The sequence below is a fragment of the Rubrivivax sp. JA1055 genome, assembly GCF_020966565.1.
Lineage (GTDB): Bacteria > Pseudomonadota > Gammaproteobacteria > Burkholderiales > Burkholderiaceae_C > Rubrivivax > Rubrivivax benzoatilyticus.
This window is the reverse complement of the sequence record NZ_JAJKFP010000007.1, coordinates 1-106,459: the sequence shown is the minus strand read 5'-3', so window position 1 is coordinate 106,459 and position 106,459 is coordinate 1. Positions and strand designations below refer to the sequence as shown.

Below are 106,459 nucleotides of genomic sequence, written 5' to 3'. Positions count from 1 at the left end.
CCGGCGCGGTGGCGCTGCGGCTGGACGCCAACGGCGCGCTGGCCTCGGCCGACGCGCCGGCCCGGCTGGCGGCGCTGGCGCAGCACGGCGTCGAGCTGGTCGAGGAGCCCTGCCGGGGCATCCCGCCGCCGCTGCCGCTGCCCTGGGCCGCCGACGAGTCGCTGGCCGACCCGGCGCGCGTGGCCGCGCTGCTGGCGCTGCCGCCCGCGCGCCGGCCCGCCGCCTGGGTGCTCAAGCCGGCGCTGCTGGGCCTGGCACGCTGCCTGACGCTGGCCGACGCGGCGGCCGCGGCCGGCATCGGCCTGATCGTCACGCACGCCTTCGACGGCGACACCGGCTTCGCCGCGGCCTGCGCGCTGGCGCAGGCGCTGCCGGTGCCGCCGCTGCCCTGCGGCCTGGCGCCGCACGCCGGGCTCGGCCGGGCCTGGCCCGACCTGCCGGAGCTGCCCGTGCGCGACGGCACGGGCCTGCTCTAGGGCGGCCGGGGTGGCAAGCGCCGCCGGGACAGGAAAGACGCGAGACCTGACCCCAAGCGATGAAACGTATACGTTTCGTATACTGGCTGCATGGGAATCGTCAAAATCTCCGAGCCGATGCACGAGAGCCTGCGCATCGCCGCCGGCGCGCTGTCGCGCTCGATCAACGCGCAGGCCGAACACTGGATGCGCATCGGCATGCTCGCCGAGCTGCACCCCGATCTGCCGCACGGCGAGCTGTGCCGGATGCTGGTGCGCGCCGAGCTGGCCGGCGGGCTGGATCTGGCCCGGGTGGCTGCGGCACCCGAAGCGAGGGTGCAATGAGGGGCCCGATCCCGCGCCGCAACCCGACGGAGGTCGCGAAGGCACGCGCCGCCGGCCAGATGGCCGCGTCGGTGCTGGCGATGATCGCGCCGCACGTGCGTGCCGGCGTCAGCACCGAGGAACTCGACACGCTGTGCCACGACCACATCGTCGGCACGCTGAAGGCGGTGCCGGCCAACGTCGGCTACCACGGCTTCCCGAAGACGGTCTGCGCCTCGGTGAACGAGGTCGTCTGCCACGGCATCCCGTCGCCGGACACGGTGCTGAAGGATGGCGACATCGTCAACATCGACGTCGCCGTCATCCACGACGGCTGGTACGGCGACTGCAGCCGCATGTACTGCGTCGGCGAGGTCTCGCCGCTGGCGCGCCGGCTGGTGGACACGACCTACGAGGCGATGCGCGCCGGCATCCGCCGCGTGCGCCCGGGCGCGACGCTGGGTGACGTCGGCCACGCGATCCAGACCGTCGCGCGGCGCGAAGGTTTCGGCGTCGTGCGCGAGTACGGCGGCCACGGCATCGGCACCGTCTACCACGGCGAGCCGCACGTCGCGCACTACGGCCAGCGCGGCCAGGGGCTGCGGCTGGCCGAGGGCATGATCTTCACGATCGAGCCGATGCTCAACGCCGGCAGCGCCGCGATCCGCGACGCCGGCGACGGCTGGACCGTCGTCACGCGCGACGGCTCGCTGTCGGCGCAGTGGGAGCACATGGTGGCCGTCACGCGCGACGGCTGCGAGGTGCTGACACCCTGGCCCGACGGCCTGGGCGGCTACGCGCCGGTCTAGACACGAACGCGCCGCCCGAGCGGCGCGCCGCGCCCGACCTCACTGCTTGAGCACCCAGGCGATGACGGTCTTCAGGTCGGCGTCGGAAATCTGCTGCGGCGTGTGCGGAATCATCGGCACCGGCCCCCAGACGCCGCCGCCGCCCTTGCGCACCTTGTCGAAGAGCTGGGCCTCGACCTTCTTGCCCTTGTACTTGGCCGCGATCTCCTTGTAGGACGGGCCGACGACCTTCTTGTCGACCTGGTGGCACATCAGGCAGCCGGACTTCTTGACGATGTCCTCGGGCGCGGCCTGGGCGCCGGCGGACAGGAGGGCGAGGCCGAGTGCGGCCAGCAGGGGCTTGATCATCTGGAAGGTTCCTGTTCCGGCCCGCGGCGTCTGCTCGCCCGACGGGCTCGATGCAAATGGGAACGCTTATCGTATTCAGTCTAGACGGCTTGGCTTTGATCAAGAACAGGCCGGCCTGCGCAGCCGGCTCAGTGCGAAGTGCCCTCCGAGCGCGTGATCTTGTTCCAGACGTTGTACTTGCCGACCGGCTTGCTCATCGGCAGGCGCTTCACTTCCTTCAGCGTCTTCGCGTCGTAGACGACGAGCGCGCCGTCCAGCTCCCAGACGCTGGCCAGCGCGTAGCGGCCGTCCTTGGTGAACTCGATGTGCGCCAGCGTCTTGCCGGGCTCGCGGATCGTCGCCACCGGGGTCAGCGTCGCCTTGTCGATCAGCGTCAGCGTGTCCTTGGCCGTCGGGCTCATCATCGAATCGGCCCAGGCATAGGGCGTGGCCTCGTGGCTGCGCATGAAGAAGCCCGGGCCCGGCGTCGGAATGGTCTTCACCGGCTTCCAGGTCTTCATGTCGATGACGTCGATCGCGCCACCCTTGAGGTTGGGGCTGGCGAGCACCGTCGTGTCGTTCCACGCGAAGGTGATGCCCGAGCCCAAGTGCGGCATGCCGGCGATCGGCAGGTCGGCCACCTTGCGCCGGATGTCGAGGTTGACGACCTGCGCGCTGGCGCCCTGCCCGTCGGCCGTGGGCCGCGTCGCGCCGAGCAGGTGGCGGTAGCCCTGGTCGAAGAAGAAGTCGTCCAGCGGCTCGTCGAGCACGGTGCGGCGCGGGTTCTGGAAGCCCGGCGTGGCGATCGCCTCGCCCATCTTGTAGTCGTGCACCAGGCCGTCGTGGATGGGCTCGGCCTTCGGGTCGTAGCTGATCTCCCAGACCTCGGGGATGTCCTTCATCGCGACGACGAAGCTCTTGCGCGGCGCGGCGTCGTACACGGCCGAGACCCGTGACGCCTGCTTGCCGTCCAGCGTCTGCGCGGCGATCGTCTTCACGAGCTTCAGGTCGGCGTCGAACAGCGCGACGGTGCGCGGCAGGTAGTTGGCCGCCATCACCCAGCGGCCGTCGCCGCTGACGGCGATGTTGCGCATGTTGAGCCCGGCACGCACCTCGGCGACCACCGTCAGGTTCCAGAGGTCGTACTTCGTGATCCAGCCGTCGCGGCTGCCGAAATAGACGTAGCGCCCGTCGGGCGTGAACTTCGGCCCGCCGTGCAGCGCGTAGCGGCTGGCGAAGCGGTGGATCACCTCGAAGCGGTCGCCGTCGACCAGCGAGACGTGGTGGTCGCCACCTTCGACGACGACGAAGAGGTTCATCGGGTCGGCGCGCCACACCGGCTTGGCCGGCAGCTTCGCGGCACCCGGCGTCTCTTCGCGCGAGGCGCGGATGTCGGCCTCGCTCCAGGCCGGCGCCGGGTTCACCGGCTGGTAGACCCAGGCGGCCAGCGCGTCGATCTCGGCGGCGCTCAGCGTGGCGGCAAAACCCGCCATCTGCGTCGCCGGGCGGCCCTGGGCGATGACCTTGCGCGCTTCGGCCGGGCGCAGGCGCTCCAGGCTCTCGGGCAGCAGCGCCGGGCCCATGCCGCCGGTGCGCTGGGCGCCGTGACAGGCGGCGCAGTGCGTCGTGTACAGCGCGGGGGCGGCCGGTTCGGCCACCGGCTGTGCCAGCGCGACGTCCCAGCCGACCCAGACGACGGCCGCGGCCAGCACCAGCTTCAGCGTGCGCTTACGCATGTTCGTTCTCCCGACGGCCGAAGGGCGCCAGCGCGACGCGCGCCGCGTCGGCACCGGCGGCCAGGCCGATCTCCTCGTCGTCGAGATAGCAGCCCGGGTCTTCGGCCCAGGCGTCGCCGGTGAGCTGCTGGGCACGCACACGCGTGTTGCCGCCGCAGATCGCGAAGTGGCGGCAGCCGGCGCAGCGGCCGCCGACCGGGCGCGGGTGGGCCTTCAGGCCGGCCATCAGCGGGTCGCTGGTGTCGCTCCAGATCGCCGAGAACGGCCGCTCGCGCACGTTGCCCAGCGTGTGGTGCCACCACATCGTGTCGGGGTGCACGTTGCCGAGGTTGTCGATGTTGGCGACGTTGACGCCGCTGGAGTTGCCGCCCCAGGCGACCAGGCGCTCGCGCAGCGCGTCGGCCCACTCGGGCCAGCGCGCCGCCACCCACTGCAGCAGGAACGGGCCGTCGGCGTCGTTGTTGCCGGTGACGTAGTCCTCGTCGCGGCCTTCCTGAACGCTCTGCCAGGCGCGTTCGAACAGCAGCGCCATCGCCTGGCGCGTGGCGGCGAACTGCGAGTCCTTGCCGCGGTGGATGTTGCCGCGGCCGGCGTAGTTCAGGTGCGAGAAGTAGAACTTGTCGACCTGCTCCTCGCGCATCAGCGCCAGCAGCGCCGGCAGGTCCTGCTGGTTCAGCGCCGTCATCGTGAAACGCAGGCCGACCTTGACGCCGCGTGCACGCAGCAGGCGCACCGCGGCCAGGCTGCGGTCGAAGGCGCCGTCCAGGCGGCGGAACTTGTCGTGCGTGGCTTTGAGCCCGTCCAGGCTGATGCCGACGTAGTCGAAGCCGGTGGCGGCGATGCGGTCGGCGCAGTGGGCGTCGATCAGCGTGCCGTTGGTCGACAGGCCGGTGTAGAAGCGCATCGCCTTGGCGCGCTCGGCGATCTCGAACAGGTCCGGGCGCATCAGCGGCTCGCCGCCGGAGAGGATCAGCACCGGCACCTGATAAGCCTTCAGGTCGTCCATCACCGTGCCGACCTCGGCCTTGCTCAGCTCGCCGGCGTAGTCGTGGTCGGCCGACAGCGCGTAGCAGTGTTTGCAGGTAAGGTTGCAGCGCCGGATCAGGTTCCAGATGACGACCGGCCCCGAGGGGCGCGGCGTGCGCACCGCCGGCCAGGCGCCGGTGCGGACGGCGGCATCGAGTTCACGCAGGTACTGGCTGATGCGGAACATGGTGTTAGGGCCTTCTCGATTGCTCCCTCTCCCGCCTGCGGGAGAGGGTGGGGGTGAGGGCTCGCGGCGCACCAACACCCTCACCCCGGCCCTCTCCCGCACGCGGGAGAGGGGGCAAGGCAGAGCGGCGCGAGGCGTCGGAGCTCATATCCGCAACCCGGTCTTCTTGAGGATCGCGATGGAGTAAAGGATGTCGTGGCCGCGGCAGGCGCTGCCGAGCAGCGTTTCGACCTCGCGGGCCTGGGCCTCGACTTCGGCGCGGCTGCGGCCGTGCAGCATCGCGAACAGGTTGTAGGGCCAGGCCGGCAGGTGGCGCGGGCGGCGGTAGCAGTGGCTGACGCCGGCCAGCGCGCCGATGCGTTCGCCGAGCGCGTCGACCTGCTCGTCGGCGACGTCCCAGACGCTCATGCCGTTGGCGGTGAAGCCGAGCCGGTAGTGGTTGGGCACGGCGCCGATGCGGCGCACCAGACCTTGCTCGAGCATCTGCGCCAGGCGCTCGCGCACACGTTCGCCCGGCACGCCGAGCATCGCCCCGACGGCTTCGTAAGGCCGCGGCACCAGCGGCAGCCCGCCTTGCGTGGCGGCGATCAGCTCGCGGTCGAAGGCGTCAAGCGGCATCGTCGGCCTCCTCGGTTTCCAGCGCCGCGGCGGCATCGGCCAGCGGCAAGCGCAGCTCGACGAAGTACTCGCGCTCCTTCGGGAAGGCGAGCACCGGCAGGCCGGTCTCGGCCTCGATGCGTGCGATCGCGGCGTCGGCCGCGGCCGGCGTCTCGGCGGCGACGACGAACCACATGTTCAGCGCGTGCTCGCGGCGGTAGTTGTGCGCCACCTCGGGCCGTGCGTTGACGATCGCGGCGACGGCGTCGAAACGCTCCTCGGGCACGGCGATCGCGGCGAGCACGAAACGCCCGCCGGCACGTTCGATCTGGAACAGCGGGCCGAAACGGGTCAGCACGCCGGCCGTCAGCCAGCCGTGCACCCGTTCGATCAGCGTGTACTCGCTGCAGCCGAGTTCGGCGGCCAGGTCGGCGAACGGCCGGTCGCTGAGCGGCAGGCCGCCGTGCAGGCGGTCGATCAGCCGCAGGTCCTCAGGCGTGAGCATGGGCGGACTCCTGGACGGGGGCGCCGAAACGCGAGGCACCGGTCTGCTTGAAGCGCCGGCACGAGAACAGCACCGAACGCGGGACGTGCTGCAGCCCGGCGGCCACGGCAGCGCGCTCGAGCACGGCGTGCACCGCCTCGCGGTCGCGGCCGTGCACCATGCCGTACAGGTTGAAGGGCCAGCCTTCGACACGCGCGCGGCGGTAGGCCAGCGTGACGCCGGGCACCTGTGCCAGCGCTTCGCCGCGCGTGTCGACCTCGGCGTCGGGCACGTCGAAGACGGCCATCGCGTTGGCGGCGAAACCGAGTTCGTGGTGGCGCACGATGGCGCCGAAACGTTTCAAGGTGCCGTCGATCAGCCAGCCGCCCAGCGTCGCGAGCACGGCCTCGGGCTCGCAGCCGAGTTCACGCGCCCAGAGGTCGTAAGGCCGCGCCACCAGCGGCAGGCCTTGTTCGACCAGCGCGGCCAGCGGCCGGTCGGCGGCCGGCACCGCCGGCGCGCGGCGCTGCGGCGCCATCGCCTCGGGCGCGGTGCGCGCGCGCAGGTCGAAACCGAGGTCGATGCGGTAGGGCCGCAGCAGCGGCAGGCGCAGCGCCGGCAGGCCGCTGGCGTGTTCCAGCCGCGCGACGACGGCCTCGACCGCGCCGGCGTCGCCGGCGTTGACGACGAACCACAGGTTCAGCGTGTGCTCGCGCTCGTAGTTGTGGTTGACCTGCGGCTCGGCCGAGACGAGCGCCGCCACCGCGTCCAGCCGCGCCGGCGGCACGGCCATCGCGACCAGCAGCCCGGCACCGCCGGCACCGGGGCCGAAGACGCCGCCGATGCGCGACAGCGCGCCGCGGCGCAACGCGTCGCGGAACGCCGCCAGCACCTCGGGCGCCGGGCGGCCGGTGGTCGCGGCGATCGCCGCGAACGGCGTGCGCTCCAGCGGGAAGCGCTGCTGCCAGCGGTTGAGCAGGTCGGTGCCGTCCATGCCTAGAACCCGACCCGGTGGGCGCGCGAGGTGAAGAAGATGCCGCTGGGCGAGTCGACGGCCAGCGTCGCCAGCGTCGTGAAACGCGTGGTGTCGACGATGCTGACGCGGTGGTCGTCGCGGCTGCTGATCCAGACCGCGTCGCCACGCGGCGTGAACTCCAGGTGCAGCACCGCCTTGCCGGGCGAGAAGGTCTGCACGACCTGCTGCGTCAGCGTGTCGATGACCTGCACGCGGTCGTAGTCGGGCACGGCGAAGTTGACCCAGACCTGGCGGCCGTCGGGCCGCGCCATCACGAACACCGGCTGGCCGGCGACCGCGATGCGGCCGACTTCCTGCCAGCTCTCGGTGTCGACGACCAGCACCTCGTGGCGGCCGATGGCCGGCAGGTAGGCGCGCCGCCCGGCGACGGCCCAGCCGCGCAGATGCGGCATCTTGTAGACCGGCAGCGGCGCCTGGCCGCGGCCGTAGCCCGACAGCACCTTGCGCGCGCGCAGCGGCTCGGCCCAGAGGTCGACGAGCGCCAGGCCGTCCTCGCCGAACAGGCCGGCGACGTAGTGGCGGCCGTCGGGCGTGACCAGCGCGTCGTAGGGCTGGCGGCCGATGCCGGCGAGCTGGGTCGTCTTCGGCGCCGCGGCGTCGCTGCAGTCGGTGATCCAGATCGCGTCGGCGTCGAACAGGCTGTAGGCGAAACGCCGGCCCGGCAGGTCGACGAGGCCGACGACGCGCGAGCGCTGGCCGGGCGCGTATTCCGCCGGCACGTCGGCCACGAGCGCCAGCGTCGCGGCGTCGAAGACCTTGATGCCGCCGGGCGTGTAGTTCTGCGCCGCGACCAGCGTGCCGTCGGCGCTGATCGCGCCGCCGATCGAGTTGCCGGCCTGCATCACGCGGCCGGCGATGCGGCGCTCCAGCAGGTCGACCTTGCTGAGGCCGCCGTCGCGGCCGAAGACGTAGGCGTAGCGGCCGTCGCGCGAGAACACCGCCGAGGCGTGCGACAGGTCGCCCAGGCCGCCGACGCGGCCGAGCACGGCGCGCGCGCTGGTGTCGACGACGACGACGGAACCGGCGGCACGTTCGACGACGAGGCCGAGGTCACCGGTGCCGCGCAAGGCGGGGGTCTGGGCACAGCCGGGCAGCAGCGCGGCCAGCGGCGGCAGCGCGAGCGCGGCGAGCAGGTCGCGGCGTTTCATCATCGGGAGGCGGGCAGTTCGGGGAAGCCCGTGAGCAGCCGTTCGGCGATCCAGCGCGCCTCGCCCTCGTCGAGCATCGCGCGCCAGGGCGGCATCGGCGTGCCGGGGCGTCCGTGGAAGATCGTCGCGGCCAGGCCGTCGACGGGTTTGTCGGCCAGCGCCTGCGGCGTCAGCGCGGGGCCGAGACCGCCGCCGAGCCGCATGCCGTGGCACGAGCCGCAGTCCTGCCGCACCACCCGCACCAGCTGCTGCTGGCGCTCGGGTGCGGGGTCGGCGGCCATGGCGGTGGTGGCCGCCGTCGTCAGCACGACGGCCGCCCACCGGCGCAGCCTCAGCCTTGCTTGAGGATCCACGCGATGACCTCCTTGAGGTCGGCGTCGGAGATCTTCTCGGGCGGGTTGGGCGACATCGGGATCGGGCCGAAGCTGCCCGAGCCGCCCTTGCGCACCTTGTCGAAGAGCTTGGCACTGACGTCCTGGCCCTTGTACTTCGTCGCGATGTCCTTGAACGACGGGCCGACGAGCTTCTTGTCCTTGGTATGGCAGGCCATGCACGCGGCCTTGGTGAGCGCGTCCTCGGGTGCGGCCAGCGCACCGGCGGAGACGAAGGCGAGGCCGAGCGCGACCAGCAGGGTCTTCTTCATGGGAGTCCTTTCGGGGCGGGGAGGCCGGGAGCGGCGCCGGTGCCGCCCCCGGTGCGCGACATCAATAGATGTCGTGCTGGGTGTTGAAGATGTTGAAGTGGCCCGTGGGCGTGATCAGCCGCGGGTCCTTGATGACGGCCTTCAGCTTCAGCGTCTTGTCGTCGACGACGACCAGCGCGCTCTGCTTGTTCTTGGCCGACCAGACCGAGAACCAGACCTCGTCACCGGCCTTGTTGAACTCCGGCTGCACGACCCGCTTGGCGCCGTCGTCGCCCAGGCCCGCCCACTGCGCGATCGGCAGCACGGTGAAGCCCTTGTCGAGGTTCTTCACGTCGTAGACCGCGACCGACTGCGACAGCGCCGGGTCGGGGTTCAGCGGCGTGTCGACGTACAGGTGCTGCGACTTCGGATGGCTCTTCAGGAACAGCGAGCCGCCACCCTGGCCGGTGAGCTTGGCGACTTCCTTGAAGGCGTAGGGCTTGTGCTTGACCGGGTCGGTGCCGATCAGCGAGATCGTCTCGTCGCCCAGGTGGCCGGTGGCCCAGACGGGGCCGAAGGTCGGGTGCACGAAGTTGGCGCCGCGGCCCGGGTGCGGGATCTTGCCGACGTCGACGATGGCCGCCAGCTTGCCTTGCTTGGCGTCGATGACGGTGATCTTGTTGCTCTGGTTGGCCGCCACCATGAAGTAGCGTTTGCTGGCGTCCCAGCCGCCGTCGTGCAGGAAGGGCGCCGAGCCGATCTCGGTCATCTTCAGCGCGTCGAGGTTGGAGTAGTCGACCATCAAGGTCTTGCCCGTCTCCTTGACGTTGACGATGAACTCCGGCTTGTAGTGCGACGCGACGATCGACGCGACACGCGGCTCCGGGTGGTACTCCTGCGTGCCGACGACCATGCCACGCGTGGCGACGATCTTCTTCGGCTCCAGCGTGTCGCCGTCCATGATCGTGAACTGCGGCGGCCAGTAGGTGCCGGCCACGGCCAGCTTGTCCTCGTAGCCCTTGTACTTGGAGGTCTCGACCGAACGCGCCTCCAGGCCGACGCGGATCTCGGCCACCGTCTCCGGGTGCTCCATCCACATGTCGATCATGTTGATCTTGGCGTCGCGGCCGATGACGAACAGGTAGCGGCCCGAGGCCGAGGTGCGCGAGATGTGCACCGCGTAGCCGGTCTTGATGACGCTGATGATCTGCTTGCTGTCGCCGTCGATCAGCGCGATCTCGCCGGCGTCGCGCAGCGTCGTCGAGAAGATGTTGTCGATGTTGAACTTGTTCATCTTGCGCGTCGGCCGCTTCTCGGGCGGGACGAGCACCTTCCAGGTCTGCTTCATCTGCGCGAGGCCGAACTCCGGCGGCTGCGGCGGCTCCTGCTGGATGTAGCGGGCCATGATGTCGACGGTCTTCTCGTCGAGCTCGCCCGAGGTCAGCCAGTTCGGCATGCCGGCGGGGCTGCCGTAGGAGATGAACACCTTCAGGTAGTCGGTGCCCTTGGCCAGCGTGATGTCCGGCGTCAGCGGCTTGCCGGTGGCGCCCTTGCGCAGCACGCCGTGGCAGCCGGCGCAGCGCTCGAAGTACGTCTTGCGGCCGAGCTCGAACTCGGCCTCGGTCATCGCCGGGGCCTTGGGGTTCGTGCTCTGGTGCATCGGCTCGTGGGCCAGCGGCGACGGGGCGCCCTGGTAGCTCTGCTGCGCCGGCGGCATCGTGCCGTGGGTGTCGGCGGCGGCGGACGCCGCGCCCTGGGCCATCGCGCCGGCGGACGCCAGCAGGGCCGCCAGCGCGGCGGCGCCTGCGACCGAGGTCTTGCGGATCATGTTCTCTCCTTCTTTCTCAGCAGGTCGCGACCGGCAGGAAGACCGGCGGCGTGACGCGGGCGCGGCCGTGCCGCTTCCGTGGAACGCATGGTCCGCAGCGGCCGCCGGGGCGTCCTTAAACTGGTTCAAGGACGCTCCCGCCACCGCATTTCGACAATGGCCCCACATCGCGACACACCGGCAAGGAGCTCGGCATGACTGCATTCCCTGAGGCGCCGTACCTGCTGGCAGACCCGTCGCGCTACGGGCACGTGACGCTGCTGGGCGCCGGCCCGGGCGACCCGGAGCTGCTGACCCTCAAGGGCGCGAAGGCGCTGCAGCGCGCGTCGCTGCTGCTCTACGACGCGCTGGTCAGCGAGGAGATCCTGGCGCTGGCGCCGCCCACGGCCGAACGGCTGTACGTCGGCAAGCAGGCTTCGCGGCACGCGCTGCCGCAGGAGCAGATCATCGAGCTGATGCTGCGCCTGGCGCGCAGCGGGCGCTCGCTGGTGCGGCTGAAGGGCGGCGACGGCTACATCTTCGGCCGCGGAGGCGAGGAGGCGATCGCGCTGGCCGAAGCCGGCGTGCCGTTCAGCGTCATCCCGGGGCTGAGCGCCGCGCAAGGCGCCGGCGCCAGTGCCGGCATCCCGCTGACGCACCGCGACCACGCCGGGGCGCTGGTCTTCGCCACCGGCCATCTGCGCGCCGACCGCAACGCCGTCGACCTGGACTGGCAAGCGCTGGCGCGGCCGCGGCAGACGCTGGTGATCTACATGGGTGTCGGCACGCTGCCGATCATCTGCCGCGAACTCGTCGCGCACGGGCTGGCGGCCGACACGCCGGCGGCGATCGTCGAACGCGCGACGCTGCCCGACGAACGCTGCCTCACCGGCACCGTGACGACGCTGCCGGTGCTGGCGGCACGGCAGAAGGTGCGCACGCCGGCGCTGATCGTCATCGGCAGCGTCGTCGGCCTGCGCCCGCTGCTGGCGCAGCGCCGGCGCGAGATCACCGAACTGGAGGCCTGCGCATGAACGAGAGCCGTGCCGCGGCCTTCGCCCGCATCCCCTACGAGGGCCCGCCCGAGTGGCGCGAGCCGGTGCTCGAGGCGCTGGCGCGGGTCGTCGACCCGGAGATCGCACTGACCATCGTCGACGTCGGCCTGGTCTACGGCGTGCGGCTGCAAGACCGCATCGCCGCGATCCTGCTGACCACGACCTCGGCCGCCTGCCCGCTGGCCGACTCGATCGCCGACGACGTCGAGAGCGAGCTGATGCAGGTGCTGCCGGCCGGCTGGGCGGTGGACCTGGAGCTGACCTGGACGCCGGAGTGGACGCCGGAGCGCATGAGTCCGTCGGCGCGCCAGTTCATGGGTTGGTGAGGCCGCGATGAAGTACCTGCGCCCGCTGGTCGCCACCGCCGTCGTCACCGTGCTCGTCTCGGCGGTGATCGGCGGGCTGCTGCGTGTGGGTGTCGGCGAGACGCTGCTGGCCACGGATGCCGGTGCGGCGGTCTTCGGCCGCGCGGCGGTGTTCCACGCGGCGCTGATGCTGTCGGGTTTCTTCGGCACCGTGATCGCCATCGAACGCGCGGTCGCGGCGCGGGTGCGCTGGGCCTTCGCGGCACCGGCGCTGTCGGGCGCCGGGGCGCTGGCGCTGCTGGGCGGGGCCACTGCGCTGGCGGCGGCGCTGTCGCTGGCCGGCGCGGCGGTGTTCGTCGCGGTGCACGCGCTGCTGCTCAAGCGCCAGGCGATGACGCACACCCGGCTGCTGGCGCTGGCCGCGGGGGCCTGGCTGGCCGGCAACGCCTTGTTCGCCGCCGGCCGCGGCGCCGACGCACCGGTCTGGTGGTTCGTCTTCCTCGTGCTGACGGTGGGCGCCGAGCGGCTGGAGATGACGCGTTTCGCGCCGCGCAAACCGGCGGCCGAACCGGCGCTGCTGGGCATCGTCGCGGCACTGCTGGCCGGCGCGCTGCTGTCGGCCTGGCAGCCGGCGGCCGGCGGCGTGGTCTACGGGCTGGCGCTGATCGCGCTGGGCGCCTGGTTCGCGCTCTACGACGTCGCGCGGCGCACGGTGCGCGCGCCGGGGCTGCCGCGCTACATGGCGCTGTGCCTGCTGTCGGGCTACGCCTGGCTGGTGGTCGGCGGGCTGGCCTGGATGGGCACGGCGCTGGGCTGCCCCGGGCGCGACATGGCGCTGCACGCGCTGGGCCTGGGCTTCGTCTTCAGCATGGTGATGGGCCACGCGCCAGTGATCCTGCCGGCGGTCGCCAAGGTCAAGCTGCGTTTCGGCGCACGTTTCTACGTGCCGGTGGTGGCGCTGCAGGCGTCGCTGGCGCTGCGGCTGTTCGGCGGCGCCGAAGACGCCGGCCTGAAGGCGCTGGGCTCGGCGCTGAACGCGGCCTCGGTGGCGCTGTTCGCGGCGATCGTCGTCAGCGCCATCGTCGCCGCCCGGCGCGCGGCGCGCCAGGCGCCGCCGCCGAAGCCGGTGGACGCGGCCGACGCCGAGGCGCGCCTGGCCGCGGCGCTGGCCGCCGCCCGCGCACGCCGCGGCGACGCGCCGCACTGATCAGTCCGGCGGCGCGAGCCACTCGCGCAGCGCCGGCGACGGCGTGCGCGCCCGGTGGTGCACGAGGTACAGCGGCCGCACGATGGGCGGCAGCCCGCCGTCCAGCAGCCGGACGCGGCCCAGCGCCAGCGCGTCGGCCACGGCCAGCGCGCTGAGGCAGCTGATGCCCAGCCCGGCGGCCACGCCCTGCAGCAGCGCCTCGTTGGTGTCGAACTGCAGCGTGCGCGCGAAGTGGTCCAGCCGCGGCAGCAGCGCCTGCTCGACGGCCTCGCGTGTGCCCGAGCCCGGCTCGCGCAGCAGCCAGCGGGCCTGGCGCAGCTCGTCGCAGTCCAGCCGCCGGCCGGGGGCGGCCAGCGGGTCGTCGGCCGCGGCGACGAGCAGCAGCCGGTCTTCGGACCAGCGCTCGACGTTGAGCTCGGGTTCGCTGCAATGGCCTTCGACCAGCGCGACGTCGAGCTCCAGCCGAGCCGCGGCGGCGGCGATGGCGCGGGTGTTGTCGATCTGCAGCGTGACCTGCGCGTCGGGCCGCTGGCGCAGCAGCCGCGCCAGCAGCGGCGGCACGAGGTAGTTGCCGACGGTGCGGCTGGCGCCCAGGCGCAGCGCCAGCGGCGGCCCGGCTTCGCCGCCGCTGAACTGGTGCTCCAGCCGGCGCAGACGGTCCAGCGCCTCGCGCAGCTCGGGCAGCACGGCGCGGCCGCGTTCGTTGAGCAGCAGCCGGCGGCCGACACGGTCGAAGAGCCGCGTGCCCAGCAGCGACTCCAGTTCGCCGAGCGCGGCGCTGGTCGCCGACTGCGACAGCGCCACCCGTTCGCCGGCGGCCGCGGTGCTGCCGCATTCGGCCACCGCGAGCAGCACCTCCAGTTGGCGCAGCGTGAAACGCATCGTTCGATCGAGTTGCTGAGTCGCTCGAATATACGCAAACAACTCGTTTTTCTAATCACGCGACGGGACGCACGATGCGCGCCGTGTCGTTCGCCCTCCCCTCCTCTTCGATGCGCGCGCGGCTGCCCGGGCTGGCGCTGGCCGGCGCCATCGCCGCCGCGGCCACGGCGCTGGCCGCCGTGCCGGGCTTCGCGGCCCACGGCCTGGGTGCGCTGACGCTGGCCATCGTGCTCGGCATCGCCGTCGGTCACATGCCGGCGGCACGGCATGCGGCCACCGGGCCGGGCATCGAGTTCGCGAAGCAGCGCCTGCTGCGCTGGGGCATCGTGCTCTACGGGCTGCGGCTGGGGCTGGCCGACCTGGGCGCGCTGGGCGCCAGCGGGCTGGTGATCGACCTGCTGATGGTCGGCACGACCTTCGTGCTGGCCTACACGCTCGGGCGGCGCGTCTTCGGCCTGGACCACCGCACGACGGTGCTGATCGGCGCCGGCAGCTCGATCTGCGGCGCCGCCGCGGTGATGGCCTGCGCGCCGGTGCTGCGCGGCCGCGCCGACGAGGTGGCGGTGGCGGTGTCCACCGTGGTCGTCTTCGGCACGCTGGCGATGTTCGCCTACCCGCTGGCCTACCCGCTGCTGGGGCTGGACGCGGCGGGCTTCGGGCTCTACGTCGGCTCGACGCTGCACGAGGTGGCGCAGGTCGTCGCCGCGGCGCGGCCGGCGGGCGAGAGCGCGGCCGACGCCGCAGTGGTGGCCAAGCTGGCGCGTGTGATGCTGCTCGCGCCCTTCCTGCTGCTGCTGTCGGCCTGGGACGCACGCAGCGGCGATGGCGGCACGGGGCGCATCACCGTGCCCTGGTTCGCGCTCGGCTTCGTCGGCGTCGTGCTGCTGCACCCGCTGCTGGCGCTGCCGCCGGCGGCCGTCGACGCGCTGCTGGCCGTCGACACGGCGCTGCTGGCCATGGCGATGGCGGCACTGGGGCTGACGACGCACGTCTCGGCGCTGCGCCGCGCCGGCGCGCGGCCGCTGGCGCTGGCGGCGCTGCTGCTGGTCTGGCTGGCGGTCGGCGGGCTGGCGATCAACCTCGCCGTGCCGGCGCTGGCCGGCTGATCAGTCGAAGGCCGGCGCCTCGGGCCGCACGACCGGCTTGCCGGCCGCGACCCAGGCGTCGTAACCGCCGGCGATCGACACGACGTCGGTGTAGCCCATCTCCTGCAGCGCCACCGCGGCCAGCGCCGCGCGGCCGCTGCTCTTGCAGTACAGCACGACCTTCTGGCCGCGCTCGGCCAGCGCCGGCGTGGCGCTCAGCTTGAACTCCAGCATGCCGCGCGAGACGTGCAGCGCCCCGGGCAGATGGCCGGCGGCGTACTCGTCGGCCTCGCGCACGTCGAGCAGCACGTCGGCCTGCGCGACGGCGGCCTCGGCCTGGTCCGGCGGCAGTTCGCGGATGCGCGCCTTGGCGGCGACGACGAGGTCGTGGGCGGTCTTCATCGGGAGTCCTCGGGAGCGGTCGGATGATCGGGAACTATACCGGCCGTGGTATGCGGCATTGCCCCCCGGTCGAACCGCGCCGCTCGGCCAGGCCGGCGTCGAAGCGACACCGCCGGCCCGACCCGGCGGATCAGCGATGCGCAGGCACCCAAGGCACTACGCGGCCGGGAGCGTCAGGCCGCAGCGCAAGTTCTTTCGGAGAGGGGCGCTGGACTTTGGCGATATACGGTGGACGATGCGTCGCCACGAAGGTCTCGACACCCGACAGCGTCTGCACGAACCACTGCGCCAGCTGGGGATACGGCGCTCGCCCTTGCACGACCAACATCGCCACACGGTGATGCATCACGGCAGCCAGTTCGTTGGGCTTGTATCGGATGCGTGCGTCGTGGGTCAACACGATCCAGCCTCTGCGCCCGACTTCAGTCAGCCAGACCTCGTCGGCGGTATCCGGGGCGAAGTGGTCGGCGTGCCGCTCCACTTGGAGCCCCGCTTCGCGCAGCCGCGCCGGAAACTGCTTGCCCAGGTCGCGGTCGGTGAAAAAGACGCGACCCGACGACGGGGCGTTCAAGATCGGTCAGGCAGCGCGTTCGTAAAGCGCGGCCTGCTCGATGTCCGCCGGAGTCAGCTCGTAATCGGCAGCGAGTTCATCGATCGACTCTCCTGCATCCAGCCGCTCGGCAATGGCGTGCGTGGAAACACCGCCGGTCACCAGGACGGGACGTCCGAATGCGACATGCGCGTCGATGGCGATCGGCCGGCGCCCGCCGAGCGTCGACGTCGACGTCGGGTAGGGATACAGCCGGACCGGGAACTTCCATCGATCCCACTCGACGCGGGCGAGGTGGTCCTCGAGCGCCTTGCGGATGGCGATCTGGCCGGACGCCGACAGGTCGATCAGCTCACCGTAGCGGTCCAGCAAAACCCGCCCACCGTGGGTGCGCAGATCCTCGCTCAGCAGCAGACGCTCGATTTTCAGCCTGCACTCCGCGTAGGCGATGGCGTCGCGCAAGGCCCGCAAAGACACCCCGTGCTCGGTTCTCAGCGCACGCAGCACATGAGCTTCGATCAGGTTGAAGAACGACAACAGCGGCGGCTTGCTGCGCGCCGGCTCGATCAAGGCCCGGAATCTGCCCTGCCCCTCGGCAACGGGATAGTCGCGACCGACCGTCCAGGCACGCAGCGTCGCCGGAGGAAGCTTGAGGTAGCGCGCGGCTTCAGCCAGGGTGTAGGCGCCCTGCTGGCGGGGGTCGGTCTTTTCGAAGGCAGACATGCAAGGTCGGGTCGAAACCTGATTGTCTGCCCGGGCGAGGCTCGCGCCAAGAAGGGCGCCCCGCAGAACAGGCCGAGCGCCGGCTTGCGACGCCCGCCACGGCTGCATCGGCGAAATGCAGCACGACTGCCCGGCCGCGGTGCGCTGCGGCCGCGCGTGCCGCCGGCAACAGCGGACAAAATCGCGGCCAGGAAACCCGCCCCACGGCCCGCCCGATGCTCCAGTACCGCACCGTCCCCGTCACCCCTTTCCAGCAGAACTGCAGCATCCTCTGGTGCGACGAGACGCGCGAAGCCGCGGTGCTGGACCCGGGCGGGGACGTGCCGGCGATCCTGGCGGCGCTGCAGCGTCTGGACGTCGTGCCGCGGCTGATCCTGCTGACGCACGCCCACATCGACCACGCCGGCGGCGCCGGCCGTCTGGCGCGCGAGCTGTCGCTGCCGATCGTCGGCCCGCACGAGGGCGACCGCTTCTGGATCGACGGCCTCGCGCAGCAGGCGGCGATGTTCGGTTTCCCGGCCGCCGAGCCCTTCGTGCCGGCACGCTGGCTGAAGGACGGCGACACCGTCGCCGTCGGCCGCTCGGCGCTGGCCGTGCGCCACTGCCCCGGGCACACGCCGGGCCACGTCGTCTTCCACAGCGCCGAGGCGAAACGTGCCTTCGTCGGCGACGTGCTGTTCGCCGGCAGCATCGGCCGCACCGACTTCCCCGGCGGCGACCACGCGACGCTGATCGACAGCATCGTGCAGCGCCTGTGGCCGATGGGCGACGACACCGTCTTCGTGCCCGGCCACGGGCCGGAGAGCACGTTCGGCGACGAACGGCGCCACAACCCCTACGTGCGCGGCACCTGAGCCGCCGCACCGCCGGGGCCCGCCCGGCCGGTTGGAGAGCTCGCGCCGGGCGCCGATCCGGCAGCGATGGCACGGCCCGGCCGGGCACGCCCGGCCGCGGGGGGACAATCCGGCGCTCCCGGCCGTCGTGCGGACGGCCGTCACCCGGAGAACCCTGACGATGGCCGAACCCAACCCGCTGCGGGTCGAGCGCGACGGCGCGATCCTGCGCCTGACCGTCGACCGGCCGGAGCGCCACAACCCGCTGTCGATGGCGGTGCTGACCGCGCTGCGCGAGGCGCTGCTGCAGCACGCGCACGACCCCGCGCTGCGCTGCGTGATCGTCACCGGCGCCGGCGAGCGCTACTTCGCCGCCGGCGGCGACGTGCTGGAACTGGAGGCCGTGCGCAGCGAAGACGACGCGCGGCTGATGTCCGACCGCGGCCGCACCGTGCTGGACACCGTGCGCGACTGCCCGGTGCCGGTGGTCGCGGTGCTCAACGGCGACGCCATCGGCGGCGGCAGCGAGCTGGCCGTGGCCTGCGACTTCCGCCTGATGCGCGAAGGCACGCACATCGGCTTCATCCACGGCCGGCTGGCCATCACCTCGGCCTGGGGCGGCGGGCCGGACCTGGCCTCGCTGGTGGGCCCGGCACGCGCGCTGCGCATGATGTCGCGCTGCGAGCTGGTGCCGGCGCAGACCGCGCTGGCCTGGGGCCTGGCCGACCTCGTCGTGCCCGACGCCGCGGCGATGGCGGCGGCGGTGGACGAGTTCATCGCCCCGATCCTGCGCCAGACGCGCGCCGCGCTGACCGGCGCCGTCGAGCAGACACGCGCGCTGCGCCGGGGCGAGCCCTACCGCGAACGGCGCGAGATCGAGCAGCGCCACTTCGTGCAGGCCTGGGTGCACGAGGACCACTGGGCGGCGGTGGAACGCTTCAAGGCGCGCAAGCGCGGCGCCTGAGGGCTGATCAGGGCGGCGGCGGCGTGCGCGCGTAGATGCGCGTCGTGCGCAAGCGCCCCTGCAGGTCCAGCCGTTCGTTGACCAGCGTGCCTTCGTGGCGGAAGCCGGCGCGTTCGGCCAGCTTCCAGCTGCGCACGTTGCGTTCGTCGCAGGTGATGAAGACGCGGTTGGCGGCCAGTTCGCCCAGGGCGTGCTCGGCCAGCGCGCGCACGCCTTCGGTCATCAGGCCCCGGCCCTCGTGGCCGGCGCGGCACCAGTAGCCGATCTCGAAGCGGCGCAGCGTCCAGTCGGCGTCATGCAGGCCGCTGCCGCCGACGAGGCGGCCCGAGGACTTCAGGAAGAAGAAGACCACCAGGCTCTCGTTGAGCAGCCAGCGGGCGTGGAAGCGGCGGCAGCTGGCCTCGGACTGCGCCGGCGTCGGCGGCGGCGTCACCCAGCCCAGCCAGGGCGCGAGCTGCGGCAGCGACTCGTGCACCGCCACGTTGAACACCGGCCCGTCGCCGGGGCGCGGCACGCGGATCAGCAGGCGCTCGGTCTCGAGCTGTTCGGGCAACTGGTTGGATGGCATCGGGACACTCCGGCGGAGTCGGCCCGCAGCCTAGCCGCAGGACCGGCCGTGCGAAAGCGCGGGGCGCACGACCCGGGGATCAGCCGCCCAGCGGCTTGTCGTACAGCTCCAGCGTCTCGCCTCCGTGCTCGACGCACCGCAGCCGGCGCCAGCCGCAGCGCTGCAGCAGCGAGGCGGCCGACGCGGTGGCGCAGTACAGCCGCGTCTCGCCCAGTGCCGCGGCGCGACGCTGCAGCTCGAGCAACAGCGCGCGGCCGATGCCCAGACGGCGCAGGCCCGGGTGCACGACCGCCGCGCCGACCCACGGCCCGAGTTCCGGCAGCGAAGCCAGCCCTTCACGCTTGAGCGCCATGAAGCCGCAGGGATGGCCGTCGAGCCGGGCCACCAGGCCCAGCGGCAGCGCGTCGTGGCGGGCGTAGTGCTGCAGATCGTGCAGCGCGTCGCCCGGCCCGTCGTGGCCTTGCCGGGCGCGCAGCACCGCGACGTGCAGCAGATGCCCGCCCAGGCCGCTGCCGGCGGCCTCGGGGCGCACGAAGAGCAGCGTCACCTCGCCCGGCACGGCGGCGCAGAAGCCGAGCACGCGGCCGTCACGCTCGGCCAGCGTCATCCGGCCGGCCTCGATGCCCGGGTGGTGGATGGCGGCGCTGCGGCCCTCGAACCAGGCCGCCATCTGCGCCGGCGTGTAGGCCTCGGCACAGAGATGCAGCACCGAGTCGCGGTGGGCGTCGTAGACGGCCGGCGCGTCGGCGAGCACGGCGGGGCGCAGCGTGATCGCGCCGGAGGCCAGTTGTTCGAGCAGCGTCATCAACCCGGTCTTGCCCGCGATGGGGCGGGGAGAAATCGAGCGGTGCAGGGGCGGCGACAGGTGAGTCATTGAAGCTTGCCACAGCCGCTAAACTGGTCAGCACACTGGTTTGAAGGAGTCGACCATGAAGCACTGGCCTGTCCAGGACGCCAAGGCACGCTTCAGCGAGTTCCTCGAAACCTGCCTGGCCGAAGGCCCGCAGATGGTGACCAAACGCGGTGCCGAGGCCGCGGTGCTGGTGCCGGTGCAGGAATGGCGGCGGCTGCAGGCGGGCGCGCGCCCGTCCTTGAAGGAACTGCTGCTGTGCGACGAGGCTCGCGGCGATCTGCTGCTGCCCAGCCGCGGCGCGGCCCGCCGCCGCACGCCGAGCGCCGCGCGCTGACGGCGATGTACCTGCTCGACACCAACGTCGTCTCGGAGTTGCGCAAGCCCAGGCCGCACGGCGCCGTGCTGGCGTGGCTGCGCGGGCTGGACGAAGCCCAGGTGCATCTGTCGGCGGTGACGATCGGCGAGATCCAGGCCGGCATCGAGCTGACGCGCGAGCAGGACGCCGCCAAGGCCGCGGAGATCGAGGCCTGGCTGGAGATGATCGCGGCCTCGTTCCAGGTGCTGCCGATGGACGCCAGGACCTTCCGCGCCTGGGCGCGGCTGATGCACCGGCGCTCGAACACGCTGTACGAAGACGCGATGATCGCGTCGACCGCCCAGGTGCACGGCCTGACGGTGGCGACACGCAACGTCGCCGACTTCGACGCGCTGGGCGTGCCGGTGTTCAACCCGTTCGCACGCTAGCGGCACGATCTGAGGCGTGGCCGTCGCGCACGGCCAGCGCCATCTGAATCAGCGTCGTCATCTCAGCCCCGCTCTTGATAGGCCGCGGAGAAGTCGAGCGGCGGTGAAGTCACCGAGAGGTAGACGAAGGGCTCGGCGCCGGTGTTGTGCAGGCCGTGCAGCTCGCCATCGGCAAAACGTGCGACCTGACCCGCCACGAACGCCGCGGTGGCACCGTCGGCCAGCAGCAGCGTGCCTTCGCCGGCGACGGCCACCCAGACCTGCTCCGAGGCCGCGTGCAGATGGCGCGGCTGCTCGGCGCCGGGCGCGAGCACGACACGCGTGATCGTCAGCCGCGTCGACGCGGAGTTGTGCGGGGACAGTAGCTGCCACGACTCGACGCCGGGGTTGGCGAGGCGGACGAAGTGGTCGGAGGTCAGGAGTTCCATCGTGGCAACCCGGCTAGACAGAGGCGTCGAACTCGTAGATCCACGCCGGCGGCCGCGCATGTTCGCGTACTGTGAGCCCCGGCTTGCCGGTCAGCACCGCTCGCCAGAAGACGAGCGCCGCGCCGTTGTCCTGCCGCACGCCGACACGCCAGCGGCCCGGCCGCAGCGCGAACAGCCTGTCGGCCGCGCGGCGCCCGCAGCCCTGCTGACGGTACTGGGCGGCGACGTAGAACTCCACCAGCTCGGTGGTCCCGGCGTCCACCTGCTCCAGCAGCGCGAAGCCGGCCGCTGCGCCGTCCAACCAGAGCAGGAAGGCCTCACAGCGCGGATCGGACCCGTAGCGCTCCAGCCCCGGGTACGGCCCCTCGGCGCCGAAGCCGCGCAGGTACGGGACCATCATCGCATCGACGAGCGCGCGGTCTTCGGGCCGCGCGGAGCGGACCTCGAGCGCCGGCGTGGGCAGCGTCACGCGCGCTCTTTCCGCCTTCAGGACGCCAGGATCACCCAGCGCGCAAACGCCGGCAGGTCGGCGACCACCGGCACCTCGTCGCCATCACCGGCTGCGGCGCCGGCCGGGTTCAGCCACACCGCTTGCACGCCGAAGCGCCGCGGCGCCCGCACGTCGTGCTCCAGCGAGTCGCCGACCATCGCGATGCGCTCGCGCGGCACGCCCAGGCGGCGTTCGACGGCGTCCCAGAACTCGGGTTCGTTCTTGCGGTGGCCGAGTTCGGTGAAGCAGAAGACGTCGGCGAAGTGGCGCCCGAGGCCGACGCGGCGCAGGGCCAGCTCGATCATCGGCCGGCGCGACACGGTGGCGTTGGTGGCGATGGCCAGCGGCAGCCGCCCGGCCAGCAGCGCCAGCGCCTCGGCGGCGCCCGGCAGCGCCTGCACCTGCGGCCACAGCCCCATCGGCGTGTCCTCGGGGCCCTGCTCCGACATCAGCGTGCCGCCCCAGTCGAAACACACGGCCTGCACCTCGTGCAGCGGGTTGGGCACGTCTTCGCCGGCGACGGCCGCCACCGCCGGCAGCCCAGCCAGCGAGCGGCGGTAGAAGACCACGCGCTCGGTCTCCTCGAAACCCAGGCGCTCGTGCAGCGCCTGGCTGGCGAGGTTGTCGAGCGCCGTGTCCGACGCCAGCTCGGCACAGCCGCGGCTGCGCGCCCAGGCGGCGACAGCGCCGACCAGCGCACGCGAGACGCCCTGCCGGCGCGCCTCGGGCACGACGTACAGGCCCTCGAGGAAGCCGACCGGGCTCGTGTCGGTGCCGTTGACGTAGTCGCGCCGGATCGAGGCCTCGGCCAGGCCGAGCGCGGCGCCGTCGTCGTCACGGGCCAGGAACTGCGAGTAGCGCCCGGGCTCGGCGAGCTGCGACTGCATCTCGTGCAGGTGCCCGGCCGCGTCGGCGTCGGGCCACAAGGCCTGGCGCAGTTGCAGCCAGTCGGGGTGGGGCAGCGTGGCCAGGGCTTCGATCATCATCGTGCGGCGCGCCGTCTCAAGGCCGGTTCTTGCGCGGCTTGTCGTTTTTCTTCCAGTAGCCGAACTCGTCTTCGTGGACCTCGAAATCGAGTTCGGCGACGCGCGCCTGCAGCCGCTGCTGCACATCGGCGACGGCCTGGTTGTAGACCGAGGGTGCGATCTCGTCGAGAAAGAAGCCGAGCAGCCCGGCGGCGGTGACGTTGCCGACCGGCTCGTCGAGGTTCTCGTGGCACCAGCGCTCGATCGACGCGATCGCCTGCTGGCGGTCCTGCTTGTTCAGTTCGATGGCCATCGGGGCATTTTGGCGGCGCGCGACGAAAGCGCCAGCCGCCCTACAGCCCCTGGCGGCGCCGCCACTCCTCGCCGTCGAGCTGCGCCAGCGCGGCCTCGTAACGCGCCTGCGAAGCCTCGGCCAGCGTGCCGCCGCGGCTTTGCATCAGCTCGAAGAAATGCTCGGCCAGCGCGGAGCCGACGGCGTGCACGGCTTCGTGGCGGTCCAGCCCCTGGCCGAGCAGGCGCGAGAACGCGGAGACGACGGCGGGCACGCCCAGCGCCAGCTGGTTCTCGATGATCGCGTGGAACACGGCGTGCGCGCGCACGCTGGGCAGCGGAATGCCGGCCTTGCGGTGGTACTGCTCGGCCAGCTGGATGCGCAGCCCTTCGTCCAGCTCGAGCCACTGCGCGGGGTCGGGCGCGAAGTCGGGGTCGTAGCGTTGCATCGTGGGCCTCCTTCAGAGGACGCGTGAACGGCGGTTCATTGTCGCCGCGGGGACGACCGGACGCGACGGGATTCACGCCGTCCGGGCAGCGACGGCCCGCCACGTTTCACTCGACGCCGCCCGCCGCCTCCCGGTCCCGTTCGGCGAACACCTCCTTGGCCGCGAACAGGCCGTTCAGCGCGGCCGGGAAGCCGGCGTAGACCGCCATCTGCACGATGACCTCGACGACCTCCTCGCGCGTGCAGCCGACGTTGAGCGCGCCGTGCACGTGCACCTTGAGCTGCGGCGTCGCGTGGCCCATCGCGGTGAGCGCGGCGACGGTGGCGATCTCGCGCGACTTCAGGTCCAGCTGCGCTCGGGTGTAGACGTCGCCGAACGGGAACTCGATCAACAGGCGCGCGAAGTCGGGCGCGATGTCGGCCAGCGCCTGCACGACCCGCTCGCCGGCCTGGCCGTCGATCTCGCGCAGCTTGTCCCAGCCGCGGGCGTAGCGCGAGGCTTCGGGCGTTTGTGTGGTGCTCGTCGTCATGCGCGCTCCCCGGTGGCGGCCAGCAGGCCGCGGTAGTGGCCGATCTTGTCGTCCAGCGCGCGGGCGCTGGCCTGCAGCTCGTCGATCTGCGCGGCCAGGCGCTGGCGGTGGCGCTCCAGCATCGCCAGGCGATCGCCGGTCGTCGCCTCGCCTTGCGCGCGCAGCACGGCGTAGCGGCGGATCTCCGCCAGCGGCATGCCGGTGTGCTTGAGGCGCAGCACGAAAGCCAGCCAGGCCAGGTCTTCGTCGCGGTAGCGGCGGTGGCCGTTGCCGGCGCGGCCGGCGGGCTGGAGGATGCCTTCGGCTTCGTAGAAACGCAGCGTGTGCGCCGACACGCCGCTGCGGCGGGCGATCTCGCCGATGGAAAGCGCTTCGAGGTTCATGCCCGCATCGTGGGGCTTCGAGTGCACTCGAAGTCAAGCCCCGCGCGGCGGGGCCGTGCGGGCTACTCCAGCACCACCGCCGTGCCGCTGGCCGAGACCATCAGCATGCCGTTGCCCTGGCCGAGCACCTCGTAGTCGAGGTCGATGCCGACGACGGCGTTGGCGCCGGCGGCGCGGGCGCGCTCCTCCAGCTCGGCCAGCGCGATGTCGCGGGCGCGCTGCAGCTCGCGTTCGTAGGTGGCCGAGCGCCCGCCGACGATGTCGCGGATGCCGGCGAACAGGTCCTTGAAGACGTTGGCGCCGAGGATGGCTTCGCCGGTGACGATGCCGCAGTAGCGGCTGATCTTGCGGCCTTCGACGCTGGGGGTGGTGGTGACGATCATGCGGGCTCCTGGGGGGCCGGCCGGAGAAGCGGCCGGCCCCCGGAGGCTAAGACGGCGCCCCCAGGGCGTCCAAGCGCCCTGGCCGCACGGGTTCATCCGGGCGGCCGAGCATCGCGGGGCCTGGCGGCAGGCGCGTCGGCCTCAAGCCTCGGCCGGGCCGGGGCCGCCACCGCAGGAGCGGCGCGTGACGTAGGTCTCCAGGTCCCGGGCCTCCCGCTCGTCCAGCACGCCCAGCGTGCGCGCCACCGCGGCCGCGTATTGGCGGTAGGCCCAGGGCTGGGCGGTGATCAGCCGGCCGTCCTGCACGAGGTCGGCACGCACGAACTGCATGCCGTCCCAGAAGTGGCGCGTCGCGGCAACCTTCTCGGGCGGCGCGTGTTCGGCGGTGTAGTTGTGCGTGCCGCGGCGCCCGACCAGCAGCCCGGCTCCGGCCATCACCAGGTTGCCGGCGCAGATGCCGGCGACGAGCGCACCGGCGGCGGCCTGCGCACGCAAGGCCTCGCTGGCGCGCGGCACCGGCAGCATCAGCGAGCGCGGGTCGCCGCCCGGCACCAGCACGGCCTGCAGCGCGGCCGACTTCAAGGCCGACAGGCCGCCCGCCGGCACGAGCGTGGCGCCGTTCGACGCACGGTGCGGTTCGCCATCCGGCGTGTAGTAGCTCAGCGTGCAGCGCCCGGCCAGCGTCTCGGCGGCCAGGGCGATCTCGAAGAAGATGCAGCCGGGGTAGAGCAGGACGGCGACGTGCATCGTCAGGACTCCAGGGTTGAGGAGCCGGGGCTCACGGCGCGCCGGGCTCGGGCATCACCGGCGGGCCGATCGGCGGATGACCGGGCGATCACATCAGTTGGCGCACGCTGCAGACCTGCTCGGTCGCGGCGGCGGCGCGCACACGCGGCAACGGGATCAGGCGGTCGTCGATGCGGAGGCCGGGAAGCGAGAGCACGAGGGGATCGGCCACGGCGAACGGCTCGCCGACGATGACGAAGACGTACTGCCGCCAGTTCTCGGTCTTGACGAACAGGCGCAGGAAGTCAGGCCCGCTCCTGTCGGCCGCACCCACGAACGGTGACGTGGGCGCGAAGGAGTACTTGAAGACCTCAAAGTGCTCGCCGCCGATGTAGGCCATGCCGTACAGCCGGACCCGGGAAGCACCCGCCGTCGGCATGTCTTCGGACGAGCTGCAGCGGCGCTCGCCGTTGGCCTTGTCGAGGCAGAAGACCTGGTACGAGGCCTCCGACAACGCCAGCGTTCCAGCCTGACCGGGCGCTGCCTCGGAGACATAGGGCAGCTCGGCGCGCTGCAGCTGCAGCCGCCGCCCCTCGGGCGCCAGAACGGTCATGCAAAGGGTTCCGAAGGGCTCTCCAGGGCACCGGGAGAGATGGATCTCCGCTTCGGGCTCGAGCTGCAGGTTCAGGAAGTAGGGCTGCGGCTGCAGGGCCGTCACGGCAGGCGACACGGCGCCGACCGGTTCCACGCGCAGCACGCGCGCGTCGTGGCAGTTGGCGCAGCCTTGCAACAGCACAGCAAGCAGCAGCGCGCCGCAAGGCCACGGCCGCCATCGCGAGTGCGTGGCGCCGGCAGGGTGCGGCTGCGGGGAGCCCTCGCGGTTCATCCCGTGCACTCCACGAAGAAATGGCTGGTCAGCCGTGCGTACTCGTAGGCCCGGACGATGTCGGGGCCCGTGAAACCGTGCGGGCACCAACCGCGCTCCACCAGAAGATCCGCCGCATGGCGGCGCATGCCTTCGCGGATTCGCTCGCTGGCCGCAAGTGGCAGCGCCTGGATCTCGGGGTACTTCTTCAAGCCAGGGTCGCCATGCACCACGAACCGCGCCCGCTTCGGGTTGTCCGGGTCGACAGTCACCGTCTCGGGCACCGGCCGGCGAGACGGGTCGGTGCCACAGCCGGCAACGGCCAACACCGCCAGGAGCAGCAAGGCGACGGTGCGAGCCTGCTGGCGGAGGGAGCCACGGGCCGGGGTGCGCGCGGTCATGGTGCAGGTGTCGCTGGCGCCAGCCCAGGGGCCCCCGGGCACTGGCAACGGTTCGAACGACAGTGAACGATCAAGATTGCCGCGACCACCGAGAGCGCGGAAATGTCGTTGCAGGTCAGTTCCTGGTCCAGGCGCCGATATTCAGCACCTGCTTGTCCACCGGCAGCGCAGCCAGGCCAGGATTCTTCCGGCGAATGATTCCGAGGTCACGCTCGAACTGGTCCGAGCATTCCGGCAGCCCGCCACCGGGGATCGCCAAGCCAAAAATATTCTTCCCCATCAGCGTCTCGATATGCAGCGCACCGATGTACGTCGCCCTGTCCGCTTCGACGGTGAAGGTCAAGACTGGCAGTTTCTCTCGCGGCGAGATATAGCCATAGCCTCCCATCGTCGGAATATAGATCGTCCAGGTGAACATCTCGTACTCCCCCGGCTCGAGCATCAACGCCTGCGCGCGCCCGAGTCGATCCGGAAGCTCGGGAAAGTCATCGTCCCTGACGAAAAACGCGACATCGTTCGACTTCAAGCGCTGCGACGCTTCATCGCCCTTCTTGCGGAAATAGAACCACGTACTGATCGTGGGCTTGCCTTCGGAAGCCGTGAGGGAAAAGAACAGCCACCCCTTGCCGGGCGTGATGACCGCCTCCTTCTCGCCTTGCAGGGGCAGCGAGTCACACCCCGCCGCCAATGCGGAAACACCCAGCGAAGCACCCAGGAAGCAACGACGATTGATCATGAAACGGCCAGCCTTGCTCTGATGATGGGGAATGTCAGGCGACCGAGGAAGCAGTTGAAAAGTGCGCGGCGCCACGAAGCGCAGAAGACCGCCACTGTGCAGTGGCGTGCAACCTGACGCGCCGCCCTCGGCGTCAAATGTCCCAGCAGCCTATCGAGGCGGCACCGCAGCGGCAAGCGCGTCCGTCATGTTCGCGAACTCCGGCGGAATAACCGTTGCCGCCGCGCCGACGACCAGTAGATCGGCTATTCCGGTGCAGCGCCGCCGACCTGCTCCCGTCCGAGCATCACGGACAGCTCACCGAATTGCATGTCCGATTCCGGCGCGACGCCGCGTCGAGCCACGACCAGACTGCAAGCCACTTTTTGCAGGAGCAGACCGATGCATGACTTGAACGGCAAGGTGGCGATCGTCGTGGGCGCCAGTTCCGGGATCGGGCGCGCGACGGCGTTGTTGTTCGCATCCTGCGGGGCGGCCGTCGTCCTGGGGGCACGGCGCCGCCACGAATTGGACTGGGTGTCGAAGGAAATCAGCAGCCGCGGCGGACGCGCCGAGTATCTCGCCGGCGACGCGAGTGACGAAGGCTTCGCGGAAAGCCTGGTCGCCCTGGCGGAGGAGCGTTTCGGCGGTCTGGACATCGCCTTCAACAACGCCGGCACGCTGGGCGAGATGGGGCCGAGCGACACCGTCTCGGCAGAGGGCTGGCGCCAGACCCTCGACACCAACCTGACGGGCGCGTTCTTCGGCGCCAAGCACCAGATCCGCGCGATGAAGAAACGTGGCGCCGGCAGCATCGTCTTCACGTCGACCTTCGTCGGCCACACCGTCGGCTTCCCGGGCGTTGCCGCTTATGCCGCCAGCAAGGCGGGCATCGTCGGGCTGACCCAGGCGCTGGCCGCAGAACTCGGCCCGGTCGGCATCCGCGTCAACGCGCTGCTCCCGGGCGGCACCGACACCGCGATGGGGCGCCAGATGAGTTCGACACCCGAGCAACTGCGCCGGGTGGCCGACCTCCATGCGCTGAAACGACTGGCCAGCCCGGAGGAACTGGCGCAGAGCGCGCTTTTCCTGGCCTCCGAAGCGTCGTCGTTCATGACCGGGGCGGCGATGCTGGTGGACGGCGGGGTTTCGATCAACCGGACGTAGGTGCAGCCGGAGCTTCCTGCCGGTTCAACGCCCACGATCCGACGTGCGGGAGCTCACAGCGCGCCGGCCTCGGGCATCACCAGCCGGCCGATCGACATCAGGCCCTGCGCGTCGAGTTCGGTGACCTCCGTCCAGCGGCGGCTGCCCGGCGCCGTTTCCAGTTCCGGCAGCGGCAAGCCGTGGACGAAGCGGGTCGACACACCGGACAGGGCGAAGAAGCGGCGCGAGCCTGGCGCCAGCTCGACGGCCAGCGGCGGCGCCATCTCCCCGAACACCGGCAGGCCGGCGGCGGTGCGCAACAGGTGGCGGCCGGGCGGCAGGCTGATCACCGTGTAGGTACCCGAGTCCAGCGTCGCCAGATGGCGATCGCCCTCGACCACCCGGACGAGCTTCGAGTCGTGCGGCGCACGCAGGAGGTAGACGAGGGCCTGCCCCGGCGGCGCGTCCTGCAGCGGCAGGTCGACCGGCGGCACGTAGGGCTTGAACTCGGTGGCGCAGGACGCCAGTGCGGCGGAACAGAGCAGCAGCCAATGGCGGCGCGAGAGCGGGCGTTGCGGCATGTCTCAAAGACGCCCGGCGTCACGCGACAAGTCGTCGAGGGCCTCGAAGAGCACCTGGTGGATGTCGTCTCCGGCGATGTGGCCGGTGAGGCTTTGACGGGACAGCCCGACGACCGGCACGCCGTCGACCGTCGCTTCGATCCTGGCCGAGACGAGCGAGGACCGCGAGCGCCGCGCGATGTAGTCGATGACGACCGGCGCCAGCAGGCTGCCGACGACGGCCGACCTGCCGGAGCCGGCGGCGTCCACCGGCATCGGCAACGGCGCCGGGCCCGAGGCGAGACTGCTGTTGCCCGCCGCCGGCTGGAACACCTGGACCTTGAGCTCCTTCAGTTCGACCCTCTTGCCGGCCAACGCGGTGCCGGCACGGTCCTGCAGCCAGTTGCCGACCAGCACCGACGGCGGCCGCGTGAACGCGTCGTCACCGAAGAAGACCGTGGTGCCGAGCGAGTCCTGCTCTTGCGTCGTGACCAGCCGCAGTTGGCTGCGAGCATCGACGAAGGCGAACGACAGCGCCGTCGCCTCCGGTGGCGCGACCAGGCGGGGACGCGGAGGCGCGGTCTGGCAGCCGGCCACGAGAACGACGAGTGCGAGGAGCAGGCGGGTCATGGCGGGGCGCTGGTGGGATGAGGAACAGGCGGAATGGACTCTCACCGCACCCCCGCACCCGCCGCCTGGGGCCACGTCACCCGATAGACGGTCACGCCGTCACGCCAATAGGACGGGCCTTGGTGAACGCGGATGCCGAGGGCGGGCGAATCACCGATGGTCTCGCCGTCCTGGATGACGGGGCCCTTGGAGATCAAGTACTGCGCCATGCCCTGCAGGAGCACGAACACTTCCAGGCCGGGGCGGTTGACGTCCTTGGCCTCGATCTCGCGCAGGTCGAACTGCTCCATGCCCTGGGTCGACACCGAAAACCCGCGCTCGGCATCACGGCTGACCCGGAAGTTGATCCACAGCCATGCCGGCGGCTGGTCGCGGTTGGTGGCGGCGCTTTGGCGCAGGAAGGCGTCGCGCGACTGGAGGCTCGCGCCCCAGTAGCTCGCGATCGCGTTGCCGTCCATCAGCGAGGCGACCACGTCGGTGAGCAGCAGCGACGCGTCGAGCTTGTCGAGGCCCGTGCCGAGAACGCTGACGGCCACGTGAGCCCGGTGACCGGCCGTGGCTTGGCACGCCTGGCGCCAATACCAGGCGGCAGCACACAGATCGTCGATCTGGCCCTTGGGCAGCGGCGCGTCGATCAGGCCGACCATGACGGTGCCGCCGGCCACACGCAGCAGGATGACGTCGCGCCCATCGGCCTCCATGCCGGTGATCGCCAGACGCCCGGCCAGACGCTTCTCGACCTGGGCGCGGAACGCCTTCGCCTCGGGCAGCCTGGGCTCCGACAGCAGCACGAAGGACAGCACGTCGGCCTTGCTGGTCTCCGCCGCGCGGGCCGGGAGGAGCGTGAACAGCAGGCAGAGCAGCAGGGCGAGGGTGCGGATGGGCATGACGGTGTGGCTCAACGACTGATGCTATTTCGCAACGTTCGATTGTTCCCGCAGACAGTGCGCACTGGCCCCGGCTCCCCGGGACCTCGATGGACCATCATCGAGCTTGGCGCAAAAGCCGGAATCTATTTCGCACATCACTGCGGACCACGCCATTTTTGAAAGGCACGCGACGTCACTCGGGGTTGACCTTCACAGTGAATCCATACTCAATTAGCTTGGCAGCAACTTTTGGTTCATAGCCTTCTTTGGGCACCAACTCCGCCGCACGAAAGAAATCGCGTTTTGCTTGGACTCTGTCGCCGAGAGCCTCATACGACAGCGCACGCTGGTATAGGGCGTAGCCGTAGTCGGGCTGCTTTGGTATCCCGCTGGTCATGGCCTCAATCGCGTCGCTGTATCGCCCCATCTCATGCAGGGTCCTGGCGGTGTGATAGTGCACCGCCATCCCGGGCCCGGATCCTGGACCATCCTCGTCGAACTGCATCGCCGCTCGCAGCGCCTCGAGCGACTCGTCGAGCCTCCCGGCCTCCCTGAGGTATGCCCCAAGCATGATGTGCGGCCACGCATCCTTGGGTTTCTCTTCGAAGGTGGATTGGCGCTGATCCTCAGCGGCAAGGGCCCACTCTTTCATGTCCGCATACGCATTCGCTCGAGCCTGCAGCACGAAGGCTCTCGCCCGAGCGGGCAACTGTTGCTTTAGGCATTGCGAGAGCGGATCAATTGCCTCCGCTGGCCGGTTCGCTTGAAGGGCCTCCAACCCGTGCCGGCAGTCAGCGGGCTGCGCACTTGCGACACCGACAGAGAAGAGGACGAGCGCGAATAGTGAGCGACGCATGGCGGACCAAGGGTTGATATGTGAAAGCTGACGCAAGCAGATGTCCATCACGATCCTGGAGTCAGGTCTCCCATGGGAGCGGACTTGTACGGCCTCGGTCACTGCCCGTGCTGGACACAAAGAGCTCGATTCCGAGTGAAGCGGCCCACATCACTAACGCCACCGGCAATCGGGATGACCAGAAAGGCTGTCCCAGCAAAGGACGCGGAACTCACTGCACGTCCATTCCCATCCGAATCAATCCCCAGTTTATTCGTCTGAGTTCCGACGCCTATGAAAACATTACCAGACTCACTGGCAGCGGAGCCAAATGGACGAGTCAGCCTCACTTGACCGGACTCAAAGGTGAAGTCTCGGCCCGATGCGAAGACTTGCTCCTTGATGACTCCATTTGAGGTATGTGCCGAGACAGAAACCTTGTCATCCATGAGCGACCGCACCTCCACCGCCGTGATGTCACCGTGTGGAAGCTTGGAGTCGGGCCAAATGATGGAGCTCAAGAACATGAGGCCGACGCCCTTTCCGACATGCGCTCGGTTTTCGTAGCAACCGGCGAGCGACTCCAACGATGCGACGCGTTCGAAGCCGAGGTCATCAATCGGCTTCGTCGACATGCATCCACACAGCAGTGCTGCGGTGGCGGTGCAATAGGTTATTGGTCGCATGCAAATCCTAACACTGGAGATAAACGGCCACATCAATCGCTTCGCGATTGATGTGGCCCACTTGAGCGAAACGCTAGACGCCAAGGTTGCCACTAGCCCCGCCACTCCGCCAGCGCATCGGAAGAGTGGAAACCAAGCGCATTGAGCCGCCCCGGGTGCGGCCCGTAGGCCAGGAAGAACTCCTTGACACCGGGGAGATAGCCCAACCAGTTGTCGCCGGAGCGCGCGATGACAAGCGGAGGGTCTTGTGCGACGAGCTGCTTAAGGCCGGAATCATTTTGTGCGACGCCCAAAATTGTGGCGGCAGCGGGCTCAATGGCAGACGCAACCAAGTCAGCCGTGAGGCGCTCAATCTCAGCGTCTCTATCGAGCTCGAATAGTGGCGTGACGCTACCAAGCGCCACCGATGCTCGAATTGCCTGCATTGCCTCGTCGCGTGTCATTGGCGCCTAAATTTCGACGTGAGCCGCGATGGATTTATTAAGCCTCATAGGGCAGCAAGGAACATGCGCCAACCGTCGACGCCGAAGAACAGAGCCAGGGCGGATATGGTAAACGCCGCCAACACGGCGGTGTCCATAAGTAGCCGCTCCTGAAAAGAAGACTCGGACGAGACGCGTGACACACCAAATTGCGCCTCCCGTCCACCGAGCCGTTGCGTCAGGTACCGCAACGACCATGCGGAGCAGAACCAAGCAAAGGCCAATTGCCCCAGAGTCCTCTCCACGCTGACGTGGACGAGAATGGCTACTGTGACAAGACCGACTTGCATAAGCCAGCCCGCCATTGCGCTGAGCCCAACGCTTGGCACCAAGGACCAGGGGTTCTCATCCAAGAGCGGCTTCGGTTCCCAGCGCGAGCGCCTAGACATAGGTGCGGACAGGGGCGATGGGTAGCAAGCGCGGGTGTGTTGGCATGAGGCCTAACGAATGAAAGGGACACCCCCATAGCGTCCCACCCGCCCGAGGTTATCCCTCAGGCAAGGACGGCCGCCCGATACGACGATGGGGTTGCGAAATCTCATCCTCCACCCGGCTGACGCAAGGAGATGTCCATGACGATTCTGTTTCTCGGCATCGATCTGGCCAAGAACGTGTTTGCCCTGCACGGTGTCGACGAGCGCGGCAGGCCTGCGCTGGTGCGCCCGGCGGTGCGCCGCGACCAATTGCTCGAAGCGGTGGCCAAGTTGCCGCCATGCACCATCGGCATGGAAGCCTGTTCGGGTGCGCACCACTGGGCGCGCCGCTTCCAGGAGTTCGGCCACACGGTGCGACTGATGGCACCCAAGTTCGTCGTGCCCTACCGCATGAGCGGGCGCCGCGGCAAGAACGACGCGGCCGACGCGGCTGCAATCTGCGAAGCGCTGCAGCGCCCGGCGATGCGACTTGTCCACGTCCAAACCGGAGCAGGTTCCGACGGCCAGAACCGTGTCGATCAGGTCGACCGTGGGAACCGCGATCACACATTCCCTCGACTTCTCGAGCGCGGCATACGAGTGATTCCAGGGGCCGGAGGTGATGGCGAATCGGGGCGTGAAGTCCAGCACCATCGTCCACGTGATCGTCAAGACGTTGTGCCGACGGCCGTCGCTGATGCTGACCAGAACGACCGGCCCCGGCTCCAGCAGCGTGAAGGCCTTGGCGAGCGGAAAGTCGTTCATTCATCCCTTCCTTGCAGACGAGCGCCTGGATCTTAGCCCTGCGGCCCGATATCGGAGCCGACTTCGTTGGCCTTGGGCAAACGCGCAAGCCGCGCGGTTACATCCCTATATCGTGAGGCGTATCCACCGCGCATCTCATCGCTGCTCACCTCGGCCCCTGGGAAGATACGAGACCTCACCGAGGACCCGGAACTTGGATGCAATCGCCCCGAAACCCTCGCAAAGCTGCTTCACCACCCCCGAGAGCACACTCCTTCTTGCAGTTGCCCATGGATCGGATTTCAAGAATATAGAGTGGAGCAAAGATGACTCCGATGATGCCGCCTGCGATGCCGACTTTGATGGCAAGTCGACGAATCGCAGCTCCGGTCCACGGAAGCGTCTCATGCGGCTTTCCGGAAATCTGCCCGCCAAAGTAGAAGCGCCCGCATGAACTGCAATGAAGGAAGCTGTAATAGCGCCAGTACAGCCAATGGACGAATACGTAGATGACAAGCAAGGACAGTGCGGGGTGGATAAGCGCGAAGCCAAGCCCAAGAACAACGATTGCCCCGATCACCGGCAACAATGGCATCTGAAACTCTGGGCCTTTCGCCTCAAGGCTGAGCCAGGCGGGATGCACGACCGTTCTCTCCAGTGCCGAGCCGCAATGAGGACACTTGTAGCGACGCAACTGCATTTTTTTATTGAGACCCGACGAGCTGAGGCTCACCACAAAACAGCATCCGCCCGCACGAGATTTTGGCCGACAGCCCTATGCGCGCATATCGAGCCATATAGTCCTGCCTGTTCTGTCGCCGGTGCAGCCGCAGCAGACTGATGCATGACTTCGAGGTGCCGCATCTTGTCGGCCGGGACGTGCCCGCGATCAGTTCTTCAACGGTCGGTTAGACCGCACTCCACCTACGGCAGCCAAGTTGCATTGCCCAGGACCGCAAGATACCGGGCATGATAGTCATCAATATTGCCTTTGCCCTCGACGGTGATGAAGGCAAGCCGGCCGCTTGGGGATACAAGCATGTACTGCAGGAAGTAGCCGGACGAGAATAGACCTGAGGTTTCGGAGCCGATATAGGCAAGGATACTCCCGTCAGTCAGGGTCTCGTTCGCGGATGGCAAGACGAGCTTTCCGGCTCGCTCTGCCTGCTTGCGCAGAAAGCCACTGCCAAACGAGACCGTCTTGGCTTGCTCATCAGGATTGGGCTCCCCAGATGTATCTGCCTTTGATCGCATGACCGTGACGAGAACCTTCTCTCCCGTTGGCCCAGCGAGCTCGAATGGCTGCTTGGCGCTGCGTACGCTGAAGCCTTCAGGCAGATCCAGTTGGAGCGAACCAAGCTGAACTCCCTCTGCAGCGCATATCAGTGGAAATGCTGCCAGCGCCACGGCGGCAATTACTTTTCGGAGACGATTCATGGCTTACTTTTGCGACCCAACGTATGCGGCACACCAACGCCGCCCATCACACTGAACGCTCGCGTAACGGCCCAACCCGCGACTCAGACCTATGTTGCGCTTGAGTTTCTCCTCGCCGAGCCACCTGTTCCACAGGCGTAAAAATGACGCCAAAGGCGGCGTCGGTTGCAGATGATTCTGAGCCGCCCCACGTCCCCCGCCAAGCCCACCGCCCGCCTTCGGGGGGATGTCAGCGAACCCTGAGCAAACAGACCGCGCCACGCCCTGCCGCGGACGCCGGGTGGCCGGTGGAGTGAAGTATTAGGAGGAGGCCCGGCGCAGCCGGGCCGGGGGACATGAACGGAACCGGCCACCCGGTGGCCGTGGCACGCCACAGTCGTTCGCGGACGAGCCGCCAGGAACTCCGCGACTCACGCGAAGAACCGGACAGCCGAACAGGCAGCGCCAGAAGCCAGAACAGCGCCACCCTCACACGCAAGAAACCAGAAGCGCCCCTACACCCCCACCTTCAACGCCCCCCGCCGAATCTGATCCCGCTCCAGGCTCTCGAACAGCGCCTTGAAGTTGCCTTCGCCGAAACCCTCCTCGCGCCGGCGCTCGATGAACTCGAAGAACACCGGCCCGAGCAGCGTCTCGGAGAAGATCTGCAGCAGCAGCCGCTTGTCGCCGTCTTTCGTCGAGCCGTCGACCAGGATGCCGCGCGCCTGCAGTTGGGGCACCGGCAGGCCGTGGCCGGGCAGGCGTTCGTCGAGCATCTGGTAGTAGATGTCGTTGGGCGCCGTCATCAGCGGCACGCCGGCCATCTGCAGCGCGTCGACGGTGGCCACCAGGTCGTCGGTCAGCAGCGCGATGTGCTGGATGCCTTCGCCGCTGAACTTCATCAGGAACTCTTCGATCTGGCCGCTGCCGCCCTTGCCCGACTCCTCGTTCAGCGGAATGCGGATCAGCCCGTCGGGCGCGGTCATCGCGCGGCTCGTCAGGCCCGTGTACTCGCCCTGGATGTCGAAGTAGCGGATCTCGCGGAAGTTGAACAGCCGCTCGTAGAAGCCGCCCCAGAACGCCATGCGGCCGCGGTAGACGTTGTGCGTCAGGTGGTCGATGACGCGCAGGCCGTGGCCCTGCGGGTGGCGCGCCGCCGGGTCGGCATAACCGGGCAGGAACTCGAAGTCGATGTCGTAGATGCTCTTGCCGTCCTCGAAGCGGTCGATCAGGTACAGCGCCGCGCCGCCGATGCCGCGGATGGCCGGCAGGCGCAGCTCCATCGGCCCGGTGGGCACGTCGATGGGTTGCGCACCCAGTTCCAGCGCACGCGCGTAGGCGTGGTGCGAGTCGCGCACGCGGAAGGCCAGCGCGCAGGCGCAGGGCCCGTGCTCGGCGGCGAAGTAGCCGGCCAGGCTCCTGGGCTCGCGGTTGACGATGAAGTTGATGTCGCCCTGGCGGTACAGGACGACGTCCTTGCTGCGGTGGCGGGCGACGAGCGCGAAGCCCATCTTCTCGAACAGCGGCTCCAGGACGTTCGGCGTCGGCGAGGCGAACTCGACGAACTCGAAGCCCTGCAGCCCCATCGGATTGGGGAACAGGTCGGGCATGGATGTCTCCGTGGGGAACGGTTGAAAGCGTGCGGCGGGGCTCAGCAGCCCGGCGGCGCGCACGCGATCCCGCGCACGGAGACGGCCAGATGGCCGCCGAAGGTCATCGCCAGCGCGGCGGCCCGCTCGTGCACACGGCCAGCCCGGCGCGCCAGGGGCGCGCAGCGACGGAGACAGGTGGAGGAGCGGGTGGCGGGCATCGTGCGAAGGCAGGGGAACCGCGGCGCGCGCCACCGGCGCGCCGCCTTGCCTGCCGGATGCCAGCCTAAGCCCGGGCCGGGGGCGCCGGCCTCGGGATAAACGCCGGGGCGGCGCTCAGGCCTTCGGAACGCCGAGGACCACGTGCGAAGCCTTGATGACGGCCGTGGCCGCCACACCCGGCGCCAGGCCCAGGTCCTTCACGGCTTCCTTGGTGACGATGGCGGCGATCTGCGCGCCACCCGGCAGCGTGATGACGACCTCGGCGTTCACGGCGCCGGTCTCGACGGCGCTGACGGTGCCGGCCAGCTGGTTGCGCGCCGACAGCTTCAGCTCGCTGTCGCCGGTCATCACGATGACCCAGGGCGCCTTGACCAGCGCCACCACCGGCTGGCCCGGGGCCAGCTCCAGATCGGTGCAGCTGGCCAGCGTGACGATGGCCGTCAGCTGATCGCCCGCCCCCAGATCGACATGGACTTCGGCATTGACGGCACCGGCCTTGACCGCCGAGACGGTGCCGCGGAGAACGTTGCGTGCGCTGATCTTCATCGTGCTTCCCTTGTGTTGCAGGCTCTGACGGGTTTTTTGTAGTGTTGCCTACATAGAATGTCGGGCACCCGACAGCGTCGGCCCGATGCAAGCCACTCTAAGGGCCACGCCTATGTCGATGCCACCATAACGACGGCATCGCACCACGCCCGCATCCGGCGGGCGCAGGACGGCCGTGGTGGCACGGCTTTCGCTATCTACCGCGGTACATAGAAATGCCGAACACGATGGACTCCGACGCCGCCCCCCCGCTTCGCCGCCCGCATGACGCTGGACACCGACGGCGGCGCCTCGCTGGGCGAGACCCGTGTGCGCCTGCTCGAAGCCATCGACCGCCACGGCTCGATCAACCAGGCCGCCAAGGCCGTGCCGCTGTCGTACAAGGCCGCCTGGGACGCGATCGACACGCTGAACAACCTGGCGCCGCAGCCGCTGGTCGAGCGGGTCACCGGAGGCCGCCAGGGCGGCGGCACCCGGCTCACCGACTACGGCCGGCGCGTCGTCGCGATGTACCGCGCGCTGGAGAGCGAGTACCAGACGGTGCTCGACCGCGTCGCCGCGCACCTGCCCGACGCCGGCGCGTCCGACGTGCGCGCCTTCCGCCAGCTGATGCGCCGCGCCTCGATGCGCAGCAGCGCACGCAACCAGTTCCACGGCCGCATCGTCGGCCTGCGCGACGGCCGCGTCGACTACGAGGTGCGCCTGGCGCTGGACGACGCCACCGAGATCGTCGCCGTCATCACCCAGGCCAGTGCCGAGAACCTGGGCCTGGCCATCGGCCAGGAGGTGCTGGCGCTGGTGAAGTCGAGTTCGGTGCTGGTCACCACCGAGCGCGGCATGCGCGTCACGGCGCGCAACCAGCTCTGGGGCGAGGTCTCGGCGGTGCACGCCGGCATCGTCAACGACGAGGTCGTCATCGCGCTGCCCGGTGGCCGCAGCGTCGCGGCCGTCGTCACGCACGGCAGCGTCGAGGCGCTGGGCCTGGTGCCCGGCATGGCCGCCGGCGCGCTGTTCAAGTCCTCGGCGGTGATCCTGGCCACCTACGACTGACGCCTGTCCCGTTCCCCGTCCCCCGTCACACGGAGCTTTCCCGCATGAAGAACCCGATCGCCCTCGCCGCCCTGCTCTTCACCGCCAGCCTGGCCCATGCCGAGGAGGTGCAGGTGGCCGTGGCCGCCAACTTCACCGCGCCGGCGCAGAAGATCGCCGCCCAGTTCGAGAAGGACACCGGCCACGTCGCCAAGCTGAGCTTCGGCGCCACCGGCAAGTTCTACGCGCAGATCACCAACGGCGCGCCGTTCGAGGTGCTGCTGTCGGCCGACGACGAGACGCCGGCCAAGCTGGAGAAGGAAGGCCAGGCCGCGCCGGGCACCCGTTTCACCTACGCGATCGGCACGCTGGTGCTGTGGAGCGCGCAGCCGGGTGTCGTTGACGCCCAGGGCGCGGTGCTGAAGAGCGGCCACTTCGAGCGCGTGGCCATCGCCAACCCGAAGACCGCACCCTACGGCGCCGCCGCCGTCGAGACGATGAAGGCGCTGGGTGTCTTCGACGCCGTGACGCCCAAGCTGGTGCAGGGCGAGAACATCGCCCAGGCCTACCAGTTCGTCGCCACCGGCAACGCGCCGCTCGGTTTCGTCGCGCTGTCGCAGGTCTTCGAGGACGGCGCGCTGAAGAGCGGTTCGGCCTGGATCGTGCCGGCCAAGCTGCACCAGCCGATCCGCCAGGACGCGGTGGTGCTGGCCAAGGGCGCCGCCAACCCCGCGGCCAAGGCTTGGCTGGCCTACCTGAAGAGCGAGAAGGCGCTGACCGTCATCCGCGCCTACGGATATCAGGCCGCACCGTAAGCGCCCCGGAGCCCATAGATGCCGTTCAGCAGCGAAGACTGGGGCGCGATCCGGCTGACGCTGGAGCTGGCGACGGTGGTCACCGCGCTGCTGCTCGTCATCGGCACGCCGATCGCGTGGTGGCTGGCGCGCACGCGCTCGTGGTGGAAGGGCCCGGTCGGCGCCGTCGTCGCGCTGCCGCTGGTGCTGCCGCCGACGGTGCTGGGCTTCTACCTGCTGCTGGCGATGGGGCCGCACGGCCCCGTCGGCGCGTTCACCGAGTGGCTCGGCATCGGCCGCCTGCCCTTCACCTTCGCCGGGCTGGTCGTGGCCTCGGTGTTCTATTCGATGCCTTTCGTCGTGCAGCCGCTGCAGAACGCCTTCGAGGCGCTGGGCGACCGGCCGCTGGAAGCCGCGGCGACGCTGCGCGCCGGGCCGCTGGACACCTTCTTCAGCGTCGTCGTGCCGCTGGCGCGGCCGGGTTTCCTCACCGCCTCCATCCTCGGCTTCGCGCACACCGTCGGCGAGTTCGGCGTCGTGCTGATGATCGGCGGCAACATCCCCGAGCAGACGCGCGTCGTCTCGGTGCAGATCTACGACCACGTCGAGGCGATGGAGTACGCCCAGGCCCACACGCTGGCCGCGGTGATGCTCGTCTTCAGCTTCACGGTGCTGCTGCTGCTCTACACGCTGAACCCGTCGCGGAGGCGGGCATGAACGCCGGCCGCCCCGAAGCGCAGGCCGTCGAACGTGCGGCCGAGCCGCGTGCGCCGATCGAAGCGCGTTTCGACGTCGATTACCCCGGCTTCCGGCTGCAGGCCGATCTGCAGCTGCCGGGCCGCGGCGTCACCGCGCTGTTCGGGCCGTCGGGCTCGGGCAAGACGACGCTGCTGCGCGCCATCGCCGGGCTGGAACGCCACCGCGGCCGGCTCGTCGTCGGCGGCGAGTGCTGGCAGGACGACGCACGCGGCCTCTTCGTGCCGACGCACAAGCGCCCGGTCGGCGTCGTCTTCCAGGACGCCAGCCTGTTCGAACACCTGACGGTGCGCGCCAACCTCGACTTCGGCCGCAAGCGCATCGCGGCGGCCGATCGCCGTGTCGACTTCGACGCCGCCGTCGCGCTGATGGGCATCGCCCACCTGCTGGAGCGCAAGCCGGCGCATCTGTCCGGCGGCGAGCGCCAGCGTGTCGCCGTCGCGCGGGCGCTGCTGACCAGCCCGCGCCTGCTGCTGATGGACGAGCCGCTGGCCGCGCTGGACCAGGCGCGCAAGCGCGAGATCCTGCCCTTCCTCGAGAAGCTGCACGCCGAGCTCGACCTGCCCATCCTCTACGTCAGCCACGCGCCCGACGAGGTGGCGCGGCTGGCCGACCACCTGGTGCTGCTGGACAGCGGCCGCGTCGTCGCCCACGGCCCGCTGGCCGAGCTGATGGCGCGGCTGGACCTGCCCACCGCGCAGGGCGAGGACGCCGGCGTCGTCATCGATGGCCGCGTCGTCGAGCACGACCTGCACTACGGCCTGGTGACGATCGCCTTCCCCGGCGGGCGCGTGCAGGTCGCGCACGGGCCCGAGCCCGTCGGCCGGCGGCTGCGGCTGCAGGTGCGGGCGCGCGACGTCAGCGTCGCGCTGTCGGCCTCGGGCGACAGCTCGATCCTCAACCGCGTCGCCGCCACCGTCGTCGCCGAGGCGCCGGCCGACACGCCGGCGCACCTGCTGCTGCGCCTGGACGCCGGCGGCACGCCGCTGGTGGCGCGCATCACCCGGCTGTCGCGCGACCAGCTCGGGCTGGTGCCGGGGCGCCCGGTCTGGGCGCAGATCAAGGCCGTCGCGCTGCTCGCCTGAGGACCGCCGCGATGAACACCCTGCCCGACCCCGAACTGCTGGCGCTGCTGCACGACGACGTGCCCTGCGGCGACCTGACGACCGAGGCGCTGGGCCTGGCGGCGGCGGCACCGGCGCGGCTGGAGTTCCGCGCACGCGGCGCGATGACGGTCTGCGCCACCGAGGAGGCCGAGCGCCTGTTCCAGCTCGCCGGCGCCACGGCGCGGCGCCTGGTGCCCAGCGGCCGTGCGGTCGCGGCGGGTGAACGCCTGCTCGCCGCGCAAGGCCCGGTGCCGGCGCTGCACGCCGCCTGGAAGACGGCGCAGACGCTGGTCGAATGGGCCTCGGGCATCGCCACCGCCAGCGCCGCGCTGGTGGCCGCGGCGCGCGACAGCGGCCGCGCGGTGCCGGTGGCCTGCACACGCAAGAACGTGCCCGGCACCAAGTGGCTGTCCGCCAAGGCGGTGCGCGCTGGCGGCGCGACGATGCACCGGCTGGGGCTGTCGGAAACGCTGCTCGTCTTCCCCGAACACCGGCTCTACCTGCGCGAGGCGCCGGCGGCCACGGTGGCGCGGCTGCGCGCCGCCGAGCCCGAGAAGACGGTGGTCGTCGAGGTGCGCAGCGTCGACGAGGCGCTGGCCTGGGCCGAAGCCGGCGCCGACGTGCTGCAGCTGGAGAAGTTCAACCCGGCGCAGGTCGCCGAGAGTCACGCACGCCTGCAGTCGCTGCCACGGCGCCCGCGGCTGGCGGCAGCCGGCGGCGTCAACGCCGGCAACGCCGCGGCCTACGCCGCCGCCGGGGCCGACCTGCTGGTCAGCTCCGCCCCCTACAGCGCGCCGCCTTGCGACGTGCGTGTCGAGTTCCATCCCGGCGACGCCGACGTCGCCTGACTCCGAAGGAGCATGCCGATGGCCCGCCCGCTCGCCGCCCCGCCGCCGCCCTGCTGCGCCCCCCGGCCGCCGGAGGACTGGAACCTGCTGCTGCCCGACACGCTGCGCCCGCTGGTCGTGCCGCCGCAACGCTGCGAGCACCACGCCGACGACGAGCTGCCGGCCGAACGCACGCTGGGCTACGCCGCCGACGGTTCGCCCAGCTTCTGCGCCAGCCGCCACCGCCTGGCCGCACCGGCGTCCGACGACGACGAGGAGTTCGTCGAAACGACCTCGGTCACCGAATGCACCACCGCCTGGCGGCTGCGCGACGGGCGCTGGCTGGTGCACGAGTCGGTGCTGCACTACGGCCGCTGCCCGCCCGAGGAGAGCGCCCGCTTCTACCTGTCGGAGACGATGCCGCGCTGAGCCCGCGCGCCTTCAGCGCCGCCGCGGCGCGTGCGTCGCCGCGTGTTCGTGCACGCCGCCGGTGTGCGGCGCGGCCTCGGGCAGCGCCACCTGGCCCAGACCACTGAGGATGCCGCAGGCGGCGCCGTCACCCGGCGTGTCGCAGCGCGCACGCAGCGCCCGCAGCGAGGCTTCCAGCGCGCGCAGTTCCTCGATGCGGTGCACGACGTGGCCGATGTGTTCGTCCAGCAGCGTATTGACGCCGCTGCAGTCGGCCGGCGGCGCGTCGCGGAAGGCGAGCAGCGCGCGCACCTCGTCCAGCGACATGTCCAGCGCCCGGCACTGGCGGATGAAAGCCAGGCGCTCCAGCTCGGCGTCGCCGTAGACGCGGTAGTTGCCGCCCGAACGCGGCGGTGCCGGCAGCAGGCCTTCGCGTTCGTAATAGCGGATCGTTTCGACCGGCGTGCCGCAGGCCGCCGCGAGTTCGCCGATGCGCATGACCATCCTTTCGTGTCCGACGCTTGACTCTAAACCCGCTACAGGGTCTGCAATGGCGCCATGGACACGAAGAAGACCGATTCCGACGGCTGCGGCGAAGGCTGCGGCTGCACGCCGGTGGCCGTGGCTCTGCCGATGCCGACGCGGCGCCGGCAGACGCCGGAAGCCGCCCACGGACATTCGCACGATCACGGGCATGACCACGCGCACGAGCACGACCAGGCCCATGGGCACGCGCACGAACACGACTGCTGCGGCGGCGCCTGCGCGACACCCGCCGACGCGACGCCCGACCCCGGCGGCCCCGGCCTGAAGCTGCGCATCCCGGCGATGGACTGCGCCGTCGAGGAGGCGCAGATCCGCCGCGCGCTCGAAGGCATCGCCGGCATCCGCAGGCTGCATTTCGCGCTCGCCGAACGCACGCTGCGCCTGGACGCCGAACCGGCGGCACGCGACGCCGCGCTGGCCGCGATCCGCCGCGCCGGCTTCGCCGCCGAGCCGCTGGCCGACGACGCCGCGCCGCTGCCCTGGTGGCGTGCCGCCGGCCTGCCGCGCCTGGGCGCGGCGCTGGCGCTGGCCGCCGCGGCCGAACTGCTGCACGCCCTGCTGCCGGCCTCCCAGACCGCCGAATGGGCCGGCATGGCGCTCGCCGCCGCGGCCATCGCACTCGCCGGCCTGGGCGTGCTGAAGAAGGGTTTCGCCGCGCTGGCGCGCCGCCGGCTGGACATCAACGCGCTGATGTCGGTGGCCGTCGTCGGCGCTTTCGCGATCGGCCAGTGGCCCGAGGCGGCGATGGTGATGGCGCTGTACACCGTCGCCGAGCTGATCGAAGCGCGCGCGGTGGACCGCGCACGCGGCGCGATCGCCGCGCTGATGGCGATGGCGCCCGAGGTCGCGACGCTGCGCCGCGCCGGCGGCTGGGTCACGGTGCCGGTGGCCGAAGCCGCCGTCGGCGAGACGCTGCGGGTGCGCCCGGGCGAACGTTTCCCGGTCGACGCCGTGCTGACGGACGGCACGACCAGCGTCGACCAGGCCGCCGTCACCGGCGAGAGCCTGCCGGTGGACAAGCAGCCCGGCGACGCGCTGTTCGCCGGCACGCTGAACCTGTCGGGCGCGGTCGAGGCGCGCATCACGGCGCCAGCCTCGCGCTCGACGCTGGCGCGCATCGTCGAAGCCGTCGAACACGCGCAGGCCTCGCGCGCGCCGACGCAGCGTTTCGTCGACCGCTTCGCCGCGGTCTACACGCCGGCCGTGTTCGCCGTCGCGCTGGCGGTGGCGCTGGGCGGGCCGCTCGTCGCCGGCTGGGGCTGGACCGCGGCGCTGTACAAGGCGCTGGTGCTGCTGGTCATCGCCTGCCCCTGCGCGCTGGTGATCTCGACGCCGGTGGCGCTGTCCAGCGGCCTGGCGGCGGCGGCGCGGCGCGGCGTGCTGCTCAAGGGCGGCGCGCACCTCGAAGCCGCGCGCCGCATCCGCGCCGTCGCGTTCGACAAGACCGGCACGCTGACCGAAGGCCGGCCGCGTCTCGTGCACTGGCAGACGCTGGCCGGTGACGAGGCCGCGGCGCGTGCGCTGGGCGCCGCGCTGGCGGCGCAGACCGACCACCCGGTGTCACGCGCCATCGCCGCCGGCCTGGCGCCGGCCGCAGCAGCGGCCGTCAGCGCGGTGCAGGCGCTGCACGGGCGTGGTGTCGTCGCCGAAGCCGACGGCGCCGCCGTCTGGCTGGGCAGCCGCCGCCTGGCCGCCGAACGCGGCGCGCTGACGCCCGAGCTCGAAGCGGCGCTGGCCGAGCACGAACGCCAGGGCCGCGGCCTGACGCTGCTGGGCCGCGGCGCGCAGGCGCTGGCGCTGTTCGCCGTCGCCGACACGCTGAAACCCGGCGCACGCGACGCGGTCTCGGCGCTGAAGGCGCTGGGCGTCGTGCCGGTGATGCTGAGCGGCGACCACGGCGCCGCGGCGCAGGCGGTGGCCGCCGAAGCCGGCATCGCCGAAGTGCGTGCCGACCTGCTGCCCGAGGACAAGCTGGCGGCGATCGAGGCGCTGCAGCGCCGCCACGGCCCGACGGCGATGGCCGGCGACGGCCTGAACGACGCCCCGGCGCTGGCGCGCAGCGACCTGGGCATCGCGATGGGCGCCGCCGGCACCGACGTCGCGATCGAGGCCGCCGACGTCGTCGTGATGAACGACGACCCGCGCCGCGTCGCCGAGACCGTTCGCCTGTCGCGCGCGACGCACGCGGTGCTGGTGCAGAACATCGTGCTCGCGCTGGGCATCAAGGCGGTGTTCCTGGCGCTGGCGGTGTTCGACGACGCGACGATGTGGATGGCCGTCTTCGCCGACATGGGCGCCAGCCTGATCGTCGTCTTCAACGGCCTGCGGCTGCTGCGCCGCGCGAAAGGCTGATCAGCCGGGGCGGCGCGCCAGCAGGCCGATCAGCGCCGCCCGGCCGACGTGCTGCGTGCCTTCGGCGAGTTCGGCCTCGTACTCGGCGAGGTCCAGGATCTCCAGCCCGGCGAAGGCTTCGCGCAGCAGCTCGGGCGTGTAGAGGTGGTCCAGGCGCCCCGGCCCGCCGCTGCGGTAGGCCAGCTGCGCCGGCGTGTAGCCCTGCAGCACCAGGCAGCCGCCCGGGCGCAGTGCGCGCGCCATGCGCTCGAACAGGCGAGCGCGCGTCGGCGGGTCGGCGAACTGCACGAAGACCGCGGCGACCAGGTCGTAGGCCGCTTCGCGCCAGGCCCAGTCCTCGCAGCCGGCGACTTCGTAATGCACCGCGACGCCGGCCTCGGCCGCCAAGCGCCGCGCCTTGGCCACCGCGACGTCCGAGATGTCGAAGGCGTCGACCTCGAAACCGCGCCTCGCCAGCCAGACGCTGTTGCGGCCTTCGCCGTCGGCGACACACAGCGCGCGCCCGCCGGCCGGCAGCCGCGCCGCCAGGCTCTCCAGGTAGGCGTTGGGCGCCGTGCCGAACAGGTAACCCTCGGCGCGGTAACGCTGGTTCCAGCCGCCGGCGGGGTCGTCGAAGACGGGGGTGTTGTCTCGGCTCATGCGCCGATTTGGCCACGTCCCGGGAGGCCCCGCAGCCGGCCCCGGAACCCCCGGGGGTAGCATCGCGGCGTCAGCCTGCCTGGAGCCTGCCCATGCGCCGTGCCGTCGCCCTCGCCTGCCTCGTCTGCGCCCCCGCCGTCTTCGCGGCCGAAGACGGGCGCACGTTCGCCCCGCTGACGCCGGCCGCGCAGGCCACGCTGCGCGACGAGATGCTGGGCAACCTGCGTGCGCTCAACGAGCTGATCACGCTGGTGGCCGACGGCAAGCTGGCCGAGGCCGCGGCGGTGGCCGACACCGAACTCGGCTTCGGCGCGATGGGCCGCAACCGCGCGCTGCCGATGGACGCGCGCCCCGGGCCGCAGATGCCGCAGGCGATGCACCGCATGGGCATCGAAGGCCACCAGGCGGCGAACCGCTTCGCCGAGGCCGCCAGAGCCGGCGACCAGGCGCTGGCGCTGCGCCGGCTGGGCGAGCTGACGACGACCTGCGTCGTCTGCCATCACGCCTGGCGCACGCGCTGACGGCGCGGCTCAGAGCCGCGGGCGGTAGTCGAAAGCCGACGCCGCGCGCGGGTCGGTGAAGGGTTCGACCGGCTGCGCGCGCGTGACCGCCGCGTTGACCAGCGAAGCCGGGAACACCTCCAGCCCGGTGTTGTAGAGCTCGACGTTGCGGCTGAAGATCGTCAGCGCCGCCGTCACTTCCTTCTGCAGGTCCACGAGCTGCGCCATCAGCTCGCGCAGCGCACCGGCGGCCTGCAGCTCGGGATAGGCCTCGACGGCGATGCGCAGCCCCTTCAGCAGCTCGGCGCTGGCGCGTTCGGCCTGGGCCAGCGCGATGCCGTCGGGCTGGTTGCCCAGGCGGCCCAGGCTCTCGCGCAGCTGCGTCACGCTGGTCAGCAGGCCACGCTCGTACTCCTGGTAGGAGCCGACCAGCTCCTCCAGCTTCGGCAGCGTCTGCTGCTTCTGGCGCTCGTAGGCCAGCACGTCGGCCCAGGCGCGGCGCACCGCGTTGCGGCGCGAGACGATGCCGTTGTGGATGACGACGACGCCGCAAGCGACGGCGATGGCGGCCAGCACGACGATCAGGGTGGTGTTCACGGGAAGGCCTTTCGGGACGGGATCGGGGGCTCGGCGGCGGGCCGCGGCTGCAGCTCGGCGGCGGCGTCGGCCAGCACACGCAGCAGCACGGTCAGCGCCTCGAGCTTGGGCATCGTGGCGGTCGAGCGCACGCGCCAGCGCAGCTCGTCGACGCGGTCGGTGCGCCGCACGGCGTCGGCACGCGCCAGCAGGTCGTCGTCGGAAAACGAGATGCAGCCGGTGTCGCCGATGAAGTGGAAATCCATCGCCTTGAAGTGGCGCCCGGCCTCGACGAAGGCCTGCACGACCGACGGCGTCAGCAGCCGCGCGGCCTGCATCTCGCTGGCGGCGCCGGCGCGCCAGCGTTCACCGAACTCGATCGACGCGGTGCTCCACGGCACCGGCATGCGCGGCTTGCGCACCTCGGAGACGCCCAGCACCAGCGGCGGCGCCAGGTCGACGACGACACCGTGGCGGTGGTGCGTGGTGCGCCGCGTGTCGCGGTGGTGGCGGCCGTCGGCGTCGGTGCGCGATTGGTCCTCCACCTCGACCCAGCGGAAGCGGTAGCAGGCGATGGTGTGCAGCCGGCCGGCGTCGTCGGTCCATCCGCCCTGGACGAGGCGGTCGATGCTCTGATCCTCGTCGCCACGCTCGAAGTCGGGAAAACGCGCGCGCCAGTCGCGCCACAGCGCCTTGCCGTCGCAGGCGACGGTGACGAGTTCGCGGTCGAGCATCGCGGCCTGCGTCAGCACGGCGTCGATGAAGGCGCGGCGCGCCGACCACGTGGCCAGCAGCAGGCCGCCGCAGACCAGCGCCACCAGCCCGGCGAGCAACGCCTGGCCGTCCTCGCCGGCGTCGTGGCGCCAGGCGGCGGCGACGAGCGCGAGCACGGCCGCGACGATCAGCGGCAAGGGGTTGGCGCGCACGATGCGGCCGTCGCGGCCGGCGTGCCGGTCGACCTCGGCCAGCAGCAGCGCCTTGGACGGCAGCGAGGCGGCCAGACGCGCTGCCCGCTTCATGCGCAGCAGAAGCGGGATCACGGCGCACCTCGCAGGCACGCGGCACGACGTTGGTGGCGGCAGGATCTGGACATCGGCGCGAGCGCGAGCATGCCACGGAGGCGCGCGGGCGCAGCCATCGCACCGGCGATTCGTTTTCTCGGTGCGTGAACGTGACAGTCGACGACGGAAGGTGCACACACTGCCCCTAAGATGCCGGACCGAGACCAGAGCCCGCTGGACGACTTCCCGTCAACCCGGCGCCGGGCTGGACAGATCCCGGCATCCAATGGGCGCATCGACGACGACCATGACACCGAACCCCAGGACCTTCCTGAAACGCGTCATCCTGCGCAACTACAAGAGCATCGGCTATTGCGATGTCCGCTTGCGCGCGCTGACTTACCTCGTCGGGGTCAACGGCTCGGGCAAGAGCAACTTCCTCGACGCCTTGCATCTGGTGCGCGATGCGCTGAACGGTTCGCTGGACAACGCCATCAACGAACGCGGTGGTTTGAACGAAGTCAGGCGGCGCTCGAACGGCCACCCGACGCACTTCGGCATCCGGCTGGAGTTCGAGCTGCCCAGCGGCCAGTGCGGCTGGTACGCCTTCAACATCGGCGCACTGAAGGACCGCGGCTACGAGGTCTTCACCGAGGAATGCGTCATTGGCGGCATCGGCCGCGGACCGTTCTACCGGATCGACCGCGGCAGGCTGCGCGACTGCAGCGAGAGCACCTTCCCCACCGTCACCTCGGACCGCCTGGCGCTGGTGGCGGCGTCAGGCCTCGCAGTGTTCCGCCCGGTGTTCGACGCGCTGTCGTCGATGGGCTTCTACAACCTGAATCCGAAGCTGATGCGCGAGTTGCAGAAGCCGCAGGAGGGGCGACTGCTCAAGCCGGCGGGCGAGAACATCGCCAGCGTCATCGGTCACCTGGAACGCGTCGGTTCCGACCAGACAGCCATCATCCAGGAGTACCTGCAGACCGTGGTCCCCACGGTTCAAGGCATCGAACGCAAGCAGGTCGGCCACATGGAAACGCTGGAGTTCCGCCAGGAGATGGCCGGAGCTCACCATCCCTGGCGGTTCCTGGCACAGAACATGTCGGACGGCACCTTGCGTGCGCTCGGAGTTCTCGTCGCGCTGTTCCAGGCCAACCGCGACTACGCGCCCAGCCTCGTCGGCATCGAGGAGCCGGAGACCGCATTGCACCCGGCCGCCAGTTCTGCGCTGCGAGAGGCGCTGTCGCGGGCCTCGCAGAACACGCAGATCATCGTCACCAGCCACAGCCCCGACCTGCTCGACGACCGGGACATCCCTGCCGACTCGTTTCTCGCCGTGGCCTCCGAAGGTGGCGAGACCCGCATCGCGCCGCTGGACGAGGCCTCGCGGGACGTCCTTCGGCAGCAACTGTTCTCGCCGGGTGAACTGCTGAGGTTGAATCAGTTGGCGCCCGATCGGCAGGTGCTGGCGGAACAGCAGGCGCGTCAGGCAGATCTCTTCGGCGACCTGGCCCGATGAAGGTCGTGTCGATCGTCGAAGGCGACGGCGAGGTCACCGCGTTGCCGGTGCTGCTGCGGCGGATCGCGCAATGGCGTTCGCCCGGGGTTTATGCCGAGATCGCGCAGCCGATCCGGGTCCGGCGCGATCGCTTCCTGAACCGGGCGGAGGAGTTCGAGCGCCATCTGCTGCTCGCAGCCAGGAAGTCGGGCGAAGGCGACTGGATCCTCGTGCTCTTCGACGCCGACGACGACTGCCCGGCCGAGACGGCCGCCATGGTGCTCGAGCGTGCCAGACGCGTCGTGCCACACCGCCGGATCTCCGTGGTGCTCGCCAACCGCGAGTACGAGGCCTGGTTCATCGCCGCCGCGCAATCACTGGACGGACACCGCGGATTCCGCTTCGACCCACAGGAAACCACTGCCGCGGAAACGCCACGCGATGCAAAAGGCTGGATGCGCCTCAGGATGAGCGCCGGCAGCTACGGCGAGACCACCGATCAGCCTGCCTTCTCGGCCAAGATGGACCTTGCGCAGGCTTTCGACAACAGCCGCTCATTCCGCAAACTCTGCACCGAATGGGACCGGGTAGCTGCGGCAGCGGCCTGAGCGATCACCGCGCCCCTGGGTCGCCCCCAGGACGCCGACAAACAACGCAAAACGCGGCGCTCAGGCCATCTGGCTCTGCAGGTAGTTCGGCAGCGTCACCAGGCCGATCAGGCGCAGCTGCTGTTCCAGCCAATGGGCGTGATCCTGCTCGGTGTCATCGAGCATCGGCAGCAGGATGTCGCGCGTGACGTAGTCGCGTTCGCTCTCGCACAGCGCCATCACCTCGCGCAGGTGCTGCACGACACGCAGCTCGACGGCCAGGTCGCTCTGCAGGATCGACGGCACGTCGTGGCCGACGTCCAGTGCGCTGGGCGTCATGCGCGGCGTGCCGCCCAGCATCAGGATGCGGCGGATCAGCGCGTCGGCGTGCGCCGTCTCGTCTTCCATCTCGTGGCCGATGCGGTCGGCCAGCTTGGTGAGGCCCCATTCCGACAGCATGCGCGAATGGATGAAGTACTGGTCGCGGGCGGCAAGCTCGTCGACCAGCAGCGCGTTCAGCGCGTCGAGGATGGCGGGGTGGCCTTGCATCGGCTTGTCTCCTGGCGGGGCAATTCGCGCAAATCGTACGCCGGCGACGCGGTCTTTGCTCGCGCCGGTTTTGCGGGTTCGCCGCGACGCGCGGGCCGCGCCGGCGCGCGACACTGGGCGCCCGGACCGCCGTCCGCCGCCTTCGCGAGGTCCCGATGCCGCACGATCCGGCCGACGACGCCGTGAGCGAGACGCTGGCCTTCATCCGCGCACACAGCTCGATCCGCTTCATCGCGCTGCCCTTCTTCCTGGGCGCGATCGCGGCGCTGGCCAAGGTCTATTACGACGCCGAACCGCCGCCGTCGCCGACGCTGCTGGCGGCCACCGGGCTGGGCCTGAGCGTCGTCGCCGGCACGATCGAGGTCGTGCTGTCGCGCAACCTGATCGCCTGGTGGCGGGCGTTGGACCAGCATTTCGTCACCGCGCCGCACTGGCGAATGGTGCGTGCGCACCGCGCACCCGGCGCGCTGACGGCCGCGCGCTGGACGCTGTTCCTGCCCTACGTCGCGGCCTTCGTCTTCTGGCTGGTGCAGTTGGTCGGCTGCGTCGCGCCGGCCGGGCGCGGCGGCGCGGTGCTGGTGTTCGCGCTGCTGCTGGCGCTGCTGCTGTGTTCGGGTGCGGCCGCCGTCTGGCGCCGCGCCGCTCAGGAGCCGCTTTCGGGCACGTAGACGATGGCGCCGTCCTTCATCCGGTAGGCGACGCCGGCCTTCTCGCCGTCGCCGCTGCCGATCGCGCCGCTGGCCTTGTAGCGTTCGATCTTCTCGCCCTTCTTGACGACCATCTCCATGCTCGGTTTGCCCGGGTCGGTGATGACGGTGACGTCGCGCTTGGAGAACGGGTTCATCAGCGGGTTCTGCGCCACCGTGATCAGCAGCGCGGCGATGACGACGAGGAAGATGTCGATCAGGTTGACGACCGAGAGGATGGGGTCGTCGTCCTGCGGTTCGTGCAGCAGCTTCATGCCACCGCCTTGCCGCGTGCGGTGGCGATCTCGACCAGTTCCTCGGCCAGCCAGCGCCGGCGCACGTTGACGACCCAGAAGGTGATCGACGCCGCGATCAGCGCCAGGATCACCGCCGAGAACGCGACGGTGAGGTTCTGCGACACCTGCGCCAGGTTGCCGTCGGACAGCGACTTCAGCGCCGGGCCCATCGGGATCATCGTCGCGACCAGCCCCAGCATCGGCGTCACGCGGCTGGCGATGCGCTGCGTCTCCAGCATCCGGTGCGCGTGCAGGTCCAGCGCGTCGTCGCTCAGGCCGCCGGCGGCGCGGTCGGCGGCCAGCAGCGGCCGGCCGCCGCCGCGCCGGCGTTGCCAGGCGAGCGTGGCGAACTCGCCCAGCGCCCAGAAGGCGTAGAGGAAGAGCAGCGCGATCAGCGCCAGCGTCGGCAGCAGGAAGAGCTGCGCGACGTCGTACATGGTCGATTCGAGTGCGTGGTTCATGGCGTGTGGGCTGCCTTCAGGTGGCGAACGAAAGAGAGGAACGGGAGCGCCGGCCGCGCAGCGCGCCGCCGGCCAGCGCCAGCGCGATGGCGGCCAGCGCCAGCGCGGCGCGCGAGGCCTCGGCCGGCGGCGGGGCGACACGTTCGAGCAGCAGGCCCTCGACCGGGGGCCGTGCCGCAGCGGGCTCGGGGGGAACGGCGGCCGCTTCGGCGGGCTTGGCCGGTGCGGGCGCCGGCGCGGCCGGCTGCGGCGCGAGGCCGTAGCCGACGAAGGCGGCGAACGCGGCGCTGTCGGGCCGGACGTCGTGGCGCTGGGCCAGTTCGCGCCAGCGTTGTTTCAGCTCGGCGACGCTCTCCGGCGCGGCCTTCCACTGGCCCAGGCGCGCGGCTTCGAGCATTCGTTCGATGACCTGCGCCATCGCCTGCGGGTTGCGGCTTTCGAACCAGCGGCGGATGCCGAGCTGGTGCTTGTCGCGCACGTAGACGTCCATGAACTCCTGCCACTGGTCGTCGCGCACGATCTCGCGCGCCACGCTCTGCCAGCCGGCGAAGTTGTTGATGCCGTCGAGCACCTGCAGCGTGCCGGCGTAGCCCTCGGCCATCAGGCCGCTGATGTGGCCGGGGTGGAAGTTGCGCGTCGCCAGCTCCTTGGCGAGGAACTCGGCGGCACCTTCGACCCGCCCCGCGCCCGGCCCGCGCAGGTTGCTGATCCAGAGCTCGGGCGCCTTGCCGTCGAGGTGGCGCACGGCCAGCGACAGCCCGCCCAGGTACTGGAACGGGTCGTCGGTGGTCAGCATGCCGTAGAGGTTGGAGCTGCGCGCCAGCACCGCGCCTTCGGTGCCCTTCAGGTGCTCGGCGTAGAGATTTCCCTTGGCGCCGGCCTGGCCCCATTCGCCTTCGTCGGGCCCGTAGGCGTACTGCATGCGCGACAGGTACAGCGTCGCCAGCTTGCGGTCGCCTTCGGCCTGGGTCTTCCAGGTGTCGGTGGCCAGCGCCGCATCGTCCAGGCCGCTGCCGTAACGACCCGACTCGGACGAGAAGACGCGCGTCTGCCCGGCGCGTTCGGCGGCCGCCGCGTCCAGGCCGCGTGCACGCAGCCCGGCGGCGATGCGGCGCGCGTTGGCCGCCACCGGGTTGTCGGCTTCGTCGGCCTGGGACGCGAGCCTGGCCGCCTTGGCAAGCTGGCGCATCACGTTGGGGAAGTGGTCGCGGTACAGCCCGGTGGCCGACAGCACGACGTCGATGCGCGGCCGGCCCAGCGCGGCGCGCGGCACCAGCCTGACGTCGGAAACCCGCCCGCCGGCGTCCCAGACCGGCTCGACGCCCAGCGCCCACAGCGCCTGCGCTTCGAGCAGGCCCTGGTGGCGCATCGTCTCCACCGACCACAGCGTGAACGCCAGCTTGGCCGGCGTGCGGCCGGTCTTGGCTCGGTGCGCGGCGGCCAGCTGCTCCAGCGCCTGCTTGCCGGCGTCCCAGGCGGCCTTGGTCGGCACGCGCGAGGGGTCGAAGCCGTAGAGGTTGCGCCCGGTCGGCAGCGAGTCGGGGTTCTTGATCGGGTCGCCGCCGTAGCTGGTCGGCCGGTAACGCCCGGCGAGTGCGTCCAGCAGCCCGGCGAGTTCGCCTTCGGCGCCCAGGTCGGCATACCAGCGCCGGCCGCGTTCGAGCGCTTCGCGCAGCGAGGGCGGCAGCGCCGCGGTGTCGGCGCCTTCGACGATGAACTCGTGCAAACGGCGGTAGGTGGCGGTCTCGGTGAGTTTTCGCCAGTCGCCGACCAGCACCTCGTCGGCCTCTTCGCCCGGCGCGGCCAGCGCGACGAGGGTCTCGCGGCCCAGCATCTCCATCACCGTCGCCAGGCGCCAGCGCTCCTCGGGCGGCCGGCCGAAGGTATGCAGGCCGACCGGCTGCACGGTCAGCGCCAGTTCGTGCAGATGGTCGTGCAGCGCGCTGATGAAACCGGGGAAGTCGGCCTCCACGCGCGCTTCGCTCCAGCCCATGTCGGCGGCGATGCGTTCGCGCTTCACGCCGTCGGTGATCTGGCGCCGCAGCGCGTCGCGCACCTGGCCTTCGCCTTGCGCCAGCCACTGGTGCAGCGCGTCGTGCAGCGCGGTCAGCGCGTCGTGCAGCCCGGCCGGCGCCAGCGCCGGCGTCTGGTGCGAGACGACGACGGCACGCCCGCGGCGCTTGGTCTGCAGCGCCTCGCCGATGTTGTCGACGATGTACGGGTAGACCACCGGCACGTCGCCGACGGCGAGCAGCGCGTCGTCGAAGACCGACAGCCCGCGCTCCTTGCCCGGCAGCCACTCCTGCGTGCCGTGCGTGCCGAAGTGCACCAGCGCGTCGGCGGCGAAGGCCTCGCGCGCCCAGAGGTAGACGGCGTAGTAGTGGTGCGAGGGCACGGCGCTGGTCGAGTGGTAGATGGCCTTCTCGCGGTCTTCCCCACGTTCACCGCGCGGCGGCTGCGGCAGCAGGCTGATGCCGCCCAGGCGCAGCCGCGGCACGACAAAACCGTCCTGGCCGCCGCGGCGCACGATCCAGGTGGACTTCTCGGGCGCACCCCAGCGTTCGTCGATGCGTGCGCCGACCTCGGCAGGCAGGCTCGCCAGCCAGGCGCGGTAGCGCGCAACCGGCAGCCAGTCGGCCAAGCCGTCGCGCAGCAATCGCTCCAGCACCTCGCGGTCGGCGGCCGGGCGGTAGGCAGGCTCCAGCAGGCGCTGCAGCGAGGCCGTCAGCACCGCCTCGTCCTGGGTCTCGGTGGTGTAGCCGGCCTGGCGCAGCGCCGCCAGCGTCGCCACCAGGCTGCGCGGCAGGTTCATGAACGAGGCCGACAGATTCTTCTCGCCCGGCGGGTAGTTCCAGAAGAACAGCGCGACGTGTTTGTCGGCCGCGGCCTTGCGCTGCAGCGCGACGAGCTTCATCGCCTTGGCGACGACGGCGTCGACCTGCGGCGCGATCGGCTCCAGGCGTTCGTCGGCGCCGCCGTTGGCCGAGGCGATCAGGATGTCGGTGATGCCGGCGGTCTCGGCCTGCGACAGGTAGAACGGCACGTCGTCGATGCGCACGCCCTGCGGGTCGGCGCGCCAGGCGGCGGTGTCGCCGCGGCGGTAGTTCATCGCCTGGATCACCGGCACGCCCAGGGCCTCGAACTCGGCGCGACGGGCGTCGGGGCTCAGCGTGATCTGGGTGTTGATCAGCACGTCGACCACCGGCCGGCCGTCGACGAGCGCGACACGGCGCACGGCGTCGGCGTCGAGCACCGGCGTGTAGAAGGCCAGCGGCACGGCGCCCTGCGCTTCCAGGCGCGAGATCAGCGTGTCCAGCAGCTCGGTCTCTTCGGCCGCGACGCTTTGCGGGTGGAAGACGATGCCGACGACCGGCGGCCGCTGGCCGTCGGCGGCCACGCCCTTCCACGCCAGGTAGTCGCGCGTCGATGCGGTCACCAGGCCGGGGTATTTCGGGTGGTAGATCCCGCTGGCCGGGAAGACGACCGGATCGGGGTGACCGCCCCAGGGCCGGCCGTCCAGCCAGTCGTCCAGCGTCTGGACGAAGTGGCGCAGGTTGGGCCCGGCGCCGTTGACGTAGTAGGCGTGCAGGCGTTTGGCCAGATCGGCCGGCACGCCCTGCGGGCGCGCCTCGGCGGTGGACAGCCAGACGTGGCGGCGGCGCTCCAGTGCCGGCAGCGCGGGCGCGAGTTTTTCGCGCATCCAGGCCTCGATGTGGGCGCGTGGTGCATCGAGCAGCACGAGGTCGGCGCCGTCCCAGAGCGTGGCGTCGATCGTCGTCAGCTTCTCGACGTAGCGGGCCTGCATGTCCAGCCCCAGCGGGCCGCCGGCGCGTGCCAGCGCCGCGAGCTTGGCCGGTGGCACCGGCGAGGTGGTGACGACGAGCACGCGCGCCGCCTGCGCCGGCAGCGCGAGCAGCAGCAGCAAGGCGGCGAGCACGACGGCCGCCGCCGCCAGCCGCCGGCGGGCGGCGGCGAGCGGGGCGGCGAGCTGGCAGGGCCGGCGCGAGGCCGGCGGGCTGGCGTCGCGGCGCATCAGAAGCGGTAGCGCACGCTGGCGTTGACGTTGCGGCCGGGCTGCGTGAACGCATCGACGGCGCGCGTGGTGGTCGTCAGCTCACGGGCGTCGGCCCACTGGATGTACTTCTTGTCGAACAGGTTGGTGACGCCGAAGACGAGTTCGGTGTCCGGCCGCACCAGCCACCACATCGACAGATCGGCGACGGCGAAGCCGCCGGGCACGTACTGCGTGCCGGCCGAGTCGACCGGCACGTAGCGCCCCTGGCGCTTCATCGCGGTGACGGCGAACTCGGTGCCGAAGTGGCCGACCTCACGCTTGACGGCGAGCACCAGCTTGTCGGGCTCGACACTCTCCAGCGCCTGTTCGACGCCGCCTTCGCGGCTGTCGCCGTGGGCGTGGGCATAACGCGCCGACAGCGTCCAGCCGGGGTGCACGGCCCAGTCCAGCGTCGCCTCGACACCGCGGATGTCGACGCGGTTCAGGTTGACGGCCTGCAGGATCAGCGGGTCCAGCACGGTGCCGGCACCGCCGACCTCGACACCGGCCTCGATGAAGTTCTTGTAGCGCGACTTGAACACCGTCGCAGTCCAGCGCAGCGCGCCGCTCTCGCCGCGCAGGCCGAACTCGGCGGTGTCGCTGGTCTCGGGCTTCAGATCGGGGTTGCCGATCGACATGTAGGGCGTGCTCGCGTTGAGGTTGGTGACGCCGCCGTTGACCTGCGACGGCGTCGGCGCGCGGAAACCGTGCGCCAGGTTGGCCACCGCGCGCAGCGCCGGCGAGAACTTCCAGACCAGGCCCAGCCGCGGCGAGAACTCGCTGCCCGACAGCGCCACCGGCGTGCTGGCGTTGTTGGCGCTGGCCAGCGGGTCGTTGCGCTCCGGGTCGAGCTTGAAGTGGTCCCAGCGCAGCGCCGGGATCAGCGCCAGCCGGCCGAGCGAGATCTCGTCCTGCACGAAGGCGCCGATCAGTCGGTAGTCGGTGTCGGGGAAGTTCTTCTTCTCGACGAACGGCGTCTGCGTGCTCGGAACGCCGTTCAGATGATTGCCGCCCTTGCTGATCGTCGTGACCTCGGTCGTCGACGCGTCCAGGCCCCAGACGATGCGCTGCGCGACCTCGGTGCCGAAGTTGGACTCGAACTGCAGGCTGCCGCCGACGGTCTTCTCGCCGTAGCGCGTGTCGCGGTCGCGGCTGTTCCAGTTCGTCGTGTTGGAGCGGGCCTCGTAGCCGAGCTGGCGGTTCTCGCTGTCCTGCAGGTAGAGCGTGCCGCTGGCGCGCTGGAACCAGGCGGCGCGCGGGTCGCTGAACTCGTAGCCGGCCTTCAGCAGCGTGCGCTGGATGCGTTCGGCGGCCTCGACGTCGGTCGTCGTCGGGTACATCGGGTCGCCGAACAGCGTGTAGATCTCGCTGTCGAGCCGGCGGCTCATGTGCTCGGCGCTGAACTTCAGCTTCTGGCGCGCGTCCAGGCGCTGCTCGAGCTTGGCGAGCAGGAAGTTCGAGCGTGTGTCCTGCGGGTTGGCCGTGGTGCGGGTGTTGTTCTTCGCGTCGTTGTCGCCGCGGTTGTCGACCTCGTGGCCACGGCGCAGGCTGGCCAGCAGCATCGCCTCGGTGCCGCCTTCGGTGCGCAGCGCGAAGGTCGGCACCGCGACCCAGGAGTCGTCGACGCTGCGGTAACCGAGCTTCAGCGACTCGGCATGCGTCTCGCCGTCGCGCAGCAGGTCCGACGGGTCCTTGGTGACGAAGCTCACCGCGCCGGCCAGGCCGTCCGAGCCATAGGATGCCGACGAGGGCCCGCGCAGCAGCTCCACGCGCTTGAAAGCCTCGACGTCGATGTAGTCGCCGCGGCCGGCGAAGAACGGGCCGTTGGAGTACAGCATCGGCAGGCGCACGCCGTCGACCTGCAGCATCACCTGGTTGCCTTCGAGGCCGCGGATGTTGATGCCCTCGTTGCCGCCGCGGCCGGTGTTGTAGAAGGCCGCCGAACTGCGGTTGGGCAGCGAACGCACCGCGACGCCGGCCTCCTGCTTCAGCAGGTCCTGGATGTCGTTGGCGCCGCGACGGTCGATCTCCTCGGCGGTGACGGCGCTGGCGGTGGCCGCGACCTCGTCTTCGTTGGCCTCGACACGCGTGGCCGAGACGACGACCTTGGGCAGCGGCGCCTGGGCGAGCAGCTCGCCGCGAGGGGCGGTCTGGGCCTGCGCCAGGCTGGCGGCGAGCGCCGCGGCGGCCAGGCTCAGCGGCTGAAGGACAAAACGGCGCGCACGGCGCGAACCCTGGGGCTGTGACATGGTGGTCTTTCTTGTGTCATGGCAACGGGCTGGCGGCCGGCGCCCGGAGGCGGGCGTGGTGGCTGGCGATCGGAGGAAGAGCAGGGAGACGGGGAAACGGGGACTCAGGTCCCGAAGCGGCCCTCGGCGCGCCAGGCGCCGCCGCCGAGCGCGCGGCGCAGCGCGACGAGCTGCTCGGCCTGGCGGCGGTTCTCGCGCACCAGCTCGAGCCGGGTGCGCAGGTCGGGCGTCTCGACGTGCAGCAGGCGCAGCTCGTCGCGCAGCTGGGCGATCTCGGTGTCACGCCGGATCAGCAACGCACGCAGGCGCATCGCGTCGGCCTCGGCAGCGTCGGCGCGGTGCTGCAGCGCGTGCAGCGCGGCGCCGGTTTCGGCACGCGCCAGCGCGTGCACGGCAGCGGTTCGCGGCAGCGGCGTGTTCATGCCTGCAGCTCCGCGTCGAGCTGGGCGACGAGGCGGCGCCAGCCGCAGCGCTCGCGGCGCGGGCCGGCGTCGTCGCCCAGGCGGGCGATCGGCGCGCCGGCGGCGTCCAGCAGCAGCAGCGTCTGGCGCAGCCCGGCCCGCGACGGACAGGCCAGCAGCCAGGCCTCGGCCACCGCGTCCTCGCGAAGATGCAGGCGCACGCCGCCGGCTTCGGCCTCGGTCCAGCCGCGGGCCTGGCGCACGGCGCGCCAGTCGCCGCCGCAGGCGCCGGCGCCGGGCACCTCGACGGCCAGCCCCACGCCCTGCTGGGCCGCGGCGGCCAGCAGCTCGTGCGCGCTGGTCGGCGCGACACGGCGCGCGAAGTCGGGGCCGGCCAGGCGGCAGGCCTCGGCCGGCGCCAGCGCGAAGCGCGCCAGCAGCCGCTCGAAGCCGTCGGGGCCGCGCATCGCGCTCCAAACCTGGCGCAGCGTCGCGGCGTCGGCGGGCACGGGCGCGGCGGCACGCACAGCGCGCACGCGCCGCGCCACCAGCGGCCGCGGTGCCGGCTCGAAACAGGCGCAGGCCTCGACGAGGTCGAACCAGGCGGCCACGCCGCCGGCGTCCAGCGGCGTCAGCTCGGCCAGGCTGTCGCCGGCGGCGTCGAAGAACTGCAGGCTGCGCAACACGCCGCCGTCGGCGCCGCGCTGCTCGAGCGCGAAGGCGTGCGCCCAGCGCTCGGGCGCCTGGGCCGCGCCCTGGCGCTCGACGCGGCAGGCCCGGTGGCCCGCCACGGTGCGGGTGGGCCCGAACCGCGCCAGCGCGGCGGCGATGTCGCGCCGGCGCACGCGCAGCCGGCGCGCGGCCAGCGGCGACTCGGCCCGGTCGAAGCAGCCGGCGTGGGCGGCGACGAGTTCGGCCTCCCGCACGCCCAGCGCGGCGGCCGCGTCGCAGCGCTGCAGCGCGGCGCCGGCGGCGCTGGCGCCGCCCAGCGAACCGAAGACGCGGCGCAGCGCGGGGGCGCGCACGCCCGACGGCGGCAGCGTCAGGCCCTGGAGGACCCGGGGAACGGAGGACATCGTGTGCACGGAACGCTCCTGGACATCGGGGCGCACGTGCTGGCGGATCGCTGGCTGGTGCTGCGGTGGAAAGACGGCGCGGACTACTTGGTCAGGATCAGCTTGCCCATCGAGGTGATGCGCATGCGGTAGACGGCCTCGCCATGCTGGATCTCGATCTCCTCGGCGCCGGCGAACAGTTCGGCGCTGGTCCAGCGCGGGCGGCGGGCCGCGGCGCAGGAGGCGGCGGCACGCAGCGGCGGCTGGGCGGCCGGCGGCCGGGGGTCACGAGAATCGGGTTGCATCGGGGGTGTCCTGTGTCCGAAGCCGCACTCTAATGCGAACCATTCTCATTAACAAGCCCCTGAGGCCGTGTCGATGGCCCGGACACCACGCCGCAGCCGGCACGAAGCCCTTTTGAGCGGCCGCCGCGGGCTCGGAGCCGCGGCGAACCGTTACAACATCGCCTGCCGCCGACCGTTCCCCGTCCCGATGCCCCGTTTCCCGCTCGACGCCCCTGCCCGCCTGCCGCTGTCGGCGATGCTCGAACAGCTCGCCCGCGACGACTCGCGTGAACGTGTCGCCGTCGGCGACCTGCTGGCCGCGCTGGGCGACCGCGCGCTGGCGGCGCTGCTGTTCGTATTCGCCTTCCCGAACGTGCTGCCGACGCCGCCGGGCACCTCGGCGATCCTGGGGGCGCCGCTGATCTTCCTCGCCGCGCAGCTGGCCTTCGGCCTGAAGCCGTGGCTGCCCCGGGTGATCGCGTCGCGCTCGATGGCGCGTGCCGACTTCGAGCGCCTGATCACGCGCGTGTCGCCATGGCTGGCGCGCGCCGAACGCCTGCTGAAGCCGCGCTGGAGCACGCTGGCGGCGCCGCCGATGGAGTACCTGATCGGCCTCGTCTGCCTGCTGCTGTCGTGCGTGCTGGTGCTGCCGGTGCCGCTGGGCAACATGCTGCCGGCGCTGGCGGTGAGCCTGTTCGCGCTCGGCGTGCTCGAACGCGATGGCGTCTGGGTCATCGCCGGCGCGGTGGCGGCGGTCGTCGCCGCGGTCGTCGTCTCCGGCGTCGTCTGGGCGATGGTCAAGGGCGCCGTCTACTTCGCCACCCAGGTGCTGGGCCTGGGCGGCTGAGCCGGCGCCGACTCAGGGCGCCGGCGGCGGCCCGTCGCGCAGTTCGCGGCGCAGGATCTTGCCGATGTTGGTGCGCGGCAGCGGCTGCTCGCGGAACTCGATCTGGCGCGGCATCTTGTAGCCGGTGAGGTGCTGGCGGCAGTGCGCCAGCAGCTCGCGCTCGGTCAGCTCGGGGTCGTGGCGCACGACGAAGACCTTGACCGCCTCGCCCGAACGTTCGTCGGGCACGCCCACCGCGCCGGCTTCCTGCACCCCGGGGTGCATCGTCAGCACGTCCTCGACCTCGTTCGGGAAGACCTTGAAGCCCGAGACGACGATCATGTCCTTCTTGCGGTCGGTGATGCGGATGTTGCCCTGCTCGTCCATCGTGCCCATGTCGCCGGTGCGCAGCCAGCCGTCGGCGGTCAGCACCTCGGCGGTCTCCTCGGGCCGCTGCCAGTAGCCGCGCATGATCTGCGGGCCGCGCAGGCGGATCTCGCCGACGCTCCCGGGCGCCAGCGCGCGGCCCTCGTCGTCGGCGATGACGACATCGGTGCTCGGGATCGGCATGCCGATCGTGCCGCTCCACTCGTGCACGTCGACCGGGTTGGCGATCGCCACCGGCGAGGCCTCGGTCAGGCCGTAACCCTCGACCAGCGGCACCCGGGCGCGTTCGCGCCAGCGCTGGGCGACGACGTGCTGCACCGCCATGCCGCCGGCCACCGCGAGCTTCAGCCCGCCGAGGTCGACCCGGGCGAAGCCCGGTGCGTCGAGCAGCGCGCGGTACAGCGTGTTGACGCCGACGATGCCGGTGAACGGCACCGTCTGCAGCGTCTTCAGCATCTCGCCCATGTCGCGCGGGTTCGGGATCAGCACCAGCTTGGAGCCCTTGCGCAGGAAGACGAAGGACGCCATCAGCGCGAACACGTGGTACATCGGCAGCGGCAGCACGACGGTCTCGCGGCCGTCCTGCATGTCGCGCGCCAGCCAGGCCGTCACCTGCAGCACGTTGGCCAGCACGTTGCCGTGGGTCAGCATCGCGCCCTTGGCGACGCCGGTGGTGCCGCCGGTGTACTGCAGGAAGGCCAGGTCGTCGTGGCCCAGCGTGACCGGCGACAGCGCGCGGCGGCGCCCGGCGGCCAGCGCCTGGTTGAAGCCGACGGCACCCGGCAGCCGCCACGGCGGCACCATCTTCTTCACGTGGCGCACGACGGCGTTGACGACGTGGCCCTTGAAGCCGAGCAGGTCGCCGGCGCCGGTGGTGACGATGGCGCGCAGCCGCGTCGCCGCGACCACCTGCTCCAGCTTGGACGCGAAGTTCTCCAGCACCACGATGGCCGCGGCGCCCGAGTCCTGCAGCTGGTGCTCCAGCTCGCGCGGCGTGTACAGCGGGTTGACGTTGACGACGACCAGCCCCGCGCGCAGCACGCCCAGCAGCGCCACCGGGTACTGCATCAGGTTGGGCATCATCAGCGCGACACGTTCGCCGCGCACCAGGCCGGCGCCGTGCTGCAGCCAGGCGGCGAAGGCGAGGCTCGCCTCGTCGAGCTGGCGGTAGCTCATCGTGCGGCCCATCGACCACAAGGCGGGCTGATCGGCGAAGCGGGTGCAGGCGTCGGCGAGCGCGTCGACCAGCGACGCGTGGCAGCCGACGTCGATTTCCGGCGGAATGCCGTCCGGATAGTGGGCGAGCCAGGGCTTGAACATGAGGCCGGCGATGGTCGCACAGCGCGTGCATGCCGGGTTCGCCCGGCGATGACGGAGCATGAGCGAAGTCAAATCGCCGCACCGCTTCGGGGCATCGGCTGTCACACGGCGTTCACGGCGCTGCCATCCGCCAGGCCCAGCATGGGGGCTCCTGGAGGCGAAACGATGCTGATCTTCGTGAACACCGAGTGCCTGACGCGCCTGGCCGACGCCGAGGATGCGCAAGGCGGGCTGCCCGGTTTCGAGGCCGTGCTGCAGGCCTGGCCGCAGCTGCGGGTGGTGCTGGCCGACGAGCGCCGCCACTGGACGACGATCGACCGCCTGCGTGCACCGTTCAGCGCGCCGCTGCACGGCCGCATCCTCGGCACGACGCCGATCTACGGCGCGCTGGCGCAGTCGCGCCCGGGGCGCGAGGACGAGATTCTCGACTGGCTGCGCCAGGCCGACGCCGAGGACGCCGACTGGCTGGCGGTGGACGACCGTGCCGACGAGTTCCACGCCCACGCCCACCGGCTGCTGGCCTGCCGCCGCTTCGGCACCGCCGAGGCCGCCGAGCTGCACGGCCGGCTGCACCGGCGCTCGCTGCGCCGCGAGGCCGTGGTGCGCGTGCTGCCGCCGCCGCCGCGGCGCACGCTGCCGCTGGGCGCCTGAGCCCGGCCCATGCCCCGGACGCTGCGCGAGCGCCGCCGGGCGGCGGACAATGCGCGGCTTCACGAGGATTTGCGCATGGACCAAGAATTCCTGGACGGCATCGCCGAGCAGTTCGCCGACATCCCGATGGACGAGCTGATCAGCGGCCCGCTGATCGCCGACTGCGACCCCGCGCTGAAGGCCGCGCTGGCGCAGGCGCGCTACATCCGTTTCGCCGGCTTCGCGCTCGACGCCGACGGCGGCCTGCCGCAGGTGAAGTTCGAGTGGCAGCGCGCCGACGCCACCGCGCCCGAGATCCTGCAGGTGCCGCTGCCCGGCACGACGCCCGACGACCTGAGCGACACGCTGGCCCGCGAGGGCGGCGGCAGCCTCTGAGCGCCATGGCCACGACGAGCCGCGCCCGGGCCGGGGACGAGGCGCGTGTCGAGCGCCGGCTCGAAGACCTCGAGGTCAAGCTCGCCTTCACCGAGGACCTGCTGGAGAAGCTCGACGCCGTCGTCGTGCGCCAGCAGCAGCAGATCGACCTGCTGACTCGCGAGCTGCTCGAGCTGAAGCGCCAGGGCGCGGCCGCCGAGCCGGCGACCTGGCGCAGCCTGCGCGAGGAACTGCCGCCGCACTACTGAGCGGCGGCCTCCCGGCGGCGCACCAGCCGCACGGCGTTGGGCAGGTTGCGGTCGTCGAGCACCTCGTCGCCGCTGCGGAAGTCCACGGCCCAGGCGTCGTAGTCGTTGCCCGGCTCGGTGTCGGCGCTCCAGAACCACAGCGGCGGTGTCGCCGGGAAGACGCGGCCGTCGATCGCCGGGTCCACGCAGTGGCCGTCGACCAGCGTGCGCAGCTCGGCGCGTGTCGGCAGCCGCCAGTCGTGGCGGCCCTGCCAGCCCTCGCGCGCCAGGCGTGCGACCAGATCCTGGGCCTGCATCGCGCTCAGTCGGCGCGGCGCGCCGTCGCTGCAGTCATCGCCGGTCTGGCCCCAAGGGCAGCGCTGCCACTGCAGGCCACGCGCCGGGTCGTCGACCAGCGCCGGCGAGACGACGACGAACGCCGGCGGCGGGCGCGGGCCGTCGCGGCAGATCGGCGCCGCGCCGGCGGCGGCCGCCAGCAGCAGCGCGGCGGCAAGCATCAGCGCTCCAGCGCCGCCTTCACGACGCGGAAGACGTCGGTGTTGTCGACGTAGCGGCCGTCGTCGTTGTGGCCGGTGACCTCGGCGAAACGCGGGTCGCGGCCACGCTGGTGGGCGGCGAACCGCTCCGCGCCGGCACCCCGCGCCCACAGCCGCACCAGTTCGTTGGTGTGGTTGTCGCTCCAGAAACGCGGCGCCGGGCGCGCGCCGGCGCCGCCGTTGGGCACCGGCTGGAAGGCGACGCGGTCGGACTGCGGCCCCATCGGCATCGCGTTGCCGTGGTCGGTGGTGACGATCAGCAGGTTCTGCTGCCAGCCGCCGTGGGCGGCGATCCAGGCTTCGACGACGGCCAGCGCGGCGTTGAACTCGGTCTGCTCTTCGACCAGACGGCCGGCCTGGTTGGCGTGCGCCGCCCAGTCGACGGCGCCGCCCTCGATCATCAGGAACAGGCCGTCGGGGTCGCGCTCCAGATGGCGCAGCGCGGCGCCGGCCATCGTCGCCAGGTCGGGCACGGTGGCGATGCGGCGCACGCCGCTGGGCTGCGCCGGGTCGGCGCCGAGCACTTCTTCCTCGCGCGCCTGCTGCAGCGTCCAGCGCACCCGCGGGATGCCGACCAGCGGGCCGTCGACACGGCGCTGGCCGGCGGCCAGGCGCTCGAACTCGGCGCGGTCCTCGACCAGCGTCCACGGCCGCTCGGCACCCGCCGGGCGCAGCGTGCCGGCGCGCAGCTCGCGCCACTCGGCTTCGGCGAGCACGTCCCAGCGTTTGGCACAGGCCGTGCGCGCGGCGCAGTCGGCGGCCGACAGGCCGAGCACGCTGGCGCCGTTGCCGTCGTGCTCGGGGTGGCCGGCGCCCATGATCAGGTCGAGGTTGCCGTCGCGCAGCATGTCGCGCGCGAGCTCCGTCATGCGGCTGCGGCTGGCGTTGCGCGCGCCGAAGGCCGCCGGCGTCGCGTGCGCCAGCGGCACCGAGGTGACGACGCCGGTGGCCTTGCCGGCGCCACGCGCGATGCGTGTCGCGAAGTCCAGCGGCTGGCCGAAGTTGTCGACGTTGATCGCGTTGTTGTAGGTCTTGGTGCCCGAGGCCAGCGCGGTGCCGGCGGCGGCCGAGTCGGTGTACTGGCGCTTCAGGTACTGGTAGCCGGCGATCGCGGTGGCGTAGGCGTCGCCCGGCACCGGCGCCGCCGGGCTCGGGTCCCAGGCGCGCGCCGGGTCGTAGCTCACCTGCGGCGTCGCGTCGTGCGTCGGTTTGGTCGAGGTGTTCAGCGGGAAGGTCGTGACGCCCCAGCGCTCGGTCAGCAACTGGTACTCGGGCAGATCGTTGGCGCGGGCGCCGGCGCGGAAGTGAGCCGCCATCTCCCAGGTGTTCCAGCTGGCGCCGTCGCTGATCATCACGATGACGTTCTTCGGCTTGGCAGGCGCCGGCGCGGACGGCGCGGCGGCACAGGCCGACAGCAGCGCGGCGGCGGCCAGGGCAGCGAACACGGTGCGGCGCGGCGGGACGGCGGGGGGAGTCGGGCGGCGGGTCATCGGCGGAGGCTCGGAGTTCGCGGGAGCCGCGAGCCTAGCCCATGCCCGTGTCGCGAGCCTTGATATTGCGACAGCAATATCATTAAGGCCCTGCTCCCCGCCTCCCTCCATGGAACGCAACACCCGCCAGCGCTCCGCGATCCGCGACGCGATCGCCGAAGCCGCGCGCCCGCTGCTGCCGCAGGAGGTGCTGGAGCGCGCGCAGCGCACGGCGCCCGGGCTGGGCATCGCCACCGTCTACCGCAACCTGAAGGCGCTGGTCGACGAGGGCCTGCTGCGCACCGTGACGCTGCCCGGCGAGGTGCCGCGCTACGAGGCCGCCGAGCACCGCCACCACCACCATTTCCAGTGCACGCGCTGCCAGCGTGTCTTCGACGTGCATGCCTGCCCCGGCGACCTGTCGCGCCTGGCGCCGCCGGGCTTCAGCGTCGAGGACCACGAGCTGACGCTGTACGGCTGCTGCCGCGACTGCGCCCTGCCGCCCGCGGCACCGAACTGAGACCGGAGAACACGATGCTGATGGCAGGGGCGCTGACCCGGCTGGCCGGCGCGGCGCTGATCGTCGCCGTGCTGTGGGCGGCCGTCGCGTGGGCGCTGTCATGAGCCCTCGGGACTTGTCCGGGGCTCGTTCCCGCCTGGCGGGACCGGCCGACGGGCCGAAGGGTGCTCCAGTGACCGCCGCCGTGCGCCTGCACGACCTGACGGTCGCCTGGCGCGGCCACCCCGCGGTGCACCACCTGAGCGGCCAGTTCGCCGCCGCCAGCGCCACCGCGATCGTCGGCCCCAACGGCGCCGGCAAGAGCAGCCTGATGGCGGTGCTCGGCGGCACGCTGCGGCGCTACCAGGGCCGTGTCGAGCGCGACCCGGCGCTGCGGGTGGCCTACCTGCCGCAGGCCGGCGAGATCGACCGCTCGTTCCCGGTGCGGGTGCAGGAGTTCGTCGCGATGGGGCTGTGGCAGCGCATCGGCTGCTTCGGCGTCGTCGGCGCGGCGATGCGCCGCCAGGTGCACGAGGCGCTGCACGCCGTGGGCCTCGAAGGTTTCGACGACCGGCCGATCGGCGAACTGTCGGTGGGCCAGATGCAGCGTGTGCTGTTCGCTCGCCTGGTGGTCCAGGACGCGGCGCTGATCCTGCTCGACGAACCCTTCAACGCGCTGGACGAACGCACCACCACCGACCTGCTGGCGCTGCTGGAACGCTGGAAGGCCGAGGGCCGCACGCTGATCGCCGTGCTGCACGACCTGGAGCAGGTGCGTGCGCATTTCGAGCACACGCTGCTCTTGGCACGCGAGAAGGTCGCCTGGGGCCCGACGGCCGAGGTGCTGTGCGACGAGCACCTGGGCGCCGCGCGCCGCATGGCCGAGGCCTGGGACGCGCATGCGCCGCGCTGCGCCGCGGAGGCCACGCCGTGATCGAGCTGCTGCAACCCTTCGTCGAGTTCGGCTTCATGCGCCGCGCGCTGGTCGCGACGCTCGCGCTGTCGCTGGGCGCGGCGCCGATCGGCTGCCTGCTGGTGCTGCGCCGCATGAGCCTGGCCGGCGACGCGCTCGCCCACGCGGTGCTGCCGGGCGCGGCGGTGGCCTACCTGATCGCCGGGCTGTCGTTCCCGGCGATGAGCGCCGGCGGCTTCGTCGCCGCGCTGATCGTCGCGCTGGCCGCCGGCTTCGTCACGCGCCACACGCCGCAGCGCGAGGACGCGAGCTTCGCCGCCTTCTACCTGATCGCGCTGGCGCTGGGCGTGCTGCTGGTGTCCTGGCGCGGCAGCCAGGTCGACCTGATGCACCTGCTGTTCGGCAGCGTGCTCGCCGCCGACGACGCGGCGCTGCTGCAGACCGCCGGCGTTGCCAGCCTGACGCTGTTCGCGCTGGCGCTGGCCTGGCGCCCGCTGGTGCTGGAAAGCTGCGACCCGGGCTTCCTGCGCAGCGTCGGCGGCCCCGGCGCCACCGTGCACGCGCTGCTGCTGGTGCTGCTGGTGGCCAACCTCGTCAGCGCCTTCCAGGCCCTGGGCACGCTGATGGCCGTCGGTCTGATGATGCTGCCGGCTGCCGCGGCGCGTTTCTGGGCCGCCGGGCTGGCGGCGATGTGCACCGTGGCCGCGGCGATCGGCGCCGCGTCGGGTGCGATCGGCCTGCTCTGGAGCTACCACGCCGAGCTGCCGTCGGGTCCGTGCATCGTGCTCGTCTGCGGCCTGGCCTATCTCGGTTCGGTGCTGCTCGGCCGCCGCGACGGCGTGCTCGTGCGGCGTTTCCAGGCCGCCCACCATCTGCAACGCTGAGACCATGACCCCCCTGCCCCGCCGTTCGCTGCTCGCCGCCGCACTGGCCTGCGCCGCCGCCCCCGTCTTCGCCCAGGCGCCGCGTGGCGGGCGCATCGTCGCCAGCTTCTCGATCCTCGCCGACCTGGTGCGCGAGGTCGCGCCGCTGGACTTCGAGGTCGGCTCGCTGGTCGGCGCCGACGCCGACGCCCACGCCTGGGAGCCGCGCCCGGGCGACGTGCGCAAGCTCGCCGGCGCCGACCTCGTCGTCGTCAACGGCCTGGGTTTCGAAGGCTGGATGACGCGGCTGGTGAAGAACTCGGGTTACCGCGGCGAGATCGTCGTCGCCAGCGCCGGCATCACGCCGCGCCACGCGGCGCACGACGACCACGACCACGACCATGGTCATGGCCACGACCACGGCGACGCCGACCCGCACGCCTGGCAGGACCTGGCCCACGCACAGCGTTACGTGGCGACGATCGCCGCCGCGCTGGCGCGGCGCTGGCCGCAGCGCCGCGCCGAGTTCGAGGCACGCGCCGCGGCCTACGGCGAGCGGCTGGCGGTGCTGGACACGCGGCTGCGCCGCCTCGTCGACACGGTGCCGCGCGAGCAGCGCCGCGTCATCACCTCGCACGACGCCTTCGGCTACCTGGGCGCGGCCTACGGCATCGAGTTTCTCGCGCCGCAGGGTTGGACGACGCACAGCGAGCCCTCGGCGGCGGCCGTCGGCCGGCTGGTGCGCCAGATCCGCCAGCAGAAGGTGCGCGCGGTGTTCGTCGAGAACATCAGCGACCCGCGGCTGGTCGAGCGCATCGCGCGCGAGACCGGCGCGCGCCTCGGCGGCCGACTCTATTCGGACGCGCTGTCGGCGCCGGGCGGCCCGGCGGCGAGCTTCGTCGCGCTCTACGAGTACAACGTGCGCGCGCTGGTCGCCGGCATGAGCGGCGCCTGAGGCGCCGCCCCGGCCTCAGCCGCGACGGCGGCGCGCGGCGCCGACGCCCGCCAGGGCCAGCACCCCGAGCGCCAGCGTGCCCGGCTCGGGCACGTCCTGCGGGTTCTCGTCGAACACCAGCGAGGTCGTGATCTGCAGGTTGGACTGCGTCGTGTGGCGCTCGGCGAAGAAGAAGTCGAACGAGTAGGTGCCGGATTCGCGCGCGTTGGCGCCGGAGAACAGCGCATCCAGGTTGACCGTCTGCGACTGCGCGCCGTGCACGCCGCCGAGGTCGATGCCCAGCAGATCGTCGAAGTACACCCAGACGTCGTCGTCGCCGGTGAAGGTGAACTCCTGGCCGGCGCCCTTCAGGTACGAGAACGTCGTCGAGATCGTGTACGTGAAGTGGTAGTTGTGGTTGCGGCCCTCGTTGCCCAGCAGCTGGCCGTCGATCGGGAAGAAGCTGTTCGACGAATAGGTGTAGAGACCGGGAGAGGTCTCGTCGAGCACCAGCGCGTACGAGGCGCTGGCGGTGGGCCGGGTGTACCAGAGGTCGAAGGCGCCGGCCCCGGTGTTGGAGATCACCGACTGGCCGAGCGCGGTGAGCGTCGGCGAGGCACCGCTCAGCGTCGACTGCACGTAACCCTGGCCGGCGGCCAGCGCTCCTTCGAAGTTGATGCCGTCGGCGTTGAAGTCGCGCACCGTGCCGGTGAGCGTCAGCGTGCTCGCCGACGCGGCGCTGGTGGCGGCGGCGAGCAGGGCCGCGGCGAAGAGCTTGGATCGCATGTTGTCCCTCCGGGTGTTCGGGGCATTGTCCGCAGCCGTCGTCCGGCCGTGATCCCCGGAGGCGCGGGGAGCGCTGCGCTCACCCCCTCGTTCGCGGCGGGCTCAGCGCAGGGCCCAGGCCAGCGCCGGCGCGACGAGCACGTTCAGCGCCCCGACCAGCACCATCACCAGCCCGGCGACCGCACCTTCCTCGGCGCCGACACGGTGCGCCTGGGCGACGCCGGCGCCGTGCGCGCCCATGCCGAACAGCGCGCCGCGTGCCAGCGTCGAGCGCAGCGGCAGCCAGCGCAGCAGCGCCTGGCCGATCGTCGCGCCGAGCACGCCGGTGAAGACGACGAACACCGCCGCCAGGTCGGGCACGCCGCCGATGTCGCCGGCCACCGTCATCGCGAACGGCGTGCTGACCGAACGCGGCACCAGGCTCAGCCGCAGCTCGCCGCCGACCCCCAGCCAGGACGCCAGCCACCAGGCGGTGAGGATGGACACCGTGCTGCCGACGACCATGCCGACGGCCAGCGCCGCGGCGTGGCGGCGCAGCAGCGCACGCTGCTCCCAGACCGGCACCGCGAAGGCCACCGTCGCCGGCCCCAGCAGCGCCAGCAGCCAGTGCGTGCCGCGCAGGTACTCGGCATAACTGCCGTGCAGCGCCAGCACGACGAGCAGCAGCACCGCCGGCGCCAGCACCAGCGGCAGGGTCCAGGCGCGCGGATGGCGGCGGTGCAGCGCCTTGGCCGCGGCGTAGGCGGCGATCGTCGGCGCCGACCACAGCAGCACCGCCGCGGCAGCCGACGCCGAGAACATCGCCATCACGGCTGCGCCCCGCCGCGGCGCAGCATGCACTCGACGGCCAGCGCGGTGGCGGCCATCACCGCCAGCGTGCCGCCGGCGATGACGACGAGCAGCTTCAGGCCCAGCCAGCCGAAGAGCTCCGGGTGGTCCAGCACCGCCAGCACCGCCGGCACGAAGAACAGCAGCATCTCGGCGATCAGCCAGCTCGCGCCGCGGCGCCAGCTCGCCACGCGCACCGCGCCGGTGGCCAGCAGCACGAACAGCAGCGCCATGCCGACCAGCCCGCCGGGCAGCGGCAGGCCGGTCGTGCGCACGATGAGTTCGCCCGCCGCCCAGACCGCGCCGATCGCGCCCAGCTGGGCGATGCGGCTGCGCCGCCAGCGGCGCCGCAGCGCCACCGTCGTGCCATGCCAGTCGGGTGCGAGATCCATGGCTTGCACTCTAGGTTGCAGCGCAGCATGATGAAAGCGAATGTTTGGACTGCGCTCCAGTCCCTTTTGGAATGGACATCAAGCTGCGCGCCGTGCGCGCCTTCATCGAGGTCGTGCGCCAGGGCGGTTTTTCGCCGGCGGCGCGCCAGGTCTTCGCCACCCAGTCGGCGGTCAGCAAGGCGGTGCGCCAGCTCGAGGACGAGCTGGGCGTCGTGCTGCTCGACCGCGGCGTGCAGCCGGCGCGCCTGACCGACGCCGGCGAGGTCGTCTACCGCCGCGCGCTGGCGCTGCTGGCCGAGCAGGACGACCTGCGCGCCGAACTCGACGAACTGCGTGGCCTGCAGCGCGGCCTGCTGCGCCTGGGCCTGCCGCCGATCGGCAGCAGCCAGCTCTTCGCGCCGCTGTTCGCTCGCTTTCGCAGCCTGTATCCCGGCATCGAGGTGCAGCTCGTCGAACACGGCAGCAAACGCCTGGAGCAGATGCTCAGCGACGGCGAGCTCGACCTCGCCGGGCTGCTGGCGCCGACCTCGGCGGCCTTCGACTGGCAGTCGGTGCGCGAAGAGCCGATGTGCGTGCTGGTCGCCGAGTCGGTGCCGCTGGCGGTCAACGGCGACTCGGTGGGCTTCGCGGCGCTGGCGGCGCAGCCCTTCGTGCTGTTCGAAGCCGGTTTTGCGCTCAACCCGATGCTCGTCGACGCGGCGCGCAGCGCCGGCTTCGAGCCGCACGTCGTCGCACGCACCAGCCAGATCGACTTCATGGTCGAACTCGTCGCCGCCGGGCTGGGCGTCGGCTTCCTGCCGCGGCTGATGGCCGAGCCGCGCCGCCGCCCGGGCGTGCGTGTGCTCGCGCTGGCCGAGCCGGCGCTGGTCTGGCACATGGCGCTGGCCTGGCGCCGCGGCGGCTACCTGCCGCACGCCGCACGCGCCTGGCTGGCGCTGGCAGCGGCCGCCGCCTAGGGCGTTCAGCGCACCGGCAGCGCGCGCGGCACCCAGCCCGAGGCGCCGAGCACGTCGACCCGCGCCCGGCGCGCGACGCTGTAGTGCAGCTCGGTGCCCGGCGCGACACCGAGCTCGTCCAGCCGGCGCTGCAGCAGCGCACGCGCCGGCGCGAGCTCGTGCACCTCGATGTCGATGCGGTGGAAACGCAGCGGCCGAACGCCGGCGCCGCCAGCCTCACCGAGCGAGCCGCCCCAGCCGAGCAGCGTGCCCTGGCCGGCTTCGGCGAGGGTCTGCTCGAGCGCGGCGTGCAAGGCATGGTGGGCATCGGCCGCTTCGTCGGTCGACGGGATCTTCAGATACAGGAATTCCATGGACGGCAGGACGGCAGGCGCCGGGGACGGGCGCCAGAACACAACGTGCGGGGCCGGGGTTGCGAGGACACCACCCCGGCACGCCGAAGTCCGCGGCGCGACGCCCGCGGCGGCTTAGACTGCCACCGCGGCACCTGCCGCCATGACAAGGAGGAGAAGCCGGCGATGGGCATGCGCACCACGCCCGGGCGCTGTCGCCCGAGTTCGGCCCCCCATCGGCAGCGCGGCCCTGCCGGGCGCCTGCGGCCTGCACGATGACCACGGCGCTGCTGGCCACCGCCCGCCGCCGTCGCGTGCTGCCGCTGGTCGCCACCGCGCTGCTGCTCGGCGCCGTGCTGGCCTGGGGCTGGCTGGCGCATCACCGCGCCGTGGCCAGCGCCGACGCCCAGACCGCCGCGCTGCGCCAGATCGCCGCCGAAGTCGAGCCCGGCATGCTGGTGCTGGCCGCCGGCAGCGGCGACACCGCGCCGGCCGCGGTCGCGCAGCGGCTGGACCGCGCGCGCAACGAGCTGCTCGAACTCGGCCGCCGTGCCGCGGCCGATGCACCGGCGGCTCGTTTCTCGGCCGCGCTGGACGCGGCGCTCGCCGCCCCCCACGAAGGCCGCACACTGCGCGCGCTGGCCGCCGCCTGGCGCGATTTCGAGGACACGACACAGGCTGGCGCCGAGCAGCGCCGGCGCGACGCCGACCGCCGCTTCGCGCTGCTGCTGCTGAGCGCCGCGGCCCTGGTCGCCGCGGTGCTGGCCTGGATGCTGCGGCCCTTGCGCGCCGATGCCGCGCTGCCGGACGCGCCGCTGGAGGCCACCGGCCACAGCGTCTTCGAACCCGGCGAACATCCGCTGGCGCGCCTGTCCGGCGAGACGCCGGCGATGCTCGTCGCCTACTGGGACCGGGCACTGCGGCTGCGTTTCGCCAACCAGGCCTATCTCGACTGGTACGGCCTGGAACGCGACGCGGTGCTGGGCCGCACGATGGGCGAGGTGCTCGGCGCCGAGGTCCCGGTGCGGCGGCGCGAGGCGCTGGATCGTGTGCTCGCCGGCGAGGTCGTGCAGACCCGGCTCGACATCGAGGGCTCGCGCGGGCGGCGCGGCCACTTCTGGGTCTACCGCCTGCCCGACAAACGCCGCGGGCGCATCGCCGGCTTCTACTTCATCGCCAGCAACGTCAGCGAGCTGCAGGACGCGCGCCTGGCCGCCGAAGCCGCCAACCTGGCGCTGGCGCGCGCGGAGGCCTTCACGCGCGAGCTGGCCGACACGCTGCCGGCGGTGGTGCTGTACTGGGACCACGAGGAACGCTGCCGCTTCGCCAACCTCGCGGCGCAGGACTGGTTCGCGCGCGGCGAGGCCGAGCTGCTGGGCCGCTCGATCGCCGAGCTGATCCCCGCCGAGCAGTACGAGGGGGCGCGGCCCTTCATCGAAGGCGCGCTGCGCGGCGAACGCCAGGAGTACGAACGCACGCTGGTGCGCGCCGACGGCCGCGCCGTGCCGCTGTACGCGCACTACGTGCCGCGTGTCATCGACGGCCAGGTGGTCGGCTTCCTGGCCGTGCTGACCGACGTCGGCGCGCTCAAGCAGGCCGAGCAGCGCCTGGCCGAGGCCAACGGGCAGCTCGAGCAGCGCGCCGTGCAGGCCGAGGCGGCGACCCGAGCCAAGAGCGCCTTCCTGGCCAACATGAGCCACGAGATCCGCACGCCGATGAACGCGATCATCGGCCTGACGCACCTGATCTCGCGCGCCACCCAGGACCCGCTGCAGCGCGAGCGGCTGCGCAAGGTCGACGGCGCGGCCGCGCACCTGCTGCAGATCCTCAACGACATCCTGGACCTGTCCAAGATCGAGGCCGGCAAGCTGCGGCTGGACCCGGTGGACTTCTCGCGCGACGAGCTGATCGCGCGGGCGCTGGACGTCGTCGAGGCCAGCGCACGCGCCAAGGGGCTGGAGCTGGTGCTCGACACCGACCACCTGCCCGCGCGGCTGCGCGGCGACGCACGGCTGCTGTCGCAGGCCCTGATCAACCTGCTGGGCAACGCGGTGAAGTTCACCGAACACGGTTGGGTGCGGCTGCGCGCCGCGCTGCTGCGCGAGCACGGCCAGCGGCTGCAGGTGCGCTTCGAGGTCCAGGACACCGGCATCGGCATCGCGCCGGAGCAGCAGGCCCGCCTGTTCACGGCTTTCGAGCAGGCCGACAGCTCGAGCACCCGGCGCCACGGCGGCACCGGGTTGGGGCTGGCGTTGACGCGCCACATCGCCGAGCTGATGGGCGGCAGCGCCGACGCCGTCAGCCGCCCCGGCGCGGGCAGCACCTTCGGGCTGACCGTCTGGCTCGAACGTGCGGAGTCCGTGCCTCCGGAGTCCGGCTCGCTGCCGCCGTCGCTGCGGGCGCTGGTCGTCGACGACCTGCCCGAGGCGCGCGAGGCCATCGCCTCGCAGCTGGAGCTGCTGGGCGTGCAGGCCGACACGGCCGACGGTGCCGAGCCGGCGCTGGCCCGGCTGGCGGCAGCGGGCCCGCGTCGCTACGACCTCTTCATCGTCGACTGCGTGATGCCGGTCTGCGACGGCTTCGAGACGCTGCGCCGGCTGCGTGCGGCCCCCGGCGGGGCCGGGCCGGCGGCGGTGCTCGTCAGCGCGCACGACGCCCCGGCGCTGCGTGAACGCGCCCGCGACGCCGGTTACGGGGCGGTGCTGATGAAGCCGCTGACGCCGTCGGCGCTGCACGACACGATCGCGCAGCTGCTGCGCTCGTCGCCGCGGACCGAGGCCGCGGCCGATGCCTCGGAACCGGCCTTCGTGCGCCTGTGCGCACGCGCCGCCGGCCGGCGCGTGCTGCTGGCCGAGGACAACCCGGTGAACCAGGAGGTTGCCGTGGCGCTGCTCGAGTCGGCGGGGCTGGAGGTCGTGGTCGCCGACGACGGCGCCCGCGCCGTCGAGCTGGCCTGCGGCTCGCCGCCGTTCGACCTCGTGCTGATGGACGTGCAGATGCCGGACATGGACGGCCTGACGGCCACGCGCACGATCCGTGAACGCGCCGGCCGCACGCTGCCGATCGTCGCGATGACGGCCAACGCCTTCGGCGAGGACCGCGAGGCCTGCCTGGCCGCCGGCATGGACGACCACGTCGCCAAGCCGGTCGATCCGGCGATGCTGTACACGACGCTGCTGCGCTGGCTGGACTGACGCTATTCGGCGCGGAAGCCCGAGGCACGCAGCAGCTCGGCGCCGACGGCAACCTGGGCGGCGACGAAGCGGCGGAACCCGTCGGGCGACAGCGGCGCCGGCTCGATGCCCAGCGCCTCCAGCGCCCCTGCGCGCGCCAGCGCGGCGGTGGCCGCGGCCACCGCCGCATCGAGTTCGGCGACGCGGCCGGCAGGCGTGCCGGCCGGGGCCCAGACGCCGTACCAGGAGTGGTGCTCGAAGCCCGGCAGCCCCGCCTCGCCGAAGGTCGGCAGCGACGGCAGCAGGCGGCTGCGCGCGGCGGCGCTGAGCGCCAGCGCCCGGACCCGGCCGGCACGGGCCAGCGGCAGCAGCGCCACCATCGAGTCGAGCAGCAGGTCGACATGGCCGCCGGCCACGTCCATCAGCGCCGGCTGCGTGCCCTTGTACGGCACGAGGTTCAGCCGCAGCGCGGCGCGGCGCGCCAGGTCCAGCGTCGCCAGGTGGCCGGGAGAACCGAAGGACGGGATGCCCGCGGACCAGGTGCCGGGCTCGCGCCGGACGGCGTCGAGCAGCTCGGGCAGCCCGGCCTCGGGCCGGCGCGGGGCCATGACCAGCATCAGCGGCGCCAGGCCGAAGCGGGTGACGGCGGCGAAATCGGTCTGCGGGTCGTAGGGCGGGCGCCCCAGCACCTGGCGCGTGAAGATGTGGGTCGCGGCGCTGAACAGCAGCGTGCGGCCGTCCGGCGGGGCCGAGAGCACCAGGCGGCCGCCGATCGTGCCGCTGGCCCCCGGGTGGTTCTCCACCACCACCGGCGTGCCGGTGACCGGCTGCAGCGCCGACGCAAGCAGGCGCGCTGCGGCGTCGACACCGCCGCCGGCCACGAAGGGCACGATCAGGCGCAAGGCCGAACCCCGCGCCGCCCGGGCGGGCCGCGTCCCCGGCACCGCCAGTGCCGCCAGCAACAGGCTGCGGCGCTTCAGCGCCGGCACGACGACTCCATCGAGGTTCTCCCGCAAGGCCCGTCCACGCGGGCCGAGCCTGTGCCGCGACCCGGGCCGGCGCAAGCGCACCGTCGGCCCGGCGGGCGTGACGCGAGCCGCCACGGCGGCGGCGCGTCGGGCAGGCGGCGCACGCCGCCCGCCACGATCACTGGGCGCGCAGCTCGTCCAGCGTCTTGCCGGCGGCCAGCGCCGCGCGGATCCACTCCGGGCGCTTGCCGCGGCCGACCCAGGTGTTGCCCTGGCCGTCGGCATAAAGCGCCTTGCCGGCGGGCTTGCGCGAACGCGAGGCCTTGGGCGCCAGGCCGAGGTCGGCGGCGGTCAGGCCGTATTCGGCGATCTGCGCCTTGATGCCGGCGACGACGTCGGCGATCTCCTTCTTGCGCAGCGCTTCGGCTTCGGCCTGGAGCTTTTCGATCTGTGCCTGGATTTCGGCATAGGTCGCCGTCGGCGCGGAATTCTTCTTGGTGGCCATTCGGTGATGATCCTTCATTAGAGGGGAAGAAAAGGATAACGTGAAAACGCAGCAAAGCGCTGCGCGGTTTACCCAAGCCGTACCCGCAGCAGGCCAATGCGGCAGCCGGCGTTAATGCCGCCGGCGGCGCCGCCGTCAAAGCCAGCCGAAATGGCTGCGCAGGTGATGCGCCGTGACGTTGACCGGATCGACCGGCGCCTGAGGGAACTGGCGCATCGTCGCGCCGCGCCAGCCGCCCGGGTTCTGTCCGAGCACCGCGATCGACTTGAAGCGCCAGCCGGCGGATTGCAGATGATCGAGATAGGCGGCGGCATCGGGCAGCTTCTGCGGGTCGACCGGATGGGCCAGCGGCCAGAGGCAGAACAGCACCGCGCCGCAACGCCGGCCGGCGACTTCGGCCGCGAAGTCCGCTGGTGTCGTGCGTGTCTCCTGCAATGCCCCGGCGCGCGCGTACAGGCGCAATACGGGGCCGCCGGAGGCCGGCTGGATGTCGCGCAGGCTGCGATTGAAGCAGCCGGTCAGGCTGCGCACGAGCGTCGACTTGCGCGTGTTCGGGTTGCCGATGAGGACGTACGCTTCCACGAGGGAGTCCGGAATGTCGTGCCGCCCCGATGATGCCGCAGCCAGCAGCCCAACGGCCGCCGAAAGGCGTAATTCAGTCGATGCGCAGGCCGGCCGGCCCGAAGCCGATGCGTTCGGCATCGACCTTGAAGAACTGGCCGAGATAGCCGCGCGCGGCCTCGCGCAGGCGCTGCTGCGTCGCGGCATCGGGCTGCTGCTGCAGCGCCATCCGGGTGCCGGCCATCAGCATGCCGAGGATGGCCAGTTGCTCGTACATCTCGCGCCGGTCGGCCGCCGGCGCCTTGGCCAGTTCGGGCTGCGCCGCCAGCAGCGTGCGCATCTGCCGGACCACCGGCATGAAATGCTCGTCCGCGAACGGCCGGTCGTGCAGGCCCATCCAGCTGCCGACGAGAAACGCCGCGAGCGCGCCGCCGAGGTCGCCGTGGGCCAGGCCGAACTGCGTCTCGATGCCGCGGTAACGCTGCAGCAGATCCGCGAACAGCGCCCGCGCCTGGGGCTGGCGGTCGGCCGGGTAGAAGCTGGCGAGCCTGGCCGGCATCGTCGCCGGGCCGCGCGTGGACACGAGCAGCGCCGCCGCGGACGCGCCTTCGCGGGGAGCGCGCGCGGCCGACCGCAGGCGCTCGGGCGTGTGCAGGTCGTTGACGACCGACTGCGTCAGATAGCTGGTGGCCAGGAAACTGGACATCGGCATCTGCAGCGTGCCGTAGTCCGAGGCGACGATCTGCGCACCGGCCGGGGCCGTCCAGAGCGCCGCGGCGCATGCGAGCACCAGGCCGGACAGCCGGGCCCGCCGCGCCGCGCCCGGGCGCCGGTTGCAGACGATGGCGGATGGTGACGATCTCATCGGAACACTCCTGTGGACTCCCGCCACGGCCTGCGCGGCCGGGCGGCACACGCCCGGCCGCAGCCAGGCCCGGAATCGGGGCGGCACCCGGGCGACGCGCACGCCGGGCTCACGGGGTCCACCCCAGCAGATCACAGCCCAGCGTGCCGCGCCGGCCGTCGCGCTCGGTGACCTTGAAACGCTGCACGCCGGCGCTGGACGGCGTCACGCCCCGCACGGTGGCCGGGGCCCAGTACAGGTCGCAGCCGCCGGACATGCCGCCCGAACAGCCGGTCGTCGTGCAGACGCTGGCGGGGTCGACGTCGAAAGCGAAGGCCTGCCCGTCGGGCGACCAGACGGCGGAGCTCGTGCGCCCGGTGTCGGTCAGGCGCTGCACGCCGCGGCCGTCCAGGGCCGAGATCCAGAGGTCGGTCGAGCGCACGCCGCCATCCGGCCAGCGCTGTTGCCAGCTCGTGATGATGCGGGCACCGGCGCGGTCGACCCAGAGCCGGCCGACGACGCGGCCGGCAACCGCCAGCCGGCCGGCCGGGCGCACGTCCAGCGCCGGCGTGCCGATGCGGATGGCGCCGTCGGCGGCGAGATGCAGCACACGGCCGTCGGGCAGCCAGTCCGCCGCGGCGTCGACGCCGGGATATCGCGCGACCAGGCTCGCCGCCGCGAGGTCGAGCAGCCGCCACTCGCGCCGCACCGACTCGACGCCGCCGGCGGTGGGGGACCACAGCACGAGCACCTCGTCCACGCGCAGCGGCGACGGGCGCACACGACGGACGTAGCCGTCCAGGCGGACACGGCGCAGCAAGGCGCCGGCGCGCGTGAACAGGCTCAGCGTCGAGACGTCCTCGCGGCGCTCGTACTCCCAGGTGAGGTAGTGGCTGCCGTCGGGCACCGGCACGCCGGTCTCGACCCGGTTGAGCACCCGGGTCGGGGCACCGGACAGTTCGGACACCCGGAGGCCGTGCACGGCCTCGCGGATGAACGCGTCGTGCCAGAGCGTGCCGGCCGCAGCGCCGGCGCAGGCCGGCCACGGCAGCAGCGCCGCACACGCCGCGGCCAGCGTCCGGCCACGGCCCCGGGGCAGCCGGCCCGGGCCGGGTGTCATCGTTCCGCCTCGCCAATGGCCATGGTGCTGATGATCGGCACAAAAACGCTGCGCACTGTGCTTGGCCATGTCGACAGGCGCAACCCCGGAAACGCGTACGCTTGAAATGACGGCTCTCAACTTGAAACAGCCGGTTAAATATTTCGCCGATGACGAATGACGAACGCCACGCCGGATCGGTAATCCGTTCGTCATGAAATCGCCGGATGCTGCGCCAATCGTTCGATGCCATCGACGCCGGCGATCGCCAGCGTGCACCGCGGACACGGGCGTGGGCCGGGCTCGCCGTGCCGGCGCCTCACCCGGGAAACCGCCATCCATCGCATCCACCGGCCGGATGAAGGACCCCGTGCAGCAGCTTGCACCGGGCACGCCGATGCGGCAAAGCGCGACAACGACAATGCGCAATGCAGGCACCGTTCATCCAGGCGACATCTCGAAACGACGCCACCCTCCCGTCCTTATTCGATCGGATTCATGTTCGACCGAGAATGAATATCGAGCGACGCCACCGCAGCGCCGAATGCCGGCCGCTCGCGACGAGCACGAAAGGCCAACGATGAGCCGCACGAAGAACCGCTGGGCCCGCATCGCGATGGGCATCGCGCTCGCCTGGCCCGTCCTGGCCGCGGCCTACGGCCCGATGTACAACATCGGCAACCTCGGCGTGCTGGACTCGTCGTGGTACTACCAGTCGATCCAGTACCGCATCGTCGAGAACGCGCGCGAGCGCCACGCGGGCCGCAAGCCGGCCGAGGCCCCGCCGCCGGCCGGCCGCGAGGCGCTCGCCGGCCTGCTGACCGCGCCCGATGGCACGACCCGCGTCCCGGCGCGGCTGGCGGCGGCGTACCCGCCGGCCGGCCGCTCGCAGGCCGAGTCCACGTTCGCCACGCTGCTGCGGTCCTATGGCGACATCGAGCGCCGCTTCGGCATCGAGGCCGGCGACCTCGGCGGCGCGGCCGCGGCCTTCGTCGCCGGCTGCTGGATGGCGATGCACGGCGCCGACTTCCCCGACCGCCACTTCGCGACGCTGGTCGCGCAGATGCGCCAGGTGATGGCCTCGCAACCCGGCTTCGCCGCGGTGCCGGCCCGCGAGCGGCGCGAGGCCTACGAGCAGCTGGCCATCATCGGCATGTTCATGGCGACGACCCAGATGGGGCTGATGGCCAGGCCCGATCCGGCACTGGCGCGCAGCAGCCGCGACGCGGCACGGCGCTACCTCGCCGGCTTCCTCAAGGGCGACGTCGATCGCCTGACGCTGAGCGACGACGGGCTGCGGCTGCGCTGAACGCCCGCCGCGCCCCGAACGAACGTGATGAACTCCGGCAAAGCCCATGCCGCACGCCGCCCCCGCGGCAACGGCCCCGGCGACCAGCGCGAACGTGCACAGGCGCGGCTCGACGACCCGTCGAGGCCGCTGGCCAACGCCATGTCGCTGCTGAACGCGGCGGCCCGCTTGTCCGCCCACGCCGCGGTGGCCGCGCGGGGGCCGCGGCCATGACGCCGGGCGGGTTCTGGCGCCGCCGCAGCACCCCGCCGCGCGAGGCGCTGGCCGCACGGCTGCGCCGCTATCCGCCCTGCGAGACCGCGCCGGCCGGCCTGGGCACGGTGCCGAGCCCTGCGCAGGCCGCCACCAAGCTGGCCGAGTTCGAACGCGCGCGGCCGCAGCGCCTGCGGCAGGTGTCGGCCCTGCTGCACGACGACGCCGGCCTGGACACCGGCCCGGCACTCGCGGAGCCCGCCCGGCACGCCGCCGCGCTCGCCGACGCGCTGCAGCGCTGGGCCGGCGCCGCCTGGCCCGCGCCCCGGCCGCAGGACAGCCTCGCGCACTGGATGGCCAGCCGCCGCTGCGGCGAGGACATCGTCTACTCGATGCTGCTGGACCTCGCGATCCTGCTCGGCGAGCTGATCCACCGCGGCAACCCGGCCTGGCGCTGGGGCCTGGACCTGGACCCGGAGAACCTCGCCGACGGGATCATCACCGCACACCGCATCGTGCTGACGGCCGAGCCGGTGGGCACGCACACGACGCCGTTCGTGCTCGACGTCGAGGGCGTCGTCGTGTACCGCTTCCTGCACCCCGACGCGCCGGCGCAGCGGCTGCTGAATCCGTTGCGGCAGCTGGTCGAACGCGGCTTGCGCGGCGACGACTTCGCCGCGTTCCGCGGCCCCTAGGGCGGCTCCGGCCGGAAGCTGCGGCCGTCCCAGGTCCAGCGGCGCCCGTCGGCGCAGGCGATGCTGCGCCCCTGCCGCGGCAGCGTGCAGTCGTCGCTCTCGCGCCAGCCCGGCAGCAGCGTGGCCGTGACGTCGCGCCAGCGCGCGCCGTCGCGGCGCAGCCAGCGCGTGCGCTGGGCCTGCGGCCAGCGCTGCTGGACGGCGACGACGGCGCCGCCGTCGGCGGCGCGGAACAGCGCCGCGACATACGCCGGCCGGCCGCCGTCGCCGCGCAGCGCCAGATAGCCGTTGGCGCGGTCGTGCACCTCGTGCAGCGGATGGCCGGGCTGCAGCCGCTGCAGCCGCTCCAGCCGCGTCAGGTCGACGAGGTCCAACGGCAGCGACACGAACGCCGCCGCCAGCTCGCCCTCCACCGGCGGCAGCAGCCGCGCGTAGGCCGGGGCCAGACGGCGGCGGGCCTCGGCGACGTCGGTGACGCCGTCCAGCAGCGCCTCGAGCGCGGGCACCGGGCGCACGCCGTCGCCGTCGCGGCGCAGCACGCGGGCGCTGTCGTGGCGCTCGCCGCCGGCCGGCGCGGCGCGGGTGTGGCGCTCCAGCAGCACCAGGTCGTGCGCGCCCTCGGGGCCGGCGGCGAAGGCGGCACGCAGCTCGATGTCGAAGAAGGCGTCGGCCGGGTCCGGGTCGCGCAGGCGCAGCAGCCGCCAGTGCGCGGCGTCTCCCGGGCGCGGCATCAGGTACCAGACGGCGACGCCGCCGTCCGGCCCGGCGCTGCGCAGCGCCAGCAGCCAGCCGCGTTCGTCGGCACCGAAGGGCAGCGCCAGCGGGCCGTGCAGCAGCCGCGCGCCGGGGGGCAGCAGCGTGCGCAGCGCGGCCTCGTCGGCGGCCGCCGCGGCGGGCACCTCGCCCGGCGGGTCGTCGGGCGCGGCGGCCACGGCACCGCCCAGCGCCGCGAGCAGCGCACCGCACAGCAGGTTGGGCAGCGTCATGCGGCGACGATAGCGCCGCCGGCTCAGTACCAGGTTTCCAGACCCAGCGTCAGGTAACGCCGCCAGTAGCCGCTGCCGGACTCGCCGGTGGCCATGCGCTGGCCGCTGCCGCCGGTGGCCAGGCGCAGCCGGGCCGACGGTGCCAGGTCCCAGCCCACGGCCAGCTCCCAGAAGTTGGGGTGCGCCGTGCTGCGGTTGCCGGCGCTGTCGGTCTCGCGCGCGACGCCCAGGCCCAGCCGCAGCTGCAGGTCCACCGGGCGCCACTCGCGCGCCAGCGCCAGGTAGGCGCGCGCCTCGTGGTAGCGGTCGGGGTTCCAGTAGCCGCGGTCGACGTCGTCGTCGCCGGCGCTGCGCTCGATGAGGTTGGCCTCGACGCCGGCGGACAGGCCGCGCAGCGGCAGCGTGCGTTCGGCGCGGCCGCGCAGGCGCAGCCGCGTCGTGCCGTCGTCGAAACGCTGCACCGCACCCGAGCCGGCATAGGACCAGGGCCCGGTCGGGCGGAAGTCGACGCCGAGCGCCAGCGAGTCCACCGTGACCCGGTTGGCGACGGCACGCGGGGCCTCGACGAGTTCACGCGCGGCCTGGGCGTCGACGCGCCAGTGGTCGGCGGGCACACCGGTCAGGCGCAGGGTCGGCAGCACCGGATGCCAGCCGTCGAAGTTGGCCGCCCGCAGCGCGATCGACGGCCACCAGGTGCCCGCCGGGCTGCCCGGTTCGCCGACGCGCCAGCGCAGCGAGGCCGCGACCTGGTTGGCCGCCGGGTCGCCGTTGGCGTCGTCCAGCGTCAGCCGGCGGGTCTGCAGGTCGACGGTCGCACCCGGCGCCGGATGCCAGCCGCCGCCGACGGTCCAGGCCCGCGTGTCGAGCTCGTCCTTGTCTTCGGAGGCCTCGAAGCCGGCGTAGCCGAAAGGCCGCAGCTCGCGGCCGATGCGCCAGTCGCGCAGCCAGGCCGACTCGGCGTCGGTCGGCTCGGCCAGCAGCGGCCAGGCGCGGTCTTCGTAGCCGGCCCACCACCAGGCGCGGGCGAGGTCGGCCCGTTCGCCCGGGTGCACCGGCGCCGGCTGCGCCAGGAAGCCGGCGAGCGCCGCGCGGGGCGCACCGGCGAAGTTGCGGGCGTTGGCCAGCGCCCAGGCCAGGTCGCGGTCGGCCGGGAAACGGCGGGCGAGTGTCTCGAGTTCGCGCACGGCGCCGGCTTCGTCGCCGCTCCACAGCCGAGCGGTCGCCAGCCGGCGCTGCAGCCGCACGTCGTCGGGCGCGAGGGCCTGCGCCTCGGTGAAGGCGGCGACGGCCCCGGCGGCGTCACCCCCGGCCTGACGCGCCTGGCCCAGGCCGTCGAGCAGCGCGGCCCGCGTGGCGCCGGCGGTGCCCGGCACGAGTTCGGCGAACAGCGCCGCAGCCTCGGCCGCGCGGCCGCTCCACAGGCTCTGCCAGGCCAGCGAAGGCACGATGTCGGCGCGCCGCTGCGGCGCCTGGGCCAGCGCGCGCCGGTACAGCGCCGCGGCCTCGGCATTGCGGTCGGCGAAGCCGTGCACACGCGCCGCCTCGATCAGCAGGTCGACGTCGTCGCCGTGGGCGGCGACGAGCTGCACGTACAGCGGCAGCGCCTGCGCCCAGTCGCGCTGCTCGGCGGCGGCGCGGGCCTCGGCGCGGCCCGCGGCGGCAACCGGCGCGGCGGCGAAAGCGGCGGCCAGCGCCAGCAGCAGCGGTGCCAGGCGCGGGCTCACGAGCCCCTCCCGACACGCGCGGTGCTCCAGCGCACGGCCTGGGTCGCCGGGCGGCGGAACAAGGTCGGCAGCGCGACGACGGTCGTGACGGCCAGGAAGGCCCAGTAGATCAGCGGATACCACACGGCGTAAGGCAGGAAGCGGGTGATGCCGGGGTCGTAGCGGCGGTCGATCCAGACGCCGACCGTCAGCTGCAGCATGCACAGCGTCGCGATCGCCATGCCCCAGAGGTTGGGGATCGGCGAGGCGCCGACCGGCGGCAGGCCGACCGCCCAGGACAGCGTCCACAGCGTCGCCAGCAGCACGAAACACACCGACCACAGGATGGACAGCGAGGACTCGACGAACACCGGCCACAGCCGCCGGCTGCGCCACGTGACCAGCACGTCGGCATGCTTGCGCAGCACCTGGATCAGCCCGCGCGCCCAGCGCAGGCGCTGGCGCCACAGGCCGCGGTAGGACAGCGGCACCGTCATCCAGCACAGCGCACGCGGCTCGTAGCGCACGTCGTAATGGCGCTTCTGCAGCCGCCAGGTGAGTTCGATGTCCTCGGTGGGCATGTCGGGGCTGTAGCCGCCGACGTCGAGCACGGCGCTGCGGCGCAGCGCCGCGACGACGCCCGAGACGGTGACGATGCGGCCCCAGACGCGCTGCGCACGGCGCAGCAGGCTGACGATGGACGAGAACTCCACCGCCTGCAGCCGCGCCAGGAAGCTGCCGGTGTTGCGCACACGCGGATTGCCGGTGACGGCGGCCACGCGTGGCGAGTCGAAGTGCGGGACGATGTAGCGCAGCATGCGCGCGTCGGGCTCGGCGTCGGCGTCCAGGCCCATCAGGATCTCGCCGCGCGCCAGCGCGATGGCGTCGTTGAGCGCCATCGCCTTGCCTTCGTTGTTCGCCTTGTGCACCAGGCGCAGCCGCGGGTCGGCCGTCAACGGTTCCAGCGCCGCCAGCGTGCCGTCGGTCGAGCCGTCGTCGACGACGATGACCTCGTAATGCGGGTAGTCCATGCGCAGCATCGACTCGACCGAACGGCGGATCACCGCCTCCTCGTTGTGCGCCGGCACCAGCACGCTGACGAAAGGCAGGTCGGCGTCGGATCGTTTCGGGTCGGGACCGACGGTCTCCTCCCAGCGCACGCGGAAGATCAGCGCGGTGACGATCCACATCAGGCTGGTGACGATCGGGTAGATCGCGAAGAAGGCCAGCACCCAGCCGTACCAGGCCGTGGTCTGCACGGCCAGCAGCCACGCTTCCATCAGAGCACCTCCTGGCGCTGCTCGCGCCGCGGCGGCACGGCGGCCGCCGGCGCGCTGCGCTCTGCGGGCGGCTCGACGAGCTCGAAGCGCTTGTGCGCGCCGTCGTTGCGGATGCACACCCGGCGGGCGCCGGCCAGCATGGCCCAGTCGGCGTCGATGTGGCGGCCGTTGAAGTCGTGGCGGTAGTCCAGCGCCACCCGCGCGCTGCTGCGCCGCGGCCCCTTGCGGCGGTAGATGCCGACGTTGTGCAGCACCCACGACAGCGTCAGCACCGGCACCAGCACCAGCGCACCGCCGATCAGCAGCAGCAGTTCGGCGAAGTCGGGGCGCCCGGCGAGGACCCGCTCCCAGCCCCAGACGAACAGCACCCAGCCGGCGAGCACGACCAGCGCATGCAGCAGGCGACGCGCCGCCGTCAGCCGCTCGGGCCGAGCGGCTGTGTGCGGGAGCGGGGGGGTCATGCGCGGCGGCCGATCGTGCGGCGCAGCCCCAGCATCGCCAGGGCCGGCAGCAGCAGCGCCAGCGTCGAAGGTTCAGGCACCGCCGAGGTCGGCAGCAGGTTCTGCGGGTCGACCAGCGTCCAGTCGCTGCCCTGGTAGCTGTAGCGCAGGTCGACGACGCCGGCCTGCAGCCGGTTCCAGCTGCCGAGCTCGAAGCCGTACAGGCCCGGGGTCAGGAACAGGTCCTCGGCGAAACCCAGGCGGTCACGCGGGTTCAGGAAGTCCTTGCCGATCTCCAGCGTCTCCTCCAGGCCCAGCAGGCGGAAGAAGAAGCCGTCGTCGTAGAGCACCGAGAAGTTGTAGAGGCCGGCCTCGGTGATGCGGATGAAGCCCTCGAAGTGCGAGGTCCAGTTGCCGTTGGCGTCGTCGCCGCAGACACCGCTGTCCTGGCTCAGCGGCACCGGGGTCGCCGGGCCCCATTGCGCCGAATGGGCGCCGTTGTAGCAGCCGTTGCCGTAGTTGATCGCCGAGGACAGGCCGCTCCAGCTGGAGATGATGTCCGGCGCGCCGGCACCGCCGCCGCCGGCCGCCGCGGCCTGCACCGCCTGCCAGTCGGCGCGGCCCCACAGGCCGGTGCCCCAGCCGTAGCTGCCGATCGCGCTGCCGCTGCCGTAGCTCTGCGTGGCCTCGTTCCAGAGCACGGTGCTGCCCTGCCAGTTGCCGTCGATCTGCACGAAGCTGGCGTCGGCGCCGCTGCCGCTGGCGTAGCTGCCGGCGTACAGCGGCGACAGGTTCAGCGGGCTCGCCAGTGCCGCCGGGGCGGCGGCGACGAGGAGGCCGGCGGCACAGGCCAGCACACTGAGCTTCAGGCGGGAGATTCGGGTGTCGGACATGGTGATCGGGGCGGTGCGACCGCAGGCGCCGGGGTGTTCGAAGGCACCGTTTGCGCGGCGCCTTTATAGGCTACAAAAACTGCAGTCAATCCTGACATTGCGTTGTTTGAAACAATGTCAAACAAATCCGGCCGGCTGTGCACCCCGATTCAGGTGGTTGAACCACAGCTTCGGCCCTGTTTCAGGGCCTGGGCGTGCAATACGACACGCCGCCGAAGGCTCGGCTTTGATCTTCCGCAGCGATCACCGGCAGCGAAGATGGTTTGGCGACCCCTCGCCCTCCGCGCTGCGGCGGATCGGCGGCGGGCCCGCCAACCCGGCTGACCCCGGGCCGCGGCGCCGCGCTGTGGCAGCATCGGCGCGTCGTCCCGAGCACCGCACCGTGACCACCGCCCGCACCAGCCACAGCCACCCGCTGCAGATCGCCGCGGTGCGCGCCAGTCCCGCGCACGGGCGCATCGGCATCACCTTCTGCCCCGGCAAGCACGACCGCAGCGCCGCCACCGGCGCCTGGGCGCGCGACCTGGGCATGGACCTGGACACGATCGCCGCCTGGGGCGCGAAGCTGGTGCTGACGCTGGTCGAGCCGGCGGAGCTGTCGGCGCTGAAGGTGCCGCAGCTCGGCCACGAGGTCAGACGCCGCGGCATCGCCTGGCAGCACCTGCCGATTCCCGACTTCGGCGTGCCCGGCGAACATTTCGAGCGCCAGTGGGTGCAGGCCGGAGCCGAGATCCGCGCCCTGCTGCGCGCCGGCGACGACGTGCTCGTGCACTGCAAGGGCGGCCTGGGCCGCGCCGGCATGATCGCCGCGCGGCTGCTGGCCGAGCTCGGCGTCGCCCCCGAGCAGGCCATCCGCGACGTGCGCCGCGCGCGCCACGGGGCCATCGAGACACCGGCCCAGATGATGCTGGTGCAGCGCACGCGCCCGCTGCCATGAGCCCTCGGGAGTCGGGGCGCATTCCCGCTCGGCGGGGCCGGCCGCCCGGCCGAAGGGGACCCTGGTGAACCCGTTCGTGCGTCCCGAACCGCCGGAACCCGCGCCCGATGCCGCCGCGCGTGTGCTCGACACCGCCACGCTGCAGCGCGTCGGCGGCCGCCTGGGCAGCAACCCGGCCGGTGTCTACCGCGACGAGGCTGGGCGCCGCTACTACGTGAAGGAGCTGGAGAGCCCGGCGCTGGCGCGCAACGAGTGGCTCGCGGCCCAGCTCTACCGCCTGGCCGGGGCGCCGACGCTGCGCTACCTGCGCACGCGGGCCGCCGACCAGGTGGCCACCGAGTTCGTCGTGCTCGACAAGAAGAACGTCGGCCAGCTCGACGAGGCCGAACGCCGCCAGGCCCGGCGCTGGCTGGGCGTGCACGCCTGGACCGCCAACTGGGATGCCGCCGGCTACGACGGCGACAACCAGGGCGTGACCGGCGGCACGGTGCTGACGCTGGACGTCGGCGGCGCGCTCGAGTTCCGCGCCCAGGGCAGCCCCAAGGGCCGCGCCTTCGGCCACGAGGTCGGCGAACTCGACCGCCTGCGCCACGACCCCGACAACCGGCACGCAAGCCGCCTCTTCGGCGAGATCGGCGAGGCCGAGTTGCACGAGGCGATCTCGATCGTCACGCGGCTGGACGACGCCGCGGTGCGCGCCTGCGTGCTCGGCCACGGCGGCAGTGCGGCGCTGGCCGAGAAGATGCTCGCGCGCAAGGCAGACATGGCGCGGCGCCTCGGCGGCTGACGGACCCGGCGGCGGCCGCGCCGCGGCGCGTCAGTCCAGGTGCGGCCCGAGCCGCCGCAGCAGCATCGCGTCGGCCCATTCGAGGAAAGCCTGCACACGCGCCGGGCGCCGGCGCGGCGGCGGCGTCAGCCAGTGCATCGGCAGCGACGCGCAGCGCCAGCCCGGCAGCACGCGCACCAGCGCGCCGCTGTCCAGGTGCGGCGCGGCGACGAACTCGGCCAGCTGCACGACACCCAGGCCGTCGAGCGCGGCCGACAACGCCGCGGCGCTGTCGGTGGTGACCAGGCGCGCCGGCAGCTCGAGCTCGACGGACGCGGTGTCGCGCCGCAGCCGCAGCGGGCGCAGCCGGCCGGTGGAGCCGGCGACGAAGCCCACCTGCGGATGCGCGGCCAGGGCCTGCGGCGTGGCCGGCACGCCGTGGCGCTCGAGATGGCGCGGCGCCGCGCAGAGCACGAAGCGCAGCGCGCCGACCGGGCGCGCGACCAGGCCCGAGTCGGGCAGCTCGCCGCCGCGCAGCGCGCAGTCGACCCCGGCGGCCACGAGATCGACACGCCGATCGGTGCAGCCGAGTTCGACGTCGATGCCCGGATGGCTGTCGAGGAAGCCGCGGATCTCCTGCGCGAACAGCAGCCGCCCGACCGCCACCGGCACGTCCACGCGCAGCTGGCCCTGCAGCGCCCGGCTGCCCTGGCGCAGCGTGGTCTCGGCCTCGTCGAGCTGCTGCAGGATGGACCGCGCCCGCTCGTGGAAACGCAGGCCCTCGGTCGTCGGCGTCACCTTGCGCGTGGTGCGCGTCAGCAGCCGCACGCCGAGCTTGGCTTCGAGCTGCTGCACCAGCTGGCTGACGCTGGCCTTGTGCAGACCGAGCTGCTGTGCGGCCCGGGTGAAGCTGCCGCTGTCGACCACCTGGACATAGGCGCGCATCGCCTCGAAACGGTCCATTGCCGGCCTCCGTGTACGCGGTGATTGTCAACGGATCCAAGACAGTGTGTCGCCCCCGGCGGGCTGGGCACGGCCGCGGCGGACTCCTAGAGTGACGCTCGACGGGCCAGCCGGCCCTTCACGATGGAGGAACCCGATGTCCAGGACGCTTCATGTCGCGGCCGCTGCTGTCGCGCCGCTGTGCGTCGCCACCTTTCTGGTCTCGACGCTGGCCGTCGAGCTGCTGGGCAGCGCCGAGGCCATCGCCGGCGTCAAGGCGGCGATCGTCGCGCCCGGGCTGTGGCTCCTGGTGCCGGCGATGGCCGCCTTGGGCGGCAGCGGCATCCGGCTGGCGCGCACACGCCGCGACCCTCTCGTCGAAGCCAAGCGGCGGCGCATGCGGCTCGTCGCGGCCAACGGCCTGCTGGTGCTCGTGCCCTGCGCGCTGCTGCTCGACACGTGGGCATCGGCCGGGCGCTTCGACACGGCGTTCTTCGCGCTGCAGGGCGTCGAGCTGCTGGCCGGCAGCGCCAACCTGGCGCTGATGCTGAGCGGCCTGCGCGACGGGCGGCGGCTGGCGGCCCGCCGGCGCGTGGCAGCCGCGCGCGGCTGAGAGCGCGGCCCTCAGGCCACCGCAGCCCAGCGCGTGTAGACCGCCTCCACGTCGCCGGCGAAGTAGTCGGGGTTGAGTTCGCGGATCGTCGCCAGGCTGGCGGTCAGCCCTTCGAGATGCGCGCTGACCCGCGCCACCGCGGTGTCGGCGTCGTGCGCGGCGATGGCGTCGACCAGCGCCGCGTGTTCGTCCAGCGCCAGCTCCATGCGGTGCGGCTGCGGCAGCGTCAGGCGGCGGAAGCGGTCGAGCTGGACCTTGATCTGCTGCACCATCTCCCAGATGCCGGGCAGGCCGGCGGCCTCGGCGATGGCGCGGTGCATGGTCTCGTCGGCGGCGTGGAAGCCGGCCTGGTCGCCGGCTTCGAGCGTTTCGCGCTGCAGCTCGATCAGCGCGCGCAGCCCGGCGATGTCGGAGCCGCGTGCGCGTTCGGCGGCGGCACGCACGGTGATCGTCTCCAGCGCGGTGCGCGCCAGGATGATCTCCGGCAGCTTGGCCACCGGGATGCGCGCGACGATGGTGCCCGACTTGGGCACGATCTCGACCAGCTTCTCGTCGGCCAGGCGCAGCAGCGCCTCGCGCACCGGGGTGCGGCTGACCTGCGCTTCCTGCGCGATCTCCTTCTCGTAGATCACGTCGCCGGGGCGGCGCTGCAGCGACACGATCTCGTCGCGCAGGCGCTCGTGCACCAGCTGCGCGGCCGTGAGGCTCGCGCCGTTCGCGGCGGCCACGCGCCGTGCGTCGCCACCGATGGTCCAGTCCGCCATGGGATCCCTTCCTGGGCCCGCGAAACGCGGCCGCCGCATGGCGCCCGCTCCGGCGAGCAGTTCTCGCATATTACATATATGGCCACCCCGACAGGGGCTTGGCCGCGTCAGAGGGCTCGCCGGCCGGGCTGCCGAGCCCGGTCACCGCCGACGACGGGCCGCCGAAACGGCGCCGGGATCGCGCCGCACCGCACGTCAAGTCCGGTCGTCATGGAATCAGTGAAAACACTAGGTCAAACGCCTCAAAGATCGCTATGTATACCAAATACTCCTTGTATATCATGCATACAGACCGCCCCACCTGACCCGCAAGACGGCGCACAGACGCCCTGACGGCAGGCCCGATGCGAGCGGCGCAACAACCGGCGACCGGCCCACGAGGCTGGCGACCGGGAGACCGCTGGCAAGGACCGAGAGATGGACAAGAGCCCCGTGCTGCGCGTCGCCGCGATCGGCGAGTGCATGGTCGAACTGCAGGAGCGTGCCGACGGCAGCGTCAGCCAGGCGTTCGGCGGCGACACGCTGAACACCGCGGTCTACATGGCCCGCCTGGGCCGGCGCCTCGGCCGCTTCGTGCACTACGTCAGCGCCATCGGCGACGACCCGTTCAGCCACGCGATGGCCGAGTTCTGGCGCGCCCAGGGCGTCGACGACAGCCTGACGATGCGCCGCACCGGCCGCCGCCCGGGGCTGTACTTCATCAAGACCGACGCCGCCGGCGAGCGCCGCTTCTTCTACTGGCGCGGCGAGGCCGCGGTGCGCGAGGCCTTCGAGTGCGAAGGCTCGGACGCGCTGCTCGAGTCGCTCGCCGGCTTCGACGCGATCTACCTGTCGGGCATCAGCCTGGCGGTGCTGCGCCCGGCCAGCCGCGAGCGCCTGCTGGTGCGCCTGGCCGACCTGGCCGCCGCCGGCAAGACGATCGACTTCGACTGCAACTACCGCCCGCTGCTGTGGGAGGACGTGGCCACGACACGCGCCGTCTACGAACGTGTCTTCGGCTTCGCCCGCCGCGTGCTGGTGACGGTCGAGGAACTGGAGGTGCTGGGCGTGGCCCCGCACCCGGCGGCCGGCGCGGCGCACTTCCGCCCGCTGACGCAGCTCGAAGTCGTCATCAAGGACGGCGCCAAGCCCTGCACGCTGATCCACGGCGGCCAGGTCGAGTCCGTCGCCGCGACCTGCATCCCGCAGGTCGTCGACACCACCGCCGCCGGCGACAGCTTCTCCGGCGCCTATCTCCTCGGACGCATGCTGGGCCTGGCCCCGGCCGAAAGCGCCCGCCGGGCCCACCGGGTGGCCGGCGCCGTGGTCCAGCACCGCGGCGCCATCATCCCGGCCGAGGCCACCCCCGACGTCTACGCCACGGAAACGGCCGCAGACCGCCCGTAGCGCGTTCCACCCTGCCGGCCCCACCCGGCTTTCTCTGCACACAAGGGGTACGTCCATGAACATCAAGAAGGCGATCGACCGGATTCCCGGTGGCCTGATGCTGGTGCCGCTGATCCTCGGCGCGCTGACCAAGACCTTCTTCCCGGACGCCGGCAAGTACTTCGGCTCGTTCACCAACGGGCTGATCACGGGCACGGTGCCGATCCTGGCAGTGTGGTTCTTCTGCATGGGCGCGACGATCGACTTGCGCGCCACCGGCACGGTGCTGCGCAAGTCGGGCAACCTCGTCGTCGTCAAGACGCTGGTCGCCTGGGCCGCCACCTGGATGGCCGCGCAATGGCTGCCGATGGACGGCGTGCAGGCGGGCCTCTTCGCCGGCTTCTCGGCGCTGGCCATCTGCGCCGCGATGGACATGACCAACGGCGGCCTCTACGCCGCGGTGATGCAGCAGTACGGCACCAAGGAGGAGGCGGGCGCCTTCGTCCTGATGTCGGTCGAGTCGGGCCCGCTGGTGTCGATGCTGATCCTCGGCGCCGCCGGCGTCGCCAGCTTCGAGCCGCGGCTGTTCGCCGGCGCGGTGCTGCCCTTCCTGATCGGCTTCGCGCTCGGCAACCTCGACAAGGACCTGAAGGAGTTCTTCGGCAAGTGCGTGCACGTGCTGATCCCGTTCTTCGGCTTCGCGCTGGGCAACGGCATCAACCTGAACGTGATCGCGCAGACCGGCCTCGGCGGCATCCTGCTGGGCCTGATGGTGATCGTCGTCACCGGCATCCCGCTGATGATCGCCGACAAGCTGATCGGCGGCGGCAACGGCACCGCCGGCCTCGCCGCCTCGTCGACCGCCGGCGCCGCCGTGGCCAACCCGATGATCATCGCGGAGATGGTGCCGGCCTTCAAACCGGCCGCCGCCGCCGCGACCTCGCTGGTCGCCGCCGCCTGCCTGACCACCGCCATCCTGGTGCCCGTGCTGACCGGCCTGTGGGCCAAGCGCATGGCCGCTCGCGGCGACACCAAGACCCAGCCGGCCACGGCCTGAGCCCGACCACGTCGCCCCGCGCGTGAGGTGCCGGTTCTGGCCGCACGCGCCGGGCGCCCCCGGCCGGCAGCACGCCGGCCGGGCCCTCCGAACCCCAGGACCGCAGCGGAATCCGCCATGTTCCTCAGCCACATCTCCCTGCTCGACCGCGAGGCCGACCAGTTGCCCGCCGCGCTGGTGCGCGGCCTTCGTTTTCTCGCCGAGACCGATATCGAGAGCCTGCCCGCCGGGCGTTTCGACCTCGACGGCGACCGCCTGTTCGCGCTGGTCCAGGACTACGACACCGAGCCCAAGGCCCACAAGCGCGCCGAATCGCACGCGCGCTACATCGACATCCAGTACGTCGCGCGCGGGCTGGAGGTCATCGGCTACGCGCCGCTGAACCACGGCGGCGCCGTCGAGGAAGACCTGCTCGCCGAACGCGACGTGCAGTTCTTCGCCTCGGTCGCCGACGAGACCGACCTGCTGCTGGGCCCCGGCAGCTACGCCATCTTCCACCCCACCGACATCCACCGCCCGGGCTGCTGCGACGACCGCAGCCGCAAGGTGCGCAAGGTCGTGGTCAAGGTGCTCGCCTGAACCACGCCACCGACACGGGAAACACCATGGACATCCGCTACTCCACGAACCAGCGCGACTTCAAGCGCTACACGACCGAAGAGACGCGCCGCGAGTTCCTGATCCAGAACCTGTACCTGCCCGACACCGTGCAGGCCGTCTACAGCCACGTCGACCGGATGGTGACCTTCGGCTGCATGCCGGTCGACGAGGCGGTGCCGCTGGACAAGGGCATCGCCTGCATGAAGACCTTCGGCACGAACTACGTGCTGGAGCGCCGCGAGCTCGGTATTTTCAACATCGGCGGCGCCGGCTCGGTCGAGGCCGACGGCGTGCGCTACCAGCTCGGTTTCCAGGACTGCCTGTACGTCAGCCAAGGCACGCGCGAAGTCGTCTTCCGCAGCGCCGACCCGTCGCGGCCGGCCAAGTTCTACATGGTCAGCGCGCCGGCCCACAAAGCCTGCAAGACGACCTTCATCTCGATCGCCGACGCGAAGAAGAAGCCCGTCGGCGACACCGCGACGGCCAACAAGCGCGTCATCAACCAGTTCATCCACCCCGACGTGCTGGAGACCTGCCAGCTGTCGATGGGCCTCACGCAGCTGGAGCCCGGCAACGTCTGGAACACGATGCCGGCGCACACGCACGAGCGCCGCATGGAGATCTACACCTACTTCGGCATCCCCGAAGGCCAGGCCGTGTTCCACATGATGGGCGAGGGCCAGGAGACGCGCCACATCCTCGTGCACAACGAGGAGGCGGTGATCTCGCCGTCGTGGTCGATCCACTCGGGCTGCGGCACCTCGGCCTACACCTTCATCTGGGCGATGGGCGGCGAGAACCAGACCTTCGACGACATGGACCACATCGCGATCGGCGACCTGCGCTGACGCCGCCGAACAAGGACAGACCATGAGCTTCTACCCCGACGCCTTCTCCCTGAAGGGCAAGGTCGCGCTCGTCACCGGCGCCAGCTACGGCATCGGCTTCGCACTGGCCAGCGCACTGGCCGAGGCCGGCGCGACGATCGCCTTCAACGACATCAACGAGGACTTCCTCGCCCAGGGCCTGGCGGCCTACAAGGCCGCCGGCATCACCGCCCACGGCTATCTGTGCGACGTCACCGACGAGCCGGCGGTGCAGAAGATGGTCGCGCAGATCGAGCGCGAGGTCGGCACGGTCGACATCCTGGTGAACAACGCCGGCATCATCAAGCGCGTGCCGATGCACGAGATGGCGGCCAGCGAGTTCCGCCAGGTCATCGACATCGACCTGACGGCGCCCTTCATCCTGGCCAAGGCGGTGATCCCGGCGATGATCGCCAAGGGCGGCGGCAAGATCATCAACATCTGCTCGATGATGAGCGAGCTGGGCCGCGAGACCGTCTCGGCCTACGCCGCCGCCAAGGGCGGGCTGAAGATGCTGACGCGCAACATCGCCTCGGAGTACGGCGCGCACAACATCCAGTGCAACGGCATCGGCCCGGGCTACATCGAGACGCCGCAGACCGCGCCGCTGCGCACGCCCGGCCACCCGTTCAACAGCTTCATCCTCGCCAAGACCCCGGCCAACCGCTGGGGCCGCACCGAGGACCTGAAGGGCCCGGCGGTGTTCCTCGCCTCCAGCGCCTCGGACTTCGTCAACGGCCACGTGCTCTACGTGGACGGCGGCATCCTGGCCTACATCGGCAAGCAGCCTTAAGGCTCGACTTCCCCACGACGCCCCCGGCGCCGCACACGCGGTTCCGGGGGCGTTCTTCATCGCGCGTCGGCGGCGAACCGGCACACATCGGCGGGCCAGAGCATTCAAGATCCTCGCAGCGCACATGCGAGTTTTCGTGACACCAGAATTCGCTCTAAGATGTTGTCATTCAACAGATCCTGATCCGCCATTCAAGATTCATCGGAAGCCGGATTCAAGATCCCGCAACACCGTGCCCCAGTTCCATCACCACGATCTGCGACTGCTGAACCCGCGGTTCGACTCGCCGTTGCTGGACGTGCTGACCGACCTGGAGCACCTGCGCCGGCTGGAGATCCGCGGCAGCACGCCAGCGCCGGTCTTCATGCAGCTCAAGCAGGTGTTCCACCTGCTCGAAAGCCTGGCGTCGGCGCGCATCGAAGGCAACCACACGACGCTGGCCGACTATGTCGAAGCCAAGGTGGTGCCGGGACGACCCGACGGCGAGCCGCTGCGCGAGATCGAGAACATCGAGGCCGCGATGCGCCAGCTGGAAGAGACCGTGGAACCCGGCTCGGCGCTGAGCGAGCACCTGCTGCGCGGCCTGCACACGACCACGGTCCAGGGCCTCGAACGCGAGGGCGACCGCACGCCAGGCTGCTATCGCGGCGGCCCGGTGCGCATCGCCCAAGCCGAGCACCAGCCGCCCGAAGCCGTGCAGGTGCCCGGCTACATGAGCGAGCTGGTGGACTTCGTCAACCGGCCCGACGCGCCCAAGTACGACCTGATGAAGGTCGCGCTGGCGCACCACCGCTTCGCCTGGATCCACCCGTTCAGCAACGGCAACGGCCGCGTCGTGCGGCTGCTGACCTACGCGATGCTGGTCAAGTACGGCTTCCAGGTCAGCGCCGCCGGCCGGCTGCTGAACCCCGCGGCCGTGTTCTGCGCCGACCGTCAGCGCTATTACTCGATGCTGGCGCAGGCCGACAGCGGCCAGGACGCGGCGCTGGAATCGTGGTGCACCTACGTGCTCGGCGGCATCCGTGACGAGCTCGAGAAGGTCGCCCGCCTGGCCGACTACGCGCATCTGCAGAAGGTGGTGCTGCTGCCCGCGCTGGCCCACGCGCGCGAACGCCAGCTGATCACCGCCCAGGAGGAGGCCGTGCTGCAGCTGGCGATCCACGCCGGCACGCTGAAGGCCGGCGACCTCGACGCCGCGCTGCCCGGCCTCAACGCCAACCAGCGCACCTACCAGATCCGCAAGCTGCTCGACAGCGGCATGCTGCAGCCGGTGCGGCCGGGGGCACGCCAGTACACGCTGGGTTTCATGCACAGCACGCTGCTGCGCGGCGTCGTCAAGGCGCTGACCGATCAGGGGTTCGTGCCGCCGGCGCTGGCCCGGCCGGGCTGAAACCAAGCCGAGCGATGAAACCCCGCATCCTGCTGCTGGAAGACGACCACGCGATCGCCGGCACCGTGGCCTTCGCGCTGGAGCGCGAGGGCTTCGCCGTCGAGGCCGTGACACTGCTGCGCGACGCCGACGCGGCACTGCGCCGCGCCACGCCCGCGGCCGCGGTGCTCGACGTCGCGCTGCCCGACGGCAACGGGCTGGACCTGCTGCGGCGCTGGCGCGCCGACGGCGACGCCCGCGTCGCGACGCTGCCGCTGCTGGTGCTGACGGCACGCGGCGAGGAGATCGACCGCGTGCTCGGCCTGGAAGCCGGCGCCGACGACTACCTGCCCAAGCCCTTCAGCCCGCGCGAGCTGGTGGCCCGTGTGCGCGCGCTGCTGCGGCGCGCCGCGATGCCGCGTGCCGCGCCGCAGGTCTTCGAGCTCGACGAGCCCGGCCAGCGCATCCGCTACCGCGGCGCCGTGCTGGCGCTGACGCGGCTGGAGTACGGCCTGCTGCGCGAGCTGATCCTGGCGCGCGGTCGCATCCTGTCGCGCGAGGCGCTGTTCGACCGCGTCTGGGGCACCCAGGCCGAAGCCGCCGACCGCACCGTCGACACCCACGTCAAGACGCTGCGCGCCAAGCTGCGCGAGGTGCATGCCGGCGCCGACCCGATCGCCACCCACCGCGGCCTGGGCTACACGCTGGCCGACGGCGAGGGCTGAATGCACATCGGCCTGCGGCTGTTCTTCGCCTTCGCCGCGATCACCGGGCTGGCGGCCTTCTTCGTGCTGCGTGTCTTCGTCACCGAGATCAAGCCCAGCGTGCGCGAGGTGATGGAAGACGTGATGGTCGACAGCGCCAACCTGCTGGCCGAGGTCGCCGCGCCCGAACTCGCGGCGCTGCCGGCCGGTGGCACGCTGGGCGACGGGCCCTTCGCCGGCGCGGTGCGCGAGTACGCGGCGCGCGAGGTCGACGTGAAGATCTGGGGCCTGCACAAGACGACGCTGGACCTGCGTGTCGTCGTCACCGACGCCGCCGGCCGCGTGGTCTTCGACTCCGGCACGCCGCCGGCCACCGGCCAGGACTACTCGCGCTGGCGCGACGTGCTGCTGACGCTGCGCGGCGAGTACGGCGCGCGCACCACGCGCAACGGTGCCGGCGACGAGAGCTCGGTGATGCACGTCGCCGCGCCGGTGCGCAGCGGCGGCCGCACCGTCGGCGTGCTCGTCGTCGCCAAGCCGCTGGCGAGCATCATGCCCTTCGTCGAACGTGCCGAACGCAAGGTGCTGTGGGCCGGCGTGCTGCTGCTCGGGCTGTCGCTGGCGATCGGCGTGGTGGTCACGCTGTGGGCGGTGCACGCGGTGCGCCGGCTGCGCGCCTACGCGCAGGCCGTCGGCGAGAGGCCCGAAGGCCCGCGCCGCACGCCGCCGGCGCCGCCCGCACTCGGCGGCGAACTCGGCGAGCTGGCGCAGGCCATGGACCGCATGCGCCAGCGCCTGGAAGGCCGCGAGCAGCTCGAACACCAGGTGCGTGCGCTGACCCACGAGCTGAAGACGCCGCTGGCCGGCATCCGCGGCGCCGCCGAGCTGCTGCACGAGGACCTGCCCGAGGCCGACCGCCGGCGTTTCGTGCAGCAGGTCGACACGCAGGCGCGGCGGCTGCAGGCCATCGTCGAGCAGATGCTCGAGCTGTCCAAGCTGGAGAGCCTGCAGGCGCTGCCGGCGCGCGTGCCGGTGGACCTGAACGTGCTGGCGCGGGAGGTCGCCCAGGCCCACGGCGCCGGCGACCGCCTGCGGCTGCCGGCCGAGGTCGCCGTCGTGATGGGCGACGCCGAGCGGCTGCGGCTGGCGATCTCCAACGTGCTCGCCAACGCCATCACCCATGCGCCGGCCGGCACGCCGCTGGAGGTGCAAGTGCGGCACGACGGCGGCACGCTGGAATGGTCGCTGCGCGACCACGGCCCCGGCGTGCCCGACTACGCGCTGGCGCGCCTGGGCGAACGTTTCTTCAGCACCGGCGAGGGCCGCGGCAGCGGCCTGGGCCTGGCCATCGTGCGCCAGGTGCTGTGGCTGCACGGCGGCAGCGTCGGCTTCGAGCCGGCCGCGCCGGGGCTGCGCGTCGTGTTCCGCTTCCCCTGACTTCACGCCCGCTTCACGCAGCCCATCGCCGCTTCACCGCCGCTGGCCAGACTGCGGCGCATCGTGAAACAACGGAGCGAGGAACGATGCGAAACCCGGTGGTGGTGAAGGTGATGGCCGTGCTGGCCACGGTGCTGCTGATCTCGGTGGTGCTGGCGCGCATCGGCTGGCTGGTCGACGAGCGCCAGGTCTACCAGCACGAGGCGGTCGACAGCGTGCAGCAGTCGTACGCCGGCGCGCAGACGCTGATGGGGCCGGTGCTGCAGCGCCAGTGCGTCGAGGAATGGGAGGTCGTGCAGGGCAGCCGCACCGAGGTCGCGCGCCGCGGCTTCGCGCTGCAGGCGGTGCCTGCCGAGCTGGTGGCCAGCACGAAGACCCAGGCCGACGCACGCTACCGCGGCCTGTTCAAGGTGAACGGCTACAACGCCCGGCTGGAACTGCAGGCGCGCTGGCCGCAGCTGGCGGTGCTGCAGCCCAGGGCCGAGAACGCCGGCGGCCGCGTCAGCTGCCAGGCACCGACGGTCTGGGTGGCGGTGTCCGACCCGCGCGGGCTGCGCAGCGCGCGCATCCAGCTCGCCGGCCGCACGCTGGAGCTGCAGCCGGGCACCGGCCACAAGACCTGGAAGGACGGCTTGCATGCCGGGCTGCCGGCCGCGCTGGCCGACGGCGGCGCGCTGGAACTGAACGTGACGCTGGACCTCGTCGGCACCGCCGAGCTGGCCGTCGTGCCCGCCGCCCGCAGCGTGCAGTGGACGCTGGCCGCCGACTGGCCGCACCCGTCCTTCGGCGGCCGTTTCCTGCCGGTGACCCGCGAGGTGCGCGACGACGGCTTCGACGCCCGCTGGTCGGTCAGCGCGCTGGCCAGCAACGCGGCGCAGATCGTCGAGCAGGCCGGCGGCGAGAAGCCGCGCCTGGGCTCGCTGGACACGCTGGCCGTGACCTTCACCGACCCGGTGAACCCGTACGTGCTGGCCGACCGCGCGATCAAGTACGGCCTGCTGTTCGTCGTGCTCACCTTCGCCGCGGTGGCGCTGGCCGAGACGCTGGCGCGCCGGCGCGTGCGCCGCGTGCACCCGGTGCAGTACGCGCTGGTCGGGCTGGCGCTGGCGCTGTTCTTCCTGCTGCTGCTGGCGCTGTCGGAGCAACTTCCCTTTGCCGCCGCCTACGGCCTCGCCGCGGCCGCCTGCGTGCTGCTGCTGGGCAGCTACGGCCGCCACATGCTGGGCGGCGTGCGAGACGGCTGGCTGTTCGGCGCCGGCATGGCGCTGCTCTACGGCCTCTTGTACCTGCTCCTGCTGCGCGAGCAGACGGCGCTGCTCGTCGGCTCGCTGGGCCTGTTCGCGGCGCTGGCGGCGGTGATGCTGCTGACGCGGCGGCTGGACTGGTACCGGCTGGGGGCGGCCCCGGCGGCGCCGGAGGTCTGAGCCGGGCGGGCGGCACGACCGCCGCCCGCCCGCCGCTCGTTCAGGGCAGCACCACCCCCGCCGCCGTCCTCACCTGCTGGTGCGAGTAGTCCGCCCGCGCCGGGCGCGCCACCGTGCCCTGGGCCTTCACGTAGTCGGCGAAGGTCTGGGTGTAGAGCAGGTAGGTGTTCACCCAGGCGCCGGTGGCGTAGACCGTGCCCAGCGTGCGGTAACCGTCCTGGCCGGCGGCGATGAAGTCGTTGGTCACCAGCGTGTAGGTCCGCGCCGGGTCGATCGCCGACCAGGCACCGGTGACACGGTCCTTCACCTGCACCTGGCTGAAGCGGCTGCCCTTGGGCTGGCTCATGTCCAGGTTCCAGCGCAGACCGGCGGCGTACGGATGCGAGCCGCTGGACTGGCCGTTGTCGAGGTGGTTGGCGACGGCGTCCTCCAGCGCCGCGACCATCTGCGCGCCGGTGACGTCGATCTCGACGAGCACGTTGGTGAACGGCAGCAGCGTGAACGCGTCGTTCATCGTCAGCGTGCCGGCCCTCAGCGGCACGCGCACGCCACCGGCGTTCTGCAGCGCGAAGTGCGCGCGCCGGCTGGCCGCCAGGAAGGCCTCGGCGACGATCTGCGCCGCGTCGCTGCCGCGCGCCTGCAGGTTGGCTTGCGCCCCCGCCTCGATGCAGCCGGCGACCCCCGACGAGCGGTTGGTCGACTCGCCCGGCACACGCACCAGGCACAGCGCCTCGCTCGCCGAGCCGATGGTCTTGGTCTTCTCGGCCGCCACCTGCGAGGTGTAGGTCGCCAGCAGCGCCGCCGCGTCGGAATCGGGCGTCGTGACCTTGACGCGCGGCTCGTTGGCCAGGCCGGCGACGATGTTCGCCTGGGTGACCTCGTCCACCGCGACGAAGCTGCCCGAGCCGTTCTTGCGCGCGAAGCGGTCGCCGATCACCAGCGAGGCGTTGCCGCCGCAACTGGCGACCGCGCCCCGGTCGTCGAACTTCACGTTCATCAGCGCGAAGACCTTGGCGTACTCCCAGGCCTGGCCGATGCAGACCTTGGCGCCGTCCTTGTTCGTGACCTGCGTCGGGTAGGCGCCCGAGCTGGCGACGCCGAAGGCGCTGAAGTCGCCGAGCAGCGTGTGCGAGTCGCCGCCGACGATGACGTCGACGTCGCTCAGCTGCGCGGCCATCGCCTTGTCGGCCTCGTAGCCCTGGTGCGTCAGCAGCACGATGTGGCGGATGCCCTGGCGCTTGAGCTCGTCGATGGTTTTCTGAGCGGTCGTCACCTCGTCGAGGAACTGCGTCGTCGACAGCGGGCGCGAGGAGTTCGTCGTCTTGCCGGCGATGTCGATGCCGACGATGCCGACCCTGACGCCGTCGTAGGTCTTGATCGTGTACGGCTGGACGAGCGGGCTGCCCGACGGGTTCAGCGGCGTGCCGCTGGCGGGCACGACGTTGGCGCCGAGCACCGGGGTCTTGCAGCTGCCGGCATGCAGCATGTCGATGAAGTTGCGCGCCGCCTGGTCGCCGTCGTCGAACTCGTGGTTGCCGAGCTCGAACGCGTCGAAGCAGACGGTGTTCATCATCTTCGCGTCGGCCTCGCCCTTGAAGAAGGTGTAGTACAGCGTGCCGGTGACGGCGTCGCCCGCGTGCAGCTTCAAGAGGTTCTTCGTGCCGGCCTGGGCGTTGAACAGCGTCGTCAGGCGCGAGAAGCCGCCGAGCTCGACCTGCGTGGCCTCGCCGCCGATCTTCATCTCGAACGCGCTGAAGGGCTCGAGCTGCGAGTGGTGGTCGTTGACGTGGGCAATGTTGATCTCGATCGCCGGGTAGCGCTCGTCATCGCCTCCGCCGCAGGCCGACAGCGCGGCAACGGCCAGCGAGGTGATGCCGAACAGTGCAGCGCGCCGCAGCGATGCCGGGCGCAGTCGCGGGATCAGGGACATGAGGGGTCACCGGAGGTCATGAAGACGGCAGATGATTCCGGCGGCCGGTGAAAGCCGGATGACACCGGCGCCCCCGGCACTCCCCGGTTGCGGGGCCGGCCGCTCGTCACGGCGGCACCGGCCGGGCACTCCTTGTCCATGCGGCCCGGCATCGGCAGGCCCGCCGCCAGGGCATCGATCCGTTCCGGCGCCGACGATGAACTGCGCCGGGCGGATGCCGACGCGGTCGGCACGGCTCGAACCGCAGACGACGAGGATGTGGTCCAAGCCCGCCCACGCATTGACAGGAGCGAGGGCCGAGGCAGGCCGATGCGCGGCGGCAAACGCCTCGCCCACAACAGAGCATCGCGCCGTAATGCAATGCCTTTTGTGGCAACTCTGAAACCTCGGAATTGAGTCTATGAAGATATCGACTCGTTTCCTACAGTGGTCGCCATCGCAACCCTTTTTGCTACGGACACGACGAGCACGCCGATGCCCTAGCGTTTTCAGAGGACCTCATGAAATTGCTCAGCTTCCGCGACCGCCGAGGCGAACGCAGCTACGGCATCCGCAACGAACACGGCATCGTCGACCTCGGCCGGCGCCTGGGCAGCCGCTTCCCCACGCTGCGCGCGCTGCTCGCCGCGCCCGACGGCCTGGCGCTGGCGCGCCAGCACGAACACGCCGCCGCCGACCTGCAGGAACAGGACGTCGTCTTCCTGCCGGTCATCGACCGTCCGAACAAGATCTTCTGCGTCGGCATGAACTACGCCGCCAAGCGCCAGGAGTTCAACGAGAGCAACCCGGCACCGACGCTGTTCATTCGTTTCCCCGACTCGCAGACCGGCCACCGCTGCCCGGTCGTCAAGCCGCTGCAGAGCCGCGAGTTCGACTACGAAGGTGAACTCGCCGTGGTCATCGGCACTGGCGGCCGCGGCATCCGGCGCGAAGACGCGCTGCAGCACGTCGCCGGTTATGCCTGCTACATGGACGGCTCGGTGCGCGACTGGCAGCACACCTGGTTCACCGCCGGCAAGAACTGGCACGACACCGGCGCCTTCGGCCCGTGGATCGTGACCACCGACGAGATCCCCGACCCGCAGCAGCTGCGCCTGCGCACCTTCCTCAACGGCCAGCAGGTGCAGGACGAGAGCACCGCCGCGATGCTGCATCCGGTGGCCGAGCTGATCGAATACATCAGCACCTTCAGCGCGCTGTCGCCCGGCGACGTGATCATCACCGGCTCGCCCGGCGGCGTCGGCAAGAAGCGTGTGCCGCCGCTGTTCATGAACGACGGCGACACGATCGAGGTCGAGATCTCGGGCATCGGCCGCCTCAGCAACGTGATCGTCGACGAGGCGCCCGAAGTCGAAGACGACCCGGTGAGCCTGCTGCTCGCCGAGACTGCGGCCGCCTGACCGCCCCCCGCCGCCGCCGCCAGGCGGCGGGCTTTCACGATGCCGCCGCGACCCGGCGGCGCGCGCTTTCAGCCGCCCGCGAGGCGGCTTTCGATTTCGCGGTCCAGCGCGCGCGACAGCGTCGCCCAGGCCGCGCCCGGCGCATCGGCCGCACCGAGCTCCAGTTCCAGCCGGCGCCGCAGCACCACCAGCGCGCAGAGTTTCAGCCGCTGGCGTTCGCGCCCGTGCGGCCAACGTCCGGCGGCGGCCTTCAGGCCCTGGCGCCGGTCCAGCGTCTCGGCCACCAGCGCCTGCACCGCCGCCGCGTCCTGCCAGTCCAGCGCCAGCACGCGGGCGGCCTGCAGCAGCGCACGCTCGGTCTCGCGAGCCGTGGCCGCGTAGTCGATGAAGCCGGCCGTCACGCCTTGCCCCCCGGGCGCCGGAACAGCCACCAGTAGGCGCCGGCGACGAGCAGCGCGCCGCCGACCCAGTTGCCCAGCGTCACCACGCCGAGGTTGACGAGGTACTGCGCCACCGGGATCTCGGTGGCCGCCTTGGCCTGCGCCGCGGGTTCGGCCCAGAAGGCGGCCGGCGCGAACCACTTGACCATCAGGCCGTAGGGCACGAAGTACATGTTGGCCACGCAGTGCTCGAAGCCGGCGGCGACGAAGGCCGTGATCGGCAGGAACATCGCGACGATCTTGTCGGTCACGCTGCGCGCGGCCAGCGACAGCCAGGTCGCCAGGCACACCAGCACGTTGCACAGGATGGCCAGGCTGAAAGCCTTGAACGGCGGCAGGCTGGCCTTGCTGGCGGCCAGGTACAGCGCGCTGGCGCCGACCTCGCCGTGCCCGGCGCCGTACTGGCCGCCGAGGAAGACGATCAGCGCCGTGCCGAGCGCACCGACCAGGTTGCCCAGCCAGACGAGGGTCCAGACGCGCAGCATGCGCCGCGTGTCCAGCCGGCCGCTGGCCCAGGCCATGACCATCAGCGCGTCGCTGGTGAAGAGCTGCGCGCCGGCGACGACGACCAGCATCAGCCCCATCGAGAACGCAGCGCCCATCAGCAGGCGCATCACGCCCCAGGGCAGCACGTGGTCGGCGCCGGCGATGGCGACGGTGGCGAACATCGCGCCCAGCGCGACGAAGGCGCCGCCGAGCACGGCCAGGCCGAACTGCTGGGCGGCCGAGGCCTTGGCCTTCTTGACGCCCATCTCCTCGGCGGCGCAGGCCACCGCGTCGGGGGCCAGCGGGTCGAACAGCGAACGGGGGGCCGCCTCGGAGGCGGCAGACAACGGAGGACTCATCGGGTTCTCAATGGGAGAGCTGCGCCGCCGCGAGCCGCGCGGCGAGTGCACAGGACGCGAGGCGCGAACGCAGCGTGTCGGTGGCGCCGGCCAGGATCACCGGCAGCCGGGCGCCGAGCACGACACTGGCCGCGTCGGCGGCGGCAAAGAGGCGCAACTGCTTGACCAGCAGGTCTCCGGCCACGAGGTCGGGCACCAGCAGGATGTCGGCGTCGCCGGCCACCGGCGAGGCCAGACCCTTGGCACGAGCGGTGTCGGCGCAGATCGCGTCGTCCAGCGCCAGCGGGCCGTCGAGCAGGCCGCCGGTGATCTGGCCGCGTTCGGCCATCTTGCAGAGCACGGCGGCTTCCAGCGTCGAGGCGATCTTCGGGTTCACCGCCTCGGTCGACGACAGGATCGCGACCTTGGGCCTCGCGAGGCCGAGGGCCTGCGCGAGCCGGATCGCGTTCTGCACGATCTGCGCCTTGTCCTCGAGCGACGGCGAGACGTTGATCGCCGCGTCGGTGATCAGCAGCGGCCGTGCGCGGCCGGGCACCTGCACGACGGCGACCTGGCTCAGACGTGGCGCGACGCGCAGCCCGTGGTCCTTGCGCATCGCGAGGGCCACCATCTCGTCCGCAGGCAGCGCACCCTGCATCAGCGCGCCGACCTCGCCGTCGCGCGCCAGCTGCGCGGCAACTTCGACGGCCGCGTGCGCGGAAGTGGCGTCAACGAGGCAGCAGCCCGACAGGTCCAGCGCCTGCATCGCCGCCAGCCGCTGCATCGTCGCCGACGGGCCGACGAGCACCGGAGCCATCAGCCCGGTGCTCGCAGCCTCGACGGCGACCCGCAGCGAGATGTCGTCGCAGGGATAGACCAGCGCCGTCGGCAGCGGCGCTTCGCACGCGGCAGCGGCCGCACGCGCTTTCGGCGCGGCGCACAAGCGGAGGGTGGACATCGTGGTGATCTCCAGGCGAAGGCAGGCCCGGCCGGGTGGGCACCCGGTGTGTCGGAAGCAGTGGGAAACGCCGGGGCCGGCGTCAGTCGACGGCCAGCCCGGCCTCGCGGAACAGCGAACGCGTTCGCTCGGCCAGCTCTTCGGACGGCGGCGCCACGCCG

The 106,459-nt window shown here is 71.9% G+C and carries 122 protein-coding genes and 3 pseudogenes (1 of these 125 cut by a window edge); 50 read left to right on the top strand and 75 right to left on the bottom strand.

What is annotated here, in order from left to right; all coding sequences use genetic code 11:
- From LOC65_RS19530 to map, 3 genes are all read left to right on the top strand, one after another.
- Positions 1-476 carry the final stretch of an enolase C-terminal domain-like protein gene (locus tag LOC65_RS19530; RefSeq protein ID WP_230248390.1) on the top strand. Its footprint begins 580 nt before the window's first position, so the window shows 476 of its 1,056 coding nt (coding positions 581-1,056); its start codon lies off the left edge, out of view; its stop codon occupies positions 474-476.
- A 90-nt stretch (positions 477-566) separates the two neighbouring features.
- Positions 567-800 (top strand): ParD-like family protein, encoded by a 234-nt coding sequence (locus LOC65_RS17035; RefSeq protein ID WP_164962988.1) that lies wholly within the window; start codon positions 567-569, stop codon positions 798-800.
- Positions 797-1,588 (top strand): type I methionyl aminopeptidase, encoded by a 792-nt coding sequence (map, locus tag LOC65_RS17030; protein WP_230248389.1) that lies wholly within the window; start codon positions 797-799, stop codon positions 1,586-1,588. Before LOC65_RS17035 ends, map begins: the two co-directional genes overlap by 4 nt.
- A gap of 39 nt (positions 1,589-1,627) precedes the next feature.
- On the opposite strand, the gene LOC65_RS17025 is transcribed toward map, so the two are convergent.
- The 10 genes from LOC65_RS17025 to LOC65_RS16980 all read right to left on the bottom strand — a co-directional run bounded on the left by LOC65_RS17025 (position 1,628) and on the right by LOC65_RS16980 (position 10,579).
- Positions 1,628-1,936 carry a c-type cytochrome gene (locus tag LOC65_RS17025; RefSeq protein ID WP_164962990.1) on the bottom strand — a complete coding sequence of 103 codons (309 nt, stop codon included), beginning with the start codon at positions 1,934-1,936 and terminating at the stop codon, positions 1,628-1,630.
- A gap of 128 nt (positions 1,937-2,064) precedes the next feature.
- On the bottom strand, positions 2,065-3,651 hold the full coding sequence (locus LOC65_RS17020; RefSeq protein ID WP_310736942.1) for a cytochrome D1 domain-containing protein: 1,587 nt from the start codon (positions 3,649-3,651) through the stop codon (positions 2,065-2,067).
- On the bottom strand, positions 3,644-4,864 hold the full coding sequence (gene nirJ / locus LOC65_RS17015) for a heme d1 biosynthesis radical SAM protein NirJ (protein ID WP_230248388.1): 1,221 nt from the start codon (positions 4,862-4,864) through the stop codon (positions 3,644-3,646). The genes LOC65_RS17020 and nirJ overlap by 8 nt, the downstream gene beginning before the upstream one ends.
- A gap of 144 nt (positions 4,865-5,008) precedes the next feature.
- The gene (locus tag LOC65_RS17010; protein WP_230248387.1) at positions 5,009-5,482 is read right to left on the bottom strand and encodes an Lrp/AsnC family transcriptional regulator; all 474 of its coding nucleotides are present in this window, start codon (positions 5,480-5,482) and stop codon (positions 5,009-5,011) included.
- Positions 5,472-5,966, bottom strand: a complete 495-nt coding sequence (locus LOC65_RS17005; RefSeq protein ID WP_230248386.1) for an Lrp/AsnC family transcriptional regulator — start codon at positions 5,964-5,966, stop codon at positions 5,472-5,474. The genes LOC65_RS17010 and LOC65_RS17005 overlap by 11 nt, the downstream gene beginning before the upstream one ends.
- On the bottom strand, positions 5,953-6,939 hold the full coding sequence (locus LOC65_RS17000) for an Lrp/AsnC family transcriptional regulator (RefSeq protein ID WP_230248385.1): 987 nt from the start codon (positions 6,937-6,939) through the stop codon (positions 5,953-5,955). The genes LOC65_RS17005 and LOC65_RS17000 overlap by 14 nt, the downstream gene beginning before the upstream one ends.
- A gap of 2 nt (positions 6,940-6,941) precedes the next feature.
- Entirely contained in the window at positions 6,942-8,129 is a 1,188-nt protein-coding gene (locus LOC65_RS16995; protein WP_230248750.1) for a cytochrome D1 domain-containing protein, read from the bottom strand.
- Positions 8,129-8,410, bottom strand: a complete 282-nt coding sequence (locus LOC65_RS16990; protein WP_050801786.1) for a cytochrome c — start codon at positions 8,408-8,410, stop codon at positions 8,129-8,131. The genes LOC65_RS16995 and LOC65_RS16990 overlap by 1 nt, the downstream gene beginning before the upstream one ends.
- A 50-nt stretch (positions 8,411-8,460) precedes the next feature.
- Positions 8,461-8,772: a c-type cytochrome gene (locus LOC65_RS16985; protein WP_164962997.1), complete on the bottom strand. Its 312-nt coding sequence runs from the start codon at positions 8,770-8,772 to the stop codon at positions 8,461-8,463.
- A gap of 61 nt (positions 8,773-8,833) precedes the next feature.
- Entirely contained in the window at positions 8,834-10,579 is a 1,746-nt protein-coding gene (locus LOC65_RS16980) for a nitrite reductase (RefSeq protein ID WP_164962998.1), read from the bottom strand.
- Between the two features lie 194 nt (positions 10,580-10,773).
- On the opposite strand from LOC65_RS16980, the gene cobA reads away from it, so the two are divergent.
- From cobA to LOC65_RS16965, 3 genes are read left to right on the top strand one after another with little or no spacing between them, the layout of a single operon-like run.
- The gene (gene cobA, locus LOC65_RS16975) at positions 10,774-11,592 is read left to right on the top strand and encodes a uroporphyrinogen-III C-methyltransferase (RefSeq protein WP_009858432.1); all 819 of its coding nucleotides are present in this window, start codon (positions 10,774-10,776) and stop codon (positions 11,590-11,592) included.
- Positions 11,589-11,939 carry a metal-sulfur cluster assembly factor gene (locus LOC65_RS16970; protein ID WP_230248384.1) on the top strand — a complete coding sequence of 117 codons (351 nt, stop codon included), beginning with the start codon at positions 11,589-11,591 and terminating at the stop codon, positions 11,937-11,939. The genes cobA and LOC65_RS16970 overlap by 4 nt, the downstream gene beginning before the upstream one ends.
- 7 nt (positions 11,940-11,946) lie before the next feature.
- Positions 11,947-13,125: a hypothetical protein gene (locus tag LOC65_RS16965; RefSeq protein ID WP_230248383.1), complete on the top strand. Its 1,179-nt coding sequence runs from the start codon at positions 11,947-11,949 to the stop codon at positions 13,123-13,125.
- Here the strand turns inward: LOC65_RS16965 and LOC65_RS16960 are convergent, their stop codons facing one another.
- Entirely contained in the window at positions 13,126-14,007 is an 882-nt protein-coding gene (locus tag LOC65_RS16960) for a LysR substrate-binding domain-containing protein (protein WP_230248382.1), read from the bottom strand.
- A 74-nt stretch (positions 14,008-14,081) separates the two neighbouring features.
- Between LOC65_RS16960 and LOC65_RS16955 the strand changes: the two genes are divergently transcribed.
- On the top strand, positions 14,082-15,113 hold the full coding sequence (locus tag LOC65_RS16955) for a YeiH family protein (protein WP_230248381.1): 1,032 nt from the start codon (positions 14,082-14,084) through the stop codon (positions 15,111-15,113).
- Here the strand turns inward: LOC65_RS16955 and LOC65_RS16950 are convergent, their stop codons facing one another.
- The 3 genes from LOC65_RS16950 to LOC65_RS16940 all read right to left on the bottom strand — a co-directional run bounded on the left by LOC65_RS16950 (position 15,114) and on the right by LOC65_RS16940 (position 16,767).
- Positions 15,114-15,494, bottom strand: coding sequence for a rhodanese-like domain-containing protein (locus tag LOC65_RS16950; protein WP_009858427.1), 381 nt, complete (start codon positions 15,492-15,494; stop codon positions 15,114-15,116). It abuts the gene before it with no gap.
- Positions 15,495-15,624: 130 nt separating this feature from the next.
- On the bottom strand, positions 15,625-16,065 hold the full coding sequence (locus tag LOC65_RS16945; protein WP_230248380.1) for a hypothetical protein: 441 nt from the start codon (positions 16,063-16,065) through the stop codon (positions 15,625-15,627).
- A gap of 6 nt (positions 16,066-16,071) precedes the next feature.
- Positions 16,072-16,767: a DUF433 domain-containing protein gene (locus LOC65_RS16940; RefSeq protein ID WP_230248379.1), complete on the bottom strand. Its 696-nt coding sequence runs from the start codon at positions 16,765-16,767 to the stop codon at positions 16,072-16,074.
- 215 nt (positions 16,768-16,982) lie between these two features.
- Here LOC65_RS16940 and LOC65_RS16935 point away from each other — a divergent pair, with 215 nt between their 5' ends.
- Both LOC65_RS16935 and LOC65_RS16930 read left to right on the top strand, forming a co-directional pair.
- Positions 16,983-17,621 carry an MBL fold metallo-hydrolase gene (locus LOC65_RS16935; RefSeq protein WP_009858426.1) on the top strand — a complete coding sequence of 213 codons (639 nt, stop codon included), beginning with the start codon at positions 16,983-16,985 and terminating at the stop codon, positions 17,619-17,621.
- Between the two features lie 160 nt (positions 17,622-17,781).
- The gene (locus LOC65_RS16930; protein WP_230248378.1) at positions 17,782-18,564 is read left to right on the top strand and encodes an enoyl-CoA hydratase/isomerase family protein; all 783 of its coding nucleotides are present in this window, start codon (positions 17,782-17,784) and stop codon (positions 18,562-18,564) included.
- Between the two features lie 7 nt (positions 18,565-18,571).
- Here LOC65_RS16930 and LOC65_RS16925 read toward each other — a convergent pair whose 3' ends face one another.
- Positions 18,572-19,132: a GNAT family N-acetyltransferase gene (locus LOC65_RS16925; RefSeq protein ID WP_230248377.1), complete on the bottom strand. Its 561-nt coding sequence runs from the start codon at positions 19,130-19,132 to the stop codon at positions 18,572-18,574.
- 79 nt (positions 19,133-19,211) lie between these two features.
- Positions 19,212-19,937, bottom strand: coding sequence for a GNAT family N-acetyltransferase (locus LOC65_RS16920; RefSeq protein WP_230248376.1), 726 nt, complete (start codon positions 19,935-19,937; stop codon positions 19,212-19,214).
- A 124-nt stretch (positions 19,938-20,061) separates the two neighbouring features.
- On the opposite strand from LOC65_RS16920, the gene LOC65_RS16915 reads away from it, so the two are divergent.
- Positions 20,062-20,319, top strand: a complete 258-nt coding sequence (locus LOC65_RS16915; RefSeq protein ID WP_009858422.1) for a type II toxin-antitoxin system Phd/YefM family antitoxin — start codon at positions 20,062-20,064, stop codon at positions 20,317-20,319.
- 5 nt (positions 20,320-20,324) lie between these two features.
- On the top strand, positions 20,325-20,729 hold the full coding sequence (locus tag LOC65_RS16910; protein WP_230248375.1) for a type II toxin-antitoxin system VapC family toxin: 405 nt from the start codon (positions 20,325-20,327) through the stop codon (positions 20,727-20,729).
- Positions 20,730-20,791: 62 nt separating this feature from the next.
- Here the strand turns inward: LOC65_RS16910 and LOC65_RS16905 are convergent, their stop codons facing one another.
- The 13 genes and pseudogenes from LOC65_RS16905 to LOC65_RS16850 form a co-directional block, all read right to left on the bottom strand.
- Positions 20,792-21,157: a cupin domain-containing protein gene (locus LOC65_RS16905; protein WP_230248374.1), complete on the bottom strand. Its 366-nt coding sequence runs from the start codon at positions 21,155-21,157 to the stop codon at positions 20,792-20,794.
- Positions 21,158-21,170: 13 nt separating this feature from the next.
- The gene (locus tag LOC65_RS16900; RefSeq protein ID WP_230248373.1) at positions 21,171-21,626 is read right to left on the bottom strand and encodes a GNAT family N-acetyltransferase; all 456 of its coding nucleotides are present in this window, start codon (positions 21,624-21,626) and stop codon (positions 21,171-21,173) included.
- A gap of 17 nt (positions 21,627-21,643) precedes the next feature.
- Positions 21,644-22,066: an HAD family hydrolase gene (locus LOC65_RS19570; RefSeq protein WP_405048259.1), complete on the bottom strand. Its 423-nt coding sequence runs from the start codon at positions 22,064-22,066 to the stop codon at positions 21,644-21,646.
- Between the two features lie 126 nt (positions 22,067-22,192).
- A pseudogene (aac(6'), locus tag LOC65_RS19565) lies at positions 22,193-22,630 on the bottom strand (aminoglycoside 6'-N-acetyltransferase); the annotation flags it as partial.
- A gap of 19 nt (positions 22,631-22,649) precedes the next feature.
- Positions 22,650-22,925 (bottom strand): DUF2164 domain-containing protein, encoded by a 276-nt coding sequence (locus tag LOC65_RS16890; protein WP_230248371.1) that lies wholly within the window; start codon positions 22,923-22,925, stop codon positions 22,650-22,652.
- Between the two features lie 40 nt (positions 22,926-22,965).
- Positions 22,966-23,352 carry a hypothetical protein gene (locus LOC65_RS16885; protein ID WP_230248370.1) on the bottom strand — a complete coding sequence of 129 codons (387 nt, stop codon included), beginning with the start codon at positions 23,350-23,352 and terminating at the stop codon, positions 22,966-22,968.
- Positions 23,353-23,458: 106 nt separating this feature from the next.
- The gene (locus tag LOC65_RS16880; protein ID WP_230248369.1) at positions 23,459-23,881 is read right to left on the bottom strand and encodes a carboxymuconolactone decarboxylase family protein; all 423 of its coding nucleotides are present in this window, start codon (positions 23,879-23,881) and stop codon (positions 23,459-23,461) included.
- Complete coding sequence (locus LOC65_RS16875; RefSeq protein ID WP_230248368.1) at positions 23,878-24,264, bottom strand: MerR family transcriptional regulator; 387 nt, start codon at positions 24,262-24,264, stop codon at positions 23,878-23,880. Before LOC65_RS16875 ends, LOC65_RS16880 begins: the two co-directional genes overlap by 4 nt.
- Before the next feature lie 62 nt (positions 24,265-24,326).
- The gene (locus LOC65_RS16870; RefSeq protein ID WP_009858418.1) at positions 24,327-24,647 is read right to left on the bottom strand and encodes a heavy metal-binding domain-containing protein; all 321 of its coding nucleotides are present in this window, start codon (positions 24,645-24,647) and stop codon (positions 24,327-24,329) included.
- Positions 24,648-24,788: 141 nt separating this feature from the next.
- The gene (locus tag LOC65_RS16865) at positions 24,789-25,394 is read right to left on the bottom strand and encodes a DJ-1/PfpI family protein (RefSeq protein ID WP_230248367.1); all 606 of its coding nucleotides are present in this window, start codon (positions 25,392-25,394) and stop codon (positions 24,789-24,791) included.
- Between the two features lie 88 nt (positions 25,395-25,482).
- Positions 25,483-26,259, bottom strand: a complete 777-nt coding sequence (locus LOC65_RS16860; protein ID WP_230248366.1) for a hypothetical protein — start codon at positions 26,257-26,259, stop codon at positions 25,483-25,485.
- A complete protein-coding gene (locus LOC65_RS16855) occupies positions 26,256-26,639 on the bottom strand; it encodes a hypothetical protein (RefSeq protein ID WP_230248365.1) in 384 nt (127 codons plus the stop codon). The genes LOC65_RS16860 and LOC65_RS16855 overlap by 4 nt, the downstream gene beginning before the upstream one ends.
- Positions 26,640-26,754: 115 nt before the next feature.
- Entirely contained in the window at positions 26,755-27,375 is a 621-nt protein-coding gene (locus LOC65_RS16850; RefSeq protein WP_230248364.1) for a hypothetical protein, read from the bottom strand.
- A gap of 381 nt (positions 27,376-27,756) precedes the next feature.
- On the opposite strand from LOC65_RS16850, the gene LOC65_RS16845 reads away from it, so the two are divergent.
- Positions 27,757-28,521 carry an SDR family oxidoreductase gene (locus LOC65_RS16845; RefSeq protein WP_230248363.1) on the top strand — a complete coding sequence of 255 codons (765 nt, stop codon included), beginning with the start codon at positions 27,757-27,759 and terminating at the stop codon, positions 28,519-28,521.
- Positions 28,522-28,574: 53 nt separating this feature from the next.
- On the opposite strand, the gene LOC65_RS16840 is transcribed toward LOC65_RS16845, so the two are convergent.
- From LOC65_RS16840 to LOC65_RS16815, 6 genes are all read right to left on the bottom strand, one after another.
- A complete protein-coding gene (locus LOC65_RS16840) occupies positions 28,575-29,081 on the bottom strand; it encodes a hypothetical protein (RefSeq protein WP_230248362.1) in 507 nt (168 codons plus the stop codon).
- Between the two features lie 3 nt (positions 29,082-29,084).
- Positions 29,085-29,690 (bottom strand): hypothetical protein, encoded by a 606-nt coding sequence (locus LOC65_RS16835; protein ID WP_230248361.1) that lies wholly within the window; start codon positions 29,688-29,690, stop codon positions 29,085-29,087.
- A gap of 41 nt (positions 29,691-29,731) precedes the next feature.
- The gene (locus LOC65_RS16830; protein ID WP_230248360.1) at positions 29,732-30,592 is read right to left on the bottom strand and encodes a DUF4261 domain-containing protein; all 861 of its coding nucleotides are present in this window, start codon (positions 30,590-30,592) and stop codon (positions 29,732-29,734) included.
- A 160-nt stretch (positions 30,593-30,752) separates the two neighbouring features.
- A complete protein-coding gene (locus LOC65_RS16825; RefSeq protein WP_230248359.1) occupies positions 30,753-31,463 on the bottom strand; it encodes a tetratricopeptide repeat protein in 711 nt (236 codons plus the stop codon).
- A 50-nt stretch (positions 31,464-31,513) separates the two neighbouring features.
- Positions 31,514-32,029 carry a hypothetical protein gene (locus LOC65_RS16820; protein ID WP_230248358.1) on the bottom strand — a complete coding sequence of 172 codons (516 nt, stop codon included), beginning with the start codon at positions 32,027-32,029 and terminating at the stop codon, positions 31,514-31,516.
- 143 nt (positions 32,030-32,172) lie between these two features.
- Positions 32,173-32,523, bottom strand: coding sequence for a hypothetical protein (locus tag LOC65_RS16815; protein WP_164963017.1), 351 nt, complete (start codon positions 32,521-32,523; stop codon positions 32,173-32,175).
- A gap of 611 nt (positions 32,524-33,134) precedes the next feature.
- Between LOC65_RS16815 and LOC65_RS16810 the strand changes: the two are divergent.
- Positions 33,135-33,479: pseudogene (locus tag LOC65_RS16810) on the top strand (transposase); the annotation flags it as partial.
- Here LOC65_RS16810 and LOC65_RS19560 read toward each other — a convergent pair.
- From LOC65_RS19560 to LOC65_RS16785, 5 genes and pseudogenes are all read right to left on the bottom strand, one after another.
- A pseudogene (locus LOC65_RS19560) lies at positions 33,447-33,740 on the bottom strand (flavin reductase family protein); the annotation flags it as partial. The pseudogenes LOC65_RS16810 and LOC65_RS19560 overlap by 33 nt on opposite strands.
- 175 nt (positions 33,741-33,915) lie before the next feature.
- Positions 33,916-34,452, bottom strand: a complete 537-nt coding sequence (locus tag LOC65_RS16800; protein WP_230248357.1) for a hypothetical protein — start codon at positions 34,450-34,452, stop codon at positions 33,916-33,918.
- Between the two features lie 191 nt (positions 34,453-34,643).
- Complete coding sequence (locus tag LOC65_RS16795) at positions 34,644-35,156, bottom strand: hypothetical protein (protein WP_230248356.1); 513 nt, start codon at positions 35,154-35,156, stop codon at positions 34,644-34,646.
- 494 nt (positions 35,157-35,650) lie between these two features.
- The gene (gene hppD / locus LOC65_RS16790) at positions 35,651-36,745 is read right to left on the bottom strand and encodes a 4-hydroxyphenylpyruvate dioxygenase (RefSeq protein ID WP_009858403.1); all 1,095 of its coding nucleotides are present in this window, start codon (positions 36,743-36,745) and stop codon (positions 35,651-35,653) included.
- Positions 36,746-37,060: 315 nt separating this feature from the next.
- On the bottom strand, positions 37,061-37,492 hold the full coding sequence (locus LOC65_RS16785) for a molybdopterin-binding protein (protein WP_230248355.1): 432 nt from the start codon (positions 37,490-37,492) through the stop codon (positions 37,061-37,063).
- Positions 37,493-37,756: 264 nt separating this feature from the next.
- Between LOC65_RS16785 and LOC65_RS16780 the strand changes: the two genes are divergently transcribed.
- The 6 genes from LOC65_RS16780 to LOC65_RS16755 are packed head-to-tail and all read left to right on the top strand — an operon-like array spanning position 37,757 to position 42,433.
- The gene (locus LOC65_RS16780; protein ID WP_230248354.1) at positions 37,757-38,542 is read left to right on the top strand and encodes a TOBE domain-containing protein; all 786 of its coding nucleotides are present in this window, start codon (positions 37,757-37,759) and stop codon (positions 38,540-38,542) included.
- A 44-nt stretch (positions 38,543-38,586) separates the two neighbouring features.
- Positions 38,587-39,336, top strand: coding sequence for a molybdate ABC transporter substrate-binding protein (gene modA, locus LOC65_RS16775; RefSeq protein ID WP_230248353.1), 750 nt, complete (start codon positions 38,587-38,589; stop codon positions 39,334-39,336).
- Positions 39,337-39,354: 18 nt separating this feature from the next.
- Positions 39,355-40,032, top strand: coding sequence for a molybdate ABC transporter permease subunit (modB, locus tag LOC65_RS16770; protein WP_230248352.1), 678 nt, complete (start codon positions 39,355-39,357; stop codon positions 40,030-40,032).
- Complete coding sequence (modC, locus tag LOC65_RS16765) at positions 40,029-41,156, top strand: molybdenum ABC transporter ATP-binding protein (protein ID WP_230248351.1); 1,128 nt, start codon at positions 40,029-40,031, stop codon at positions 41,154-41,156. The genes modB and modC overlap by 4 nt, the downstream gene beginning before the upstream one ends.
- An 11-nt stretch (positions 41,157-41,167) precedes the next feature.
- Positions 41,168-42,025, top strand: a complete 858-nt coding sequence (gene modD / locus LOC65_RS16760) for a ModD protein (RefSeq protein WP_230248350.1) — start codon at positions 41,168-41,170, stop codon at positions 42,023-42,025.
- Positions 42,026-42,043: 18 nt separating this feature from the next.
- A complete protein-coding gene (locus LOC65_RS16755) occupies positions 42,044-42,433 on the top strand; it encodes a hypothetical protein (RefSeq protein ID WP_230248349.1) in 390 nt (129 codons plus the stop codon).
- A 12-nt stretch (positions 42,434-42,445) separates the two neighbouring features.
- Here the strand turns inward: LOC65_RS16755 and cadR are convergent, their stop codons facing one another.
- Complete coding sequence (gene cadR, locus LOC65_RS16750; RefSeq protein WP_230248748.1) at positions 42,446-42,910, bottom strand: Cd(II)/Pb(II)-responsive transcriptional regulator; 465 nt, start codon at positions 42,908-42,910, stop codon at positions 42,446-42,448.
- Between the two features lie 60 nt (positions 42,911-42,970).
- On the opposite strand from cadR, the gene LOC65_RS16745 reads away from it, so the two are divergent.
- A complete protein-coding gene (locus tag LOC65_RS16745; RefSeq protein WP_230248348.1) occupies positions 42,971-45,310 on the top strand; it encodes a cation-translocating P-type ATPase in 2,340 nt (779 codons plus the stop codon).
- On the opposite strand, the gene LOC65_RS16740 is transcribed toward LOC65_RS16745, so the two are convergent.
- Positions 45,311-45,949 carry a methyltransferase domain-containing protein gene (locus LOC65_RS16740; protein ID WP_230248347.1) on the bottom strand — a complete coding sequence of 213 codons (639 nt, stop codon included), beginning with the start codon at positions 45,947-45,949 and terminating at the stop codon, positions 45,311-45,313.
- A 92-nt stretch (positions 45,950-46,041) separates the two neighbouring features.
- Here LOC65_RS16740 and LOC65_RS16735 point away from each other — a divergent pair, with 92 nt between their 5' ends.
- Positions 46,042-46,470, top strand: coding sequence for a cytochrome C (locus tag LOC65_RS16735; RefSeq protein WP_230248346.1), 429 nt, complete (start codon positions 46,042-46,044; stop codon positions 46,468-46,470).
- A gap of 9 nt (positions 46,471-46,479) precedes the next feature.
- Here LOC65_RS16735 and LOC65_RS16730 read toward each other — a convergent pair whose 3' ends face one another.
- Positions 46,480-47,046, bottom strand: coding sequence for a LemA family protein (locus LOC65_RS16730; RefSeq protein WP_009858390.1), 567 nt, complete (start codon positions 47,044-47,046; stop codon positions 46,480-46,482).
- The gene (locus LOC65_RS16725) at positions 47,043-48,065 is read right to left on the bottom strand and encodes a hypothetical protein (RefSeq protein WP_230248345.1); all 1,023 of its coding nucleotides are present in this window, start codon (positions 48,063-48,065) and stop codon (positions 47,043-47,045) included. The genes LOC65_RS16730 and LOC65_RS16725 overlap by 4 nt, the downstream gene beginning before the upstream one ends.
- 268 nt (positions 48,066-48,333) lie before the next feature.
- On the opposite strand from LOC65_RS16725, the gene LOC65_RS16720 reads away from it, so the two are divergent.
- Entirely contained in the window at positions 48,334-49,545 is a 1,212-nt protein-coding gene (locus LOC65_RS16720) for an AAA family ATPase (protein ID WP_230248344.1), read from the top strand.
- On the top strand, positions 49,542-50,132 hold the full coding sequence (locus LOC65_RS16715; RefSeq protein WP_164963034.1) for a DUF4276 family protein: 591 nt from the start codon (positions 49,542-49,544) through the stop codon (positions 50,130-50,132). Before LOC65_RS16720 ends, LOC65_RS16715 begins: the two co-directional genes overlap by 4 nt.
- A gap of 60 nt (positions 50,133-50,192) precedes the next feature.
- Here the strand turns inward: LOC65_RS16715 and bfr are convergent, their stop codons facing one another.
- Positions 50,193-50,660 (bottom strand): bacterioferritin, encoded by a 468-nt coding sequence (bfr, locus tag LOC65_RS16710; protein WP_230248343.1) that lies wholly within the window; start codon positions 50,658-50,660, stop codon positions 50,193-50,195.
- 155 nt (positions 50,661-50,815) lie between these two features.
- On the opposite strand from bfr, the gene LOC65_RS16705 reads away from it, so the two are divergent.
- Positions 50,816-51,328, top strand: coding sequence for a hypothetical protein (locus tag LOC65_RS16705; protein WP_230248342.1), 513 nt, complete (start codon positions 50,816-50,818; stop codon positions 51,326-51,328).
- On the opposite strand, the gene LOC65_RS16700 is transcribed toward LOC65_RS16705, so the two are convergent.
- The 7 genes from LOC65_RS16700 to LOC65_RS16670 all read right to left on the bottom strand — a co-directional run bounded on the left by LOC65_RS16700 (position 51,304) and on the right by LOC65_RS16670 (position 60,167).
- Entirely contained in the window at positions 51,304-51,621 is a 318-nt protein-coding gene (locus LOC65_RS16700; RefSeq protein ID WP_230248341.1) for a DUF2149 domain-containing protein, read from the bottom strand. The genes LOC65_RS16705 and LOC65_RS16700 overlap by 25 nt on opposite strands.
- A complete protein-coding gene (locus LOC65_RS16695; protein ID WP_230248340.1) occupies positions 51,618-52,103 on the bottom strand; it encodes a MotA/TolQ/ExbB proton channel family protein in 486 nt (161 codons plus the stop codon). Before LOC65_RS16695 ends, LOC65_RS16700 begins: the two co-directional genes overlap by 4 nt.
- 16 nt (positions 52,104-52,119) lie before the next feature.
- Positions 52,120-56,136, bottom strand: a complete 4,017-nt coding sequence (gene cobN / locus LOC65_RS16690; protein ID WP_230248339.1) for a cobaltochelatase subunit CobN — start codon at positions 56,134-56,136, stop codon at positions 52,120-52,122.
- Positions 56,136-58,406 (bottom strand): TonB-dependent hemoglobin/transferrin/lactoferrin family receptor, encoded by a 2,271-nt coding sequence (locus tag LOC65_RS16685; protein WP_230248338.1) that lies wholly within the window; start codon positions 58,404-58,406, stop codon positions 56,136-56,138. The genes cobN and LOC65_RS16685 overlap by 1 nt, the downstream gene beginning before the upstream one ends.
- A 104-nt stretch (positions 58,407-58,510) precedes the next feature.
- Positions 58,511-58,828, bottom strand: a complete 318-nt coding sequence (locus LOC65_RS16680) for a hypothetical protein (protein ID WP_230248337.1) — start codon at positions 58,826-58,828, stop codon at positions 58,511-58,513.
- Positions 58,825-59,883, bottom strand: a complete 1,059-nt coding sequence (locus tag LOC65_RS16675; RefSeq protein WP_230248336.1) for a ChuX/HutX family heme-like substrate-binding protein — start codon at positions 59,881-59,883, stop codon at positions 58,825-58,827. The genes LOC65_RS16680 and LOC65_RS16675 overlap by 4 nt, the downstream gene beginning before the upstream one ends.
- An 83-nt stretch (positions 59,884-59,966) precedes the next feature.
- On the bottom strand, positions 59,967-60,167 hold the full coding sequence (locus LOC65_RS16670; RefSeq protein WP_009857022.1) for a hemin uptake protein HemP: 201 nt from the start codon (positions 60,165-60,167) through the stop codon (positions 59,967-59,969).
- Positions 60,168-60,354: 187 nt separating this feature from the next.
- Here LOC65_RS16670 and LOC65_RS16665 point away from each other — a divergent pair, with 187 nt between their 5' ends.
- Positions 60,355-60,993, top strand: a complete 639-nt coding sequence (locus LOC65_RS16665; RefSeq protein ID WP_037290853.1) for an exopolysaccharide biosynthesis protein — start codon at positions 60,355-60,357, stop codon at positions 60,991-60,993.
- Between the two features lie 12 nt (positions 60,994-61,005).
- Here LOC65_RS16665 and LOC65_RS16660 read toward each other — a convergent pair whose 3' ends face one another.
- A complete protein-coding gene (locus tag LOC65_RS16660; protein ID WP_230248335.1) occupies positions 61,006-62,679 on the bottom strand; it encodes an AMP-binding protein in 1,674 nt (557 codons plus the stop codon).
- A gap of 165 nt (positions 62,680-62,844) precedes the next feature.
- Here LOC65_RS16660 and LOC65_RS16655 point away from each other — a divergent pair, with 165 nt between their 5' ends.
- The 3 genes from LOC65_RS16655 to LOC65_RS16645 all read left to right on the top strand — a co-directional run bounded on the left by LOC65_RS16655 (position 62,845) and on the right by LOC65_RS16645 (position 63,953).
- On the top strand, positions 62,845-63,330 hold the full coding sequence (locus LOC65_RS16655; protein WP_009857025.1) for an HAD domain-containing protein: 486 nt from the start codon (positions 62,845-62,847) through the stop codon (positions 63,328-63,330).
- Between the two features lie 75 nt (positions 63,331-63,405).
- Positions 63,406-63,705, top strand: coding sequence for a hypothetical protein (locus tag LOC65_RS16650; RefSeq protein WP_230248334.1), 300 nt, complete (start codon positions 63,406-63,408; stop codon positions 63,703-63,705).
- Between the two features lie 5 nt (positions 63,706-63,710).
- On the top strand, positions 63,711-63,953 hold the full coding sequence (locus LOC65_RS16645; RefSeq protein ID WP_009857027.1) for a SlyX family protein: 243 nt from the start codon (positions 63,711-63,713) through the stop codon (positions 63,951-63,953).
- Here the strand turns inward: LOC65_RS16645 and LOC65_RS16640 are convergent.
- Together LOC65_RS16640 and LOC65_RS16635 are read right to left on the bottom strand one after the other, a co-directional pair.
- A complete protein-coding gene (locus LOC65_RS16640) occupies positions 63,947-64,450 on the bottom strand; it encodes a DUF1566 domain-containing protein (protein WP_009857028.1) in 504 nt (167 codons plus the stop codon). The genes LOC65_RS16645 and LOC65_RS16640 overlap by 7 nt on opposite strands.
- Complete coding sequence (locus LOC65_RS16635; RefSeq protein WP_230248333.1) at positions 64,450-65,934, bottom strand: alkaline phosphatase; 1,485 nt, start codon at positions 65,932-65,934, stop codon at positions 64,450-64,452. The genes LOC65_RS16640 and LOC65_RS16635 overlap by 1 nt, the downstream gene beginning before the upstream one ends.
- A 154-nt stretch (positions 65,935-66,088) precedes the next feature.
- On the opposite strand from LOC65_RS16635, the gene LOC65_RS16630 reads away from it, so the two are divergent.
- The 4 genes from LOC65_RS16630 to LOC65_RS16615 all read left to right on the top strand — a co-directional run bounded on the left by LOC65_RS16630 (position 66,089) and on the right by LOC65_RS16615 (position 69,188).
- The gene (locus tag LOC65_RS16630; RefSeq protein ID WP_230248332.1) at positions 66,089-66,478 is read left to right on the top strand and encodes a Fur family transcriptional regulator; all 390 of its coding nucleotides are present in this window, start codon (positions 66,089-66,091) and stop codon (positions 66,476-66,478) included.
- 172 nt (positions 66,479-66,650) lie between these two features.
- Positions 66,651-67,391, top strand: a complete 741-nt coding sequence (locus tag LOC65_RS16625; RefSeq protein ID WP_230248331.1) for a metal ABC transporter ATP-binding protein — start codon at positions 66,651-66,653, stop codon at positions 67,389-67,391.
- Positions 67,392-67,426: 35 nt separating this feature from the next.
- Positions 67,427-68,254: a metal ABC transporter permease gene (locus LOC65_RS16620; protein WP_230248747.1), complete on the top strand. Its 828-nt coding sequence runs from the start codon at positions 67,427-67,429 to the stop codon at positions 68,252-68,254.
- A gap of 4 nt (positions 68,255-68,258) precedes the next feature.
- Entirely contained in the window at positions 68,259-69,188 is a 930-nt protein-coding gene (locus LOC65_RS16615) for a metal ABC transporter solute-binding protein, Zn/Mn family (protein ID WP_230248330.1), read from the top strand.
- Between the two features lie 15 nt (positions 69,189-69,203).
- Here LOC65_RS16615 and LOC65_RS16610 read toward each other — a convergent pair whose 3' ends face one another.
- The 3 genes from LOC65_RS16610 to LOC65_RS16600 all read right to left on the bottom strand — a co-directional run bounded on the left by LOC65_RS16610 (position 69,204) and on the right by LOC65_RS16600 (position 71,173).
- Positions 69,204-69,953 carry a fibro-slime domain-containing protein gene (locus LOC65_RS16610; RefSeq protein ID WP_164963047.1) on the bottom strand — a complete coding sequence of 250 codons (750 nt, stop codon included), beginning with the start codon at positions 69,951-69,953 and terminating at the stop codon, positions 69,204-69,206.
- 102 nt (positions 69,954-70,055) lie between these two features.
- Positions 70,056-70,760 (bottom strand): LrgB family protein, encoded by a 705-nt coding sequence (locus tag LOC65_RS16605; RefSeq protein WP_230248329.1) that lies wholly within the window; start codon positions 70,758-70,760, stop codon positions 70,056-70,058.
- Positions 70,760-71,173 carry a CidA/LrgA family protein gene (locus tag LOC65_RS16600; protein ID WP_009857036.1) on the bottom strand — a complete coding sequence of 138 codons (414 nt, stop codon included), beginning with the start codon at positions 71,171-71,173 and terminating at the stop codon, positions 70,760-70,762. The genes LOC65_RS16605 and LOC65_RS16600 overlap by 1 nt, the downstream gene beginning before the upstream one ends.
- A 77-nt stretch (positions 71,174-71,250) precedes the next feature.
- Between LOC65_RS16600 and LOC65_RS16595 the strand changes: the two genes are divergently transcribed.
- Entirely contained in the window at positions 71,251-72,129 is an 879-nt protein-coding gene (locus tag LOC65_RS16595) for a LysR family transcriptional regulator (protein ID WP_405048258.1), read from the top strand.
- Between the two features lie 5 nt (positions 72,130-72,134).
- On the opposite strand, the gene LOC65_RS16590 is transcribed toward LOC65_RS16595, so the two are convergent.
- The gene (locus tag LOC65_RS16590; RefSeq protein WP_009857038.1) at positions 72,135-72,482 is read right to left on the bottom strand and encodes a hypothetical protein; all 348 of its coding nucleotides are present in this window, start codon (positions 72,480-72,482) and stop codon (positions 72,135-72,137) included.
- Between the two features lie 254 nt (positions 72,483-72,736).
- On the opposite strand from LOC65_RS16590, the gene LOC65_RS16585 reads away from it, so the two are divergent.
- On the top strand, positions 72,737-75,655 hold the full coding sequence (locus tag LOC65_RS16585) for a response regulator (RefSeq protein ID WP_230248327.1): 2,919 nt from the start codon (positions 72,737-72,739) through the stop codon (positions 75,653-75,655).
- Positions 75,656-75,657: 2 nt separating this feature from the next.
- Here LOC65_RS16585 and LOC65_RS16580 read toward each other — a convergent pair whose 3' ends face one another.
- From LOC65_RS16580 to LOC65_RS16560, 5 genes are all read right to left on the bottom strand, one after another.
- Positions 75,658-76,623, bottom strand: a complete 966-nt coding sequence (locus tag LOC65_RS16580; protein WP_230248326.1) for a tripartite tricarboxylate transporter substrate binding protein — start codon at positions 76,621-76,623, stop codon at positions 75,658-75,660.
- A 157-nt stretch (positions 76,624-76,780) separates the two neighbouring features.
- Complete coding sequence (locus LOC65_RS16575; protein ID WP_230248325.1) at positions 76,781-77,107, bottom strand: H-NS family nucleoid-associated regulatory protein; 327 nt, start codon at positions 77,105-77,107, stop codon at positions 76,781-76,783.
- 135 nt (positions 77,108-77,242) lie between these two features.
- Positions 77,243-77,809, bottom strand: coding sequence for a hypothetical protein (locus LOC65_RS16570; RefSeq protein WP_230248324.1), 567 nt, complete (start codon positions 77,807-77,809; stop codon positions 77,243-77,245).
- Positions 77,763-78,533, bottom strand: a complete 771-nt coding sequence (locus LOC65_RS16565; RefSeq protein WP_230248323.1) for a DUF6683 family protein — start codon at positions 78,531-78,533, stop codon at positions 77,763-77,765. The genes LOC65_RS16570 and LOC65_RS16565 overlap by 47 nt, the downstream gene beginning before the upstream one ends.
- Before the next feature lie 109 nt (positions 78,534-78,642).
- Complete coding sequence (locus LOC65_RS16560; protein ID WP_230248322.1) at positions 78,643-79,632, bottom strand: six-bladed beta-propeller, TolB-like protein; 990 nt, start codon at positions 79,630-79,632, stop codon at positions 78,643-78,645.
- A 559-nt stretch (positions 79,633-80,191) separates the two neighbouring features.
- Between LOC65_RS16560 and LOC65_RS16555 the strand changes: the two genes are divergently transcribed.
- From LOC65_RS16555 to LOC65_RS16545, 3 genes are read left to right on the top strand one after another with little or no spacing between them, the layout of a single operon-like run.
- On the top strand, positions 80,192-80,920 hold the full coding sequence (locus LOC65_RS16555; RefSeq protein WP_230248321.1) for a DUF6683 family protein: 729 nt from the start codon (positions 80,192-80,194) through the stop codon (positions 80,918-80,920).
- A gap of 27 nt (positions 80,921-80,947) precedes the next feature.
- The gene (locus LOC65_RS16550) at positions 80,948-81,133 is read left to right on the top strand and encodes a hypothetical protein (protein WP_230248320.1); all 186 of its coding nucleotides are present in this window, start codon (positions 80,948-80,950) and stop codon (positions 81,131-81,133) included.
- Complete coding sequence (locus LOC65_RS16545) at positions 81,130-81,807, top strand: hypothetical protein (RefSeq protein ID WP_230248319.1); 678 nt, start codon at positions 81,130-81,132, stop codon at positions 81,805-81,807. Before LOC65_RS16550 ends, LOC65_RS16545 begins: the two co-directional genes overlap by 4 nt.
- Here LOC65_RS16545 and LOC65_RS16540 read toward each other — a convergent pair.
- Genes LOC65_RS16540 through LOC65_RS16520 form a run of 5 tightly spaced genes read right to left on the bottom strand, consistent with a single transcriptional unit; the run spans position 81,804 to position 87,109 of the window.
- Positions 81,804-82,793, bottom strand: coding sequence for a hypothetical protein (locus LOC65_RS16540; protein ID WP_230248318.1), 990 nt, complete (start codon positions 82,791-82,793; stop codon positions 81,804-81,806). The genes LOC65_RS16545 and LOC65_RS16540 overlap by 4 nt on opposite strands.
- Before the next feature lie 23 nt (positions 82,794-82,816).
- Positions 82,817-84,517 (bottom strand): tetratricopeptide repeat protein, encoded by a 1,701-nt coding sequence (locus LOC65_RS16535; RefSeq protein ID WP_230248317.1) that lies wholly within the window; start codon positions 84,515-84,517, stop codon positions 82,817-82,819.
- The gene (pgaC, locus tag LOC65_RS16530; protein WP_009855513.1) at positions 84,514-85,776 is read right to left on the bottom strand and encodes a poly-beta-1,6-N-acetyl-D-glucosamine synthase; all 1,263 of its coding nucleotides are present in this window, start codon (positions 85,774-85,776) and stop codon (positions 84,514-84,516) included. The genes LOC65_RS16535 and pgaC overlap by 4 nt, the downstream gene beginning before the upstream one ends.
- Positions 85,776-86,237, bottom strand: a complete 462-nt coding sequence (locus LOC65_RS16525) for a hypothetical protein (RefSeq protein WP_230248316.1) — start codon at positions 86,235-86,237, stop codon at positions 85,776-85,778. The genes pgaC and LOC65_RS16525 overlap by 1 nt, the downstream gene beginning before the upstream one ends.
- Positions 86,234-87,109 (bottom strand): PEP-CTERM sorting domain-containing protein, encoded by an 876-nt coding sequence (locus LOC65_RS16520; protein ID WP_029719011.1) that lies wholly within the window; start codon positions 87,107-87,109, stop codon positions 86,234-86,236. The genes LOC65_RS16525 and LOC65_RS16520 overlap by 4 nt, the downstream gene beginning before the upstream one ends.
- Positions 87,110-87,491: 382 nt before the next feature.
- On the opposite strand from LOC65_RS16520, the gene LOC65_RS16515 reads away from it, so the two are divergent.
- Positions 87,492-88,046: a cyclin-dependent kinase inhibitor 3 family protein gene (locus LOC65_RS16515; protein ID WP_164963067.1), complete on the top strand. Its 555-nt coding sequence runs from the start codon at positions 87,492-87,494 to the stop codon at positions 88,044-88,046.
- 64 nt (positions 88,047-88,110) lie between these two features.
- Positions 88,111-88,833, top strand: a complete 723-nt coding sequence (locus LOC65_RS16510; protein ID WP_230248315.1) for a hypothetical protein — start codon at positions 88,111-88,113, stop codon at positions 88,831-88,833.
- 30 nt (positions 88,834-88,863) lie between these two features.
- Here LOC65_RS16510 and LOC65_RS16505 read toward each other — a convergent pair whose 3' ends face one another.
- Positions 88,864-89,775 (bottom strand): LysR substrate-binding domain-containing protein, encoded by a 912-nt coding sequence (locus LOC65_RS16505; protein WP_230248314.1) that lies wholly within the window; start codon positions 89,773-89,775, stop codon positions 88,864-88,866.
- Positions 89,776-89,911: 136 nt separating this feature from the next.
- On the opposite strand from LOC65_RS16505, the gene LOC65_RS16500 reads away from it, so the two are divergent.
- The gene (locus LOC65_RS16500; protein WP_230248313.1) at positions 89,912-90,367 is read left to right on the top strand and encodes a hypothetical protein; all 456 of its coding nucleotides are present in this window, start codon (positions 89,912-89,914) and stop codon (positions 90,365-90,367) included.
- Positions 90,368-90,378: 11 nt separating this feature from the next.
- Here LOC65_RS16500 and LOC65_RS16495 read toward each other — a convergent pair whose 3' ends face one another.
- A complete protein-coding gene (locus LOC65_RS16495) occupies positions 90,379-91,131 on the bottom strand; it encodes a GntR family transcriptional regulator (RefSeq protein WP_009855506.1) in 753 nt (250 codons plus the stop codon).
- A gap of 417 nt (positions 91,132-91,548) precedes the next feature.
- Between LOC65_RS16495 and LOC65_RS16490 the strand changes: the two genes are divergently transcribed.
- The 9 genes from LOC65_RS16490 (at position 91,549) to creD (ending at position 100,746) form a co-directional block, all read left to right on the top strand.
- Positions 91,549-92,517, top strand: coding sequence for a sugar kinase (locus LOC65_RS16490; RefSeq protein WP_230248312.1), 969 nt, complete (start codon positions 91,549-91,551; stop codon positions 92,515-92,517).
- Positions 92,518-92,572: 55 nt separating this feature from the next.
- Positions 92,573-93,553, top strand: a complete 981-nt coding sequence (gene kdgT, locus LOC65_RS16485) for a 2-keto-3-deoxygluconate transporter (RefSeq protein WP_009855504.1) — start codon at positions 92,573-92,575, stop codon at positions 93,551-93,553.
- Positions 93,554-93,670: 117 nt separating this feature from the next.
- Complete coding sequence (locus LOC65_RS16480) at positions 93,671-94,132, top strand: YhcH/YjgK/YiaL family protein (RefSeq protein WP_009855503.1); 462 nt, start codon at positions 93,671-93,673, stop codon at positions 94,130-94,132.
- 26 nt (positions 94,133-94,158) lie between these two features.
- Positions 94,159-95,001 carry a 5-dehydro-4-deoxy-D-glucuronate isomerase gene (gene kduI / locus LOC65_RS16475; RefSeq protein WP_009855502.1) on the top strand — a complete coding sequence of 281 codons (843 nt, stop codon included), beginning with the start codon at positions 94,159-94,161 and terminating at the stop codon, positions 94,999-95,001.
- A 22-nt stretch (positions 95,002-95,023) separates the two neighbouring features.
- Entirely contained in the window at positions 95,024-95,812 is a 789-nt protein-coding gene (locus LOC65_RS16470; RefSeq protein ID WP_230248311.1) for a gluconate 5-dehydrogenase, read from the top strand.
- A 232-nt stretch (positions 95,813-96,044) separates the two neighbouring features.
- On the top strand, positions 96,045-97,202 hold the full coding sequence (locus tag LOC65_RS16465; protein ID WP_164963073.1) for a Fic family protein: 1,158 nt from the start codon (positions 96,045-96,047) through the stop codon (positions 97,200-97,202).
- Positions 97,203-97,216: 14 nt separating this feature from the next.
- The gene (locus LOC65_RS16460; protein WP_164963074.1) at positions 97,217-97,906 is read left to right on the top strand and encodes a winged helix-turn-helix domain-containing protein; all 690 of its coding nucleotides are present in this window, start codon (positions 97,217-97,219) and stop codon (positions 97,904-97,906) included.
- On the top strand, positions 97,907-99,322 hold the full coding sequence (gene creC / locus LOC65_RS16455) for a two-component system sensor histidine kinase CreC (RefSeq protein WP_230248310.1): 1,416 nt from the start codon (positions 97,907-97,909) through the stop codon (positions 99,320-99,322).
- 86 nt (positions 99,323-99,408) lie between these two features.
- Positions 99,409-100,746 (top strand): cell envelope integrity protein CreD, encoded by a 1,338-nt coding sequence (creD, locus tag LOC65_RS16450; protein WP_230248309.1) that lies wholly within the window; start codon positions 99,409-99,411, stop codon positions 100,744-100,746.
- A gap of 40 nt (positions 100,747-100,786) precedes the next feature.
- Here creD and LOC65_RS16445 read toward each other — a convergent pair whose 3' ends face one another.
- Positions 100,787-102,676: a bifunctional UDP-sugar hydrolase/5'-nucleotidase gene (locus tag LOC65_RS16445; RefSeq protein WP_230248308.1), complete on the bottom strand. Its 1,890-nt coding sequence runs from the start codon at positions 102,674-102,676 to the stop codon at positions 100,787-100,789.
- A gap of 500 nt (positions 102,677-103,176) precedes the next feature.
- Between LOC65_RS16445 and LOC65_RS16440 the strand changes: the two genes are divergently transcribed.
- Positions 103,177-104,076: a fumarylacetoacetate hydrolase family protein gene (locus LOC65_RS16440; protein WP_029719008.1), complete on the top strand. Its 900-nt coding sequence runs from the start codon at positions 103,177-103,179 to the stop codon at positions 104,074-104,076.
- Between the two features lie 68 nt (positions 104,077-104,144).
- Here LOC65_RS16440 and LOC65_RS16435 read toward each other — a convergent pair whose 3' ends face one another.
- Genes LOC65_RS16435 through LOC65_RS16425 form a run of 3 tightly spaced genes read right to left on the bottom strand, consistent with a single transcriptional unit; the run spans position 104,145 to position 106,298 of the window.
- A complete protein-coding gene (locus tag LOC65_RS16435; protein ID WP_230248307.1) occupies positions 104,145-104,477 on the bottom strand; it encodes a hypothetical protein in 333 nt (110 codons plus the stop codon).
- Positions 104,474-105,361 carry a formate/nitrite transporter family protein gene (locus LOC65_RS16430; protein ID WP_310736939.1) on the bottom strand — a complete coding sequence of 296 codons (888 nt, stop codon included), beginning with the start codon at positions 105,359-105,361 and terminating at the stop codon, positions 104,474-104,476. Before LOC65_RS16430 ends, LOC65_RS16435 begins: the two co-directional genes overlap by 4 nt.
- 7 nt (positions 105,362-105,368) lie before the next feature.
- Entirely contained in the window at positions 105,369-106,298 is a 930-nt protein-coding gene (locus LOC65_RS16425; RefSeq protein WP_230248305.1) for a bifunctional enoyl-CoA hydratase/phosphate acetyltransferase, read from the bottom strand.
- Positions 106,299-106,459: the final 161 nt, after the last annotated feature.

Coding starts and splice junctions, on each gene's coding strand:
- LOC65_RS17035 (WP_164962988.1), top strand. CDS start 567: ATGGGAATCGTCAAAATCTCCGAGCCGATGCACGAGAGCCTGCGCATC.
- map (WP_230248389.1), top strand. CDS start 797: ATGAGGGGCCCGATCCCGCGCCGCAACCCGACGGAGGTCGCGAAGGCA.
- LOC65_RS17025 (WP_164962990.1), bottom strand. CDS start 1,936: ATGATCAAGCCCCTGCTGGCCGCACTCGGCCTCGCCCTCCTGTCCGCC.
- LOC65_RS17020 (WP_310736942.1), bottom strand. CDS start 3,651: ATGCGTAAGCGCACGCTGAAGCTGGTGCTGGCCGCGGCCGTCGTCTGG.
- nirJ (WP_230248388.1), bottom strand. CDS start 4,864: ATGTTCCGCATCAGCCAGTACCTGCGTGAACTCGATGCCGCCGTCCGC.
- LOC65_RS17010 (WP_230248387.1), bottom strand. CDS start 5,482: ATGCCGCTTGACGCCTTCGACCGCGAGCTGATCGCCGCCACGCAAGGC.
- LOC65_RS17005 (WP_230248386.1), bottom strand. CDS start 5,966: ATGCTCACGCCTGAGGACCTGCGGCTGATCGACCGCCTGCACGGCGGC.
- LOC65_RS17000 (WP_230248385.1), bottom strand. CDS start 6,939: ATGGACGGCACCGACCTGCTCAACCGCTGGCAGCAGCGCTTCCCGCTG.
- LOC65_RS16995 (WP_230248750.1), bottom strand. CDS start 8,129: ATGAAACGCCGCGACCTGCTCGCCGCGCTCGCGCTGCCGCCGCTGGCC.
- LOC65_RS16990 (WP_050801786.1), bottom strand. CDS start 8,410: ATGGCCGCCGACCCCGCACCCGAGCGCCAGCAGCAGCTGGTGCGGGTG.
- LOC65_RS16985 (WP_164962997.1), bottom strand. CDS start 8,772: ATGAAGAAGACCCTGCTGGTCGCGCTCGGCCTCGCCTTCGTCTCCGCC.
- LOC65_RS16980 (WP_164962998.1), bottom strand. CDS start 10,579: ATGATCCGCAAGACCTCGGTCGCAGGCGCCGCCGCGCTGGCGGCCCTG.
- cobA (WP_009858432.1), top strand. CDS start 10,774: ATGACTGCATTCCCTGAGGCGCCGTACCTGCTGGCAGACCCGTCGCGC.
- LOC65_RS16970 (WP_230248384.1), top strand. CDS start 11,589: ATGAACGAGAGCCGTGCCGCGGCCTTCGCCCGCATCCCCTACGAGGGC.
- LOC65_RS16965 (WP_230248383.1), top strand. CDS start 11,947: ATGAAGTACCTGCGCCCGCTGGTCGCCACCGCCGTCGTCACCGTGCTC.
- LOC65_RS16960 (WP_230248382.1), bottom strand. CDS start 14,007: ATGCGTTTCACGCTGCGCCAACTGGAGGTGCTGCTCGCGGTGGCCGAA.
- LOC65_RS16955 (WP_230248381.1), top strand. CDS start 14,082: ATGCGCGCCGTGTCGTTCGCCCTCCCCTCCTCTTCGATGCGCGCGCGG.
- LOC65_RS16950 (WP_009858427.1), bottom strand. CDS start 15,494: ATGAAGACCGCCCACGACCTCGTCGTCGCCGCCAAGGCGCGCATCCGC.
- LOC65_RS16940 (WP_230248379.1), bottom strand. CDS start 16,767: ATGTCTGCCTTCGAAAAGACCGACCCCCGCCAGCAGGGCGCCTACACC.
- LOC65_RS16935 (WP_009858426.1), top strand. CDS start 16,983: ATGCTCCAGTACCGCACCGTCCCCGTCACCCCTTTCCAGCAGAACTGC.
- LOC65_RS16930 (WP_230248378.1), top strand. CDS start 17,782: ATGGCCGAACCCAACCCGCTGCGGGTCGAGCGCGACGGCGCGATCCTG.
- LOC65_RS16925 (WP_230248377.1), bottom strand. CDS start 19,132: ATGCCATCCAACCAGTTGCCCGAACAGCTCGAGACCGAGCGCCTGCTG.
- LOC65_RS16920 (WP_230248376.1), bottom strand. CDS start 19,937: ATGACGCTGCTCGAACAACTGGCCTCCGGCGCGATCACGCTGCGCCCC.
- LOC65_RS16915 (WP_009858422.1), top strand. CDS start 20,062: ATGAAGCACTGGCCTGTCCAGGACGCCAAGGCACGCTTCAGCGAGTTC.
- LOC65_RS16910 (WP_230248375.1), top strand. CDS start 20,325: ATGTACCTGCTCGACACCAACGTCGTCTCGGAGTTGCGCAAGCCCAGG.
- LOC65_RS16905 (WP_230248374.1), bottom strand. CDS start 21,157: ATGGAACTCCTGACCTCCGACCACTTCGTCCGCCTCGCCAACCCCGGC.
- LOC65_RS19570 (WP_405048259.1), bottom strand. CDS start 22,066: ATGGGGCTGTGGCCGCAGGTGCAGGCGCTGCCGGGCGCCGCCGAGGCG.
- LOC65_RS16890 (WP_230248371.1), bottom strand. CDS start 22,925: ATGGCCATCGAACTGAACAAGCAGGACCGCCAGCAGGCGATCGCGTCG.
- LOC65_RS16885 (WP_230248370.1), bottom strand. CDS start 23,352: ATGCAACGCTACGACCCCGACTTCGCGCCCGACCCCGCGCAGTGGCTC.
- LOC65_RS16880 (WP_230248369.1), bottom strand. CDS start 23,881: ATGACGACGAGCACCACACAAACGCCCGAAGCCTCGCGCTACGCCCGC.
- LOC65_RS16875 (WP_230248368.1), bottom strand. CDS start 24,264: ATGAACCTCGAAGCGCTTTCCATCGGCGAGATCGCCCGCCGCAGCGGC.
- LOC65_RS16870 (WP_009858418.1), bottom strand. CDS start 24,647: ATGATCGTCACCACCACCCCCAGCGTCGAAGGCCGCAAGATCAGCCGC.
- LOC65_RS16865 (WP_230248367.1), bottom strand. CDS start 25,394: ATGCACGTCGCCGTCCTGCTCTACCCCGGCTGCATCTTCTTCGAGATC.
- LOC65_RS16860 (WP_230248366.1), bottom strand. CDS start 26,259: ATGAACCGCGAGGGCTCCCCGCAGCCGCACCCTGCCGGCGCCACGCAC.
- LOC65_RS16855 (WP_230248365.1), bottom strand. CDS start 26,639: ATGACCGCGCGCACCCCGGCCCGTGGCTCCCTCCGCCAGCAGGCTCGC.
- LOC65_RS16850 (WP_230248364.1), bottom strand. CDS start 27,375: ATGATCAATCGTCGTTGCTTCCTGGGTGCTTCGCTGGGTGTTTCCGCA.
- LOC65_RS16845 (WP_230248363.1), top strand. CDS start 27,757: ATGCATGACTTGAACGGCAAGGTGGCGATCGTCGTGGGCGCCAGTTCC.
- LOC65_RS16840 (WP_230248362.1), bottom strand. CDS start 29,081: ATGCCGCAACGCCCGCTCTCGCGCCGCCATTGGCTGCTGCTCTGTTCC.
- LOC65_RS16835 (WP_230248361.1), bottom strand. CDS start 29,690: ATGACCCGCCTGCTCCTCGCACTCGTCGTTCTCGTGGCCGGCTGCCAG.
- LOC65_RS16825 (WP_230248359.1), bottom strand. CDS start 31,463: ATGGACATCTGCTTGCGTCAGCTTTCACATATCAACCCTTGGTCCGCC.
- LOC65_RS16820 (WP_230248358.1), bottom strand. CDS start 32,029: ATGTCGACGAAGCCGATTGATGACCTCGGCTTCGAACGCGTCGCATCG.
- LOC65_RS16815 (WP_164963017.1), bottom strand. CDS start 32,523: ATGACACGCGACGAGGCAATGCAGGCAATTCGAGCATCGGTGGCGCTT.
- LOC65_RS16795 (WP_230248356.1), bottom strand. CDS start 35,156: ATGAATCGTCTCCGAAAAGTAATTGCCGCCGTGGCGCTGGCAGCATTT.
- hppD (WP_009858403.1), bottom strand. CDS start 36,745: ATGCCCGACCTGTTCCCCAATCCGATGGGGCTGCAGGGCTTCGAGTTC.
- LOC65_RS16785 (WP_230248355.1), bottom strand. CDS start 37,492: ATGAAGATCAGCGCACGCAACGTTCTCCGCGGCACCGTCTCGGCGGTC.
- LOC65_RS16780 (WP_230248354.1), top strand. CDS start 37,757: ATGACGCTGGACACCGACGGCGGCGCCTCGCTGGGCGAGACCCGTGTG.
- modA (WP_230248353.1), top strand. CDS start 38,587: ATGAAGAACCCGATCGCCCTCGCCGCCCTGCTCTTCACCGCCAGCCTG.
- modB (WP_230248352.1), top strand. CDS start 39,355: ATGCCGTTCAGCAGCGAAGACTGGGGCGCGATCCGGCTGACGCTGGAG.
- modC (WP_230248351.1), top strand. CDS start 40,029: ATGAACGCCGGCCGCCCCGAAGCGCAGGCCGTCGAACGTGCGGCCGAG.
- modD (WP_230248350.1), top strand. CDS start 41,168: ATGAACACCCTGCCCGACCCCGAACTGCTGGCGCTGCTGCACGACGAC.
- LOC65_RS16755 (WP_230248349.1), top strand. CDS start 42,044: ATGGCCCGCCCGCTCGCCGCCCCGCCGCCGCCCTGCTGCGCCCCCCGG.
- cadR (WP_230248748.1), bottom strand. CDS start 42,910: ATGCGCATCGGCGAACTCGCGGCGGCCTGCGGCACGCCGGTCGAAACG.
- LOC65_RS16745 (WP_230248348.1), top strand. CDS start 42,971: ATGGACACGAAGAAGACCGATTCCGACGGCTGCGGCGAAGGCTGCGGC.
- LOC65_RS16740 (WP_230248347.1), bottom strand. CDS start 45,949: ATGAGCCGAGACAACACCCCCGTCTTCGACGACCCCGCCGGCGGCTGG.
- LOC65_RS16735 (WP_230248346.1), top strand. CDS start 46,042: ATGCGCCGTGCCGTCGCCCTCGCCTGCCTCGTCTGCGCCCCCGCCGTC.
- LOC65_RS16720 (WP_230248344.1), top strand. CDS start 48,334: ATGACACCGAACCCCAGGACCTTCCTGAAACGCGTCATCCTGCGCAAC.
- LOC65_RS16715 (WP_164963034.1), top strand. CDS start 49,542: ATGAAGGTCGTGTCGATCGTCGAAGGCGACGGCGAGGTCACCGCGTTG.
- bfr (WP_230248343.1), bottom strand. CDS start 50,660: ATGCAAGGCCACCCCGCCATCCTCGACGCGCTGAACGCGCTGCTGGTC.
- LOC65_RS16705 (WP_230248342.1), top strand. CDS start 50,816: ATGCCGCACGATCCGGCCGACGACGCCGTGAGCGAGACGCTGGCCTTC.
- LOC65_RS16700 (WP_230248341.1), bottom strand. CDS start 51,621: ATGAAGCTGCTGCACGAACCGCAGGACGACGACCCCATCCTCTCGGTC.
- LOC65_RS16695 (WP_230248340.1), bottom strand. CDS start 52,103: ATGAACCACGCACTCGAATCGACCATGTACGACGTCGCGCAGCTCTTC.
- cobN (WP_230248339.1), bottom strand. CDS start 56,136: ATGCGCCGCGACGCCAGCCCGCCGGCCTCGCGCCGGCCCTGCCAGCTC.
- LOC65_RS16685 (WP_230248338.1), bottom strand. CDS start 58,406: ATGTCACAGCCCCAGGGTTCGCGCCGTGCGCGCCGTTTTGTCCTTCAG.
- LOC65_RS16680 (WP_230248337.1), bottom strand. CDS start 58,828: ATGAACACGCCGCTGCCGCGAACCGCTGCCGTGCACGCGCTGGCGCGT.
- LOC65_RS16675 (WP_230248336.1), bottom strand. CDS start 59,883: ATGTCCTCCGTTCCCCGGGTCCTCCAGGGCCTGACGCTGCCGCCGTCG.
- LOC65_RS16670 (WP_009857022.1), bottom strand. CDS start 60,167: ATGCAACCCGATTCTCGTGACCCCCGGCCGCCGGCCGCCCAGCCGCCG.
- LOC65_RS16665 (WP_037290853.1), top strand. CDS start 60,355: ATGCCCCGTTTCCCGCTCGACGCCCCTGCCCGCCTGCCGCTGTCGGCG.
- LOC65_RS16660 (WP_230248335.1), bottom strand. CDS start 62,679: ATGTTCAAGCCCTGGCTCGCCCACTATCCGGACGGCATTCCGCCGGAA.
- LOC65_RS16655 (WP_009857025.1), top strand. CDS start 62,845: ATGCTGATCTTCGTGAACACCGAGTGCCTGACGCGCCTGGCCGACGCC.
- LOC65_RS16650 (WP_230248334.1), top strand. CDS start 63,406: ATGGACCAAGAATTCCTGGACGGCATCGCCGAGCAGTTCGCCGACATC.
- LOC65_RS16645 (WP_009857027.1), top strand. CDS start 63,711: ATGGCCACGACGAGCCGCGCCCGGGCCGGGGACGAGGCGCGTGTCGAG.
- LOC65_RS16640 (WP_009857028.1), bottom strand. CDS start 64,450: ATGCTTGCCGCCGCGCTGCTGCTGGCGGCCGCCGCCGGCGCGGCGCCG.
- LOC65_RS16630 (WP_230248332.1), top strand. CDS start 66,089: ATGGAACGCAACACCCGCCAGCGCTCCGCGATCCGCGACGCGATCGCC.
- LOC65_RS16620 (WP_230248747.1), top strand. CDS start 67,427: ATGCGCCGCGCGCTGGTCGCGACGCTCGCGCTGTCGCTGGGCGCGGCG.
- LOC65_RS16615 (WP_230248330.1), top strand. CDS start 68,259: ATGACCCCCCTGCCCCGCCGTTCGCTGCTCGCCGCCGCACTGGCCTGC.
- LOC65_RS16610 (WP_164963047.1), bottom strand. CDS start 69,953: ATGCGATCCAAGCTCTTCGCCGCGGCCCTGCTCGCCGCCGCCACCAGC.
- LOC65_RS16605 (WP_230248329.1), bottom strand. CDS start 70,760: ATGGCGATGTTCTCGGCGTCGGCTGCCGCGGCGGTGCTGCTGTGGTCG.
- LOC65_RS16600 (WP_009857036.1), bottom strand. CDS start 71,173: ATGGATCTCGCACCCGACTGGCATGGCACGACGGTGGCGCTGCGGCGC.
- LOC65_RS16590 (WP_009857038.1), bottom strand. CDS start 72,482: ATGGAATTCCTGTATCTGAAGATCCCGTCGACCGACGAAGCGGCCGAT.
- LOC65_RS16585 (WP_230248327.1), top strand. CDS start 72,737: ATGACCACGGCGCTGCTGGCCACCGCCCGCCGCCGTCGCGTGCTGCCG.
- LOC65_RS16575 (WP_230248325.1), bottom strand. CDS start 77,107: ATGGCCACCAAGAAGAATTCCGCGCCGACGGCGACCTATGCCGAAATC.
- LOC65_RS16570 (WP_230248324.1), bottom strand. CDS start 77,809: ATGCCGAACGCATCGGCTTCGGGCCGGCCGGCCTGCGCATCGACTGAA.
- LOC65_RS16565 (WP_230248323.1), bottom strand. CDS start 78,533: ATGAGATCGTCACCATCCGCCATCGTCTGCAACCGGCGCCCGGGCGCG.
- LOC65_RS16560 (WP_230248322.1), bottom strand. CDS start 79,632: ATGACACCCGGCCCGGGCCGGCTGCCCCGGGGCCGTGGCCGGACGCTG.
- LOC65_RS16555 (WP_230248321.1), top strand. CDS start 80,192: ATGAGCCGCACGAAGAACCGCTGGGCCCGCATCGCGATGGGCATCGCG.
- LOC65_RS16550 (WP_230248320.1), top strand. CDS start 80,948: ATGAACTCCGGCAAAGCCCATGCCGCACGCCGCCCCCGCGGCAACGGC.
- LOC65_RS16545 (WP_230248319.1), top strand. CDS start 81,130: ATGACGCCGGGCGGGTTCTGGCGCCGCCGCAGCACCCCGCCGCGCGAG.
- LOC65_RS16540 (WP_230248318.1), bottom strand. CDS start 82,793: ATGACGCTGCCCAACCTGCTGTGCGGTGCGCTGCTCGCGGCGCTGGGC.
- pgaC (WP_009855513.1), bottom strand. CDS start 85,776: ATGGAAGCGTGGCTGCTGGCCGTGCAGACCACGGCCTGGTACGGCTGG.
- LOC65_RS16525 (WP_230248316.1), bottom strand. CDS start 86,237: ATGACCCCCCCGCTCCCGCACACAGCCGCTCGGCCCGAGCGGCTGACG.
- LOC65_RS16520 (WP_029719011.1), bottom strand. CDS start 87,109: ATGTCCGACACCCGAATCTCCCGCCTGAAGCTCAGTGTGCTGGCCTGT.
- LOC65_RS16505 (WP_230248314.1), bottom strand. CDS start 89,775: ATGGACCGTTTCGAGGCGATGCGCGCCTATGTCCAGGTGGTCGACAGC.
- LOC65_RS16500 (WP_230248313.1), top strand. CDS start 89,912: ATGTCCAGGACGCTTCATGTCGCGGCCGCTGCTGTCGCGCCGCTGTGC.
- LOC65_RS16495 (WP_009855506.1), bottom strand. CDS start 91,131: ATGGCGGACTGGACCATCGGTGGCGACGCACGGCGCGTGGCCGCCGCG.
- LOC65_RS16490 (WP_230248312.1), top strand. CDS start 91,549: ATGGACAAGAGCCCCGTGCTGCGCGTCGCCGCGATCGGCGAGTGCATG.
- kdgT (WP_009855504.1), top strand. CDS start 92,573: ATGAACATCAAGAAGGCGATCGACCGGATTCCCGGTGGCCTGATGCTG.
- LOC65_RS16480 (WP_009855503.1), top strand. CDS start 93,671: ATGTTCCTCAGCCACATCTCCCTGCTCGACCGCGAGGCCGACCAGTTG.
- kduI (WP_009855502.1), top strand. CDS start 94,159: ATGGACATCCGCTACTCCACGAACCAGCGCGACTTCAAGCGCTACACG.
- LOC65_RS16470 (WP_230248311.1), top strand. CDS start 95,024: ATGAGCTTCTACCCCGACGCCTTCTCCCTGAAGGGCAAGGTCGCGCTC.
- LOC65_RS16460 (WP_164963074.1), top strand. CDS start 97,217: ATGAAACCCCGCATCCTGCTGCTGGAAGACGACCACGCGATCGCCGGC.
- creC (WP_230248310.1), top strand. CDS start 97,907: ATGCACATCGGCCTGCGGCTGTTCTTCGCCTTCGCCGCGATCACCGGG.
- creD (WP_230248309.1), top strand. CDS start 99,409: ATGCGAAACCCGGTGGTGGTGAAGGTGATGGCCGTGCTGGCCACGGTG.
- LOC65_RS16445 (WP_230248308.1), bottom strand. CDS start 102,676: ATGTCCCTGATCCCGCGACTGCGCCCGGCATCGCTGCGGCGCGCTGCA.
- LOC65_RS16440 (WP_029719008.1), top strand. CDS start 103,177: ATGAAATTGCTCAGCTTCCGCGACCGCCGAGGCGAACGCAGCTACGGC.
- LOC65_RS16430 (WP_310736939.1), bottom strand. CDS start 105,361: ATGAGTCCTCCGTTGTCTGCCGCCTCCGAGGCGGCCCCCCGTTCGCTG.
- LOC65_RS16425 (WP_230248305.1), bottom strand. CDS start 106,298: ATGTCCACCCTCCGCTTGTGCGCCGCGCCGAAAGCGCGTGCGGCCGCT.